General features: G+C 71.6%; 91 protein-coding genes, 1 pseudogene and 1 riboswitch (2 of these 93 cut by a window edge). Of the genes and pseudogenes, 33 read left to right on the plus strand and 59 right to left on the minus strand.

The genetic code is table 11. The annotated features are described in order from the left end of the window. Both mmsA and chvE read right to left on the minus strand, forming a co-directional pair. Positions 1–392, minus strand: partial view of a multiple monosaccharide ABC transporter ATP-binding protein gene (gene mmsA, locus ACFCZ1_RS15670; RefSeq protein ID WP_356868376.1) — the beginning only. Its footprint begins 1,156 nt before the window's first position; 392 of the gene's 1,548 nt are visible here — the first part of the coding sequence; its start codon is at positions 390–392; the stop codon falls past the left edge of the window. 106 nt (positions 393–498) lie between these two features. Continuing rightward, complete coding sequence (gene chvE / locus ACFCZ1_RS15675) at positions 499–1,581, minus strand: multiple monosaccharide ABC transporter substrate-binding protein (RefSeq protein ID WP_376678907.1); 1,083 nt, start codon at positions 1,579–1,581, stop codon at positions 499–501. Positions 1,582–2,144: 563 nt separating this feature from the next. Between chvE and ACFCZ1_RS15680 the strand changes: the two genes are divergently transcribed. From ACFCZ1_RS15680 to aspA, 4 genes are all read left to right on the plus strand, one after another. Further along, the gene (locus ACFCZ1_RS15680; RefSeq protein ID WP_356868616.1) at positions 2,145–2,822 is read left to right on the plus strand and encodes a FadR/GntR family transcriptional regulator; all 678 of its coding nucleotides are present in this window, start codon (positions 2,145–2,147) and stop codon (positions 2,820–2,822) included. Next, entirely contained in the window at positions 2,819–4,258 is a 1,440-nt protein-coding gene (locus ACFCZ1_RS15685; RefSeq protein WP_376678824.1) for an amino acid permease, read from the plus strand. The genes ACFCZ1_RS15680 and ACFCZ1_RS15685 overlap by 4 nt, the downstream gene beginning before the upstream one ends. 106 nt (positions 4,259–4,364) lie before the next feature. After that, positions 4,365–5,378: an asparaginase gene (locus tag ACFCZ1_RS15690; RefSeq protein WP_376678825.1), complete on the plus strand. Its 1,014-nt coding sequence runs from the start codon at positions 4,365–4,367 to the stop codon at positions 5,376–5,378. Between the two features lie 56 nt (positions 5,379–5,434). Next, entirely contained in the window at positions 5,435–6,844 is a 1,410-nt protein-coding gene (gene aspA, locus ACFCZ1_RS15695) for an aspartate ammonia-lyase (protein ID WP_376678826.1), read from the plus strand. 274 nt (positions 6,845–7,118) lie between these two features. On the opposite strand, the gene ptsP is transcribed toward aspA, so the two are convergent. Together ptsP and ACFCZ1_RS15705 are read right to left on the minus strand one after the other, a co-directional pair. Beyond that, positions 7,119–8,777 carry a phosphoenolpyruvate--protein phosphotransferase gene (gene ptsP / locus ACFCZ1_RS15700; RefSeq protein WP_376678827.1) on the minus strand — a complete coding sequence of 553 codons (1,659 nt, stop codon included), beginning with the start codon at positions 8,775–8,777 and terminating at the stop codon, positions 7,119–7,121. Further along, a complete protein-coding gene (locus ACFCZ1_RS15705; RefSeq protein WP_079423928.1) occupies positions 8,774–9,046 on the minus strand; it encodes an HPr family phosphocarrier protein in 273 nt (90 codons plus the stop codon). Before ACFCZ1_RS15705 ends, ptsP begins: the two co-directional genes overlap by 4 nt. A gap of 339 nt (positions 9,047–9,385) precedes the next feature. Between ACFCZ1_RS15705 and ACFCZ1_RS15710 the strand changes: the two genes are divergently transcribed. The 7 genes and pseudogenes from ACFCZ1_RS15710 to ACFCZ1_RS15740 form a co-directional block, all read left to right on the plus strand. Further along, entirely contained in the window at positions 9,386–10,147 is a 762-nt protein-coding gene (locus tag ACFCZ1_RS15710) for a DeoR/GlpR family DNA-binding transcription regulator (RefSeq protein ID WP_376678828.1), read from the plus strand. After that, positions 10,144–11,088 (plus strand): 1-phosphofructokinase, encoded by a 945-nt coding sequence (gene pfkB, locus ACFCZ1_RS15715; protein ID WP_376678829.1) that lies wholly within the window; start codon positions 10,144–10,146, stop codon positions 11,086–11,088. Before ACFCZ1_RS15710 ends, pfkB begins: the two co-directional genes overlap by 4 nt. A 201-nt stretch (positions 11,089–11,289) precedes the next feature. Beyond that, complete coding sequence (locus ACFCZ1_RS15720; RefSeq protein WP_376678830.1) at positions 11,290–13,263, plus strand: fructose-specific PTS transporter subunit EIIC; 1,974 nt, start codon at positions 11,290–11,292, stop codon at positions 13,261–13,263. Between the two features lie 1,246 nt (positions 13,264–14,509). Further along, positions 14,510–15,775, plus strand: coding sequence for a hypothetical protein (locus ACFCZ1_RS15725; RefSeq protein WP_376678831.1), 1,266 nt, complete (start codon positions 14,510–14,512; stop codon positions 15,773–15,775). A 584-nt stretch (positions 15,776–16,359) separates the two neighbouring features. Then, positions 16,360–17,700, plus strand: coding sequence for an endonuclease domain-containing protein (locus ACFCZ1_RS15730; protein WP_376678832.1), 1,341 nt, complete (start codon positions 16,360–16,362; stop codon positions 17,698–17,700). A gap of 464 nt (positions 17,701–18,164) precedes the next feature. Then, positions 18,165–18,407 (plus strand): hypothetical protein, encoded by a 243-nt coding sequence (locus ACFCZ1_RS15735; RefSeq protein ID WP_376678833.1) that lies wholly within the window; start codon positions 18,165–18,167, stop codon positions 18,405–18,407. 435 nt (positions 18,408–18,842) lie between these two features. Beyond that, positions 18,843–19,093, plus strand: a pseudogene (locus tag ACFCZ1_RS15740) (DNA-binding protein); the annotation flags it as partial. A gap of 305 nt (positions 19,094–19,398) precedes the next feature. Here ACFCZ1_RS15740 and ACFCZ1_RS15745 read toward each other — a convergent pair. Next, the gene (locus tag ACFCZ1_RS15745) at positions 19,399–20,547 is read right to left on the minus strand and encodes a serine hydrolase domain-containing protein (protein WP_376678834.1); all 1,149 of its coding nucleotides are present in this window, start codon (positions 20,545–20,547) and stop codon (positions 19,399–19,401) included. Positions 20,548–20,774: 227 nt separating this feature from the next. Between ACFCZ1_RS15745 and ACFCZ1_RS15750 the strand changes: the two genes are divergently transcribed. Then, positions 20,775–23,912, plus strand: coding sequence for a BTAD domain-containing putative transcriptional regulator (locus ACFCZ1_RS15750; protein ID WP_376678835.1), 3,138 nt, complete (start codon positions 20,775–20,777; stop codon positions 23,910–23,912). 95 nt (positions 23,913–24,007) lie between these two features. Here ACFCZ1_RS15750 and ACFCZ1_RS15755 read toward each other — a convergent pair whose 3' ends face one another. Continuing rightward, positions 24,008–24,841, minus strand: a complete 834-nt coding sequence (locus ACFCZ1_RS15755; RefSeq protein WP_376678836.1) for an alpha/beta fold hydrolase — start codon at positions 24,839–24,841, stop codon at positions 24,008–24,010. Positions 24,842–25,032: 191 nt separating this feature from the next. Further along, positions 25,033–25,872, minus strand: a complete 840-nt coding sequence (locus ACFCZ1_RS15760) for an alpha/beta fold hydrolase (RefSeq protein WP_376678837.1) — start codon at positions 25,870–25,872, stop codon at positions 25,033–25,035. Positions 25,873–26,310: 438 nt separating this feature from the next. On the opposite strand from ACFCZ1_RS15760, the gene ACFCZ1_RS15765 reads away from it, so the two are divergent. After that, on the plus strand, positions 26,311–26,595 hold the full coding sequence (locus ACFCZ1_RS15765; RefSeq protein ID WP_376678838.1) for a beta/gamma crystallin domain-containing protein: 285 nt from the start codon (positions 26,311–26,313) through the stop codon (positions 26,593–26,595). A gap of 154 nt (positions 26,596–26,749) precedes the next feature. Here the strand turns inward: ACFCZ1_RS15765 and ACFCZ1_RS15770 are convergent, their stop codons facing one another. Then, complete coding sequence (locus ACFCZ1_RS15770; RefSeq protein WP_376678839.1) at positions 26,750–27,625, minus strand: SGNH/GDSL hydrolase family protein; 876 nt, start codon at positions 27,623–27,625, stop codon at positions 26,750–26,752. A 741-nt stretch (positions 27,626–28,366) separates the two neighbouring features. Here ACFCZ1_RS15770 and ACFCZ1_RS15775 point away from each other — a divergent pair. Next, on the plus strand, positions 28,367–28,948 hold the full coding sequence (locus ACFCZ1_RS15775; RefSeq protein ID WP_376678840.1) for a sigma-70 family RNA polymerase sigma factor: 582 nt from the start codon (positions 28,367–28,369) through the stop codon (positions 28,946–28,948). A 542-nt stretch (positions 28,949–29,490) separates the two neighbouring features. On the opposite strand, the gene ACFCZ1_RS15780 is transcribed toward ACFCZ1_RS15775, so the two are convergent. The 4 genes from ACFCZ1_RS15780 to ACFCZ1_RS15795 form a co-directional block, all read right to left on the minus strand. Continuing rightward, the gene (locus ACFCZ1_RS15780; protein WP_376678841.1) at positions 29,491–29,964 is read right to left on the minus strand and encodes a DNA starvation/stationary phase protection protein; all 474 of its coding nucleotides are present in this window, start codon (positions 29,962–29,964) and stop codon (positions 29,491–29,493) included. Positions 29,965–30,153: 189 nt separating this feature from the next. Continuing rightward, the gene (locus ACFCZ1_RS15785) at positions 30,154–30,612 is read right to left on the minus strand and encodes a hypothetical protein (RefSeq protein WP_376678842.1); all 459 of its coding nucleotides are present in this window, start codon (positions 30,610–30,612) and stop codon (positions 30,154–30,156) included. 410 nt (positions 30,613–31,022) lie between these two features. Further along, positions 31,023–32,360: a class I SAM-dependent RNA methyltransferase gene (locus tag ACFCZ1_RS15790; RefSeq protein ID WP_376678843.1), complete on the minus strand. Its 1,338-nt coding sequence runs from the start codon at positions 32,358–32,360 to the stop codon at positions 31,023–31,025. Positions 32,361–32,460: 100 nt separating this feature from the next. Then, on the minus strand, positions 32,461–34,509 hold the full coding sequence (locus ACFCZ1_RS15795) for an APC family permease (RefSeq protein ID WP_376678844.1): 2,049 nt from the start codon (positions 34,507–34,509) through the stop codon (positions 32,461–32,463). A 197-nt stretch (positions 34,510–34,706) separates the two neighbouring features. Here ACFCZ1_RS15795 and ACFCZ1_RS15800 point away from each other — a divergent pair, with 197 nt between their 5' ends. Next, the gene (locus ACFCZ1_RS15800; protein WP_266614489.1) at positions 34,707–35,375 is read left to right on the plus strand and encodes a TrkA family potassium uptake protein; all 669 of its coding nucleotides are present in this window, start codon (positions 34,707–34,709) and stop codon (positions 35,373–35,375) included. After that, complete coding sequence (locus ACFCZ1_RS15805) at positions 35,372–36,034, plus strand: TrkA family potassium uptake protein (RefSeq protein ID WP_328928088.1); 663 nt, start codon at positions 35,372–35,374, stop codon at positions 36,032–36,034. The genes ACFCZ1_RS15800 and ACFCZ1_RS15805 overlap by 4 nt, the downstream gene beginning before the upstream one ends. Before the next feature lie 138 nt (positions 36,035–36,172). Here ACFCZ1_RS15805 and ACFCZ1_RS15810 read toward each other — a convergent pair whose 3' ends face one another. From ACFCZ1_RS15810 to ACFCZ1_RS15840, 7 genes are all read right to left on the minus strand, one after another. Beyond that, on the minus strand, positions 36,173–36,895 hold the full coding sequence (locus ACFCZ1_RS15810) for a DUF3159 domain-containing protein (RefSeq protein WP_376678845.1): 723 nt from the start codon (positions 36,893–36,895) through the stop codon (positions 36,173–36,175). Positions 36,896–36,898: 3 nt separating this feature from the next. Next, complete coding sequence (locus ACFCZ1_RS15815; protein ID WP_376678846.1) at positions 36,899–37,318, minus strand: OB-fold nucleic acid binding domain-containing protein; 420 nt, start codon at positions 37,316–37,318, stop codon at positions 36,899–36,901. Positions 37,319–37,342: 24 nt separating this feature from the next. Next, on the minus strand, positions 37,343–38,029 hold the full coding sequence (locus ACFCZ1_RS15820; RefSeq protein ID WP_376678847.1) for a response regulator: 687 nt from the start codon (positions 38,027–38,029) through the stop codon (positions 37,343–37,345). Continuing rightward, positions 38,026–40,635 carry an ATP-binding protein gene (locus ACFCZ1_RS15825; RefSeq protein WP_376678848.1) on the minus strand — a complete coding sequence of 870 codons (2,610 nt, stop codon included), beginning with the start codon at positions 40,633–40,635 and terminating at the stop codon, positions 38,026–38,028. Before ACFCZ1_RS15825 ends, ACFCZ1_RS15820 begins: the two co-directional genes overlap by 4 nt. 184 nt (positions 40,636–40,819) lie before the next feature. Next, complete coding sequence (locus ACFCZ1_RS15830; RefSeq protein ID WP_376678849.1) at positions 40,820–41,608, minus strand: DUF3710 domain-containing protein; 789 nt, start codon at positions 41,606–41,608, stop codon at positions 40,820–40,822. Between the two features lies 1 nt (position 41,609). Then, positions 41,610–42,146 (minus strand): dUTP diphosphatase, encoded by a 537-nt coding sequence (gene dut, locus ACFCZ1_RS15835; RefSeq protein ID WP_376678850.1) that lies wholly within the window; start codon positions 42,144–42,146, stop codon positions 41,610–41,612. After that, positions 42,146–42,730, minus strand: a complete 585-nt coding sequence (locus ACFCZ1_RS15840) for a PaaI family thioesterase (protein ID WP_376678851.1) — start codon at positions 42,728–42,730, stop codon at positions 42,146–42,148. The genes dut and ACFCZ1_RS15840 overlap by 1 nt, the downstream gene beginning before the upstream one ends. A 58-nt stretch (positions 42,731–42,788) precedes the next feature. On the opposite strand from ACFCZ1_RS15840, the gene ACFCZ1_RS15845 reads away from it, so the two are divergent. Further along, positions 42,789–43,253: a DUF3093 domain-containing protein gene (locus ACFCZ1_RS15845; RefSeq protein ID WP_376678852.1), complete on the plus strand. Its 465-nt coding sequence runs from the start codon at positions 42,789–42,791 to the stop codon at positions 43,251–43,253. A 3-nt stretch (positions 43,254–43,256) separates the two neighbouring features. Here the strand turns inward: ACFCZ1_RS15845 and ACFCZ1_RS15850 are convergent, their stop codons facing one another. The 4 genes from ACFCZ1_RS15850 to ACFCZ1_RS15865 all read right to left on the minus strand — a co-directional run bounded on the left by ACFCZ1_RS15850 (position 43,257) and on the right by ACFCZ1_RS15865 (position 46,797). Then, positions 43,257–44,201: a hypothetical protein gene (locus ACFCZ1_RS15850; protein ID WP_376678853.1), complete on the minus strand. Its 945-nt coding sequence runs from the start codon at positions 44,199–44,201 to the stop codon at positions 43,257–43,259. A gap of 12 nt (positions 44,202–44,213) precedes the next feature. Continuing rightward, positions 44,214–44,510, minus strand: a complete 297-nt coding sequence (locus tag ACFCZ1_RS15855; protein WP_030036261.1) for a DUF4193 domain-containing protein — start codon at positions 44,508–44,510, stop codon at positions 44,214–44,216. A gap of 383 nt (positions 44,511–44,893) precedes the next feature. After that, a complete protein-coding gene (locus ACFCZ1_RS15860; RefSeq protein WP_376678854.1) occupies positions 44,894–46,138 on the minus strand; it encodes a sensor histidine kinase in 1,245 nt (414 codons plus the stop codon). Positions 46,139–46,143: 5 nt separating this feature from the next. Next, on the minus strand, positions 46,144–46,797 hold the full coding sequence (locus ACFCZ1_RS15865) for a response regulator transcription factor (protein ID WP_030008767.1): 654 nt from the start codon (positions 46,795–46,797) through the stop codon (positions 46,144–46,146). A 247-nt stretch (positions 46,798–47,044) separates the two neighbouring features. On the opposite strand from ACFCZ1_RS15865, the gene ACFCZ1_RS15870 reads away from it, so the two are divergent. Then, positions 47,045–47,218 (plus strand): hypothetical protein, encoded by a 174-nt coding sequence (locus ACFCZ1_RS15870; RefSeq protein ID WP_376678855.1) that lies wholly within the window; start codon positions 47,045–47,047, stop codon positions 47,216–47,218. 75 nt (positions 47,219–47,293) lie between these two features. Here ACFCZ1_RS15870 and ACFCZ1_RS15875 read toward each other — a convergent pair whose 3' ends face one another. Beyond that, a complete protein-coding gene (locus ACFCZ1_RS15875) occupies positions 47,294–48,097 on the minus strand; it encodes an inositol monophosphatase family protein (protein WP_376678856.1) in 804 nt (267 codons plus the stop codon). Between the two features lie 44 nt (positions 48,098–48,141). Then, complete coding sequence (locus tag ACFCZ1_RS15880) at positions 48,142–49,302, minus strand: ferrochelatase (protein WP_376678857.1); 1,161 nt, start codon at positions 49,300–49,302, stop codon at positions 48,142–48,144. 173 nt (positions 49,303–49,475) lie between these two features. On the opposite strand from ACFCZ1_RS15880, the gene ACFCZ1_RS15885 reads away from it, so the two are divergent. Then, positions 49,476–50,729, plus strand: coding sequence for an MFS transporter (locus ACFCZ1_RS15885; RefSeq protein ID WP_376678858.1), 1,254 nt, complete (start codon positions 49,476–49,478; stop codon positions 50,727–50,729). Then, the gene (locus ACFCZ1_RS15890) at positions 50,683–52,008 is read left to right on the plus strand and encodes a D-arabinono-1,4-lactone oxidase (RefSeq protein ID WP_376678859.1); all 1,326 of its coding nucleotides are present in this window, start codon (positions 50,683–50,685) and stop codon (positions 52,006–52,008) included. The genes ACFCZ1_RS15885 and ACFCZ1_RS15890 overlap by 47 nt, the downstream gene beginning before the upstream one ends. A gap of 2 nt (positions 52,009–52,010) precedes the next feature. Here ACFCZ1_RS15890 and ACFCZ1_RS15895 read toward each other — a convergent pair whose 3' ends face one another. Beyond that, on the minus strand, positions 52,011–52,772 hold the full coding sequence (locus ACFCZ1_RS15895) for a hypothetical protein (protein ID WP_376678860.1): 762 nt from the start codon (positions 52,770–52,772) through the stop codon (positions 52,011–52,013). A 496-nt stretch (positions 52,773–53,268) separates the two neighbouring features. Between ACFCZ1_RS15895 and sepH the strand changes: the two genes are divergently transcribed. Beyond that, positions 53,269–54,318 (plus strand): septation protein SepH, encoded by a 1,050-nt coding sequence (gene sepH / locus ACFCZ1_RS15900; RefSeq protein ID WP_376678861.1) that lies wholly within the window; start codon positions 53,269–53,271, stop codon positions 54,316–54,318. A gap of 98 nt (positions 54,319–54,416) precedes the next feature. Here sepH and ACFCZ1_RS15905 read toward each other — a convergent pair whose 3' ends face one another. Next, entirely contained in the window at positions 54,417–55,262 is an 846-nt protein-coding gene (locus ACFCZ1_RS15905; RefSeq protein ID WP_376678862.1) for a sulfurtransferase, read from the minus strand. Positions 55,263–55,437: 175 nt separating this feature from the next. Between ACFCZ1_RS15905 and ACFCZ1_RS15910 the strand changes: the two genes are divergently transcribed. Then, on the plus strand, positions 55,438–56,229 hold the full coding sequence (locus tag ACFCZ1_RS15910) for a VOC family protein (protein ID WP_376678863.1): 792 nt from the start codon (positions 55,438–55,440) through the stop codon (positions 56,227–56,229). 15 nt (positions 56,230–56,244) lie between these two features. On the opposite strand, the gene ACFCZ1_RS15915 is transcribed toward ACFCZ1_RS15910, so the two are convergent. The 4 genes from ACFCZ1_RS15915 to ACFCZ1_RS15930 all read right to left on the minus strand — a co-directional run bounded on the left by ACFCZ1_RS15915 (position 56,245) and on the right by ACFCZ1_RS15930 (position 61,644). Beyond that, positions 56,245–56,895: a thymidine kinase gene (locus ACFCZ1_RS15915; protein WP_376678864.1), complete on the minus strand. Its 651-nt coding sequence runs from the start codon at positions 56,893–56,895 to the stop codon at positions 56,245–56,247. A gap of 71 nt (positions 56,896–56,966) precedes the next feature. Beyond that, positions 56,967–58,172 (minus strand): alkaline phosphatase family protein, encoded by a 1,206-nt coding sequence (locus ACFCZ1_RS15920; protein ID WP_376678865.1) that lies wholly within the window; start codon positions 58,170–58,172, stop codon positions 56,967–56,969. Beyond that, positions 58,172–58,774 carry a DUF5998 family protein gene (locus ACFCZ1_RS15925; RefSeq protein WP_030385644.1) on the minus strand — a complete coding sequence of 201 codons (603 nt, stop codon included), beginning with the start codon at positions 58,772–58,774 and terminating at the stop codon, positions 58,172–58,174. The genes ACFCZ1_RS15920 and ACFCZ1_RS15925 overlap by 1 nt, the downstream gene beginning before the upstream one ends. A gap of 50 nt (positions 58,775–58,824) precedes the next feature. Next, on the minus strand, positions 58,825–61,644 hold the full coding sequence (locus ACFCZ1_RS15930; RefSeq protein ID WP_376678866.1) for a GNAT family N-acetyltransferase: 2,820 nt from the start codon (positions 61,642–61,644) through the stop codon (positions 58,825–58,827). Between the two features lie 183 nt (positions 61,645–61,827). Here ACFCZ1_RS15930 and ACFCZ1_RS15935 point away from each other — a divergent pair, with 183 nt between their 5' ends. After that, positions 61,828–62,109: an HPr family phosphocarrier protein gene (locus tag ACFCZ1_RS15935; protein WP_266842887.1), complete on the plus strand. Its 282-nt coding sequence runs from the start codon at positions 61,828–61,830 to the stop codon at positions 62,107–62,109. 393 nt (positions 62,110–62,502) lie between these two features. On the opposite strand, the gene ACFCZ1_RS15940 is transcribed toward ACFCZ1_RS15935, so the two are convergent. The 4 genes from ACFCZ1_RS15940 to ACFCZ1_RS15955 form a co-directional block, all read right to left on the minus strand. After that, complete coding sequence (locus tag ACFCZ1_RS15940) at positions 62,503–63,180, minus strand: GntR family transcriptional regulator (protein WP_376678867.1); 678 nt, start codon at positions 63,178–63,180, stop codon at positions 62,503–62,505. A gap of 183 nt (positions 63,181–63,363) precedes the next feature. Continuing rightward, the gene (locus tag ACFCZ1_RS15945) at positions 63,364–64,167 is read right to left on the minus strand and encodes a M23 family metallopeptidase (RefSeq protein WP_376678868.1); all 804 of its coding nucleotides are present in this window, start codon (positions 64,165–64,167) and stop codon (positions 63,364–63,366) included. 12 nt (positions 64,168–64,179) lie between these two features. Continuing rightward, a riboswitch (cyclic di-AMP (ydaO/yuaA leader) is annotated at positions 64,180–64,339 on the minus strand. A gap of 205 nt (positions 64,340–64,544) precedes the next feature. After that, a complete protein-coding gene (locus ACFCZ1_RS15950) occupies positions 64,545–65,912 on the minus strand; it encodes a M16 family metallopeptidase (protein ID WP_376678908.1) in 1,368 nt (455 codons plus the stop codon). Positions 65,913–65,932: 20 nt separating this feature from the next. After that, entirely contained in the window at positions 65,933–67,297 is a 1,365-nt protein-coding gene (locus tag ACFCZ1_RS15955; protein ID WP_376678869.1) for a M16 family metallopeptidase, read from the minus strand. A gap of 190 nt (positions 67,298–67,487) precedes the next feature. Between ACFCZ1_RS15955 and ACFCZ1_RS15960 the strand changes: the two genes are divergently transcribed. Together ACFCZ1_RS15960 and ACFCZ1_RS15965 are read left to right on the plus strand one after the other, a co-directional pair. Continuing rightward, the gene (locus tag ACFCZ1_RS15960; protein ID WP_376678870.1) at positions 67,488–69,941 is read left to right on the plus strand and encodes a DNA topoisomerase (ATP-hydrolyzing) subunit A; all 2,454 of its coding nucleotides are present in this window, start codon (positions 67,488–67,490) and stop codon (positions 69,939–69,941) included. Between the two features lie 108 nt (positions 69,942–70,049). After that, the gene (locus ACFCZ1_RS15965; RefSeq protein ID WP_376678871.1) at positions 70,050–72,104 is read left to right on the plus strand and encodes a restriction endonuclease; all 2,055 of its coding nucleotides are present in this window, start codon (positions 70,050–70,052) and stop codon (positions 72,102–72,104) included. Here the strand turns inward: ACFCZ1_RS15965 and ACFCZ1_RS15970 are convergent. Together ACFCZ1_RS15970 and ACFCZ1_RS15975 are read right to left on the minus strand one after the other, a co-directional pair. After that, the gene (locus tag ACFCZ1_RS15970) at positions 72,101–73,195 is read right to left on the minus strand and encodes a CobW family GTP-binding protein (RefSeq protein WP_376678872.1); all 1,095 of its coding nucleotides are present in this window, start codon (positions 73,193–73,195) and stop codon (positions 72,101–72,103) included. The genes ACFCZ1_RS15965 and ACFCZ1_RS15970 overlap by 4 nt on opposite strands. Before the next feature lie 24 nt (positions 73,196–73,219). Next, on the minus strand, positions 73,220–74,380 hold the full coding sequence (locus ACFCZ1_RS15975) for a citrate synthase/methylcitrate synthase (protein WP_376678873.1): 1,161 nt from the start codon (positions 74,378–74,380) through the stop codon (positions 73,220–73,222). A 70-nt stretch (positions 74,381–74,450) separates the two neighbouring features. Here ACFCZ1_RS15975 and ACFCZ1_RS15980 point away from each other — a divergent pair, with 70 nt between their 5' ends. From ACFCZ1_RS15980 to ACFCZ1_RS15990, 3 genes are all read left to right on the plus strand, one after another. Beyond that, complete coding sequence (locus ACFCZ1_RS15980; RefSeq protein ID WP_376678874.1) at positions 74,451–75,674, plus strand: citrate synthase; 1,224 nt, start codon at positions 74,451–74,453, stop codon at positions 75,672–75,674. A gap of 344 nt (positions 75,675–76,018) precedes the next feature. After that, positions 76,019–77,635: an ATP-binding protein gene (locus tag ACFCZ1_RS15985; protein ID WP_376678875.1), complete on the plus strand. Its 1,617-nt coding sequence runs from the start codon at positions 76,019–76,021 to the stop codon at positions 77,633–77,635. Then, positions 77,632–78,339 (plus strand): response regulator, encoded by a 708-nt coding sequence (locus ACFCZ1_RS15990; protein ID WP_376678876.1) that lies wholly within the window; start codon positions 77,632–77,634, stop codon positions 78,337–78,339. The genes ACFCZ1_RS15985 and ACFCZ1_RS15990 overlap by 4 nt, the downstream gene beginning before the upstream one ends. Before the next feature lie 6 nt (positions 78,340–78,345). On the opposite strand, the gene ACFCZ1_RS15995 is transcribed toward ACFCZ1_RS15990, so the two are convergent. From ACFCZ1_RS15995 to ACFCZ1_RS16005, 3 genes are all read right to left on the minus strand, one after another. Beyond that, positions 78,346–79,938: a cation acetate symporter gene (locus tag ACFCZ1_RS15995; RefSeq protein ID WP_376678877.1), complete on the minus strand. Its 1,593-nt coding sequence runs from the start codon at positions 79,936–79,938 to the stop codon at positions 78,346–78,348. Then, positions 79,935–80,420: a DUF485 domain-containing protein gene (locus ACFCZ1_RS16000; RefSeq protein WP_376678878.1), complete on the minus strand. Its 486-nt coding sequence runs from the start codon at positions 80,418–80,420 to the stop codon at positions 79,935–79,937. Before ACFCZ1_RS16000 ends, ACFCZ1_RS15995 begins: the two co-directional genes overlap by 4 nt. Before the next feature lie 155 nt (positions 80,421–80,575). Then, entirely contained in the window at positions 80,576–82,696 is a 2,121-nt protein-coding gene (locus ACFCZ1_RS16005; RefSeq protein ID WP_376678879.1) for a type IIA DNA topoisomerase subunit B, read from the minus strand. Between the two features lie 447 nt (positions 82,697–83,143). Between ACFCZ1_RS16005 and ACFCZ1_RS16010 the strand changes: the two genes are divergently transcribed. Continuing rightward, entirely contained in the window at positions 83,144–83,380 is a 237-nt protein-coding gene (locus ACFCZ1_RS16010; RefSeq protein WP_215019552.1) for a hypothetical protein, read from the plus strand. A gap of 120 nt (positions 83,381–83,500) precedes the next feature. Here ACFCZ1_RS16010 and ACFCZ1_RS16015 read toward each other — a convergent pair whose 3' ends face one another. From ACFCZ1_RS16015 to ACFCZ1_RS16045, 7 genes are all read right to left on the minus strand, one after another. Further along, entirely contained in the window at positions 83,501–84,427 is a 927-nt protein-coding gene (locus tag ACFCZ1_RS16015) for a serine protease (RefSeq protein WP_376678880.1), read from the minus strand. 110 nt (positions 84,428–84,537) lie between these two features. Further along, complete coding sequence (locus ACFCZ1_RS16020) at positions 84,538–86,130, minus strand: RNA polymerase sigma factor (protein WP_376678881.1); 1,593 nt, start codon at positions 86,128–86,130, stop codon at positions 84,538–84,540. A gap of 353 nt (positions 86,131–86,483) precedes the next feature. Next, positions 86,484–87,425 carry a FadR/GntR family transcriptional regulator gene (locus tag ACFCZ1_RS16025; RefSeq protein WP_376678882.1) on the minus strand — a complete coding sequence of 314 codons (942 nt, stop codon included), beginning with the start codon at positions 87,423–87,425 and terminating at the stop codon, positions 86,484–86,486. A 136-nt stretch (positions 87,426–87,561) separates the two neighbouring features. Then, the gene (locus tag ACFCZ1_RS16030) at positions 87,562–89,358 is read right to left on the minus strand and encodes an ATP-binding cassette domain-containing protein (protein WP_376678883.1); all 1,797 of its coding nucleotides are present in this window, start codon (positions 89,356–89,358) and stop codon (positions 87,562–87,564) included. 146 nt (positions 89,359–89,504) lie between these two features. After that, entirely contained in the window at positions 89,505–90,251 is a 747-nt protein-coding gene (locus tag ACFCZ1_RS16035) for an NUDIX domain-containing protein (RefSeq protein ID WP_376678884.1), read from the minus strand. A gap of 69 nt (positions 90,252–90,320) precedes the next feature. Beyond that, positions 90,321–92,309, minus strand: coding sequence for a glycogen debranching N-terminal domain-containing protein (locus ACFCZ1_RS16040; RefSeq protein WP_376678885.1), 1,989 nt, complete (start codon positions 92,307–92,309; stop codon positions 90,321–90,323). 209 nt (positions 92,310–92,518) lie between these two features. Next, the gene (locus tag ACFCZ1_RS16045) at positions 92,519–93,784 is read right to left on the minus strand and encodes a DUF4192 domain-containing protein (RefSeq protein ID WP_376678886.1); all 1,266 of its coding nucleotides are present in this window, start codon (positions 93,782–93,784) and stop codon (positions 92,519–92,521) included. Positions 93,785–93,907: 123 nt separating this feature from the next. Here ACFCZ1_RS16045 and ACFCZ1_RS16050 point away from each other — a divergent pair, with 123 nt between their 5' ends. Both ACFCZ1_RS16050 and ACFCZ1_RS16055 read left to right on the plus strand, forming a co-directional pair. Further along, on the plus strand, positions 93,908–96,067 hold the full coding sequence (locus ACFCZ1_RS16050) for a RecQ family ATP-dependent DNA helicase (protein ID WP_376678887.1): 2,160 nt from the start codon (positions 93,908–93,910) through the stop codon (positions 96,065–96,067). Positions 96,068–96,281: 214 nt separating this feature from the next. Next, positions 96,282–96,911 carry a hypothetical protein gene (locus ACFCZ1_RS16055; RefSeq protein WP_376678888.1) on the plus strand — a complete coding sequence of 210 codons (630 nt, stop codon included), beginning with the start codon at positions 96,282–96,284 and terminating at the stop codon, positions 96,909–96,911. 247 nt (positions 96,912–97,158) lie between these two features. Here the strand turns inward: ACFCZ1_RS16055 and ACFCZ1_RS16060 are convergent, their stop codons facing one another. Together ACFCZ1_RS16060 and ACFCZ1_RS16065 are read right to left on the minus strand one after the other, a co-directional pair. Continuing rightward, positions 97,159–97,773 (minus strand): hypothetical protein, encoded by a 615-nt coding sequence (locus ACFCZ1_RS16060; RefSeq protein WP_376678909.1) that lies wholly within the window; start codon positions 97,771–97,773, stop codon positions 97,159–97,161. Between the two features lie 76 nt (positions 97,774–97,849). After that, positions 97,850–98,560 (minus strand): ribonuclease HII, encoded by a 711-nt coding sequence (locus ACFCZ1_RS16065; protein WP_376678889.1) that lies wholly within the window; start codon positions 98,558–98,560, stop codon positions 97,850–97,852. Between the two features lie 480 nt (positions 98,561–99,040). On the opposite strand from ACFCZ1_RS16065, the gene ACFCZ1_RS16070 reads away from it, so the two are divergent. Beyond that, entirely contained in the window at positions 99,041–100,594 is a 1,554-nt protein-coding gene (locus ACFCZ1_RS16070) for an MFS transporter (protein ID WP_376678890.1), read from the plus strand. A 73-nt stretch (positions 100,595–100,667) separates the two neighbouring features. Here the strand turns inward: ACFCZ1_RS16070 and ACFCZ1_RS16075 are convergent, their stop codons facing one another. From ACFCZ1_RS16075 to nrdR, 7 genes are all read right to left on the minus strand, one after another. Beyond that, a complete protein-coding gene (locus ACFCZ1_RS16075; protein WP_376678891.1) occupies positions 100,668–102,413 on the minus strand; it encodes a DUF4173 domain-containing protein in 1,746 nt (581 codons plus the stop codon). Between the two features lie 170 nt (positions 102,414–102,583). Beyond that, a complete protein-coding gene (locus ACFCZ1_RS16080) occupies positions 102,584–103,501 on the minus strand; it encodes an ADP-ribosylglycohydrolase family protein (protein ID WP_376678892.1) in 918 nt (305 codons plus the stop codon). A gap of 11 nt (positions 103,502–103,512) precedes the next feature. Next, positions 103,513–104,172 (minus strand): histidine phosphatase family protein, encoded by a 660-nt coding sequence (locus tag ACFCZ1_RS16085; RefSeq protein ID WP_376678893.1) that lies wholly within the window; start codon positions 104,170–104,172, stop codon positions 103,513–103,515. Between the two features lie 73 nt (positions 104,173–104,245). Beyond that, positions 104,246–104,851 (minus strand): YdbC family protein, encoded by a 606-nt coding sequence (locus ACFCZ1_RS16090; RefSeq protein WP_376678894.1) that lies wholly within the window; start codon positions 104,849–104,851, stop codon positions 104,246–104,248. A gap of 32 nt (positions 104,852–104,883) precedes the next feature. Then, positions 104,884–105,732 carry an arylamine N-acetyltransferase gene (locus tag ACFCZ1_RS16095; RefSeq protein WP_376678895.1) on the minus strand — a complete coding sequence of 283 codons (849 nt, stop codon included), beginning with the start codon at positions 105,730–105,732 and terminating at the stop codon, positions 104,884–104,886. Positions 105,733–105,873: 141 nt separating this feature from the next. Next, positions 105,874–108,762: a vitamin B12-dependent ribonucleotide reductase gene (locus ACFCZ1_RS16100; RefSeq protein WP_376678896.1), complete on the minus strand. Its 2,889-nt coding sequence runs from the start codon at positions 108,760–108,762 to the stop codon at positions 105,874–105,876. 139 nt (positions 108,763–108,901) lie between these two features. Next, positions 108,902–109,414 carry a transcriptional regulator NrdR gene (gene nrdR / locus ACFCZ1_RS16105; protein ID WP_376678897.1) on the minus strand — a complete coding sequence of 171 codons (513 nt, stop codon included), beginning with the start codon at positions 109,412–109,414 and terminating at the stop codon, positions 108,902–108,904. A gap of 468 nt (positions 109,415–109,882) precedes the next feature. Between nrdR and lexA the strand changes: the two genes are divergently transcribed. Then, complete coding sequence (lexA, locus tag ACFCZ1_RS16110) at positions 109,883–110,674, plus strand: transcriptional repressor LexA (RefSeq protein ID WP_376678898.1); 792 nt, start codon at positions 109,883–109,885, stop codon at positions 110,672–110,674. A gap of 67 nt (positions 110,675–110,741) precedes the next feature. On the opposite strand, the gene ACFCZ1_RS16115 is transcribed toward lexA, so the two are convergent. The 3 genes from ACFCZ1_RS16115 to ACFCZ1_RS16125 form a co-directional block, all read right to left on the minus strand. Next, positions 110,742–112,712 (minus strand): ATP-dependent DNA helicase, encoded by a 1,971-nt coding sequence (locus ACFCZ1_RS16115; RefSeq protein ID WP_376678899.1) that lies wholly within the window; start codon positions 112,710–112,712, stop codon positions 110,742–110,744. 52 nt (positions 112,713–112,764) lie between these two features. After that, entirely contained in the window at positions 112,765–114,636 is a 1,872-nt protein-coding gene (locus ACFCZ1_RS16120) for an IucA/IucC family protein (protein WP_376678900.1), read from the minus strand. Between the two features lie 97 nt (positions 114,637–114,733). Then, a protein-coding gene (locus tag ACFCZ1_RS16125) for a GNAT family N-acetyltransferase (RefSeq protein ID WP_376678901.1) crosses the window boundary here: on the minus strand, positions 114,734–115,343 show its 3' portion. Its footprint extends 89 nt past the window's final position; only the last 610 of its 699 coding nucleotides appear in the window; its start codon lies beyond the right edge, outside the window — the gene reads right to left on this strand; its stop codon occupies positions 114,734–114,736.

The raw sequence follows: 115,343 nt of genomic DNA on the forward strand, positions 1-115,343 counted from the left end.
ACCCGCCGCAGTAGCGACCTGGCGTGGGTGAGCGTTGTGCTCCAGCTGATGATGCCCCGGGTGGCGTGCTCGTTGCCGAGGAAGATGTTCTCCGCGATGGAGAGGTACGGCACCAGGGCGAGTTCCTGGTGGATGATCACGATGCCGCGCTGTTCGCTGGCCCGGATGTCCTTGAAGGCGCAGGACTCGCCCTGGAAAAGGATCTCGCCCTCGTAGGAGCCGTGCGGGTGGACCCCGCTGAGCACCTTCATCAGGGTGGACTTCCCGGCGCCGTTCTCCCCGCAGACGGCGTGGACCTCGCCGGGGGCGACGCTCAGGGTGACGTCGGAGAGCGCTTGGACACCGGGGAAGGACTTGCTGATCGAACGCATCTCGAGGACGGGTCCGGCCATGGTGGTGCATCCGTTCGACAGGGGCGCTACGGGCGGGGCCTGTCAGGTCGACTGCCCCGCCCGTACGCGCCCGGCTCTGGTGCGGCCCTGCGTTGAGGCCCCGCGGCTACTTGAGCTGGTCGGCGGTGTACTGCCCGCCGTCGACCAGCACCTTCTGGTAGTTCTCCTTGTCGACGCTGACCGGCTGCAGCAGGTACGCCGGGACGATCTTGGCCCCGTTGTCGTACTGCTTGGTGTCGTTGACCTCGGGCCGGCCCCCGGTGAGCAGGGCGTCGCCCATCTGGACCGCGACCTTGGCCAGCTCGCGGGTGTCCTTGTAGACGGTCTGGGTCTGCTCGCCCGCGATGACGGACTTCACCGAGGCCAGCTCGGCGTCCTGGCCGGTGACGATCGGCAGGGCCTTGCCCGAGCTGCCGTAGCCGACGCCCTTGAGGGAGGACAGGATGCCGATGGAGATGCCGTCGTAGGGGGAGAGCACCGCGTCGACGCCGGCCGATGTGTACGACTTGCTCAGCAGGTTGTCCATCCGGGACTGTGCGACACCGCCGTCCCAGCGCAGCGTGCCGACCTGGCTGAGGCTGGTCTGACCGCTCTGGACGACCAGTTTCTTCTGGTCGATGTACGGCTGGAGCACGCTCATCGCGCCCTGGAAGAAGAAGGTGGCGTTGTTGTCGTCCGGCGAGCCGGCGAACAGCTCGATGTTGAACGGGCCCTTGCCGCTCGCGAGACCCAGCTTGTCGACGATGTAACTGCCCTGCAGGACACCGACCTTGAAGTTGTCGAAGGTCGCGTAGTAGTCGACGTTCCCGGTGCCGCGGATCAGGCGGTCGTACGAGATCACCGGGATCTTGGCCTCGGAGGCCTTCTGGAGCACGTTCGTGAGCGAGGAGCCGTCGATGGCGGCCACCACCAGCAGCTTGGCGCCCTTCGTGATCATGTTTTCGATCTGCGAGACCTGGTTCTCGACGACATTGTCGCCGTACTGCAGGTCGGTCTTGTAGCCCTTGGCCTGGAACTGCTTGACCATGTTGTCGCCGTCGCCGATCCAGCGCTCCGACGACTTGGTGGGCATCGCGATGCCGACGAGGCCACCCTTGGCGTTACCGCCGCTCGCGCCGTCGCCCACACCGTTGGCGCTCTGGCCGCAAGCCGTCAGGGCCAATGCCAGGCCCGCAGCAGCGAGGCCCATCGAAACCTTGCGCACTATTCCTCCAGTGGTATGCCGCGATCGCCGCGACCTCGGCAGGGGCCTCGGATCGGGTCGAGCGGGGTCGAGCACCGGCCCGGGGTGGAGGGGGCCGGGTTCGTTCGGGGTCGGTACGGCCGACCGGGCAGCGGGGTGAGTGAACCCCGCTGGAGGCCCCGGTGGGTGCCGCTCTGGGCTGGCGTTTCATGAGTGTTAACGCTCACAGAAACCGCGTCAAGGGTCCAGAGATCACCTTTGGATATAGCGCGGGGCAAGCGAAGACACGGTCGACGACGGGGGCTTGACCCCCAAATTGTGAGCGTTAACAATATGGTGCGACGTCGACGGCCAACCGGATACCGGCCTATCGGCAGGCCGACATCGGCCAGCCGGCGCCGGGTGCGGGCGGCCAGGGCCCAGGAGGGACTTGCGGCCTCTGCAGAGGCCGGCGCGAGCAGCCGGTTCATGGCCGGTGTCTTGACACCCTGCGCCGCAGCCCACAGGATCGCCACGTGAACCTGTCAGACAGCCAGACAGGTGGTGGGGTCCCGCGGCGCGTCAGCGCGATGGAAGCGGTCTTCGGCCACCTGCGCAGCGCCATTGAGCGCGGTCAGTACGCCGTGGGCGACAAGCTTCCGTCCGAAGCGGAGCTGTGCCGGACCCTCGAGGTCAGCCGGCCCGTGCTGCGGGAGGCGCTCCGGGCCCTTCAGGCCATGGGCCTGACCGTCTCCAAGACCGGAAAGGGCACCTTCGTCGTGGCGAACACGGTCGAGGAACCCACCTTCGGTGACTACGCCGCCAGCGACCTGCTGGAGGTGCGCCAGCACGTCGAGATCCCGGTCGCCGGGTACGCCGCGCTGCGCCGCACCCCGGAGGACCTGGACCACCTGGCCCACCTGCTCGACCGGATGGAGCAGGAGACCGACACCACCGCGTGGGTCGCCATGGACACCGTCTTCCACCTGGCGGTGGCCGAGGCTTCCCGCAACCCGGTCTTCCGTCGGGTCATCGAGGAGATCCGTGACGCACTGGCGCGTCAGTCGACCTTCCTCAACGAGCTGGGTGGTCGGCGCGAGCAGTCCAACTGCGAGCACCGGGCGATCGTCGAGGCGCTGATCGACGGTTCCGAGCACGACGCGGTAGAGGCCATGTCCCACCACCTCCTCCGGGTCGAAACGACCCTCACCGACATCGTGCGCCCCAAGCGCACGGACACCCCCATGGAAGGCGGACCCGAGGCGTGAGCGAGCAGTTCCTCAGAGACGAGAAACGCCCCACGACCCGTCACGTCGATGCCGGGGACACCGGCTACAGCAAGTCCTTGAAAGCCCGGCACGTCAACATGATCGCCATCGGCGGGGCCATCGGCACCGGGCTCTTCCTCGGCGCGGGCGGACGCCTCGCCAACGCCGGGCCCTCACTGTTCGTCGCGTACGCCGTCTGCGGGGCCTTCGCGTTCCTCGTCGTGCGCGCGCTCGGCGAGCTCGTCCTGTACCGGCCGTCCTCCGGCGCCTTCGTCTCGTACGCCCGGGAGTTCCTGGGGGAGAAGGGCGCCTACACCGCAGGCTGGATGTACTTCCTCAACTGGGCGACCACCGGCATCGCCGACATCACCGCCGTCGCCACGTACACCCATTACTGGCGTCTGTTCTCCGACGTCCCGCAGTGGGTGATCGCGCTCATAGCCCTGGCCGTGGTCCTCACCGTGAACCTCATCTCGGTGCGGATCTTCGGCGAACTGGAGTTCTGGTTCGCCATCGTCAAGGTCAGCGCGTTGGTGGTCTTCATGGGCATCGGGATCTTCCTGCTGGTCACCCGGCACCCCGTCGACGGCGCCGTGCCCGGTCCGTCCCTGATCACCGACAACGGCGGGATCTTCCCCAACGGCCTGCTGCCCATGCTGCTGGTCGTCCAGGGCGTCGTCTTCGCCTACGCCTCCGTCGAACTGGTCGGCATCACGGCCGGGGAGACCGAGAACCCCGAGAAGATCATGCCGAAGGCGATCAACTCGATCATGTGGCGCGTGGGCCTCTTCTACGTCGGCTCGGTCGTCCTCCTGTCGATGCTGATGCCGTGGAACAAGTACAGCACCGGCCAGAGCCCGTTCGTGACCGTGCTGTCCCACATCGGCGTTCCGGCGGCCGGCGACGTGATGAACCTGGTCGTCCTCACCGCGGCCATGTCCTCGCTCAACTCCGGCCTCTACTCCACCGGCCGCATCCTGCGCTCGATGGCCGTCAACGGTTCCGCCCCGCGGTTCACCGCCCGGATGAGCCGCACGCAGGTGCCGTACGGCGGCATATTGCTCACCAGTGGCATGTGCGTCCTCGGCGTCGGCCTCAACTTCGTGGTCCCGGCCGATGCGTTCGAGATCGTGCTCAACCTCGCGGCGATCGGCATCCTCGCGACCTGGGGCATGATCATGGTCTGCCACCTCCTCTTCTGGCGGAAGACCCGCGACGGCGAACTGATCCGCCCCGGCTACCGCTTGCCCGGCTCCCCGTGGACCGAACTCGTGACTCTGGCCTTCCTCGCCTCCGTCCTGGTCCTCATGTACGCCGACGGCGGGGCGGCCCGCACCACCGTGCTGTGCGTGCCGCTGATCGCCGCAGCGCTGGTCGCCGGCTGGTACGCGATCCGGGGCCGCGTCGCGCGCGCCGCCGGCACGACCGACGGCTGAGCGGGGCTACCACCGCCACGATCCGTGGGGCCGGGCACGCCTTCAGCGAGGCCGCCGCGTGCCCCGAACTCCGGTCAGCAGCAACCCACCACCGAACGAGGCAGTGATGCACAGAAGCCTCCTCGCGGACGCGCCCGCGCTACGTGAGCCCCTGTATTCACCCGTCGCCCATGTCACCCGAGGCGGCATGGTCGAGGGCATCCACTACGGTTCCGTCGTCGTCCTCGGTGGCGACGGCGCGGTCCGCTTCCGCATCGGCGACATCGACGCGGCCTGCTACCCGCGGTCGGCCCTCAAGCCCGTCCAGGCCGTCGCCTTGGTACGGGCCGGGCTGCCGCTCGACGGCGAGCTTCTCTCCCTCGCGACGGGCAGCCACTCCGGCGAGGAACGGCACCTCGCCGGCACCCGGCGGATCCTCGAACTGGCCGGCGTCTCCGAGGACGACCTGCGCAACATCCCGGACCTGCCGTACGGCCCGGCGCTCCGGGACGCCTGGGTGCGCGAGGGACGCCCGCCCTCCCGGCTCGCCCAGAACTGCTCCGGCAAACACGCCGCGATGCTGTACGTCTGCACACTCAACGGCTGGCCCCTGGAGACCTACCTCGATCCGGCCCACCCGCTCCAGACGGCGATCGCCGAGGTCGTCGAGGAACTCACCGGCCGGCGCATCGCGAACGTCACCGTCGACGGCTGCGGGTCCCCGCTGTTCTCGGTGTCCCTGCACGGCCTCGCCCGCGCCGCCGCCCGCATCGCCGCGGCGGCGCCGGGCACGGCCGAGCGCCGGGTGGCGGACGCGCTGCGCGGCCACCCGGAGATGGCCTCCGGCACCGGGCGGGACGTGGCCGAGCTGATGCGCGCGGTGCCCGGGCTGCTCGCCAAGGACGGCTTCGAGGGCGTCCAGATCGCCGCACTGCCCGACGGCCGGGCCGTCGCAGTGAAGATCGCCGACGGGGCGAACCGGGCGCGCGTCCCGGTGGCCGCCGCCGCCCTGGCCCGGGCGGGTGTCGACCCGCGGCTGCTCGCCGGGTTCGAGGGCGAGCCGATGACCGGCGGCGGCCGGCCCGTTGGCAGGATCCGGCCGGTTGCGGCGCTGGACCCGACCGCCTTCGCCACCGCCTGACCGGACCAGCTCCACAGCCCTGACCCCATCCACCTCAGGAAGAGGCCCGCACACCCATGACCGCCGCCACCCGCAGCGAACACGACCTGCTCGGAGACCGCGAGGTCCCCGCCGACGCCTACTGGGGCGTCCACACCCTGCGCGCCACCGAGAACTTCCCCATCACGGGCACGCCCATCTCCGCCTACCCGCACCTGATCGACGCCCTCGCCGCCGTCAAGGAGGCCGCCGCCCTCGCCAACGAGGAACTCGGCCTGCTGGAGCCCGCCAAGGCCGCCGCGATCGTCACAGCCTGCCAGGAGATCCGCGGCGGCAAGCTGCACGACCAGTTCGTCGTCGACGTCATCCAGGGCGGAGCTGGCACCTCGACCAACATGAACGCCAACGAGGTCATCGCCAACCGGGCGCTGGAGCTGCTGGGCCGTGCCAGGGGCGAGTACCGGCACCTGCACCCCAACGAGGACGTCAACCTCGGCCAGTCCACCAACGACGTCTACCCGACCGCCGTGCGGATCGCGACCGTCTTGGCGGTGCGCGGCCTGCTCGGCGCCATGGCCGTCCTCCAGGACGCGTTCGCCCGCAAGGCCGTCGAGTTCCGCGACGTTCTGAAGATGGGCCGCACCCAGTTGCAGGACGCCGTGCCGATGACGCTCGGGCAGGAGTTCTCCGCCTTCGCCGTCATGGTCGACGAGGACCGCAGCCGGCTCGCTGAGGCCGTCGAGCTGATCCTTGAGATCAACCTCGGCGCGACCGCGATCGGCACGGGTCTCAACGCCCCCGCCGGATATGCCGAATCGGCTCGCCGCCACCTTGCCGACATCACCGGGCTGCCCCTGGTCACCGCGGCCAACCTGGTCGAAGCCACCCAGGACTGCGGCGCGTTCGTCCAGATGTCCGGTGTACTCAAGCGCGTCGCCGTCAAACTGTCCAAGACCTGCAACGACCTGCGTCTGCTGTCCTCCGGGCCGCGCGCGGGCTTCGGCGAGATCAACCTGCCGCCGGTGCAGGCGGGTTCGAGCATCATGCCCGGCAAGGTCAACCCGGTGATCCCCGAGGTCGTCAACCAGGTCGCCTTCGAGGTGATCGGCAACGACGTCGCCATCACCATGGCCGCCGAGGCGGGGCAGCTCCAGCTCAACGCCTTCGAGCCGGTCATCCTGCACTCGCTGTCGGAGTCCATCACCCACCTGCGCGCGGCCTGCCTCACCCTCGCCGGGCGCTGCGTGGGCGGCATCACCGCCAACACCGAGGTGCTGCGCGCCACCGTCGAGAACTCCATCGGCCTGGTGACCGCGCTGAACCCGCACATCGGGTACACCGCCGCCACCGACATCGCCAAGGAAGCCCTCGCCAGCGGCCGTGGCGTGGCCGAGCTCGTCCTGGAGAAGGGCCTGCTGCCGGCCGAGAGGCTCGCCGCGCTGCTGAGGCCCGAGGTGATCGCGGGAACCGGCACGGCGGTGGCCTGACGACGGGGCTGCCGCGGCTTCCCGGCCCCGCACCGCACGTGCCGGCGGCAGAGCGGCCCGCACCGGAACACCGGTGCGGCAGCGCGCGACTCCGGCGCTGCTCCTCACTGCGCGACGGGGGCCGGCCTTCGCGGCGACCGAGCGTCGTGTGGGGCGGTCCGCCACCGGCCGGTGTTCCCGAGCTCGACGGTCGTCATGACGGACGGGAGCGAGCGAGGCCCAGAACGTCCGTGGGCGCCGGGTCCGCACCGACCCGGCGCCCCGATGGAGTGGATCAGCGTCCCGCGGTGCTCGACCGGACCTTGCGGCGGGCGTCGTCGGCGTCGTCTGCGAGCAGGGCCAGCTCGGCGAGTTCGCGGCACTCGGTGAGGGTGTGTGTGGCCAGGGCGGCCCGCACCTCGGGGAGCAAGGCGGGCGCGGCGGACAGGCTGGTGATCCCGAGACCGACCAGCACCAGGGCTAGTGCCGGGTCGGCGGCGGCCTCGCCGCACACGCCGATCGGACGGCCGTGCTCAGCCGCCGATGCAGCGGCGGTGGCGACCAGCGCGAGCAGGGCGGGCTGCCACGGGTCGAGCAGCTCGGCGAGGGAGCCGAGCGTCCGGTCGGCCGCGAAGGTGTACTGGGCCAGGTCATTGGTGCCGATGCTGAAGAAGTCGCAGACCTCGGCCAGCCGGTCGGTCCGCAGGGCTGCGGCCGGGACCTCGATCATCGCCCCGGCCACCGGCAGGCCGTGCGCACGGACCCGGGAGGCGAATGCGGCGGCCTCTCGCGGTATCGACACCATGGGGGCCATCACCCAGACCTGCGCGGTGCTGTCCTGGGCGGCCTCGGCGATCGCGGCGAGCTGGGTCTCCAGGAGCTGCGGATCCCGGGCGGCCGTCCGCAGGCCGCGGACGCCCAGGGCCGGGTTCTCCTCGTCGGCGGAGGTGGCGAAGGGCAGCGGCTTGTCCGCGCCCGCGTCCAGCGTGCGGACGACCACCCGGCGCCCGGCGAAGGCCGAGAAGACCTGCCGGTAGGCGGTGGCCTGTTCGGCACGGCCCGGTGCCTCGGTGCGGTCCAGGAAGAGGAATTCGGTGCGGAACAGGCCCACGCCCTCGGCGTCGGCGGCAGCCGCACCGGCCAGCTCGTGCGGCGCACCGAGGTTGACCAGCAGTGAGACCGGGTGGCCGTCGGCGGTCCGGCCCGGTCCCTGGAACCCGGCCAGTAGCTCGCGGCGACGGCGCTCCCGCTCGGCGGCCCGCTCGACCGCCTCCGGACTCGGGTCGGGCTCGATCACACCGTCCGCGCCGTGCACCAGGACCTGCCGGCCGTCCTCCAGTTCCGCGGCGGCGGTGCAGCCGACGACGGCGGGCAGACCGAGCGCCTTGGCGAGGATGGCCGTGTGACTGGTCGGCCCGCCGCGGACGGTGACGAGGGCCAGCACCCGCTCGGGGTCGAGCAGCGCGGTGTCGGCGGGCGCCAGGTCGTCGGCGACCAGGACGTACGGGTGCCCGGGGTCGGGCGGGCCGGGCACGGGCAGGCCGAGCAGGTACGCCACCGCGCGGTCGCGCAGGTCGTCCAAGTCGGCGGCGCGTTCCGCGAAGTACCCGCCGGCGGCGACCAGCGCGGCGCGGAAGCCGTCGAAGGCGGTGGCGAGCGCGTGGGCGCCGTCGGTGCCCTGCTCTGCGAGGGCGGCGGCCCGGTCGGCGAGGACCGGGTCGGCGGCCATCATGGCCTGGGCCGCGAGCACCTCGGAGCCGGTGCCGCTCACGCGGGCGGCGCGCTCGTGCAGGCCGGTGACGACCGCACCGAGGGCGGCGCGGACCGCCGCCGCCTCGGCCGCCGGGTCTGCGACGGCCCTCGGGGCGGGCAGCGTGGGTACGGGTGCCATCCGGGCGACAGGCCCTGCCGCACTGCCGGTGCCGACGCCGATCCCGCGTATCAGATCACTCATGCCGCTGCGTCGAGGTCGGAGGCGAGCAGGGCGGCCAGCGCCTTCAGCGAGTCCTGGGCCCGGTCGCCGGAGGCGGTGAGCTCCAGGGTCTCGCCGCTGCCGGCGGCCAGGGCGAGGACGGACAGCAGGCTGCGGGCGTCGACCGGGGCCTGGCCCGGGCGGCCGATGGTGACCTTGGCCGGCTGCCGGGCGGCGGCCTGGACGAACAGTGACGCCGGGCGGGCGTGCAGGCCGCTCTCGGAGCCGACGGTGACCTGGATCGAGTGCATGGGAATTCCTTGGGGAGACGATCGCCGACCCGGGTGGGAACCGGGTCGGCGGGAGAGTCGGGCACGGCGGCCCGCGCAGAGGGTGAAGCGCGGCCCTCGTGGTTCGTGCCCGGTCTTCGCGTACGGGGGCAGTCGCGGAGACCGGGCGGTGCGTGGTTTCACGCCCGTTAGCGTGTTGTTTCGATTGGTTTTACGCCCGGTCGGCGAGGGATGTCAACACATTCGGGCAAGGTCAAGGGGCTGCGAAGGCAGACTGGACGACGTGTTGCTTTTTCGTCCGGAGCGCGTATGGTCGGGCTTCACCAGGCGTAAACAGACATGAAACGGACCCAATCCCACATGTATGCACCCGAGCGGCAGCAACGCATCCTCCGCCTCGCCCAAGAGCAGGGCAGGGTGGACGTGCCGACGCTGGCCGAGGACTTCGGCGTCACGCAGGAGACCGTCCGCCGTGACCTGAGCGCCCTCGACCGGGCCGGTCTGCTGCACCGGGTGCACGGCGGCGCACTGCCCGTCGGCGCACTGCACCTGGAGCCCGGCCTGGCCGAACGGGACTCCACGGCCGGCGCCGAGAAGGAACGCATCGCCAGGGCGGCCCTGGCCCTGCTCCCGAGCGAGGGCAGCGTGATCCTGGACGCGGGGACGACGGTCTCCCGGTTGGCCGGCCTGCTCCCCGCCGACTGCGCCCTCACCGTCGTCACCAACGCTCTCCCGGTCGCAGCCCGGCTGGCCGACCATCCCGGGCTCGCCCTCCACCTCATCGGAGGGCGGCTGCGCCACCGCACCCATGCCGCCGTCGACGCCTGGGCCCTGCGCGACCTGGCCGACATCCACGCGGACGTCGCGGTGATCGCCACCAACGGCTTCTCCCCGGAGGGCGGTCTTTCGACGCCGGACCTCGCCGAGGCGGCCGTCAAACGGGCCATGCTCACCGGTGCCGGACGGGTGGTCCTGGTGGCCGATTCCTCCAAGTTCGGCGCCCGCCATTTCGCCCGGTTCGGCTCGCTGGAGCAGGTCGACGTCCTGGTCACGGACACCGGACTGACCGACGTGCAGGCCGCCGAGATCGAGAACCACGGACCGGAAGTCATCCGCGCATGATCGTCACCATCACCCCGAACCCCAGCCTCGACCGCACCTACGAGCTGGCAACGCTCGCCCTGGGCGAGGTGAACCGGGCCGCGCACGACCGGCTGGACCCGGGCGGCAAGGGCGTCAACGTCTCCCGTGCGCTCACGGCCGCCGGCCACCGCACCCGTGCCGTCCTGCCACTGGGCGGCTTCTCCGGGCAGCTGCTCTCCGATCTGCTGCGCCGCCAGGGCATCGAGGTCGCGGCAGTCGCGATCTCGGGCGACACCCGGATCAACGTCTCGATCGCCGAGGACGGCGGCGGCCTCACCAAGATCAACTCGGTGGGTCCCGAGCTCAGCGCCGCCGAGTCGGCCGCCCTGCTGGCGCTCGTCCGCGTCGACTGCACCGGGAACGACATCGGCTGGCTGGCCTGCTGCGGCAGCCTGCCGCGCGGACTGGTACCCGAGTGGTACGCCGAGTTGGTCGCGCAGGTGCACTCGGGTGGCACCCGGATCGCCCTGGACACCTCCGGGCCCGCACTGCTCGCCGCGCTCTCGGCCCGCCCCGACGTGGTCAAACCCAACCGGGAGGAACTCGCGGAGGCCGTGGGCCGCCCGGTCGTCACCGTCGGCGACGCCGTGGACGCGGCCGGGGAGCTGCGCAAGCGCGGCGCCCAGCAGGTCCTCACCAGCCTCGGTGCGGACGGGATGCTGCTGATCGCCGAGGAGGGCAGCTGGTACGGCAGCGCACCGGTCGCGGCCGTCCGCAGCGACGTGGGAGCGGGCGACGCCTCACTCGCAGGCTTCCTCGGAGCCGGTGGTACCGGCCCCGGGGCACTCGCGGCGGCCCTGGCGCACGGCGCCGCCGCCGTACAACTGCCGGGGAGCGTCATGCCGACCCCGGCCGATCTGGACCCGGCCGCGGTGCTCGTTACGGCGGACATCCCGCTCGAACGACCGCTTCGCGGTTGAGAACGGCCTCCTGAGGGAGGGACGCCGACGGACGAACGCCGAGCGCGACACCGGCGCGGCTGCGACCACAGCGGCCGAGCGGGCACTCGCAGGCGAACGTCCGGCATCCCTGCCGGAGGCACCACGCCCGACCGTGTGGGACGGAAGGGCGACCCCGGGGGCAAGAGAACACTGTCAGCCACCAGTTGAAGGATCGACACGATGAGCGACACCAGCGGACTGATCACACCCGCACTCGTTGATCTGCATCTCGCCCCCGAGGACAAGAGCGAAGCTCTCCGCGCCCTCGCCCAGCGGCTGGTCGCCGAGGGCCGGGTCACCGACCTCGACGGCTTCCTCGCCGATGTCGCCGCCCGCGAGGCCCAGGCCCCGACCGGGATGGGTGAGGGAATCGGCATTCCACACTGCAGATCACCCCATGTCACGCAGCCGAGCCTGGCCTTCGGCCGCAGCGCGAGGGGGGTGGACTTCGACGCCCCGGACGGACGGCCCGCCGACCTGATCTTCCTGATCGCGGCACCGGCCGGTGCGGACGACACCCATCTGCAGATCCTCGCCGCGCTGGCCCGCCGGCTGATGGACCCCGCTTTCACCGGCGCCCTGCGCGATGCCGAGAGCCCGAACGCGGTCGCGGCCCGGATCAACGGAGAGGAGGCGCCGGCCGCCGCTCCGGAGACGGCCGCCCCCGGCGGTGGGCTGCGGCTGGTCGCGGTGACATCCTGCCCGACCGGCATCGCCCACACCTACATGGCCGCCAAGGCCCTGGAACTGGCCGCCGCCCGGGCGGGTGCGCAGATCCAGGTCGAGACCCAGGGCTCGGCCGGGACGACGCCGCTGGCCCCCGAGATGATCGCAGCCGCCGATGCGGTGATCTTCGCCCATGACGTCGAGGTCCGGGACCGCGCCCGCTTCGCCGGCAAGCCGACCGTGGACGTGGGCGTGAAGGCCGCCGTCAACCGCGCCGACGACCTGATCTCCCGGGCCGCCAGGATGGTCACCGAGACCGGCAGCGGCGCACGTGCCGCCGCCGCACCGGTCGCGGCACCGAGCGCGCCGGCGGGCGAGCACTGGGCCCAGCGACTGCGCACGTACCTGATGACGGGCGTCAGTTACATGATCCCGTTCGTCGCGGCCGGTGGTCTGCTGATCGCCCTCGCCTTCGCGATCGGCGGCTACCAGATCGCCTCCGCCCCGTCCGTACTGGGCCACTTCGAATGGACCTCGTCGCACAGCTGGGCGGCGATGCTGTTCCAGACCGGCAAGGCCTCCTTCGGCTTCCTGGTCCCGATCCTCTCCGGATACATCGCCTGGGCGATCGCGGACCGGGCAGCACTGGCCGCCGGCATAGCCGGCGGTGCCGTCTCGGTGGCAGTCGGCGCGGGCTTCCTCGGCGGCATCGTGTCAGGTCTGATCGCGGGCTTCCTGGTGCTGTGGATGATCCGGTGGAACGTGCCGCAGGCGATCAAGGGCATCATGCCGGTGGTGGTGATCCCGCTGCTGTCGGTGGGGGTGGTCGGCTTCGTGATGTTCGTGGTGGCCGGCTCACCGATCGCCTCGGCCATGCACGGCCTGACCGACTGGCTGAACGGCCTCTCCGGCTCCAACGCGATCCTGCTCGGCACGCTGCTCGGCGCGATGATGGCCTTCGACATGGGCGGTCCTCTCAACAAGGTCGCCTACACCTTCGCCGCCGGTGCGCTCACCGCCGCGGGTACCACCCCGGACTCCGGCAGTCTCAAGGTGATGGCCGCCGTGATGGCCGCCGGTATGACCCCGCCGCTGGGCATGGCCTTGGCGACCGTCGTCCGGCGTCGGCTGTTCACCGCCGAGGAGCGGGAGAACGGCAAGGCTGCCTGGGTGCTCGGCGCGTCGTTCATCACCGAAGGTGCGATCCCGTTCGCGGCGGCCGACCCGCTGCGGGTCATCCCGGCCAACATCGTCGGCAGCATGACCGCCGGCGGCCTGGTGATGGCCTTCGGCTCCACCCTGCGGGCCCCTCACGGCGGAATCTGGGTGCTCCCGCTGATCGGCAGCCCGTTGCTGTACCTGATCGCGGTCGCGGCGGGCACGGCGGTCACCGCGGCGGTGGTGGTCGTGCTGAAGGGGATGCGGAAGCCCGCCGCCCCGGCGGCCCCCGGCTCCCCCGTCGCCGGACCGGAGCTGGTCGCCGCCTGACGGGAGCCGCCTGATGGGAGCCGCCTGATGGGAGCTACGGAACCGGGGAATGCCCGGTTCCGTAGCCGCCCGCGTGAGCACTTCCGCCACAGGAGCCTTCGAGTTCCGGCCGTGGCCGGGGCGTCCGGACGGCCACCACCCGCCCGACCGGTCTCGGCCGGCCATCACCGCAGGCGTCGACCACCGCGAGAAGAGTGCCGCGAACAACCCGGCCGCGATCGGGTCGATCCACGCGCCCCGCCCGGACGGCGTCCCGGTCTGCGTCCTGGCAACCGCTCCCCCACACGGGCGAGCAGCTCCGGCGCCGGTCCAGGAAGAGCCGCGGCGAGCTGTGCTCCACCCCGGCCTACGCGTCCTGGCCAACCCGTCGAGGCCCACTCCGGACCCTTGCGGCAGTTCACCGTCGCCGACTTCGCCCACCGCAACAACCTTGTACACCTTCGCGCACCCCTGCGCGCGTACGGTCGCGACGTCATCCACGGGGGTGCCTGTGGTGTTCGGGTGGGGCCGGAGCCCAGCCGTTGCCACAGGCCGATCTCTTCGGGCTGAGCGGGCCGGCGGATGCGGACGGGCTCGGGCCGGAGCCGCAGGTCGTCGTCCACGGCCGACTGCCCGGCTTCGCCGAGGGCCCGGCGTTTCGGGCGCGGCCTCCTTGAACTCGCGGGCCGGCGCGAGCCCCTTCCCCGGCTCGGGCCGGACCTCGATGCGCGTGCTCTCCGCTCATGGGTGATCTTGTGGCACTCCGCCCGGAGCAGGGCGAGGCCTTGAGCCGGCTCGCCGGCTCCTGGCGGCCCCTCGACGTCCTGGCATAACCGATTCTCACCGGCGGCTCGGTGCGCGGTGCGGGCACGACGGCGAGCGAGGAACTCCGCTTTCACGCGGCCGGGTTTCCGACCGGCGGGCACCGGCACTTCGGGTTCCTCGCGCAGCGCGGGCACGAGGACGAGGCGGGGGTACGAGGACGAGGCGGGGGTACGAGGACGAGGCGGGGCGTGTGGCGGCGTGTGGCACCACGCGGCGGTCCTCCCACCGCGCGTGCGGCAGGCGCTGCAGCCAGAGGTGAACGGATCGTGGAGATCGCATGAAATACGGCCAACCTGATGTCCGTCGGCACGCGCGTAGACCACATGGGCCCGGGGCCTCCGGTGCGTCCGACTGCCAGGCGTAATGGCTGAAAGTTAAACTAATCAGCGGCGGCCGCACTACGGTTTGCGGCGGATGCTGTTCCACCGAGAGGAAACCCCTCATGACCGCCGCCGACAGCGCGCCGAGGACGGCCTACATCCTCACCGGCTACCGCCCCGAGGACGGCTTCATGGCCGTTGAACTGAATCCGCCCCCCGCCGAGTACGTCTGGCACGACGAGGACGCCGAGCAGCAGGAGGAGCGGTACGGCCCGGGAGTGGGATACCACCAGTGGCTGGCGGTCGACGCGGGCAGCGGCGCGGTCTGGTTCGGCGACGTCGACTGGCGGGCTTCGCGCGAGCACCTCGACAGCCGGCTCCCCGGCATCCCGCGCAGGGCGCTCGGCGACGGGACGCTCCCGGCCCCCGGAGTTCTGGTGCAGCTGCTGACCCACCTGGACCACGACGAACAGAGCGGCTACTCCTGGCGCTTCTTCACCGCCGAGGAGTTGTATGCGCTCGCGCTGAACATACTGCCCGCCGTGCAGCGGCTCGTGGACTCGATGCACCGGACCGGGCCGGAGGGCGAACTGGAGTGGTCGGCCGAGGCCGCCACCGCCTGGAACGACATCGAGCAGGCCGCCACCCCCACCTTCGACCCGCCCGGAGCGGTCGTCTGGCCCAGGCTTGGGATGACCCCGGCCCCCGCCCGGCGCGTCGAGGTCAGCGCGTTCCTCGCGGCGAACCCCGACCTGTGCGACCCGTCCTGGGGCGTGGCCACCGACGCGGAGCTGGACGCTTACGCCGACTACCGGCCCGTCTCGGGCTACGGCGGTGTACCGGGGCGGATGTGCCGCGCCGCCGACCGGCAGATTGAGGACGGCTACACCTTCTACGGCCACCGCGCCGCCCTCTACGCCTACCGCGCGCAGGCGTGCGGCGACCGTACACCGATGGAGGCCCGCATCTGGCTGGAGACCACAGAGGCCGGCAAGAGCACCTGGGAGGCGGCCAAACCCCTCGGAGCCACTCTCGCCGACGCGCCGGACTGCGTACTGGCGGCCGTGGCCGAAGGTTTCCAGAACGCCGCGCACGAGGAGGCGCTGGTCCTGACGGGCCTGTCCGCCTACCTGCGGCAGTTGCGCGCCGATGAGCGCGCCGCCGTCGACCGACAACTCGTCCGCGAAGGCGAGGAGGTCGAACGGCTTGAAACCATGCTCAAGGACTTCCGTGCCGCGCGGAACCGCACGGTCACGCGGATCCTGGCCTGGGCCGACGGGCGCGACGACGTGGAGATCGCCCGCTTGGCCTCCATGCCCCATGACTACGTCAGCGGCTGGCGGGCCCGCCTGACCGACGAACAGACCACGGCGACACCGGGACCGTGATGCCGTGTGCTGCGACGCCGCCGGCAGGAGGAGGGCACGCAGCCGCTGACGGTGTCGTGCAGGCGACGGCCTGCAGCGCACCCCGCCCCAACGCTTCGTCATACGCGGCCGGAGCCGGCTCGACGACCTCTCCCTCCCGCGTGAGTTGGTAGATGAAGCGCTTGCGGTAAGCCCTCGACGGCCGTGACCCGCCCGGTGTCCGGGTCGGCCGGGTTCCCCCACTCGACCGGTCCGGCCTGACGGGGAGTTGGGGGCATTGCTGTAACTCGTCCGAGCGGTCTCGGTGTCGGTGGTGGTCCTGTAGGTCTCCTGCAGTGTCCTTCGAGGATCTGCCGGTGACGCTGTCCTGCCGCTTTGGCTCGCCGCGGGACTCTGTTGCCCATTCGTCCGGGCTCGGGGACGGCTGATGTGCGAGGGCGGTTTGCCCGGTACTTGACGTTCTGGAGGTTCGGCTACGGGCACGGGAGGCGCTGACCTCGGCGCGACGAACCAGATGCTCAGGAATATGGAGTTGCGGGCGGCGGCCCGGGCCGACCGAGGCGCTTGGGACCCGTTGCCGCGTTGCAGGCCGTTAGCCTGTCGGTATGTCAGAGCGCGTCATTCCCGGTCGTCCGGACGGCCTGATCACCCTGGTCGCCGCGGACGCTCTGTGGGTCGATTTGACGGCCGACAGTGCTGTGCCGACGGCTTCTGGGGCGTTCACCTGCTCTCCTGCCCGTGCCCAGGTGGGGTACGTCCTGCTCGGCGGTGATGTGGTGGCGACGGTGAGGGCGAGCGGCGGTCAGTGGAGCGTTCCGGAGGTTGAGGTGTGCCGGGCGGCCGCGGAACTGAACGCGGTGGGGATGGATCGGCAGGACCTGGTCCGCATCGGTCCGTTTCGTGGGGCGCCGAGGCAGGAGCGCAACGAGGAAGCGCCGCTGCGTTGGCGCCAGCGCATCACGGGGGAACTTCAGGAGCTGGGCGGCCCCGAGCGGGCAGCACGACGTGAAGTCGGCCGGCCGTACCATCTGGCGGGGATCGACTGGCGACAGATGCTCGTGGAGCAGACTCGCGACGGGACGCAGCACACGTGGTGGCTGCCGCGCGCTGTGGTCAGGCTGCTGGACGCGGCCGAGCACGCCGAAACGCAGTGGGTGCGAGCCGCGCGGACCCGCCAGGCAAGCGCAGCCGTCACCGAGCCGCCCTCCCACCCCCGGCAGGCCCGACACGTCGGCGGTCGGCAGACGCCGAGCCCCGAGAGCCCCACCGCCTCTCTGCGTCCGTATGACAAAGAGCTGGAAGGCCAGCGGTATTCGGTGCTCAGCAGGAAGCCCGGTACCTCCCGCAGGGGGGCTGGGTGGGCGTGCGCCGTCTGCCGCACTGCGCCCGCCACCGTGCTCGATCACTGCCACGAACACGGCTACGTCCGCGCGCCCGTCTGCCAGTCCTGCAACACACAGGAACGCCCCGACCACCTGTACAGCAACGACATCCGCGTGGCGAACCGCTACACACGCCTCTTCGACACCGACACCGACGACTGGCTCCGCCACTGGCACCGCTGCCCCGGCTGCCGCGCACGCACCACCCTGCCCCTGCCGCACCTCGCCGCATGGACCGCCCACATAGCCTGCCGATCGCTGCGCCCGACCCACCGCGCCCCCCGCGGACGCAAGCCCTGCGGTGTCCTGCGCGTGTCCTGGACGGGCAGTCAGAACGCACCCCGTTCCTGCCTGCTCACTGTCGCCGTCGACTTCTGCCCCTCCGGCGAGCACCGTGTCCTGGCGCGAGTCCCCTACCGCGAAGCCGCCGACTGGTTTCGTGCCTGGTTGGCCGAGACGGCCCCTGCCGTGGCCGCCGCGGCCGGTCCTGACCGCCTGGACGGCCTCCCTGCCCGGTTCCGGCCAGTCATCGCGGACACCAGCGGCGAGGACCAACTGTTTTGAGCGGGCACCGGGAGACCTGACACCCCACCGTCACCTCACAGCTGCCGGCTCCCGACACGGTCACCCCCGCACGCAGCTTGCCACCAAGGGTGCCGGGAACGGGTCACTCCAACGGACCGTCGCGTTCTGTCCGATCAGCCTTCACTGTCGGTTTGTTGATCGATACGGTGAGAGGTGATCGTCGTCTCGGGTGGGGAAGCTGATGGATCTCGCAGACAGATATCGGGCTTTGGCTCGTGGTGCGCTGTTGGTTGCTGAATCTGCCGAGGACGCCTACCCGCTGGGTGCCCTTGATCGCTTCCTCAAGCCATGGGTCCGGGGCAGACTGCACTCGCTGGCCGGTCTGCTCGACAGTTGCGACACCAGACGTCAGCTGGCCGAGGACACAAGAGCCTTGGCTCAGACAGCCGCTGCGGCGCCTGGATGCCGGCTCGGACGTCCCCGGCGCAGCAACCTGGGACTTCATGGTGATCGCCAATCCGTCTGACCCGGCAGACGAGGGCACGTCGTTCGTCGTCATGGTGTCGACCGGCGACCACCCCGGTGAAGTACCCGCTCAGGTGTCCAAGGAGCTTGAGAGCGAACGAGCGTGGTACCAGCAACTGGAGTACGGCTTCTGTGCCCTGGGAATCACGCCGTTTCTCACCGCGATCTACGACCCTGATCGTCACCGGAAGCGGGCGACCGATGACGGCAACGGCGGCTGACCTGTCAGGCGTCGCAAATGCGCGGAGTCTGCCATGTTGTCCGGCCCGAGACCACGGTATCTCCCCGTGGCCATCGGGCCGGACGTAGCGGCAGCTGGATCCCATTCAGCCGTTCAGTACAGAGAGTGATCCCGTCGAGTCATATGCGGAGCCGGCAGAACTAAACCGCAGGTCAAGCGCCCTTCGCGATCGGCTCAAGGATCGCGACGCACTCGACATGGTAGGTCATCGCAAACATGTAAAGTCGAAAACAGGTTAAAGAGAACCGCAGGTCAGCGGCATGCGAGACGCAAATGGCTGGCGACGACGCCGGCTTACCGCCCGGCGATGGTCCCGGTAACGGCATTTCCGTCTTCCTGACCGCCGGTACTCGGCAGGCGATCCGCGAGCGGGTCGGCAAGCGGAAGGTCTCCGCGTACCTCGAGAAGGTGGCGCAACGACCCCGCCCTGAAGTGGACGCTCTCCGGCTGCGCGTCGAGCCGGTCGCCCAGGCCCTGGCCCAGTCAGCCCCGCCCTGCTGCGCACGGCCGGGCTGCACGGCCACAAGTACGCCATCGACGCCATGCTCTGCGCCATCGCCCTTGCCCGCCCAGGCCGCGTCACCATCCTGACGTCCGACGCCGAGGACATCACCGTGTCCATCACCGACCACCGACCACCCTCGCGTGACCGCCGAGAAGGTCTGATGAGCGGAGCCACGCCGGGCTCCGCACGAAACCTGCCCCCTCCGGCGCCCTGAGGACATCGGGACCCTTCCCCCCTTGCAGAAGCAGCCGCCGGCGGGGACGTGCAACATGACGGCTCACGTCCAGGTCGTTCGGTTCGACAGCCGCGCCTCCGGCGCAACGGCACTCCTGGCGACTGGCGGCGTCGCAACGACCGCTGGAACCTCAGCACTGCGCTGGGGCGCAGCCCGAGAACCGCACCCTGACGCGCGAGCTGAACCGGTGGGGCACGTCTCCGCCCACGGAGCTCTCGGAGCGGCCGGGCCTCAGTCGGTGGAGTCCAGGACTTCATAGACATGCCTGATGTAGCTGTGGGTGCGCTCCGAGCCGAGGATTCCGTCGCCCAGCCGGTTCATCGTGTACGAGAACGTGACGCGCCGGTCGAGGTCCATCATGACGATCGAACCGCCCCGGCCGACCCAGAAGCAGACCCTTCCGGTGGGCATGTGCGGCATCGTCCTCGCATCGGCGAGCGCGAAGCCGATGCCCCAGCGCACGGGAACACCCAGGAACAGGTCGACTCCGTCCGCCTGTACCTCGAGGACCTTCTCCACCGTCTCCTCGGAGAGGAGCCGGAGGCCGTTCACCTGGCCGCGTCGTGAGATCACGGAGAGGGCGCGGGCCATGCCGCGTGCGTTGCCGTGTCCGTTGACGGCGCCGAGTTCGGCACGGCGCCACTGCGGAGTGTCGACATGCTCATCCCTGGCGGGACTTCCGAGCAAGGTCTTGGTGAAGATCCCCTCGGGATCGAGGCCGGCGGGTATTCCGGAGAGCTGCGACGGGGCCACCAGCTCGGCGATGCGCGACCAGTCGGCCTGCCGCGCACCGATCTGGACGTCGGCCTGCGACGGTTTGGCGATCTCCGTGTCGACGAACTCGGTCAGGGTACGGCCGCTGACCCGCCGGACGAGCTCTCCCACGAGCTGTCCCTGAGTCTGCACGTGATAGCCCGAGGCGCTGCCCGGCTCCCACCAGGGCGCCTGCGCGGCCAGCCGGGCGCTCGCGGTCGGCCAGTGGTACAGATCGTCCATGGTGAAGGGCTGCTGCCAGCCGGAGAGCCCCGAGGTGTGTGCCAGGACGTGCCGCACCTCGATGTCCTGCTTGCCCTGAGCAGCGAATTCGGGCCAGTAGTGCGCGACCGGGCGGTGGAGGTCCAGTGCCCCCCGGTCGACGAGGACGAGGGCCGCCAGACTGCTCAGGGTCTTGGTGGTCGACCACAGGCTGACCAACGTGTCCTGGTGCCAGGGAACGGTCCGCGCTTCATCGGCGTGCCCACCCCACAGATCGACTTCCATGACTCCGTCGACGTCGACGGCGATCGACGCCCCCAACTCCTCGCCGGACTCCAGGTGTGCCGCCAGCGCCGCTCGGACCGGTTCGAACCGGGCGGTGCTCGTTCCCTCGACGTTGACCATGTCTCTTCCCCACTCCTGACGACGACCGTTCGATCAGTCAACGGAACGATGGGCACGCCGGTTCATGCGCCGTCGAAGGCGAGGGGCGCCCGTCCGGATGCCCCTGCGACGGCGGTTCGAGACGACCGCGAATGATCACACGGAGTGACATCCTGCTAATGTCCTGTCCGGTATGTGGGCAGCGGGCCACGGGGTCCTCGCCTCAAGCGGGATTCTGGGTGGGTGCGGTGACAACTGCGGGGCAAGGTCTCGACTTCGGGCTGCTGGGTCCGCTGGAGGTACGGCGGGCGGGCGCGATACTCGATCCGGGCCGGCGCAGGCAGCGGCTGCTGCTGATCCGCCTGCTGCTGGGCGAGGGCCGAGCGGTCGCTCCGCAGACGCTGTGCGAGGAACTGTGGCCGCAGCAGCCGGGACGGACGCCGGGCGGAGCGATGGGCTCCCTGCACGCCCACGTCAGCAAGATACGCGCGGTCCTGGAACCGCAGCACCTGCGCCGACAGGGCACCTGCCAGGTACTGGTCACCGAACCCCTGGGCTACGCCCTGCGGGTGCCGCCCGAGAGCCGTGACACCGTGCGCTTCGAGCGTGCCCTTGCCCTGGCACACCGGTTCATGGACCAGGGCCGGCCCGAAGGCGTGCTGGAGGAGACCCGCAAGGCGCTGGAGATGTGGCGCGGCACCGCGTTCGCCGACGCCGCGCACCACCTGTTCGCCGTCAACGAGGCGGCACGCCTGGAAGAACTGCGGCAGTCCACCCGCGAGATCCGCACCACCGCCCTGCTCCTGCGAGGACGGATCACCGAGGCCCTCGACGCGGCACAGGAGATGACCACGGAGCATCCCCTGCGGGAAACCGGCTGGGCCCTGCTGCTCCGTGCCCTGTACCTTGCCGGCCGGCACCCCGAAGCGCTGCAGCGCTATACCGACCTGCGCCGGCACCTCGCCGACGAACTCGGCCTCGAACCCGGCCCGTCCCTGCGCGCGCTGCACCACGGCATCCTCCACCACGACCTGCCACCCCTCCACTCAGCCGATGAGCTGGCCAGGTTCGGCGCGGCATCCGTCTCCGGCGGGGATACCGGACACGGGCGCGACCCGGTCGGGCCGACCACGTCCGGGATACCGGTGGAGGGCGAGGCGTCCGCGCCCGTCCGCCCGGCCGACGACGACGAACCGGCCGATGCCCCCGACCGGTCCGATGCGAGGCGCCACCCGGCTGCGCATTCCGCGGGGACCACGTCGCCGCCCCGGGTACGTCCGGCCCAACTGCCGCGCAGCCTTGCGGTGTTCGCGGGGCGCGAGGCCGAGGGCGCATGGCTGTCGGCCGTTTGCGGTGCACCGGACCGCCCCGGCACGAGTGCTGCCGCTGCCGTCGTCGTCAGCGGTGCTCCCGGTGTCGGCAAGACCACTTTCGCCGTCCACCACGCCCACCGCATCGCCTCCGCTTTCCCCGACGGACAGCTTTTCGTCAACCTGTGCGGTTTCCACCCCCACGCGCCCGCCGTCGAACCCGGCAACGCCCTCCACGGCTTCCTCACCGCCCTCGGCGTTCCTCCCCAGCGCATCCCCGAGGACACTGCCGGCCGCAGCACGCTCTTCCGCAGCCTCCTGGCCGACCGGCAGATCCTCCTCGTCCTGGACAACGCCCGCGACGAGCAACAAGTGCGCCCCCTGCTCCCCGGCGGAGCGGGCTGCCTCACACTGATCACCAGCCGCAACCAGCTTCCCGGCCTGATCGCCGCCGACGGCGCCAAACCCCTCGCTCTCCCTCTGCCCTCGCAGGCGGAGGCTCACCAAGCCCTCGAGCGACGTCTGGGCACCGCGCGTCTGGTCGCCGAGCCCGCCGCCACGGCCGACATCATCCGCCTGTGCGGACGGCTGCCCCTGGCCATGGCGGTGGTCGCCGCCCGCGCCGAACTCGATCCCTCCTTCCCCCTTCACGCCATCGTCGACGACCTGCGGCACACTCACGGCAGCCTCGACGCGTTCACGGGCTTCGACTCCACCACCGACGTACGCGCCGTCTTCTCCTGGTCCTACCGGTCCCTGGACGAGACCACAGCCCGGCTCCTGCGCCTGCTGGCCCTGCATCCCGGCCCCCACATCACCGCCCCCGCCGCCGCCAGCCTCGCCGGCCTCCCGCTCCCCGCAACCCGCCGTGCGCTCGCGGGCCTGGTCGGCTCCTGCCTCGTGGAACAACCGCTGCCCGGCCGCTACGGCCTGCACGACCTCCTGCGCGGCTACGCCACCGAACTGACCCACACCCACGACACCACCGGCGAGCGCCACCACGCCACGCTCCGGGTCCTGGACCACTACTTGTTCACCGCATACGCGGCCAACCAGCTCCTGAAACACGACACCACGCCCGAGCTCGACCTCGGTGCACCCGGCCCGGGCGTCACCCCGGAGAACCTCACCACCGTCAAGCAGGCGACCCGATGGCTCGCCGCCGAACACCGGGTGCTGACCGGCCTGCTCCACACCGCCGTCAGCCAGAAGCTGGACCACCACACCACCGGGCTGGCCTGGTCGCTCAAGGACTACCTCCACCGTCAGGAATTCTGGCCCGAAGCCATCACCGCGCTGACCCCGGCCCTCGAAGTGGCCCGGCGCCAGAACAACCGGCTCGAAGAAGGCCGTTGCCTACGCCATCTCGGCGGCGTGCAGGGCTATCTCGGCCACCAGGAACAAGCCCTGCACCACCTGCGACTCGCCACCACGATCTTCGAAGAGCTCGGCGCGACCGGTGATCAGGCCCGAGCCCACTACGTCACGGCATGCGCACTGTTCCTGTTCGGCCGGATTCAGGAGGCCGTGACGTTCTCCGTGCGGGGCCTGGAGCTGTCCCGGGAGACGGGCGAAGAGTTGTGGCTGGCCGAGTGTCTCGGCGAACTCGCCTGGTTCCGCTGCAACCTGGGGCAGCTCGAAGAAGGCCTTCTGTACATCGAGGAGAGCATCGGCTTGTTCCAGCGCATGGACGCGCCGTGGCAACTGGCCCAGGCCTGGGACATTCTGGGGTACAACCTCCGCATGCTCGGCCGTTACGAGGAATCGGTGGCCACCTACCAGCGGGCGACGCAGGCGTTCGAGGAACTGGGCGACCACAGGAACGCCATCGGCACACTGATGCGGCTCGGGGACACCCGGCTGGCCCAGGGCGACCGGGAAGGCGCACGGACGGACTGGGTCCAAGCCCTCGAAGGCGCCGGCGCGCGAGCCATGTCCCTCAGCGCCCAGCAGGTCCGTGACCGGCTCACCGCCCTGGACACGGACGCGGACCCCACGCCCACCGTGCCGGAGAGGGCGGCCGTCAGTCACGGCCACAAGCTCCCGGTTCCCGGGAGTGGCAGTCCCGCGGCATAGGGCTCCGGTGGGCTCCCAAGACGGCGCCCCGTCACCGTCGAACGGTGACGGGGCGCGTGCGGGACGCCGTCCGGCCGATGAGAGGCCGCCGCCCCCTACTTGGCCAGGAAGGCGAGGAGTGCGTCGGTGACCTCCTGGGCGTGGGTCCACAGCAGGCCGTGCGGGGCGCCCTCGACGACGACGTAGTCGGCCTGCGGGACCGCCTTGCGGAAGAGCTCGCCGGTGGCCTCGATGGGCAAGATGCGGTCGGCGGTGCCGTGCAGGATCAGGGCCGGCACGTCGATCTTCCGGATGTCGGTGCGGAAGTCGGTGGTCCACGTGGACACGCAGGCCAGCGAGGCGTACCAGGAGGCGCCGGCGGCCACGTTCCAGCTGTTGCGGACGGCCTCCTCGCTGATCCGGGTGCCGAGGTTCTCGTCCAGGTTGTAGAAGTCCTGGTAGAACGCGCTGAAGTAGGCGTACCGGTCGGCGGTGACGGCCTGCTTGATGCCCTCGAAGACGCTCCCGTCGACACCCTCGGGGTTGTCGTCGGTCTTGAGCAGGAAGGGCTCCAGCGAGGCGAGGAAGGCAGCCTTGGCGACCCGGGCGGAGCCGTAGGTGCCGAGGTAGCGGCCGACTTCGCCGGTGCCCATGGAGAACCCGACGAGGACGGCGTCGTGGAGGTCGAGGGTCTCCATGACGGTGTTCAGGTCGGCGGCGAAGGTGTCGTAGTCGTAACCGGTGGTGGGCTGGCTCGAGCGGCCGAATCCGCGCCGGTCGTAGGTGATGACCCGGTAGCCGGCCTCCAGCAGGGCTGCGGCCTGCTTCTCCCAGGAGTGGCCGTCGAGCGGGTAGCCGTGGATCAGCACGACCGGCTGCCCGGTGCCGTGGTCCTCGTAGTAGAGGTCGATGGTGGTGGAGTTCTCCTGGCCGACGGTGATGAACGGCATGGTGGTTGCTGCCTTTCGATAGGGGTTGTGGTGCGTATGTGGTGGCTCGGGTGCGATCGGCGGTCCGTACCGGCCCGGCCGCAGGTGTCCGGCACCGGCACCTCGTCACCCTGGAAACGGTGACGGGGTGGGCGCGGTTCACCCTTTGCCCGATAAGGAACTGGTGACGTGGCCGGGAAGGCCGGTGCCGGTCAGCGGACCGTACGGGCCGCCTTCTCCACGATGCGGGCGACGGCGTCGGGACGTGAGACGGAGACAGCGTGCGAGGCGTCGATCTCAGTCGTACGCGCGTGCGCCCGGGCCGACATGAAGCGCTGGGCCGCCACGGGGATGTTCCGGTCCTCGGTGGTGACCAGCGACCAGGAGGGAATCGTCTTCCAGGCGGCACGGGTGGAGTTCTCCTCCAGTGCGGCGGCGGCGATCGGACGCTGCCCGGTGGCCATGAGCCTCGCCTTGTCCGCCGGAACGTCCGCGGCGAACTGCTGGTGGAACTTGTCCGGCTTGATGAAGACGTCAGCGCCCGACGCTCCGCCGGGAAGCTCGTAGTTCACCGGAGCGACGACCTGGCCGAGGGTGCTGCCGGGGAACTTGTTCGTCAGCCCCAGCGAGCTCTCGCCGGTGTCGGGCAGGAACGCGGCGATGTAGACGAGAGCCTTGACCTTGCCCTCCAGGCCCGTGGCGGCCTGGCTGATGACGGTGCCGCCGTAGGAATGGCCGACCAGGATCACCGGGCCGTCGATGTGCTCGACGACGCTGCGCAGGTAGGCGGCGTCGGTGGCCGGTCCGCGCAGCGGGTTGGCGGCGGCCACCACCGGGTACCCGGCCCGCTGCAGCCGCTCGACGACCCCGTCCCAGCTGGAGGCGTCGGCGAACGCTCCGTGCTCCAGCACGATCGTCGGCCGGGTCCCCTGGTGACGGGCCGACGCCTCGCCCTGGCCGGGCAGGGCCGCGGCCGTCACGGAAAGGCCGACTGCCGCGACACCGAGCAGGGTGAGCAGTCGGGCAGGCCTGGTCGGTCGGGTGATGCGCATTTCTTCGATGTCCTTCTGTATGAGGTCGGTCGCCCTGACGGGATGGGCCTGCGAGCACAGCGTTGACGGTGGCGGCGCTCGGCGCCCGAACACCCCCCGCGCCCTGCCGGCTGCCGGCTGCCGCCACAACAGCCGACAGGGCTGACGACCGGTAAGGGCTCTCGTGTGACCGGCCGTCACCGCTTCTACGAGCAACCCCGCGCCGCGGTTCACCGAGTGGGTGATCTCGGTACCGGTCCGGCCGGGCCCGCTCTCCGGACGGCGATGAACCAGAACTCCCCTTCCCACGTTGCGGTGAGGGGACGCCCGCGCGTCCCTGCGATGCCTCCGTGTGCTGTGGCCCCCGGCGGCGCCACACCACCATGGAAGGAACAACTCACCGGTGAAGCGCTTCATCACACGCCTCGCGGTAGTCGCGGCGGCGGCGCCATGGCCGTCGTGCTGCCTGCTTCGTCTGCGTCCGCCATCAACCGCGTCGGTTGCACCGAGATGGGCTACCTGACGGTTCACAACGCAGGCGGCTCCCTCTGCTTCGCCAACGCGGGCTCGCAGAGCGTGGCGATCTACGGCGTGGACCAGATCTGGACCGGCAACAACAAGCTCACGATGGAGTACGTGCCGAGGCTGGGCGCGCCGGCGACCAGCGGGACCATTGAGAAGTGGAGTTACTGGACTGCCACCGGCGCACCCATCCACGAGATCACGAAGATCAGGATCTGGTAGCACCCGTCGCCGCGCATGGGGGGACAGCGGGTCCTCGTCAGCGATGACGCAGGCACTGAGTTCCGGAACCCTCCATGGGCCCTACAGGCTCGGCGCCCCATGTCCCGATCTCCGGGGTCCGGAGTGTCGCTCCGAACCCCGGAGAGGGCGGTGACTACTTCTTGAGCCTCTCGTACACCTCGACGGCTGCCATCAGGTGGCCGACGGCGTTGGGGTGGGCGGATCCAGACGTCCGCGGCAGCAGGGGGTTGATCCACTGCTCGGACGGGGGCCGGCACATGTCGTGGCCCCGGAACACCGAAGAGGTGTCGACGAACTCGGCCTGCCTCAGGAGAGCCGACATCTCCAGCATGAAGTTCAGCCGGTTCGTGGTCTGGTGGAGCCAGGTGACGTCACCCTTGGCCAGCGGCACCGAGGAACCGCAGGCGCTCCCGTCGACGGGGAACGGGTTGGGGTACCCGACCACGACGACACGCGCTCGGGGGCTGCGCCGCTTGATGTCGGTGAGCATGTCGGGCAGACGCGTGTTCAGCCTCGCGAAGCCCGCGTCCACCTCCCTGGCCGCCACGTCCCGGCAGGGAGTTCCCTCCCGGGTGGTGAGACCGGCCAGGACGCATCTGGTGAGCACGTCGGAGAAGCCGAGGTCGTTGCCGCCGAGCGTGACGGTCACCAGGTCGGTGTCCTGGGTGAGGGCGTTGACCTGGGGTGCGGCCGCCCCCTCCTGGTTCCACAACGAGCGCGTGGTCGCTCCGCCGCACGTGACGTCCTTGAAGACGGCGGGCTTGTACGTCTCGGCGATCCACGCCGGGTAGCTGCCCGTGGAGCGCATGCACATCGCGTCCGTCTGCCCGGGCAGGCCCGTTCCTGCGGCGTAGGAGTCACCGAGGGCGACGTACTGCTTGAAGGCTCCCTGCCCGGAGACATCGGTCGCGGCGGCCGGAGCAGCCCCGGACGTCAGCAGCGAGACGGTGAGAGCAGCGGCCGCGGCTACCCCTCTGCGGATCTTCGAGTACGGGTGAGAATGAGCCATGAAGTCCCCTTGAGGTGGAAAGAGGCCGCACGAGTCGGCGGCCCGTCCTTGGGCACGCGACGCGTACGGACGTGTCCTTCGCCTCTACGACTGAGGCACCTTCCGGGTTCAGGCCTGGCGAAACTCCCTCAGCCACCGCCCTACTCCGCCAACAGCCGCCCGGGGAGCATCCGTTCTCGAATAAATCGCCTGCTGCCAGACCCTGGCCTGAAGATCTACGGACGCAGGCATCCGACCACCGACGGAGGTGCTCCTCCGTGTACGGGCGGGCCCGGTGCTGTAGGAGCTACGGCCGGAGGAGGCGTCCGCCGCAGCGTTGAATCACCGCCCTGGACATGGATGCAGGCTCCGTACCCGTCCCGCCGCAGAAGGGCGTCGGCAACCACACGGCGCCGGTTCCGACAGGCACTGATCCTGCGCACCGGTCACCCGGGGCGGAGATTCACCGGCAGTAGGAGCTGCCCCTGTCCGAACGCGGCGAGCCATCGCTTCACCAGGTTCAGCGAGGACGACACCGCCGGCGCGAAATGCCGAGGGGAATCCGGGAAGACCGGTGTGTCCTCACACGACTACCTGTTCTCGGCGGACGCGACGTGCCGGGAGCGGGCGGCACGGGTCGGCAAGCGGCGCGACAAGGCGACGACAAGGTTTGGCGAAGGGGGCCCGTCAAGTGTTGAGCCACTCACCCACGCAGGTGGGAGTGCACGCCACGGAACACTTGAACAGAATTGGGCACCACCCATGAACGGGACCATGGAGGCGGGGACGGCCACCCTCGCTCCGACTCGGGCACATGTCCGGCACGTCGCTTCGGACGCCGACTGCGACACCTTCATACGAGACATCTACGAGCAGTACGGCCCTCTGCTCGTCCGATACGCCGCCCGGCTGCTGGACGGTGACTGGCACAGGGCGGAGGACATCCTCCAGGAGACCGCGGCGCGCGCCTGGAAACACGCCCGGCTCCTGAGCGCCCGGGGCGAACACATCCGGCCGTGGCTGTTCACCGTGGCCAGGAACCTGGTCATCGACCACCACCGGGCCCGGCAGGTCCGGCCACTGGATCTGATGGCGGTCGAGGACCTGGACACCTCCTGGGACTGTACGGAGTCCACGATCACCTCCCACGCGGTGCTGGAGGCACTACGGGAGCTGAAGGAACAGCACCGGACCGTCATCGGCCTCATGTACTCCCTGGAATGCAGCGTGGCCCAGGCGGCCGAGCACCTCGGCATCCCGCCCGGCACCGTCAAGAGCCGTGCGTTCTACGCCGTGCGGGCGCTGCGCAAGTCCTTGGAGAAGCAGGGCGTTCTCGGCGTGTAGCCATGGCACGGGGCGGCGACGCCGGCCCGGTCCTCCACGGTCCGCGTCGCCGCCGGACGGGTCCTGACGTCACCGTCCCGTCCGGTGCCGCTGAAACCCGGAGAGTCCTGTCTCACGACGATGGCGCATGCACTCGTCAGGCACTACTGCCGGGGTCCACCCACCTGGTGGGGATCGTGAACCGCCCCGGAGGGTTCTTCAGGGAAAGCCCGTTGCGGCAGGAGCGGCACCGGGACAAGCTGTGTGCCGGCCGCGGAAACGGGTGGCCGGTGCCGGTGCGAGGTACTGGCTGGTGTTCGCCGACCGGCTTCCGGCCGTGCTCGTCCAGCTCCTCCGCAAGACCACGCGTGGGATGCGGGCCCCCAGGCCTTTCGCGATCACCGAGCTCCGCCTCGCCCAAGCAGGACCGCTCGGCTTCTTGGCGACAGCTCCTCGGGTCGCCGTTCTCATCCGGCGGCCGGCCCGTCCCCTGCGGATACCGCACGCCTCCGGTGACACAGCAGTCGGCGGTCACCCCCTCCGACAGCACGAGTCCAACCTCGTCAGGTCCTGTTCTCCGCCTGGAACATCCAGCTCTGCTTCTCCAGTTCGGCCGTCAGTCCGATGAGGAGATCCTGGCTCACAGCGTCCACCGGACCAGTCTCCTCGATCCGCTCCCGCACCCTCCCGATGACCGCGGAGAACGTACGGACCAGGGCGTCGACAGCGTCGCCGTCCTTCGTCCAGCCTGACGGGAAGGCAGGCACGCCGCTGGTGTCCGCGATGGTGACCGCCCGTCCGTCCGGGCTCACTCCCAGCGCAGCCGCGCGTTCGGCCACCGTGTCCGCGTGGTCGCGTGCGATCGAGGCAACCTCGTCGAGCTGGACGTGGATAGATCGAAAACGCGGGCCGTACAGGTTCCAGTGCGCCTGCTTGGCCACCAGGGACAGGTCGAGCAGGTCGACCAGGGTCGCTTGGAGGGCCGCGCCGGCGATCTCGCGGTCGCCCTCCGGCAGCGGGCTGTTGATCATCGTCATAGGTCTGTGGTCCTTCGGGAATGGCGTTGGCATCCTGGCAAGGAGGCCTACGGGTTGCCGTCTAGATAAATCGGCCATCGCACGCACCCGCCTGGAGCTCCGATGGCCTCGACGCTATGTACGGCCGCGGGCCCCGATGGGTTCAGCTCCTCCGGCATACGGTCGTGCATGTCGCACGACGCCCGGTCATCACCGATGCTGGCGTCCTTGTGACGCCGGTTTCCCGCCCGGAACCGACCTGGACAGCGGTCGGGTGCGGCCTTCTCTGGACGCCAGCAGGGCCGGACATGCGGCCACTACGGAGAGCGCGGCGAGGGCCGCGAAGAGGTGAGGGCAGCCGCCGAGTGGGACGGCGAGGGCTGCGCTTGCCGAGGGAGCAAGGGCTGCTGCGATGTGGGCGGGTGCGCTGAGGAGGGCGGAGAGGCGGCCGTACTGGGTGGTGCCCCAGCGGTCGGTGACGGCGGTGGCCTGGAGGAGGGTGAGGTTGCCGCGTACGACTCCTGCGAGGATCGCGAGGACGACCAGCAGGGGCAGCGGGCCCGGGATGAAGCCCAGTGAGGCGGTAGTCGCGCCGCCCAGGGCTATGCGTTGGAGGGCGGGGCCGGTGGCGCGGGGGGCCAGGGCGCACGCAGGACGGAGCCGAGGCATGGATCGCCTGGGCCGCCGACCACGTGGAGCGCCTGAACCCGCTCAACGGGACGCTCCGCCTGCCCGACACTCCCGAACCTCGCGCTAGCGACCTGCATCCGTTCCTGCACGGATGGAACCCCTACGGTCCCGGCTACTAGTCGCGAGCCCCCGAATTATCACAGAACGTAATCGGAGAGAGGAGATGGAGTGCGGGTCTGACACCGACCGGATCGGTCGCCCACTGCCGGAAAGAGCGCCCCCCACAGCAAGATCACGACCTACTGCGAGACGCACCCTTCCACGCCTGACGGCTCGTCAGGCATCGCCGACAGTGTGCGTCAAACGTGCGTCACGAGCGTCGAATCAGCGTCAAGATATCGCCCACAACACCCACAGCGCACATAATGCACACTGCCCTAACCCGCAGGTCAGAGGCCCTTTGCAACGGGCTCAAGGATCGCGACGCACTCGACATGATGGGTCATCGGGAACAGGTCGAAAACGCGCAGCGTGCGGACCTTGTAGCCGTTCTCCTTGAAGTAGCCCAGGTCGCGGGCGAGCGCCGCCGGGTCGCAGGCCACGTACGCGATGCGGCGGGCGGACAGGCCCGCGATGTGGCGGACCGTCTGCTTGCCGGCGCCCGCGCGGGGCGGGTCCAGGACGACCAGGTCGCACTCGGTGATCCCGGTCTTCGGCAGGATCTGCTCGACCTTGCCCTGCTCGATCCGGACGCGCGGGAAGTCCTCCAGGTTGTGCCGGGCGTCCTCGACGGCGCGCTTCGTGGACTCGATGCCGAGCACCGCGCCCGTCTCCCCGAGTCGCTCGGCCAGCGCGCCCGCGAAGATGCCGACCCCGCAGTAGAGGTCGAGCGCCATCTCGCCCTTGCGCGGCATCAGGCCCTGCATGACCGCCTTGATCAGCGTGTCGGCGGCCTGCGGGTGGACCTGCCAGAAGCCGCCCATGCCCACGCGGTAGGTACGGCCGTCCGCGCGCTCCCGTACGAAGGGGCGGCCGTGGACGCGGTGGACCCCGCCGTCCTTCTCCTCGACGCGCAGCACCGAGACCGGCTTGTCCAGCTCGACGAGCGGAAGACGGCCGCCGGGCCGCGGGGTCAGAACGACCTGGCGGTCGTTCGAGCCGGAGGCCGCGATGGCCTCGACGGTGGCCATCTGCGGCCAGTCCTGCTTCTCGATGCCGAGCTCGCTGACGCCGGGCGCCGCGATCATGCAGTGGTCGATCGGCTCGATGTCGTGCGAGCGGTGCTTGCGCAGGCCGACGGTGCCGTCCTCGTCGATGGCGAACTGCACGCGGGTGCGCCACTGCGGGACCTGCCCGGCGGGCAGCTTGTCGCCCTCGGCCGGCATGACGGTGCCGTCCCAGCCGGCCTCCTCCGGGGTGAGGCCCGCGAGCCGCTTCAGCTGCTCGGCGACGACCTCGCCCTTGAGCCGGCGCTGGGCGCCGGGCTTGGCGTGCTGCCAGTCGCAGCCGCCGCACTTGCCGGGGCCGGCGTACGGGCAGGGCGCCTCGACGCGGTCCTTGGAGGCCTCCAGCACGGTGATCGCGTCGGCGCGCAGGAAGCGGGAGTCCACGTCGCCCTCGGTGATCTTCGCGACGACCTTCTCGCCCGGCAGGGTGTGGCGGACGAACAGCACCCGGCCCTCGGCGGTGCGGGCGATGCAGTGGCCGCCGTGCGCGACGGGGCCGACCTCGACCTCGTACTCCTCCCCGACCAGTGACTGCTTCTCGTTCTGCTCGGCGCTCGTCATGGTGGGGAGACTCCAAAAAACTGAAAAGGGGAACGGCCGGACGACCGACCCACCAGTTTACGTGGATCTCGTCCGGCCGTTCGCCAACCCTCTCCCGCCGCTACTTCGGCGTGGGGTCCTTCGGGCGCGGGGCGTCCACCGGTCCGCGGCGCACCGCTCCGGGGGCGTTCCACTCCGCCCGCTTCTTCGCCCGCTTCTTCGCGAGCTCCGAGGACTGCAGCTGGTAGGGCACCGAGGTGACCATGACGCCGGGGGTGAACAGGAGCCGGCCCTTGAGCCGCAGCGCGCTCTGGTTGTGCAGCAGGTGCTCGTACCACCGGCCGACGACGTACTCGGGGATGTACACGCTGACCGCGTCGCGCGGGTTCTCGGTGCGCAGCCCCTTCACGTACTCGACCACGGGGCGGGTGATCTCCCGGTACGGCGAGTCGAGGATCTTCAGCGGGACGTTGATCCCGCGCCGCTCCCACTCCTCCTTGAGGGCCTTGGTCTCGGCCTCGTCCACGTTGACGCTGAGCGCCTCCAGCCGGTTGGCGTGCAGCAGCTTGGCGTAGGCGAGGGCCCGCAGGGTGGGCTTGTGGAGCTTGGAGACCAGGACGACGGAGTGCACCCGCGAGGGGCGTACGTACTCGTCGGGGCGCTCCTCGGCGGCGGCGATCTCGGTGGACACCCGGTCGTAGTGCTTGCGGATCGCCGTCATCGTGCCGTAGAAGATCACCATGCCGAGCAGGGCGACCCAGGCTCCGTGGGTGAACTTGGTGGCGAGGACGACGACCAGCACGAGGCCGGTGAAGAAGGCTCCGAAGGCGTTGATCGCGCGCGAGCGGATCATGTGGCGGCGCTTGGCGGGGTCCTTCTCGGCCTTCAGGTGACGGTTCCAGTGCCGGACCATGCCGGTCTGGCTGAGCGTGAACGAGACGAAGACGCCGACGATGTAGAGCTGGATCAGCTTCGTCGAGTCGGCCCCGTAGAGCCAGGTGAGGAGCGCGGCGGCGCCCGCGAGCAGCACGATGCCGTTGGAGAAGGCGAGCCGGTCGCCGCGGGTGTGCAGCTGGCGCGGCAGGTAGCGGTCCTGGGCGAGGATCGAGCCGAGCAGCGGGAAGCCGTTGTACGCCGTGTTCGCGGCGAGGAACAGCACGAGCGCGGTGGCCGCGGCCAGCATGATGAAGAGGAACGAGCCGTCGCCGAACACCGCCTCGGCCACCTGGGAGATCACCGGGTTCTGGACGTACTCGGGGCCGACCGGGGTGCCGTTCACCAGCAGGTCCGCGGCGGGGTTCTCGGCCATCCTGACGTCGGTGGCCATGGCCAGGCCGATGATGCCGCAGAACATGGTCACGGCCAGGGCGCCCATCAGGGCCAGCGTCGCCGCCGCGTTCTTGCTCTTGGGCTTGCGGAAGGCGGGTACGCCGTTGCTGATCGCCTCCACGCCGGTCAGGGCGGCACAGCCGGAGGAGAAGGCGCGCAGGAGCAGGAAGACCAGTGCGAACCCGGCCAGTCCCTCGTGTTCCGCCTTGATCTCGAAATCGGCGGTCGGCGCCTTCATCGTCTCGTCGAGGACGAGGCCTTGCCAGGCACCCCACACGATCATGATGAATACGCCCGCGACGAAGACGTAGGTCGGAATCGCGAAGAGCTTGCCCGATTCCTTCATGCCGCGCAGATTCATCAGCGTGAGCAGAAGGATCATCCCGACGGCGCAGAACACCTTGTGCTCGACCACGAAGGGAACCGCCGAGCCCAGGTTCTCGACGCCCGAGGCGATCGACACGGCGACGGTCAGGACGTAGTCGACGAGCAGCGCGCTCGCGACGGTGAGACCCGCCTTGGGCCCCAGGTTGGTGTTGGCGACCTCGTAGTCGCCGCCGCCGCTGGGGTAGGCGTGGACGTTCTGGCGGTAGGAGGCGACGACGGTGAACATCAGCACCACGACCGCGACCGCGATCCACGGGCTGAATCGGTACGCGGACACGCCCGCGATCGACAGGACCAGCAGAACCTCGCCCGGGGCGTATGCCACGGAGGAGAGCGGGTCGGACGCGAAGACGGGGAGGGCGATCCGCTTGGGAAGGAGAGTTTCTCCGAGGCGGTCGCTGCGTAGCGCCCGGCCGATCAGGATCCGTTTGGGCACGTCGGTCAGTTTGGACACGCAGAGGATCGTAAGCGTTCGAAATCCGGCTGACGAACCCCCCACCCCTTCCCGCCGCAATTCACCACCGACTGCACACCAAGAGGTCACACTGGTGACCGCCCGTGTGTAGCTTGGGCCATGGTCTGAGACCCTGTTAAGCCAGAGCATGCAATAAGGCTGGGAACCAGCGAGCGCTGACAGCCGGAAGGACGGCCGTGCACATCGTCATCATGGGCTGCGGAAGAGTGGGCTCCGCCCTCGCGCAGACCCTGGAACAGCAGGGGCATACGGTCGCTGTCGTCGACCAGGACCCCACCGCATTCCGTCGGCTGGGAGCCGGATTCGGCGGCCGCCGTGTCACCGGGGTCGGCTTCGACCAGGACACTCTGCGCGAGGCGGGAATCGAGGAGGCGGGAGCCTTCGCGGCGGTCAGCAGCGGTGACAATTCCAACATCATCGCCGCGCGTGTCGCCCGTGAGATGTTCGGCGTCGAGAACGTCGCAGCCCGCATCTACGACCCCAAGCGCGCCGAGGTCTACCAGCGCCTCGGCATTCCGACGGTCGCCACGGTGCGCTGGACCGCCGACCAGATGCTGCGCCGGCTGCTGCCCTCGGGTGCCGAGCCGCTGTGGCGCGACCCGAGCGGCGGCGTACAGCTCGCCGAGGTGCACACCTCCGCCGCCTGGATAGGCCACAAGGTCAGCCAGCTCCAGGAGGAGACCGGCGTCCGTGTCGCCTTTCTCACCCGACTGGGCGAAGCCATGCTGCCCACGTCGGCGACGGTCCTGCAGGAGGGCGACCTCGTCCACGTGATGATGCGCACGGACGAGATCGACAAGGTCGAGGCGGCCTTCGCCGAGGGGCCTGAGGAGGCACACGCATGAGGGTCGCGATCGCCGGAGCGGGCGCGGTAGGACGCTCCATCGCGGGCGAACTGCTCGAGAACGGCCACGAGGTGCTCCTGGTCGACAAGGCCCCGACCGCCATCTCGGTGGAACGGGTGCCGCAGGCCGAGTGGCTGCTGGCCGACGCCTGCGAGATCACCTCGCTGGACGAGGCGGCGCTGCAGCGCTGCAACGTGGTCATCGCGGCGACCGGTGACGACAAGGTCAACCTCGTCGTGTCGCTGCTCGCCAAGACCGAGTACGGGGTCCCGCGCGTGGTGGCCCGCGTCAACAACCCGAAGAACGAGTGGCTCTTCAACGAGTCCTGGGGCGTCGACGTCGCGGTCTCCACGCCGCGCCTGATGTCGGCACTGGTCGAGGAGGCCGTCAGCGTCGGCGACCTGGTCCGGCTGCTGCGCTTCAGCCACGGCGACGCCAACCTCGTCGAGCTGACCCTGCCGGCCGACTCCTCGGTCGCGGGCACCCAGATCAGCGAGATCACCTGGCCCGAGGACACCTCGCTGGTCACCATCATCCGCGGCAACCGGGTCCTCACCCCGCACGCGGAGGAGACCCTGGAACCCGGCGACGAGCTCCTCTTCGTGGCCGCCCAGGCCCGCGAGGAACAGCTGGAGGACCTCCTCCAGGCCCGTCGCTGACGAAGCCCCGTCGCTGAGGAAGCCCCGTCGCCGGGGAAGCCGAGGCACGTCGAAGGGGGCGGGGTGACCATCCGGTCGCCCCGCCCCCTTCGCGTCACGGCCCGCGCCGCCCCTCGGCGGGGCAGCGGCGCAAGCGGCTCAGACCCCGCGCTTCCCGGCGGCTTCGGCGGCCTCCTTGGCCTCCCACTCCGCGATCACGTCGATCGGCGGGGGCGCCTTCGCCAGGAACACCCACGTGAAGTACACGGCGAGCACCATCGGCGGCAGCTTCAGCGCGATCAGCACCCAGCCCAGCTGCGTCGCGTCACCCCACCAGTACAGCGGGAAGAGGATCGCGTACTTGGCGAGGAAGATCAGCCCCCAGGCCAGGCTGGCCTTGACGTAGGCCTTCTTGCGTCCGGGGTTGCGGGTGCGCCAGGACAGGTTCTCCTTGAACACCGGGCCCAGGATCACGCCCAGCAGCGGGAAGCCCACGAGCGCCGAGACCGTGAAGGCCACGCCCAGGCCGACGCCGTAGATCATGCCCGGCAGGTAGAAGCCCTTCGCGCTGCCCGTGAACAGGGCGAAGGCCACGCCCACACCCACGCCGAAGACCCCGCTGAAGGCGTGCTTGACCGTGTCTTTGCGCAGCAGCCGCACGATCACCAGCAGGACCGCGACGGCGCCCGCCGCGATGGCGGACAGCTTCACGTCCTTGTTGATCGTGTAGATCATGACGAAGAGCAGCCCGGGGAGCATCGTCTCCACGGTGCCCCTGATGCCGCCGAAGGCGTCGAAGAGCGCCGCCTGCGTCACCGCCTTCTGGTCCTCGGCGGAACCGGGGGCGGGGTCTGGGGTGGTCGGTTTGTCGAGTGACGTCACCGGTCAGTGCTCCTGTCCGAGCGGTCGGAGTTCGTACTTCGGGTTGAACAGCACCCGACGGCCGTGGGTCATGGAGATCCGCCCGGAGGCGATCATGCGCCGGCCGGGCTCGATTCCCACGATCGAGCGACGCCCGAGCCAGACCACGTCCAGTGCGGCCGAGCCGTCGAACAGCTCCGCCTCCAGGGCGGGAACGCCCGCACGCGGCCGCAGGGTGACGGTCCGCAGGGTTCCGGTCACCTTGACTATCTGGCGGTCGTGGCAGTCGCAGATCCGCGTGCACCCCGCGGCTTCTGCGTCCTCCTGCAGCTCCGCCGAATGCAGCTCCTCCTGCGAGGAGGACAGCCGCTCTATCATCCGGCGGAACCGGCCCGCCTGCCTGGCAGGCTTCGCGGGCTTCTCGGGACGCGGTTCAGCACTCATACAGGAAGCGTACCGGCGCCCCCGCTACCTCTCGAAGCGGTATCCCATGCCCGGTTCGGTGATGAAGTGCCGGGGGTGCGAGGGGTCCGCCTCCAGTTTGCGGCGCAGCTGCGCCACGTAGACCCGCAGGTAGTTCGTCTCCGTGCCGTACGAGGGCCCCCAGACCTCCTGGAGCAGCTGCTTCTGGCTGACCAGCTTGCCGCTGTTGCGGACCAGGACCTCCAGCAGGTGCCACTCGGTGGGCGTGAGCCGTACGTCGCCTCCCCCGCGCACGGCCTTCTTGGCGGCGAGGTCCACGGTGAAGCCCTCGGTCTCCACCACCACCTCGTCCTCGCCGGAGCCCGCGGCCGGCTCGGCCCGGCGGACGGCGGCGCGCAGCCGGGCCAGCAGCTCGTCCATGCCGAAGGGCTTGGTGACGTAGTCGTCGGCGCCCGCGTCCAGTGCCTCCACCTTCTCGTCGGAGGTGTGGCGGGCGGAGAGGACCAGGATCGGCACCCGGGTCCAGCCGCGCAGGCCCTTGATCACCTCGATGCCGTCCATGTCGGGCAGGCCGAGGTCGAGGAGGACCACGTCGGGGTGGCGGGCCGCCGCGAGTTCCAGGGCGCTCGTCCCGTCGGCGGCCGCGTCGACCTCGTACTTGCGTGCCTTCAGATTGATCACGAGGGCTCGGACGATCTGCGGCTCGTCTTCCACCACGAGCACCCGGGTCATTGAGGTCCTGCCTTCTGTCGTATCCGTCGGACCGGGTCACTTTCGTGATCACGTTCCGCCATGTCGGCACCGGATGCGGTGTCCGCACCGGTGTTGCGGCCTTTCCGGGCGGCCGCGCGCAGGGTGAGCACCATGGTCAGCCCGCCGCCTGGGGTGTCCTCGGCGGTCAGGGTGCCGTCCATGGCCTCGGCGAAGCCCCTGGCGACCGCGAGGCCGAGGCCCACCCCCGACCCGCGCGGCGCGTCCCCGTACCGCTGGAAGGGCGCGAAGATCCGGTCCTTGGCCTCCTCGGGCACGCCGGGCCCGCGGTCGACGACCCGTACCTCGACCCGGTCGCCCAGGAAGCTGGCCGCCACCTGCACCCGCTCCCCCGCCGGGCTGTACTTCACGGCGTTCTCCACCACGTTGGCCACGGCCCGCTCCAGCAGACCCGGGTCCACCGCCACGATCGGCAGCGTCTCGGGCACGTCCAGCACGACGCTGTCCTCGGGTACGCCGCCCAGCGCCATCGGGATCACCTCGTCGAGGCCGATCTCCCGGATCAGCGGGGTGACGGTGCCGGTCTGCAGCCGGGACATGTCGAGCAGGTTGCCCACCAGGTGGTCGAGCCGGTCGGCACCGCCCTCGATGCCTTCCAGGAGCTCGGCCCGGTCCTCGTCGGACCAGTCCACGTCGTCGGAGCGCAAGGACGTCACGGAGGCCTTGATGGAGGCCAGCGGAGTACGCAGGTCATGGCTGACGGCGGCCAGCAGCGCCGTCCGGATCCGGTTGCCCTCGGCCAGCCGGCGGGCCTCCTCGGCCTCCCCGACCAGCCGCTGCCGGTCCAGCATCACGGCGGCCTGGGCGGCGAAGGCGCCGAGCACCCGGCGGTCCTCGGCGGGCAGCACCCGCCCGGACAGGGCCAGCGCCATGTGGTCGCCGACGGGCATGTCCACATCGCCGTCCTCGGGCCGGGCGGCGGGGTTCGGGCCGACGCTGCCGGCCCGCTTCCACGGCTCGGTGTCGTCGGACCGCTCCAGCAGGGCCACGGACTCCATGGCGAAGGTCTCGCGCACCCGCTCCAGCAGCGCGTTCAGCGTCGTCTCCCCGCGCAGCACGCTCCCGGCGAGGAAGGACAGGATCTCGGACTCGGCGCGCAGCCGCGCGGCCTGGTGGGTGCGCCGGGCGGCCACGCCGACCACCGAGGCCACCGCGACGGCCACGCCGAAGAAGACGGCGACGGCGACGATGTTCTTCGGGTCGGCGATGGTCCACAGGTGCAGCGGCGGTACGAAGAAGTAGTTCAGCAGCAGCGAGCCCAGGGCGGCCGAGGCGAGGGCCGGCCAGAGCCCTCCCAGCAGCGCGGACGCCACCGTCAGCGCGAGGAAGATCAGCATGTCGTTGGCCAGCCCGAGGTCCGCGTCGACGTGCGTGAGCAGCAGGCAGAGCAGCACCGGGAAGGCCACGCCCACCACCCAGCCGGCCACGGTCCGGGGCCGCCCCAGCCGGGCCGCCGAGCGGACCACGGGCAGCCCGCGCCCCCTGGCCGCGTGCTCGTGCGTGACGATGTGGACGTCGAGGTCGGGCCCCGAGTCGCGGGCGACGGTGGCGCCGACCCCGGGGCCGAACACGTACTGCCAGGCCTTGCGGCGGCTGGAGCCGAGCACGATCTGGGTGGCGTTGACCCCCCGGGCGAAGGCGAGCAGCGCCTCGGGGACGTTGTCGCCGATCACATGATGAAACGTTCCGCCCAGGTCCTCGACCAGGGTCCGCTGGACCGCGAGCTCCTTCGGCGAGGCAGCGGTCAGCCCGTCGCCGCGGGCGATGTAGACGGCCAGGACCTCGCTGCCCGAGCCCTTGGCCGCCATCCGGGCGGCGCGGCGGATGAGCGTGCGCCCCTCCGGGCCGCCCGTGAGCCCGACGACGATCCGCTCCCGTGCCTGCCAGGTGGAGCGGATGCCGTGCTCGCCCCGGTACTGCTGCAGGTACTCGTCGGCCCGGTCGGCCACCCAGAGCAGCGCGAGTTCGCGCAGCGCGGTCAGGTTGCCCGGGCGGAAGTAGTTGGCCAGGGCGGCGTCGACCTTGTCGGGCCGGTAGACGTTCCCGTGCGCCATCCGCCGCCGCAGCGCCTGCGGGGACATGTCGACGAGCTCGATCTGGTCGGCGCGCCGGACCACCTCGTCCGGCACGGTCTCCCGCTGCCGCACCCCGGTGATCGACTCGACCACGTCCCCGAGCGACTCCAGGTGCTGGATGTTGACGGTCGACACGACGTCGATGCCGGCCCGCAGCAGCTCCTCGACGTCCTGCCAGCGCTTGGCGTTGCGCGAGCCCGGCACGTTGGTGTGGGCGAGCTCGTCCACGAGCGCGATGGCGGGCCGGCGGGCGAGGAGCGCGTCCACGTCCATCTCGGTGAACGCCGCGCCGCGGTACGTCAGCTCCCTGCGCCGCACCTGCTCCAGCCCGTGCAGCATGACCTCGGTGCGCGGCCGCCCGTGGTGCTCGACGAAGCCGACGACGCAGTCGGCGCCCCGCTCCACCCTGCGGTGGCCCTCGGAGAGCATCGCGTAGGTCTTGCCCACACCGGGTGCCGCGCCGAGATAGATCCGTAGCCTGCCGCGTCCCATGCGCCCATTCTCGGGGACACCGGCCGGGTCCACGCACCGATGGGGGCCCGGACGCCCATCCCTGACGGATCCCTGACGCGTGTCCTGCCCGGGGGCGCGAAAGCCGGTGGGCCCCACCCCGAAGGAGTGGGGCCCACCGGCCGAAAACACACCACTGCCCCCGCGCGCGGGGGTGACACCTCGGTCAGCGGACCTCGGTGATCTCCGGGCCGCGCTCCAGCTGGCCCATGCCGCCGCCGAAGCGGGAGCCTTCCTGGTCCTCCGTCTGCACGCCGTCCGGCACCATCTGGGCATCGTTCGGCAGCTTCAGGACGATCGGGTCGCGGGGGGCCATCGGGCCGTCGCCGCGGACCACGACGGTGTCGCGGAGGATCTGCTCGAGGACACCCGCCGACTCGGGGCGCACCGCGCCCTGGCCGGAGATGACACCGCGCAGGAACCAGCGCGGACCGTCGACGCCGACGAAACGGACCAGCTGCGCGCCGGTCTGCCCGTCGGGGAGCGGTACGGGAACCTGCGCACGCAGCTCCCAGCCCAGCGGCCCCTCGGCCTCGTCGATGATGCCGCCCTGCTGGGTGATGCCCGCGGCGATCTCCTCGCGGACCTCGCCCCAGATGCCTTCCTTGCGCGGCGCGGCGAAGGCCTGCAGCTGTACGGCACTGTCGCCCAGGACGACGGTCGCGGCGACGATCGCGTCACCGGCGACCTCGACCCGCAGCTCCATGCCCTCGACACCGGGTACGAGGATGCCGCCCAGGTCCACCCGGCCGTCGGCCGGGTCGCCGAGCACCTCGGAGATGTCCCAGGGGCCGTCGGGCCGCGGGGCCGGAGGCAGGTTCACGCGGCGCGGCTCGGCGTCGGGTTCCCCTGCGCCGTCCTGCTCGCCGGCGTCCAGGCCGGACACGCGGCCATCGACCTGCTCGGCCGCGCCGCCGTCCTTGGCGGAGTCGTTCTTCTTGCGACGTCCGAACACGTCACTGTCCTTCCCGGTCGGTTACGACCGAAGCGTAGCCATTCCCACCCTGCTGACCAGCGCCGGATCCGGCCACGGCCGCATGACCGCCGGTGGAGCCGAAACCCCCCTCGGCCCGGGCCGAGCCGGGAAGTTCCGCCACCTCGTGGAAGCGCACCTTCTCGACCCGCTGGACAACCAGCTGGGCAATGCGGTCGAAACGCTCGAACCGGACGCTCTCGCGAGGGTCGAGATTGACCACGATCACCTTGATCTCCCCACGGTACCCGGCATCCACCGTCCCCGGGGCATTCACGAGCGCGAGCCCGCAGCGGGCGGCCAGCCCGGACCGCGGGTGCACGAAGGCCGCGTACCCGTCGGGCAGGGCGATGGCCACGCCGGTGGGCAGCACGGCCCGCTCGCCGGGCGCCAGCTCGGCGGCCTCGGTGGTCACCAGGTCGCAGCCCGCGTCGCCCGGGTGGCCGTAGGCGGGGAGGGGCACCTCGGGGTCGACGCGGCGGATCAGCACGTCGACCGGGGCGTTGTCGTTCAGGGACATCAGGGGTTCACCTCGAAGGCGCGTGCGCGCCTGACCTGGTCCGGGTCGGCCATCGCCGCCTGGATCTCCTCGGGCCGACCGTTGTCGATGAAGTGGTCGACCTTCACCTCGATGAACAGCGCGTCCGCGCGCACGGCGACCGGGCCCTGCGGCCCGCCTATGCGCCCGACCGCACTGCAGTAGATCTTCCGCCCGGCGACGGCGGTCACCTCGGCCTCCAGGTACAGCACGGTGTCCACCGGCACGGGCCGCACGAAGTCGGTCTCCAGCCGCCCGGTCACCGCGATGACGCGCAGCAGCCAGTTCAGCGAGCCGAGCGTCTCGTCGAGCGCGGTGGCGAGCACGCCGCCGTGCGCGAGGCCGGGGGCACCCTGGTGCGCCGGCTTGACGGTGAACTCGGCGGTGACGCGCACGCCCTCGCCCGCACGGGCCTCCAGGTGGAGTCCGTGCGACTGGCCCCCGCCACAGCCGAAGCAGTGCTCGTAGTGCGCGCCGAGGAGTTCGCCGGGTGCCGGGGCATCGGGGTGCCGGACCGGCGCGGTCGCGTCGGCCGGGGGCGTCAACGCTGTGTTTCGTCCACTCACAGCCGCAGACCTTACCCGCGCGGCTACCCACCGGTCGCCCCGTGGCAGGCTTGACCACATGCAGCTCTCCCCCGCGCACCACGACGAACGTCTGACCGCCCCCCGCTCGTGGTGGGCCATCGCCGTACTGACCGGGCTCGCGTGCGCGGTCATGCTGCTGCCGCTGGGCACGCTGCCGCTGCTGGCCGGACTGGTCGGGGGCACCGCGCTGGCCGGACTGCTGGTGAGTTCGTACGGCTCCGCGCGCGTGCGCGTGGTGAACGGCGCGCTGGCGGTCGGGGACGCGCGGATCCCGGTGACGGCCCTGGGGGACCCGGAGATCCTGGACGCCGAGGAGGCGCGCGCCTGGCGCACGTACAAGGCCGACACCCGCGCCTTCATGCTGATGCGCAGCTACGTGCCGACCGCGGTCCGCGTCGAGGTGACCGACCCGGCCGACCCGACCCCGTACGTGTACGTCTCCACCCGCGAGCCGCAGGCCCTGGTCGCCGCCCTTCGCGCCGCGCGCGGGCAGACGGCCTGACCCTCAGCCCTCACCCTGGGGATCCAGGCCCTCGAGTGCGGCCCTGGTGACCTCGGGAAGGGGCTGGGTGGGCTGCTCAAGGGGCGGGAGCTGCTGAAGGGCCTCCCATGCCACGGCCCGGGTCCGCAGGTCTCCACGGACCTTCTCTGCGACTTTCCGGGTGTCGCGGCGGTTCATCACCGCGCCGACGGCCGCGCCCACCATGAAGGGCATGAGGTTGGGGAGGTTGCGGAACATCCGCTTCATGATCTGCTGGCGCAGTTCGCGCTTCATCTGACCGCCGAGCGCCGCGTTCAGCGTCGTCGGCTTGGTCAGGTCGATACCGCGCTCCTCGGTCCACGCGGTCAGGTAGGCGAAGCTGCGCTGCCGCAGGGTGCCGGGCGGGCGCTGGCCATAGACCTCGTGGAGCTCGGCGACGAGCTTCAGCTCGATCGCCGCGACGGCGGTGATCTCCGCGGCCAGTTCGGCCGGCATGGCGGGCGGTACCGGCAGCATGGCCGCCGCTCCGATGCCCGCGCCGACGGTGGACGTGGCGTTGGCGGCACCGAAGATCAGCTTGTCGGCAAGCTGATCGGGGCCGAGGCCCGGGAACTGCGCGCGCAGGGTCGCGAGGTCCCGTACCGGAACGCGCGGTGCGTTCTCGATGATCCGGTCGGCGATGTGCAGGGCGGCGCTCCTGACGCCTTCGCCGCCCTTGCGTACACCCTGGCGCACACCGCTCTTGAAGGCTTCCAGCCGACGAGCCCGGGACCGCTGCCCGGCCTCCTCGTCGGCCTGTGTGGCCGACGGCACCGCTGGGGCGGTGTCGGCGGGCACGACGGCGGTCCCTGTGGCGGAGCCGCCGGGGGCTCCAGGACCCGTCTCCGGGCCCATGGTTCCCACCTGCGTCTCCGCCGGATCACCAGATTTCCGGAAGCGGCGCTTCCGAAAGGGTGTCGAGCCAGCCACGGCCGACGCCTCTCAGTCGCAGTCGCGACAGATCGGCTGACCGTTCTTCTCGCGTGCCAGCTGGCTGCGGTGGTGCACCAGGAAGCAGCTCATGCAGGTGAACTCGTCGGCCTGCTTGGGCAGGACCCGGACGGCCAGCTCCTCATTGGAGAGGTCCGCACCGGGAAGCTCCAGGCTTTCGGCCGAGTCGAACTCGTCCATGTCGACCGACGAGGACGACTTCTCGTTACGCCGAGCCTTCAGCTCTTCGATGCTGTCGTTGTCGACGTCGTCGTCCGTCTTGCGTGGGGTGTCGTAGTCCGTTGCCATGTGTTCGCTCTCCCCCTCTGGGTGTTAGCGGTGTCTCAGCGCACGTAACGCGCGAGAGGCCGGACTTGTGCCCGACCTGAGGCGGAGATTTTGCCTCACATCAAGGTCTGTTACTCAATCGACACCCAGCCGCGCGCCTCGAGAGCGATTGGCTGGGATGACGACCGGGACCGTACACGGTCCGGGGGCCGTCTTGCACAAACGCCACCCCGTCTATTTCCCGCCATCCAGGGGGCCGGAAACCCGGACTTCCCGGGCGTTCCGGCCGCCAAGGGGTCACAGAACGCACATGGGCTGACACCGGGCCATGTGATCGATCACACAGACGCGATTGTTTTCACATGGCAAGCATTCAGCCAAAAGCGAACACGGGGGTGAGGGGCTCACAAGGGAAGAGTGACACGCATCACGAGGCCACCGCCTTCCCGGGGGGTCGCCTGGATCCTTCCGCCGTGCGCGCGGGCCACGGAGCGCGCGATGGAGAGGCCGAGCCCGACGCCCTTGTCGCTGCCCGTCCGCTCCGTGCGCAGCCGCCTGAACGGCTCGAACAGATTGTCCACCTCGTACGCGGGAACCACGGGACCCGTGTTCGATACCACGAGGACCGCCTCGCCGTGCTGGGCCTCGGTGGTGACCTCCACCCAGCCGTCCTCCGGCACGTTGTACCGCACGGCGTTCTGGACCAGGTTCAGGGCGATCCGCTCCAGCAGGACGCCGTTGCCCTGGACGACGGCCGGGGCGCGCTCGCCGCGGATCTCCACGCCCTTCGCCTCGGCCTCCCCGCGCGCCTGGTCGAGGGCGCGCGAGGCCACCTCCGCCAGGTCCACGGGCTTGCGCTCGACGATCTGGTTCTCGCTGCGGGCCAGCAGCAGCAGGCCCTCGACCAGCTGCTCGCTGCGCTCGTTGGTGGCGAGCAGCGTCTTCCCGAGCTGCTGGAGCTCCACCGGAGCCCCGGGGTCGGACAGGTGCACCTCCAGCAGGGTCCGGTTGATCGCCAGCGGGGTGCGCAGCTCGTGCGAGGCGTTCGCGACGAACCTCTGCTGGGCCGTGAAGGCCCGCTCCAGCCGGTCGAGCATCTCGTCGAAGGTGTCGGCGAGCTCCTTGAGCTCGTCGTCCGGCCCGTCCAGCTCGATCCGCCGGGTCAGGTCGGAGCCCACCACGCGGCGGGCGGTCCGGGTGATCTTGCCCAGCGGCGAGAGCACGCGGCCGGCCATCGCGTAGCCGAAGGCGAAGGCGATGATGCTCAGCCCCAGCAGGGCCATCAGCGAGCGGCTCAGCAGGTCGTCCAGCGCGTGGCGGCGCTGCTCCAGCGCACACGCCTTCATCGCCGAGTTGAACTGGTCGTACGACTGGTTGATGCTCACCACGGGGCAGGTGGGGCTGGTGACCTTGACGTTCTGGCCGCCGACGATCTCGTACATGAGCGCGTTGCCCTCGCGCAGGGCCTGCGCCGCCAGCAGGTAGATGATCGACAGCAGCAGAATGCCCGCGATCAGGAACATCCCGCCGTAGAGCAGCGTGAGGCGTATCCGGATCGTCGGCCGCAGCCAAGGGAAGGGACCCTCGGGCTGGCCGGGGTCCCAGGTCGGTTTCGGAGGCGCCGCAGGTGGCGCCGGACTCGTTGCCACCCGCGTCAGATCCGGTACCCGGAGCCAGGCACGGTCACGATGACCGGCGGCTCCCCCAGCTTGCGCCGCAGGGTCATGACCGTCACCCGCACCACGTTGGTGAAGGGGTCGGTGTTCTCGTCCCATGCCTTCTCCAGCAGCTGCTCGGCGGAAACGACGGTCCCCTCGCTGCGCATGAGCACCTCCAGCACCGCGAACTCCTTCGGCGCCAGCTGCACCTCCTTGCCCTCGCGGAACACCTCACGCCGGTTCGGGTCCAGCTTGATGCCGGCCCGCTCCAGTACGGGCGGCAGCGCGACGGTGGTGCGCCGCCCGAGCGCCCGCACGCGGGCCGTCAGCTCGGTGAAGGCGAAGGGCTTCGGCAGGTAGTCGTCCGCCCCCAGTTCCAGCCCCTCCACGCGGTCGCTGACGTCGCCGGAGGCGGTCAGCATCAGCACGCGGGTGGGCATGCCGAGCTCGACGATCTTCCGGCAGACGTCGTCACCGTGCACGAGCGGGAGGTCCCGGTCGAGCACGACCACGTCGTAGTCGTTGACTCCGACGCGCTCCAGGGCGGCGGCGCCGTCGTACACGACGTCCACTGCCATGGCCTCCCGGCGCAGCCCGGTGGCCACCGCATCGGCGAGCAGCTGCTCGTCCTCGACGACGAGTACGCGCACGTCGTTTCCTTCCTCAGGGCCCGGCAGGGCACACGTGTGTTGCGTCGTCCATCCTGCCCGTTTCGGCCGTAAACCGGCTGTAAGGCGACGCTCACAGGGAGGCGGACGGGGCGGGAGTGAGGATTACCTCGGCTCACGAGGTTTCTGGGACCGGGGTGCCGGGGAGGACGTCTCCACACCCCATCCACTCCCTGACGGCGGACTGCCACGTGCCGCCGCCGACCCACGAAGAGGGGGCGAACCCACCATGGACGCATTCACCGCGGGTCTCCTGCAGCGCATCAGGGCCACGCAGTCGGACCTCAGGATGGCCCGCGAGGCGGGCGACGACTTCCTCGCGGAAGTGGAACTGGCGGAGCTGGAAGACCTCCAGCGCCTCGCCGCCGAGCACGGGGTCCCCGTGTCCGTCAGCGCCGCCTGACCCTGCACCCCGAACCCCGGCCGCCGTCACCCGGCGGCCGGGGTTCCCTCATTCCACGACGGCACCGCCGCGGCGTCAGTCGTGCCAGGCCCCGGCCTCGTCCAGCAGCGGCTGGAGGGAGGCGAAGACCGCCGGGGTGGCCGCCAGGGCCAGCTCCCCCGAGGCCCGCTCGCCGGGGCGCCCCCCGGTCACGGCCCCGGCCTCCCGGGCGATCAGCTCACCCGCGGCCAGGTCCCACGGGTTCAGCCCCCGCTCGTAGTACCCGTCCAGCCGCCCGGCGGCCACGTCGCACAGGTCCAGCGCCGCCGACCCGCCCCGCCGGATGTCCCGTACCACCGGGATGATCCCTGCCACGACCTCGGCCTGGTGGGCCCGCCGGGCCTGGACGTACGCGAAGCCGGTCCCGAGCAGCGCCTGGTCCAGCGGCGCCGCCGCCCGGCAGGCGAGCCGCGCCGTACCGAGCCACGCCCCGCCGCCGAGCACCGCGTGGTACGTCTCGCCGCGCATCGGCGCCGCCACGACGCCCACGACGGTCTCGCCCCGGTACTCGGCCGCGATGGACACGCCCCAGCTCGGGAGGCCGTACAGGTAGTTCACGGTCCCGTCCAGCGGGTCGACGACCCACCGCACCCCGCTCGTCCCGGGGGTGTCCGCGCCCTCCTCGCCCAGCAGTCCGTCCGCGGGCCGCCGCTCGGCGAGGATGCCCGTGATCAGCTTCTCGGCCGCGATGTCCATCTCGGTCACCACGTCGATCGGGCTGCTCTTCGTCGCGGCCACCGCCAGATCGGCCGGCCTGCCGTCGCGCAGGAGCGCCCCGGCCTGCCGGGCGGCCCGCAGGCCCACGTCCAGCAGTTCGGCCTTCAGCTCTTCGGAAATCACGGTCCACTCCTCAGCGGGGTACGGCCTCAGCGGGGTGCGGGGCCTCAATGGGGGTAGGGGCTGTCGGCGCCCGCGGCCGCCGGCCGGGGTGACCGCGCCGGGCAGCAGCCCACGGCGCACAGGTCGTGGCTCGCGCCCAGCAGCCCCAGCGCGCACCGCTCGACGGACTCGCCCCGTTCGGCCGCGGCCCGCTCCAGCACGAGTTCGCGTACGGCCGCGGCGAACCGCGGGTCGGCACCGACCGTGGCCGACCGGGCGACCGGCAGCCCCAGCTCCGCGGCCTTCGCCGTCGCCTCCGTGTCGAGGTCGTACAGGACCTCCATGTGGTCCGAGACGAAACCGATCGGCACCATCACCGCCGCCGGCGCTCCCGCCCCGTGGAGGGCCTCCAGGTGGTCGCAGATGTCCGGCTCCAGCCACGGGATGTGCGGGGCGCCGCTGCGCGACTGGTAGACGAGCTCCCAGGGCCGATCGGTGCCCGTCTCGGCGCGCACGGCTTCCGCGATGACCCGTGCGACGTCCAGGTGCTGCCTGACGTACGCGCCGCCCTCGCCGTGCCCGGTGTGCTCCCCGACCGGTCCCGAGGTGTCGGCGCCCGCGGTCGGGATGGAGTGCGTGGTGAAGACCAGGTGCGCTCCGGCACGTACCTCCGGCGCCAGCCCGGCCAGCGAGGCGAGCACCCCGTCGATCATCGGCCGCACGAAGCCCGGGTGGTTGAAGTAGTGCCGCAGCTTGTCCACGCGCGGCAGCTCCGTCACCCCCTCCCCGGCGAGCGCGGCCAGTGCGTCGGCGAGGTTCTCGCGGTACTGCCTGCAGCCCGAGTACGAGGCGTACGCGCTGGTCGCGAGAACGGCGATGCGGCGGCGCCCGTCGGCGGCCATCTCGCGCAGCACGTCGGTCAGGTACGGGGCCCAGTTGCGGTTGCCCCAGTAGACCGGCAGGTCCAGCCCGTGCTCGGCGAAGTCCTTGCGCAGCGCGTCCAGCAGTTCGCGGTTCTGCCCGTTGATCGGGCTGACCCCGCCGAAGCCGAAGTAGTGCTGCCCGACCTCCCGCAGCCGCTCGCGCGGGATGCCGCGCCCGCGCGTGACGTTCTCCAGGAACGGCACGACGTCGTCGGGTCCCTCGGGACCCCCGAAGGAGAGCAGCAGGAGGGCGTCGTACGGGGCGGCGGGCCCGCCGGCGGGCGGACGGAGCTGGTCTGACATGGATCGAATCCTGCCACCCGGCCTCCGCGCGCGGGAACCGCCCCGGCCGGGACCCGGCCGGGCATCACAGGTAAGGTGACCCTAAGTTTCCTTGTCCGGGATCTTTCCCCGTGCGGGTGCCCGGTCGGCAGTCGTAACCTGTACGAGCCGATGACGTCCCTTACGGAGAGCCGTTGCCCAGTCCCTACCGCGCGATCTTCGCGGCCCCCGGAAGCAAGGCCTTCAGCGCGGCCGGCCTCATAGGCCGGCTCCCGATCTCCATGGTCGGGGTCGGCATCCTCACGATGATCTCCGAGATCACCGGCCGGTACGCGATGGCCAGCGCGCTCACCGGCACCCTCGCCCTCGCCGCAGCGGTCCTCGGCCCGCAGGTCTCCCGCCTGGTGGACCAGTACGGCCAGCGGCGGGTCCTGCGCCCCGCGACGGCGGTCTCGGTGGCCTCGGTGGCCGTGCTGCTGGTGGCCGCCGCGAGCGGGTGGCCCGACTGGACGCTGTTCGTGTGCGCCGCGATCGCGGGCTGCGTACCGAGCGTGGGCTCGATGGTCCGCGCCCGCTGGACCGTCATCTACCGCGAGTCCCCGCGCGAGCTCCACACCGCGTACTCCTTCGAGTCCGTGATCGACGAGGTCTGCTTCATCTTCGGCCCGATCATCGCCATCATGCTGTCCACCGTCTGGTTCCCCGAGGCCGGACCCCTGATCGCCGCCGTCTGCCTGTTCGCCGGCGTCTGGCTGCTCACCGCGCAGTGCGCCACCGAGCCCGCGCCGCACCCGCGCGACGAACACACGGACCGCACCTCGGCCCTCCGCTCCCCCGGCCTGCAGGTGCTGACGGCCACCTTCGTGGCGACCGGCTCGATCTTCGGCTCCATCGACGTGTCCACCCTGGCCTTCGCCGAGGAACAGGGCCACAAGCCCTACGCCAGCTACGTCCTGGCCATCTGGGCCCTCGGGTCCTGTATCGCCGGAATCGTCTTCGGCCTGCTCCATCTCAAGGGCCGGACCGAACACAGGTGGGTACTGGGCATATGTGCGATGGCCGTGAGTATGATCCCCCTCCTACTGGCCGGGAACCTTCCGTTTCTGGCCGTGGCGCTCTTCGTCTCGGGCCTCGCCATCGCTCCCACGATGATCACCACGATGGCCCTGATCGAGGCGCACGTACCACGCGCGAAGCTGACCGAGGGCATGACCTGGATCAGCACCGGCCTCGCGGTCGGCGTCGCGATCGGCTCCTCCGTGACCGGACTGGTCATCGACGCGGCCGGCGCGCAGCGCGGGTACGTCGTCTCCATCGCGTCGGGGGTGGCCGCGGCGGCGGTGGCGTTCGCGGGTTACCGCCGGCTGACGAGGCCGGCGCAAGGGGAGGAGCCAGCTAGCGATGGGGACGGCGACAGCAGGGAAGAACAGCCAGACCACGTGGCGTAACTGGGCGGGCAACGTGTCCGCCCGGCCCGCACGCGTGGTGACCCCGGCCTCGGTCGGGGAGCTCCAGGAGGCGGTCCGCCGGGCCGCCGGACAGGGACTTCGGGTGAAGGCGGTCGGCACCGGCCACTCCTTCACCGCGGCCGCCGCCACCGACGGGGTGCTCGTACGCCCGCAGGCGCTGGCCGGGATCACCTCGATCGACCGCGAGGCCGGCACCGTCACGGTGGCGGCGGGCACGGTCCTGAAGGACCTGAACGTGGCCCTGGCCCGGGAGGGCCTGTCGCTCACGAACATGGGCGACATCATGGAGCAGACGGTCTCCGGCGCCACCAGCACGGGCACCCACGGCACCGGCCGCGACTCGGCCTCCATCGCCGCCCAGATCCGCGGCCTGGAACTGGTCACCGCCGACGGCCGGCTGCTCACGTGCTCCGATAAGGAGAACCCCGAGGTGTTCGCGGCGGCCCGGCTGGGCATCGGCGCGCTGGGCATCGTCACCTCGATCACCTTCGCCGTGGAGCCGCTCTTCTTCCTGACCGCCCGTGAGGAGCCCATGGGCTTCGACCGGGTGACGGCCGAGTTCGACCAGCACTTCGCGGAGAACGAGCACTTCGAGTTCTACTGGTTCCCGCACACCGGCAACTGCAACACCAAGCGGAACAACCGCAGCCAGGGCCCCGCCGCCCCGCCCGGACCGGTGAGCGCCTGGATCGAGGACGAGCTGCTGTCCAACGGCGTCTTCCAGGCGGTCAACTCGCTGGGCCGCGCGGTCCCGGCCACCATCCCCGCCATCGCCCGCGTGGCCAGCCGCGCCCTGTCGGCGCGCACCTACACGGACATCCCGTACAAGGTGTTCACCAGTCCGCGCCGGGTGCGGTTCGTGGAGATGGAGTACGCGCTGCCGCGCGAGCGGGTGGTCGAGGCGCTGCGGGAGCTGCGGGCCGTGGTCGACCGCTCCGGGATGCGGATCAGCTTCCCGGTCGAGGTGCGAACGGCCCCCGCGGACGACATCACGCTGTCGACGGCCTCGGGCCGGGATACGGCGTACATCGCGGTGCACATGTACCGGGGCACCCCCTACCAGGCGTACTTCACGGCGGCCGAGCGCATTTTCACCGCGCTCGACGGCCGGCCGCACTGGGGCAAGGTGCACACGCGGGACGCGGAGTACCTCGCCCGGGTCTATCCGCGGTTCGCCGAGTTCACCGCGCTCCGCGACCGGCTGGACCCGGACCGGGTGTTCGGCAACGACTACGTGCGGCGCGTGCTGGGCGAGTGAGTTCAGGGGGCGCCCGCGCCCTGCCCGGCGGGTGTCGGGCTGTCCGGACCCGCGGTCCCGTCCGGGGTGGACGTCGGGGTGGGCGCCGGTGTGGTCGCCGGCGCCGGGCTGTGCTGCGACGGCGAGGGGGACGGGCCGGGCGCACTGCCGCCCGGGTCCGGGGTGCCCGGACCGGGGCTCGGGCTCCGGCCGCCACCGCTCTGTGAGGACGAGGGGTCCGGGGAGGTCCCGGACCCCGGGGCCTTCCCGTCCTTGTCACCGGCGCCCTTCCTCTCCCCGGGCCGCGGGGGCTCGTGGTCGGGCGCCTTGCGCGTGCCTCCGGAGAGGACGGTGCCGCCGCCCGCGCTGACGGAGGTGCCGGCCACCGCCTCGTAGGTCCCGAGGGCGCCCAGGGAGAGGGCGAAGACGGTGGCGGCCGCGACCGCCGTGCGCTTCCCGCCCCGCACCCGGGTGCCGTACACGGTGGCCCCGCCGAACTCCCCGCCGGGCGCGGCGTCACCGGGGAGCGGCGCCCGGCGGGCCCCGGGGCGGGCGGTCTCGCGCAGGTGATCGCCGGTGCGCCGGAAGAAGTGCTGGATGACGGGTCCGCCGGCCGTGGCGACGACGCTGACGAAACCGGCGCCCAGGATGGTCCCGTAGACGCCCATCTTCGAGGCGAGGAGGGCGGCCGCGACGGTGGCGAGGGAGCTGCCGGCCACCTGAGCCGCGCTCAGGTCGAGCTTCCCCTTCTCCGGTTCACCGTCGTGCGCCGTCTTGTGACCCATCGCCATCCCCTGTGTGCCCTGACCCTCCTGTGCCGGAAGCCTTCAGCAGTTACGGACACCCGATCGAAACGGATAGTTCCGTTTATGGGGATTCTGTGAAACAAGACACCTGGAAACAGACACGGGTGCAGGTGGGCCCCGCCGGAGGGCAGGCCAACTCCCACCGTCCGGGAGAAGTTCGGCGGCGCGGCGGTCCACCCAGGTGGCCCGAATGGAGTACTGTGACGAGCCCTGGGTTCGTCCTTCCTTACGGATGTCCGGATTCGGGAGAGGGGGCCGAATTGATGGAAAACGGCACTCGAAGACCGGTGATGCCGCGGTATCGCACGGATTCCTGCTGCGCACAGTAATCGCTCGGTCACTGTGCGTGCCCAACAGGTAACCGTGCCATAACGGCGATCAAGGGCGCATGCCCGACACGCCGGTTTAACTCGGCAAGGTTGTGGCAGGCTGCACCCGGGCAGGCCACACTCGACTAGCGGAAGCAGCGACGCACGTGACGTCGGCAGGCACCACCCGGGAGGTCCCCATGCCCGAACTGCGTGTCGTGGCCGTCTCAAATGACGGCACACGACTGGTGCTCAAGGCTGGGGACAGCACGGAGTACACGCTTCCGATCGACGAACGGCTGCGGGCCGCCGTGCGCAACGACCGCGCGCGCCTGAACCAGATCGAGATCGAGGTGGAGAGCCACCTCCGCCCCCGCGACATCCAGGCCCGCATACGGGCCGGTGCCTCCGCGGAGGAGGTCGCTCAACTCGCCGGCATCCCCGTCGACCGCGTACGCCGCTTCGAAGGCCCGGTGCTCGCCGAGCGCGCGTTCATGGCCGAGCGCGCCCGCAAGACCCCGGTACGCCGCCCCGGCGAGAACACCGGCCCCCAGCTCGGCGAGGCCGTGCAGGAGCGGCTGAGCCTGCGCGGGGCCGACAAGGAGTCCGTCCAGTGGGACTCCTGGCGCCGCGACGACGGCACCTGGGAGGTCCTGCTCGTCTACCTGGTCGCCGGTGAGCCGCACTCGGCGAGCTGGACGTACGACCCTCCGCGCCGACTGGTCGTGGCCGTGGACGACGAGGCCCGCTCGCTGATCGGCGAGTCGGACGACCTGCCGGCGCCGCCGGAGCCGAGCTTCCCCTTCGTGCCGAGGATCGCGCGGCTGCCGCGCGACCGGCCGCTGGACCGTGCCCTCGACCGCCAGCTGGAGCGGCCGACGGCCCCCCAGCCGGACCCGGAAGAGGAACGGGACACCCTGACCAGCCTGCTGGAGGCGGTCCCGAGCTTCCGCGGGGACATGGTCGTCCCGGACCGGACCGAACCCCCGGCGGAGGAGGCCGAGGTGGAGGAGCCTCCGGCCCCGGCCGCCTCGGCGGGCGCGGGTTCCGCGTACGCCGATGTCCTGATGCCCCGCACGGTGGCAGGTCACCGCGACCGGCTGACGGGCACCACCGACCGGCAGGCCGAGGCCGACGGGGTCCGCCCCGGGCGCCGCGCGGCGGTACCCAGCTGGGACGAGATCGTCTTCGGCACCCGCCGCAAGAAGCAGGAATAGCGCCGCCACCGGGCCTCCCCGGCGGCGGCACCTTCTGAACCACCCGGCGGCGGCGCCTCCTGCTCGGCTACCCGTGGGCGGCGGCGCCTCCTCCTGGGCTACTCGGGGTGCGGACCCGTGGCGACCGGCCGGGCCGGGTCCGTGGTCCACTCCGACCAGCTGCCCGCGTAGAGGTCGGAGGGGATTCCCGCCACCTCCAGCGCGAGGACCTCGTGCGCGCCGGAGACCCCGGACCCGCAGTAGACCCCCACCGGGGTGCCCTCCGCGGCACCGAGGGCGGCGAAGCGTGCCCGCAGGACGTCCGCCGGCCGGAACCGGCCGTCCGGATCCACGTTCTCCGTGGTCGGGGCCGACACGGCGCCCGGGATGTGGCCGCCGACCGGGTCGATCGGCTCGACCTCCCCGCGGTACCGCTCCCCCGCACGCGCGTCCAGGAGCACCCCTTCGCGTGCCCGCGCGGCCGCTCCGTCAGCGTCCAGCAGCCCGACCGCTCCCGGACTTGGCTTGAAATCGCCCTCCGCGGGAGTCACCCGGTCGGCCGTCACATCGCCCCCCGCCGACGTCCACCGGGCCAGGCCCCCGTCCAGTACCCGCACGTCCGTGTGACCCGTCCAGCGCAACAGCCACCACGCGCGGGCGGCCGCCCAGCCCTGGCCGCCGTCGTACACGACCACCGGCACGTCCGCCGAGACGCCGGCCCGCCGCATCACCGCTCCGAAGGCATCCGGGTCCGGCAGCGGGTGCCTCCCGCCCGACCCCGCCGGACCTGCCAGTTCGCGATCGAGGTCGACGTACACCGCCCCGGGCAGGTGGCCGGCCTCGTAGGCGGGGCGCTGGTCGGGGCCGCCCAGCTGCCAGCGGACGTCCAACAGCACCGGCGGCCGGGATCCGGCCAGCTCGCTCGCCAGTTCGGCGGCGGAGAGGATCGCAGTTTTCGCAGTCATGCGGCCCATCTTCCTCCCCGCCCGGCACCCCCGTAACAAGCCCGACACCGCAGGTGCGAACCGATCCGGTCATCTCTCTCCCGGGCCCCCGCGACGCGGCCGGTCGGGGCGCGTCGAGCCCCCCGGAGTGGAAGCATCAGCACCGGTAAGCGGCACGACGGAGGAGACGGCTGACATGACCGAGGCAGCGGAAGCAACCCGGCGCACGCCCGGCACCCCGTGCTGGGTGAGCCTCATGGTGCACGGCCTGGGGTCCACCGAGGACTTCTACGCCGACCTGTTCGGCTGGGAGTACGTACCGGGCCCGGAACAGCTCGGCCCGTACGTCCGGGCCCTGCTGGACGGCCGCGAGGTGGCCGGCATCGGCGAGATGCCGCCGGACCGGCACCTTCCGGTCGCCTGGACCACGTACCTCGCCACGGACGACGCCGATGCCACGGCGGAGACGATCCGGGCGTGCGGCGGCACCGTCGCGGTGGGGCCGCTGGACGCGGGCGTCGCGGGGCGGGTGGCCATCTGCTCCGACCCGCTGGGCGCGATCTTCGGGCTGTGGCAGGCACAGAGCCACCTCGGCACCCGGCTGCACGGCGCCCCGGGTACCCCGGTCTGGAACGAGCTGGTCACCCAGGACACCTCGGCGGTCGGCAAGTTCTACGAGCACGTCTTCGGCCACGAGGCCCAGACGCACTCCACCGCCTCCGACGACTTCGACTACCTGACGCTGCACCTGGAGGGCCGCCCGGTGGCCGCCGTGCACGGCGTCGGCCGCTCGCTGCCGCACGACCGTGGCCCGCACTGGATGACGTACTTCGAGGTCGAGGACACCGACGCTGCCGCCGCCCGGGTCAGCGAGCTGGGCGGGCGGATCCTGGAACCGCCCCACGAGGGCATCGGCGGCCGGGTGGCGACGGTCGCGGACCCGGAGGGCGCGGTCTTCACCCTCATCCGTTCCCGGCCCCGCGACTGACCCGGGTGCGGACGGTCAGGGGTGGTTGACGGGGAGGACGTCCGGGGAGAGGGCGCCCGCGCGGGCCACGGCCGAGGTCATGCGGCGGCGGTGGTGGCGGCGGCACAGCACTTCGTAGCCGATCTCCTCCGCCGGGCGGTTCACGTCACCGACGACGACCTGGGCGCCCTCGACGACCATCTCCCCGCCCACCGTACGGGCGTTGTGCGTGGCGCGGTCGCCGCACCAGCACAGGGCCTCGACCTGGAGCTGTTCGAGGCGGTCCGCCAGCTCGATCAGCCGCTGCGAGCCGGGGAAGAGCTTGGTGCGGAAGTCCGTGGTGATGCCGAAGGCGAAGACGTCCAGCCCGAGGTCGTCGACGATCCGGGCCAGTTGGTCGATCTGGGCAGGCGCCAGGAACTGGGCCTCGTCCACGATCACGTAGTCGGCCTTGCCGCCCTTGGAGAGCTGGGCGACCAGGTACGCGTACAGGTCCATGCCCTCCGGCGCCTCGACCGCCTCCGTCACCAGGCCGAGGCGGGACGACAGCTTGCCCTCGCCCGCCCGGTCGTCACGGGTGAAGATCACGCCCTGCAGCCCCCGCGCGTCGCGGTTGTGGGCGATCTGGAGCGCCAGAGTGCTCTTTCCGCAGTCCATCGTTCCGGAGAAGAACACCAGCTCGGGCATGGGAAGTACGGGACCTTTCCGGTCGTGGGCAAGAGGGGAGGGCCAGGAGGGGAGGGCAGGGAGGGGGTCGGTCAGGTGCGGATCTCGAGCAACGGGACGAGCTGCTCGGCCGCGGTCATGGAGCCGTGCATGCCGACGAGGGCGGACTCGTTGGGCTCGTTGCGCGAGGCGGTGATCGCGACATCCGCCTGGGCGGCGGCCACGACGTCGCCGATCCGGCCGAGCACGCGCTCGTCGCACTCCCCCGGCGGCCCGAACCAGCCCAGCTCCAGGGCCTCTTCACGGCTCGCGACCCAGAACCGGTCGCCGAGCACCTCGCGCCACACGGTCAGCACGTCGGCCTCGGCCCCCGGCACGGCGTACACGTGCCGGGCCCGGCCCTCGCCGCCGAGCAGGGCCACGCCCGCGCCCAGTTCCCAGTCCTCGTCGAAGTCGATCCGGGAGTCCTCGTCGAAGGGGACGTCGACCATGCCGTGGTCCGCGGTCACGTACAGGGCGGTGCGCGGCGGCAGTTGCTCGGCGAGGCGCTGCACGAGCCGGTCGACCAGCATCAACTGGCCGCGCCAGGCGTCGGAGTCCACGCCGTGGCGGTGGCCGGCCCCGTCGAGCTCGCTGAAGTAGGTGTACACGAGCGAGCGGTCGCCGGCCGCCAGCTGGATCGCCGCGAGGTCCATCCGCTCCTCGCCGGTCATCCGGCCGTGGAAGGTGCCGCCGGACAGCGCGATCTTGGTGAGCGGGGTGGTCTGGAACGCGGGCGAGGACACCTGCGCGGTGTGCACCCCGGCCTTGTCGGCCAGCTGGAAGACGGTCGGGTACGGCTGCCACGGCTTCGGCGCGGTCCACGGCTGCCAGCGGAGCTGGTTCATCAGCTCGCCGCTGGCCGGGTTGCGCACGGCGTAGCCCGGCAGGCCGTGGCGGGCGGGCGGCAGGCCCGTGCCCACCGAGGCCAGCGAGGTGGCGGTGGTCGCCGGGAAGCCCGCGGTGATCGGGCGGCCCGTGCCGCCGCGTGAGCCCGCGAGCAGGGAGGTGAGGTACGGGGCCTCGTCCGGGTGGGTCTTGATCTGCTCCCAGCCCATGCCGTCGACCAGGAAGACGCAGTTCCGGTCCGCCGGGGTCAGCTCCGCGAGGGAGGTGGTGAAGCCCGGGACGCCCTGGCCGGCCACGAGGGTGGGCAGCAGGTCGGCGAGCGAACCGAAGCCGTACTCGGGGACGGGCGCGGCCGCGAGGTCCAGCAGCTCCGGCTCGTCCGCCCAGTTCTGCGCGGCGGGGTACGCCATCAGCGGGCGGGGGTGGACGTGGAGGTGGCCGCCGTCGCCTCACTGAGCGCCTGCGCGAAGACCAGGGTCTGGCGCACCGCCTCCGGGCCGTCGCCCGCCTCGCTGACCCGAAGGCTGAGGTCGTCGGCGGTGGAGTTGCCGGTGTAGCCGTGGTCGGAGTCGCAGTTCGGGTCGCCGCAGGCGGCCGGCTCCAGGTCGATCCGGGAGACCGCGCCCCAGCCGATGGTCAGGACGACCTCGCGGGGCAGGGTGCCGGGGGTGTAGGACTCCGGGTTGGCGACGACGCGGCTGAGGACCACGGAGGAGATGCTGGAGAGCTTGACCGACTCGGTGGAGGTGGTCGCGTACGGGGACGGGGACCCGGCGTCGGCGGCCTGCTCGTCGGTGTGGCTGACGATGAAGCGGTTTCCGGTCAGGACCAGCACGGTGACGTGGCGGCGCACCTCGTTGGAGTCGAAGGTCGTCTCCTGGTGGACCAGGTACGACGAAATCGGCTCGCCGCCCACCGCGGCCTCCACGGCCTCGGCCACGAGGGCCGGGTAGTAGCCGCTGCGCTCGATCGCCGTGCGCAGCCCCTGGGTCGTCGTACCGGATTTCGCCATGAGGTCCATCCTAAGGCCCGCACGGGGCGCCCCGACCTCTCCGTACCCGCTCAGTAACTGGGGAGGGTCCTCGGCCCGAGGTCGCCGCGGGCGGGCGGGTGCGCGATGCGGACGGTGGCGCTCAGCACGGAGAGTCCCTCGGTGGCGACGACCACGGGCTCCAGGGAGACGCCCGTCACCTCGGGGTGGTCGTCGACGAGGCGGGACAGGCGCAGGAGCAGCTCCTCCAGAGCGGGGGTGTCGACGGGGGCGCTGCCCCGCCAGCCGAAGAGGAGGGGTGCGGTCCGGATGGACCGGATCAGTCCGGCGGCGTCCCGGTCGGTGGCCGGGACCAGGCGGTGGGCGGTGTCCCCGAGCAGTTCGGAGGCGACGCCGGCGAGCCCGAAGGAGAGGACGGCGCCCGCGGCCGGGTCGATGACGGAGCGGACGACCGTGTCGACCCCGCGGGGCACCATCGCCTGGACCACCGGCTGGAGCTCCGAGGGCTTGCCCAGCAGGCCGGTGAGGTCCTGGTACGAGTGCCTCAGCTCGGCCTCGTTCCGGAGGTCGAGCCGTACGCCGCCCAGGTCCGCGCGGTGGCGCAGGTGCGGGGCGGTGGTCTTGAGGGCGACCGGGTAGCCGAGTACCCCGGCGGCCCGGACGGCAGCGTCGGGGCTGGGCGCGGGCAGGGCGGGCAGGACGCGGATGCCGTAACGCCCGAGGAGCTCGCGGGCGTCCCACTCGGTCAGGGTGAGCACGGCTCCGCCGTCGACGTCGGCCAGCAGACGGGCCAGCTGGGCGGCGGCGCCGGGCTCGTCGATGTCGTCGTATTCGGGGACGTGCCCGGCCTCGGCGTTGGCCCGCCGCCACTGTCCGTAGCGGACGGCTTCGGCGATGGCGCGTACGGCCCGCTCGGCGGCGGGATAGCTGGGGATCCGGCCCCCTGCGGTGCCCGCCCCGCCGACCTCGCGGACCTCGCCGACCTCACCGACCTCGCCGGTTGCCCCGGCGCGGGGCCGGGGGCGGAGTCCCGGTTCGGGCAGGGGCGCGGAGGGGGCGGGGCCCCGCGTGGCGGACAGCGCGTCCACCAGTTCGCCGAGCTCCACGTGCACCACGGCCACGGGCTTGCCCGGCACCTCGGCCACGGCTTCCCGCAGGGAATCGGCCAGGTCGTCGGCCAGCGCGTGCCCGCTCACCCACGGAATGGCGGTGACCACCACCGCGTCGCAGTCGCCGGAGGCCAGCGCCGAGACGAGCGCCGCGCGGAAGTCCTCGGGCGAGGCCGCCGTCGTCAGGTCGAGCGGCGGCAGCGGGCGCAGCCCCTGGGCCAGGCAGGCGTCGTACGTGAGGACCCCGAGGGACTCGGAGTTGCCGAGGATCGCGATCCGGGGCCCGGCGGGCAGCGGCTGCGCGGCCAGCAGGAGGCCGACGTCCACCAGCTCCGTCACCGTGTCGACCCGGATCACGCCCGCCTGCCGCAGCAGGTCGGAGACGGTGGCGTCGGGCAGCCGGGTGCCCGGGACCACGTGCCCGGCCGGGGTGTGGCGGCCGCCCCTGGCGACGACGACCGGCTTCTCGGCGGCGGTCCGGCGGGCGAGGCGGGTGAACTTCCGCGGGTTGCCCAGGGTTTCCAGGTACAGCAGGGCGACGTCGGTCGCCTCGTCGTCGTACCAGTACTGGAGGATGTCGTTGCCGGAGACGTCGGCCCGGTTCCCCGCGGAGACGAAGGAGGACAGGCCCTCGCCGCGCCGGAGCAGGGCGGAGAGCAGCGCGATCCCGATCGCCCCGGACTGCGTGAACAGGCCGATCCGGCCCCGCATCGGGAGGGGCGCGGGGGTCAGCGAGGCGTTGAGCTCCACCTCGGGCGCGGTGTTGATCACCCCGTAGGCGTTCGGACCGATCAGCCGCAGCCCGTACGAGCGTACCTGGCGCACCAGTTCGCGCTGGCGGGCGAGCCCGGCCGGGCCGCTCTCCCCGTAGCCGTCGGACAGCACCACGAGCCCCTGCACCCCGTGTTCGCCACAGGCCGCCACCACCTCGGGGACCCGGTCCGCCGGAACCGCGATCACGGCGAGGTCGACGGGGGCTCCGATGGCGTCGATCGTGCGGTAGGCCCGCACGCCGTCGAGCAGGTCGAGCGTGACCTGCTCGTTGACGGCGTAGAGATGGCCGTGGAAGCCGCTGTCGCGCAGGTTGCGCAGCGCGGCGGCGCCCACGCCCGCGCCGGAGCGGCTGACCCCGATCACCGCGACCGAGCCGGGGGCGAGCAGCCGCTGCACCGAGCGGGCCTCGGCGCGCTGTTCGCGGGCGCGCTGCACGGCGAGGGACTCGGCGGTCGGTTCGAGGTCGAGGGTGAGGTGGACGGAGCCGTCCTCGAAGCTGCGCTTCTGCTGGTAGCCGGCGTCCGTGAACACTTTGATCATCTTGGTGTTGGCGGGCAGCACCTCGGCGGCGAACCGGCGGATGCCGCGCTCGCGGGCCACCGCGCCGATGTGTTCGAGCAGGGCGGAGGCCACTCCGCGGCCCTGGTGGGCGTCCTGGACGAGGAAGGCGACCTCGGCCTCGTCGGCGGGTGCGGTGGCGGGCCGGCCGTCGGCGTCGATGCGGTCGTAGCGGACGGTGCCGATGAACTCCCCGCCGATGGTCGCCGCGAGGCCGACCCGGTCCACGTAGTCGTGGTGCGTGAACCGGTGCACGTCGCGGTCGGAGAGCCGGGGATAGGGAGCGAAGAAGCGGTAGTACTTCGACTCGTCGGAGACCTGCTCGTAGAAGCTGACCAGCCGGCCGGCGTCCGCGGTGGTGATGGGCCTGATCCGGGCGGTGCCGCCGTCGCGCAGGACGACGTCCGCTTCCCAGTGGGCCGGGTACGAGGGGTCCGACTCGGTGGTCATGGGCCTACCTTACGGCCGGGAACGGCCCGGCAGCGCTCGCGCGGCGTATAGGCAGGCTGGGGCAAAGCGGTGCAAGCTGGGGAAGGTCGAGCGGCGGGAAATCCGGGCCGAAGGTCGGTCGGACCATTCCGGGCGTCGTGAGAGACTGGTCTAGACAACCGTAAGAACCTGAAGGGCATCACCATGGCAGAGCGCCGCGTCAACGTCGGCTGGGCCGAGGGCCTGCACGCTCGTCCCGCCTCGATCTTCGTCCGTGCGACGACCGCTTCCGGCGTCCCGGTGACCATCGCCAAGGCCGGCGGCGACCCCGTCAACGCCGCTTCCATGCTGGCGGTCCTGGGCCTGGGCGCCCAGGGCGGCGAGGAGATCGTCCTCGCCTCCGAGGCCGACGGTGCGGAGGCCGCGCTGGACCGCCTCGCGAAGCTGGTCGCCGAGGGCCTCGAGGAGCTCCCCGAGACCGTCTGACCCTTCGGGTTCGACCCGCGCAGTACACCCGCCGGAGCCGCGGTCCCCCACCAGGGGCCGCGGCTCCGGTGGTTCCGGGGTCACCCGCGGCTCACGGAAGACACGGCCGCGCGCGAACACGGCGGCGCGGGGCGCGGGAGGGCACGGCGGCGCGGGGCGCGGGAGGGCACGGCGGTGCGGGGCGCGGGAGGGCACGGCGGTGCGGGGCGCGGGAGGGCACCGCGCATTCGGCGGCCCGGGGATACGGAAGCCCGGAAAGCGTCGAAATTCGGCACCACCGGAAATGCGCATCCGCGGGAATTCGACTCCCCGGCAATTCTGCGCGCGGCACGCGCACGCGACCGGAAATCGCGGAAGCGGAGCCCGGATACACCCCTTTATATACGGGCCCTGTTAATGCCGGCCGCTCGCCATGTTTACGGCAGGTTGCGAAGTGCTCACCGCCGGCCGGAGCCGCGGCCGGTGCGCGGCCGTCGCCCTCTCGGTGTGGATCGCCGTCAGCGTCCGGGCCCGCTCCGCGTCCCCCCGCGCCACCGCGTCGACGATCGCACCGTGTTCCGCCCACGACTCGACCGGCCGGGCCGGCGCCTCCACCACGTACATCCACGACACCTTGTGCCGCATCTGCGTGAGCAGGGCGATCAGCCCGGGGCTCCCGGAGGCCTGGGCCAGCGTCTCGTGGAACCAGGCGCCCAGGGACCGCAGGTCCTCGCCCTGGCCCCGCCTGGCCCGCTCCTGACCGAGCCTCACCAGCCCGCGCAGCACCTTGAGGTGGGCCTCGGTACGCCGCCGGGCCGCCCTGGCGGCCGCCAGGGGCTCCAGCAGCATCCGAAGCTCCAGGAGGTCGGCGGCCTCCTGTTCGGTCGGCTCGGCCACGCAGGCGCCCGCGTGGCGCCGCGTGGTCACGAACCCCTCGGACTCCAGGGTCCGCAGCGCCTCGCGGACCGGGACGCGCGAGACTCCGTACCGGCGGGCCAGCACTTCCTCGGTCAGTCTGCCGCCCGGTTCGAAGACCCCGGAGACGATGTCGTCGCGGATTGCCGTGCATACCGCCTGCGCAGGAATACGCAAGACCGAACCTCCGCCTATTTCCGACTGCCACACCCATGGGACACGCACGTGCGTGCTGCGACTCTATTGCAACACACGATAATTTCCGAGAGCGCTCGGAAATGCGAAACGTTTACCCGGCGGAGAGCGCCGAAGGCCCCGGCTCGGTGAGCCGGGGCCTTCGGTGAAGCGGTGCGGTGCGGGTCAGAGGCTGACGTCGTGCGAGCGCAGGTACGCGATCGGGTCGATGTCCGAACCGTAGGAGGCGCCGGTGCGGGCCTCGAAGTGCAGGTGCGGGCCACTGGAGTTGCCCGTGGAGCCGGACAGGCCGATCTGCTGGCCGGCGGTGACCTGCTGGCCGACGGAGACGGCCAGCGAGTTCATGTGCCCGTACTGGGTGTACGTACCGTCGTTGTGCTTGATGACGACGTTGTTGCCGTACGCGCCGCCCCAGCCGGCCTCGACCACGACGCCGGCGCCCACCGCGTGGACGGAGGTGCCGGAGGCGGCGTGGAAGTCGATGCCGGTGTGGCTGCCGGAGGACCACATGCCGCCGCCGGCCTTGTACTGCGTGCTGACGTACGAGCCGTCGATCGGCGCGACGAAGGTGTTGAGGCGCTTGCGCTCCTCCTCGCGGGCCGCACGCTCGGCGGCTTCGCGCTCGGCCTTCGCCTTGGCCTCGGCGAGGCGCTTGGCCTCGGCGGCCCGCTGCTTGGCGTCGGCCTCGGCCTGCGCCTGGGCGGCGGCGTGCTCGGCGGCACGGTGCTGGGACGCGGCCTGGTCCTGGATGTCACCCTGGAGGTCCTCGGCGACGACCACGGCGCCGAGCGCGTTGTCCTGGGTGGAGTGGTGGTCGCCGTTGTCCGCGGCGAAGGCCGGAGCGGCGAGGGAGCCGACGACACCAGTGGTGGCGAGGGCGGCGATGCCGGCGTAGCCGGCGGTCTTGCGGCTCAGACGGCTGGAACCACGGTGCTTACCGGAGCCGGCGGGACGACTGCCAAACGCCATGAAGGGGCTGATCCTTTCCTTCCTTCTCGCCTACCGGGTTAGCTGACGGGTTCGGAGCAGGAAGGTCTCCTACGGGCCTCCTCTTGCGAGGGGGTCCGATTCACCCCAGGGACACATGTGGGTCCCCGGCTCCCCAGGCTCGCGCCTGACGGGGACTCGGCGATCACTGCCCGGTGCCGCGGACGCGGCGGGTACAACTGACGGGCAGCACGGGTGACGCTAGGCGGATCATCAGTCAATCGCCAAACAGACACGCCTTTTTGTTGCGTACGCCACACCACATAAAAGCAACCTCACCACCAATCGGACAAAAAGGGCTCCGGCGGACAAGCCCGCCGAAGCCCCTTCCGAATCGACCAGTTGGCCGACCGCTGCCGTCAGTTGGTGACGACGCTCACCTCGCCGATCCCGAGGGCGCGCACCGGCGCCTCGATCTGCGCCGCGTCGCCGACCAGGACGGTGACCAGCCGGTCCGCCGGGAAGGCCTTCACGACCGCCGAAGTCGCCTCCACCGTCCCGGTTTCGGCCAGCTGCGCGTACAACTGCGCCTGGTAGTCGTCCGGCAGCTCCTGCTCGACCTGGTCCGCGAGGGTTCCGGCGACCGAGGCCGCAGTCTCGAACTTCAGCGGGGCCACACCCACCAAGTTCTGCACCGCCACGTCCCGTTCGGCATCGGTCAGGCCGCCCTCCGCGAGGGTGCGCAGCACCTTCCAGAGGTCTTCCAGCGCCGGGCCGGTGTTCGGTGTGTCCACCGAGCCGCTGATGGCGAGCATCGAGGCGCCCTTGCCGTCGGCGGTCGAGCGCAGCACCTGGCCGAAGGCGCGCACGCCGTAGGTGTACCCCTTCTCCTCGCGCAGCACCTTGTCGAGGCGTGAGGTCAGGGTGCCGCCCAGGCAGTACGTGCCGAGCACCTGGGCCGCCCAGACCCGGTCGTGCCGGTCCGGCCCGATCCGGCCGATCAGCAGCTGCGTCTGGACCGCGCCGGGCCGGTCCACGATGACCACGCGACCGGTGTCGTCGGCGGTCACCGGCGGCACCGGCAGGGGCTCGGCGGCGTTGCCCGTCCAGGCGCCCAGGGTGTCCGCGAGCACGGCGTCCAGGTCGATGCCGGTCAGGTCGCCGACGACCACCGCGGTGGCCGTGGCGGGGCGTACGTGGGCCTCGTAGAAGGCGCGTACGGCCGAGGAGTCGATCCGCGCGACCGTCTCCTCGGTGCCCTGGCGGGGGCGGGACATCCGCAGGGAGGCCGGGAACAGCTCCTTGGAGAGCTGTTTGGCGGCGCGGCGCTGCGGGTTGGCCAGCTCGTGCGGGATCTCGTCGAGCCGGTTGCGCACCAGGCGGTCGACCTCGGCGTCGGCGAAGGCCGGCGCGCGCAGGGCCTCGGCGAGCAGGCCGAGGGCCTTGGGCAGCCGAGAGGCCGGAACCTCCAGGGAGACCCGCAGGCCCGGGTGGTCGGCGTGCGCGTCGAGGGTGGCGCCGCAGCGCTCCAGCTCGGCCGCGAACTCCTCGGCGGAGTGCTTGTCGGTGCCCTCGGACAGCGCGCGGGCCATGATGGTGGCCACGCCGTCCAGGCCCTCGGGCTCGGCGTCCAGCGGGGCGGCGAGGTTGACCTCGACCGCGATCACCTGCTGGCCCGGGCGGTGGCAGCGCAGCAGGGTCAGGCCGTTGGCCAGATCCGAGCGGTCGGGGGCGGGGAAGGCCCACGGCTGCGGTTCCCCGGCCTGCGGGCGCGGGTGGAAGGTCATCGTGACGGCTGCGGTGTCGCTCACTGCTCCGCCCCCTCGTTCTCGTTCGCGTCGTTCTCGTCGGACTCGTCGGCGGCGTCGGCGTCGGCGGTGATCGGCTCGTAGACCAGCACCGCGCGGTTGTCCGGGCGCAGCCGGGCCGCGGCCACGGCCTGCACCTCCTCGGCGGTGACGGCGAGGACGCGCTGGACGGCGGTCAGGGCCAGCTGCGGGTCTCCGAAGAGCACCGCGAAGCGGCACAGTTCGTCGGCGCGGCCCGCGACCGTGCTCAGCCGGTCGAGCCACTCCCGCTCCAGCTGCGCCTGGGCGCGCTCCATCTCCTCGGCCGTCGGGCCCTCGGCGGCGAACCGCGCGAGCTCCTCGTCCACGGCCGCCTCGATGTCGGGCACGTCGACCCCGCCGGACGTCTTGACGTCCAGCCAGCCCAGGGAGGGCGCGCCGGCCAGGCGCAGCATGCCGAAGCCTGCCGCGACGGCCGTCTGGTCGCGGCGTACCAGACGGTTGTGGAGCCGTGAGGACTCGCCGCCGCCCAGGACGGTCAGCGCCACGTCGGCGGCGTCGCACTCGCGGGTGCCGTCGTGCGGGAGCCGGTAGGCGGCCATCAGCGCACGCGCCGGGACCTCCTCGACGATCTCCTCGCGCAGCTCCCGGCCGATGACGTCGGGCAGGGAGCCGTCACGGGGCGGCTGCTTGCCGTCGTGCGCGGGGATGGTGCCGAAGTACTTCTCGATCCAGGCGAGCGTGCGCTCCGGGTCGATGTCGCCGACGACCGACAGCACCGCGTTGTTCGGCGCGTAGTACGTGCGGAAGAAGGCGCGCGCGTCCTCCAGGGAGGCGGCGTCCAGATCGGCCATGGAGCCGATCGGCGTGTGGTGGTACGGGTGGCCCTCGGGGTACGCGAGGGCGGTCAGCTTCTCGAAGGCCGTGCCGTACGGGACGTTGTCGTACCGCTGGCGGCGCTCGTTCTTGACGACGTCGCGCTGGTTCTCCATGGACTCGTCGTCCAGGGCGGCCAGGAGCGAGCCCATGCGGTCCGCCTCCAGCCACAGCGCGAGCTCCAGCTGGTGGGTCGGCATCGTCTCGAAGTAGTTGGTGCGCTCGAAGCTGGTGGTGCCGTTCAGGGAGCCTCCGGCGCCCTGGACCAGCTCGAAGTGACCGTTGCCCGGTACGCTCGCCGAACCCTGGAACATCAGGTGCTCGAAGAGGTGAGCCAGGCCGGTTCGTCCCTTGACTTCGTGGCGCGAGCCGACGTCGTACCAGAGGCATACCGCGGCGACCGGGGTCAGGTGGTCCTCGGAAAGCACCACGCGCAAGCCGTTGGCCAGCCGGTGTTCGGTCGCTGTCAGGCCGCCGGAGCCGGCCTGGGCTGTGGCCGTGTGACCCATGGGCATGTGGTCCCTTCGATCGCGATGCAGAGATTTCTGTCAGACCTGCCACTGTATGCAAGCGCGTCGACCGCCGGATAAGTTCCCGGGTCACACCCTGGGTCGGAGTCGGCGTTGTCGGTGCCTCGGGCCACAATGGTCCGCGTCAGACCCCCAGCACACTCATTCTTGGTTAAGGAGCCGCGCAGCGATGGCCCGCCGCAGCACGAAGACCCCGCCGCCGGAGGATTTCGAGGAGAGGATCCTCGACATCGACGTCGTCGACGAAATGCAGGGCTCCTTCCTCGAGTACGCGTACTCGGTGATCTACTCCCGTGCCCTGCCCGACGCCCGGGACGGCATGAAGCCGGTGCACCGCCGCATCGTGTACCAGATGAACGAGATGGGTCTGCGCCCCGACCGCGGGTACGTGAAGTGCGCCCGAGTCGTCGGCGAGGTGATGGGCAAGCTCCACCCGCACGGTGACGCGTCGATCTACGACGCCCTGGTGCGCATGGCCCAGCCCTTCTCGATGCGGCTGCCCCTGGTCGACGGCCACGGCAACTTCGGTTCGCTCGGCAACGACGACCCGCCGGCCGCGATGCGTTACACCGAGTGCAAGATGGCCGACGCCACGTCGCTGATGACGGAGTCGATCGACGAGGACACCGTCGACTTCACCGCCAACTACGACGGCCAGGAGCGGGAGCCGGTCGCGCTGCCCGCCGCGTATCCCAACCTGCTGGTCAACGGCGCGTCCGGGATCGCGGTCGGCATGGCCACCAACATGCCCCCGCACAACCTCGGCGAGGTCATCGCGGCCGCCCGCCACCTGATCCGCTACCCGCACGCGGACCTGGAGGCGCTGATGCGCTTCGTGCCGGGTCCCGACCTGCCCACGGGCGGCCGGATCGTCGGGCTCTCGGGGATCAAGGACGCCTACGCGAACGGCCGCGGCACCTTCAAGATCCGCGCGACGGTGGCGGTGGAGAACGTGACGGCGCGCCGCAAGGGCCTCGTCGTCACGGAACTGCCCTTCACGGTCGGCCCCGAGAAGGTCATCGCGAAGATCAAGGACCTGGTCGGTTCGAAGAAGCTCCAGGGCATCGCGGACGTCAAGGACCTCACCGACCGCTCCCACGGCCTGCGCCTGGTCATCGAGATCAAGAACGGCTTCCACCCCGAGGCCGTCCTGGAACAGCTGTACAAGCTGACGCCGATGGAGGAGTCCTTCGGCATCAACAACGTGGCCCTGGTGGACGGGCAGCCGCTGACGCTCGGCCTCAAGGAGCTGCTGGAGGTCTATCTGGACCACCGCTTCGAGGTCGTCCGCAGGCGCAGCGAGTTCCGCCGCACCAAGCGCCGCGACCGCCTGCACCTGGTCGAGGGCCTGCTGGTGGCGCTCATCGACATCGACGAGGTCATCCGGCTCATCCGGGACAGCGACAACTCCGCGCAGGCCAAGGCCCGGCTGATGGAGCGGTTCTCGCTGAGCGAGATCCAGACCCAGTACATCCTGGACACCCCGCTGCGCCGGCTCACGAAGTTCGACCGGATCGAGCTGGAGTCCGAGCGCGACCGGCTGACCGGCGAGATCGACGAGCTGACCGGGATCCTGGAGTCCGACACCGAGCTGCGCAAGCTGGTCTCCGCGGAACTGGCGGCGGTCGCGAAGAAGTTCGGCACCGAGCGGCGCACGGTGCTGCTGGAGTCGGCGGGCACGGCGATCGCGGCGGTTCCGCTGGAGGTCGCGGACGATCCCTGCCGCGTGCTGCTGTCCTCGACGGGCCTGCTGGCGCGCACCGTGACCGGTGAGCCGCTGGCGGAGGCGGACGGCAAGCGCGCCAAGCACGACCTCATCGTCTCGCAGGTCCTGGCGACGGCGCGGGCCGAGGTGGGCGTGGTGACCTCCGCGGGGCGCCTGTTGCGGCTGTCCGTGATCGACCTGCCGCAGCTGCCGGACACGGCGGCGGCACCGGCCCTGGCGGGCGGAGCGCCGATCACGGAGTTCCTGACCGGGCTGGAGGCGGACGAGAAGGTGATCTGCCTGACCTCGCTGGACGAGTCCTCGCAGGGCCTGGCCCTGGGTACCGAACAGGGCGTGGTCAAGCGTGTCGTCCCGGACTACCCGGCCAACAAGGACGAGCTGGAGGTCATCACCCTCAAGGACGGCGACCGGATCGTCGGCGCGGTCGAGCTGCGCACGGGTGAGGAGGACCTGGTCTTCCTCACCGACGACGCCCAGCTGCTGCGCTACCCGGCGGGCCAGGTGCGCCCGCAGGGCCGCCCGGCGGGCGGTATGGCGGGCATCAAGCTCTCCGACAACGCCAAGGTGATCCACTTCTCGGCGGTCGACCCGGCCCGGGACGCGATGGTGTTCACGGTGGCGGGCTCCCACGGGACGCTGGACGACTCGGTGCTGTCCGGGAAGCTGACCCCCTTCGACCAGTACCCGCGCAAGGGCCGGGCCACCGGTGGCGTGCGCTGCCAGCGGTTCCTGAAGGGTGAGGACGTGCTGGTTCTGGCCTGGGCGGGCAACTCTCCGGTCCGGGCGGCGTCGGCGAACGGCACTCCGGCCGAGCTTCCGGCCGTGGACCCGCGCCGGGACGGCTCGGGGACGGCGCTGCCTGCGACCGTCGGCGCGCTGGCGGGAGCCGCGCTGTAGGACGTACGACGGCGTTCAGGTGGTACGCCCGACGGGGGACGTACCACCTGAAGGGCGACTAATGTTTTCCCTCTTGGCACTGGCGGGTGGGGCGGGAGAACAGAGCTGATGAGTCGTCGCTCGGGCGGAGTGATCGGGGACTGGGCGGAGGCTCAGCGCCGGATACAGCAGACGCAGGTGATCCAGCAGCGCGAGGCGGAGCGTCGGCGGCGCCGGCAGCAGGCCGCCGACCGGCAGTACCGCGAGGCCGAGGCCCGACGGCGTACGGAGCACATCGAGGCGGAAGTCGCCGCCCTGCAGGGCCTGCTGGCCACGGGGTGCCGGGCGCCGGCGTTCCGGATGGCCGGGCTGGTCCGGTCCGAGCGGCTCGAACCCTTCTCCCCGGGCACTTTGGCGCACCCCGTGCCGATGCCGCAGTTGCACCAGTTCCAGCAGAGCTCGGGCTGGACGCTCGGATCGAACCGGCGGGCGCAGGCCGAACGCGAGGCTCACGCCCGGTACACGCAGGCCTGGCAGGCCGCGAACGCCGCTGAGGCCCAGCGGCAGCGCCAGCTGGCGGCATACCGGCAGCAGTACGACCGCTGGGCCGCTGAGCAGCTGGCCGGGATCCGCGGGCACAACGACGGGCTGGTAGAGCTGGCCGGGAGGCTGCGCGCGGGCGACGCCGAGGCCGTGGTGGAGTACTTCTCGGCCGCCCTGTACGCCTCGACGGCCTGGCCCGAGGCGCTGCCGAGGCAGGTGGCGGCAGCGTACGACCCGGGGGCGCGCCAGTTGGCACTGGACTGGGAGCTGCCGGGGTACTCCGTGGTTCCGCAGGCCAAGTCGGTGCGGTACGTGTCGAGTACGGGCCAGGACAAGGAGACGGCCCGCCCGGCCACGCAGCGGCGGGCGCTGTACCGGGACCTGCTGGCGCAGTGCGTGCTCCTGGTGGTGCGTGAGCTCTACGCCGCGGACGAGTTCGGAGCGCTGGACTCGGTGGTCGTCAACGGTTTCGTGGACGACCACGATCCGGCGACGGGCCGCGAGGCGCAGATCGTCCTCGCCACCGTGTCGGCGGCCCGGCCCGCCTTCGAGCAACTGCGGCTGGAGCAGGTCAGCGCGGTGGACTGCCTGGTGGAAGGCTTGCGCGGGCAGCTGTCGGCGCGGCCCGACCAGCTGACCGCGGTACGCCCCGGGCGCCGGCCCGACGAGGTCGGCGGCGGGGTCGTCAGCCACGGCGGGCACGCGGGCGGCGACGAGGACGAGCCCGACCTCTTCGCGATGGACCCGATCGCCTTCGAGAACCTGGTCGCCGAGCTCTTCCGGGCGATGGGCATGGAGGCGGTGACCACCCAGCGGTCGGGCGACGGCGGGGTGGACGTCGAGGCGCTGGACCCGGCCCCGATCCGGGGCGGACGGATCGTGGTGCAGGTCAAGCGCTACCGCAACACCGTGCCGCCGACGGCGGTACGGGATCTGTACGGCACGGTCCAGGACAAGGGGGCGAACAAGGGGGTGCTGGTCACCACCGCGTCCTTCGGGCCGGGGTCGTACACCTTTGCCAACGGCAAGCCCCTGGAGTTGGTTCCCGGGGACAAGCTCGTGGAGCTCCTTCACCAGTACGGGTTGCGGGGGCGCCTGGGAGACGGCGCCGGCGCGGGCGTCGCGGCGCGGCGAACGCCCGATCCCGCTCCTTCTGCGGACCACAACGTGCTGGGCATGTCCTGGTCGGGCGCGGTCGCGCTCGACGTGTGCGCGCTGGTCTGCGCGGGCAACCGGGTGTTGAGCGAAGACCACTTCGTCTTCTTCAACAATCCGCGGACGCCCGACGGTTCGGTCCGCACCCGCGCCCACGCGGCGCCCGACAAGGCGGCGCTGGAGGTCGCCTTCGACGCACTGCCGCAGGCGGCCGACCGCCTGGTCCTGGTGGCCGCGATCGACCCGGAGGCCGATCCGCACGCCGACCTGGCCGGTTTCACCGAGGCCCGGATCCGGCTCCTGGACGCGGCCGGCACGGAGACCGGGCAGCTGGAGGTCTCCGACGGCCGGGCCGGGGAGACGGCGTTGGTGCTCGGGTCCTTCCGGCGCCGGGCGAACGGCGACTGGGACTTCGTGATCGGCGGCAAGGGCTACCGGGCCGGGCTGGAGGGCCTGCTGCGGGAGTACGGCGTGGAGGTCGCCTAGAGGGTGTCGGCTCCGGGGGCCTCGGCCTCCGGGTCCGCGGGCCGGGCCACGTACCGCAGTACACCCCACATGCTCTCGGGGCGCGCCTCGTGCGGGGCCGCTTCGCGGCAGGCCTCCAGTTCGCGCAGGAGCCCCGGTCCGTCGGTGCCGGAGCCGATCAGGACCAGTTGCGTCAGGCGCGCTTCGCCCCGCCCCCAGGGCTGCGGGGCGAAGCGGAGGAAGCGGCCGACCGCGTGGACCTCGTACCGCTCCTCGTGCCCGGGGACACCGAAGTGGACGAAGCCCTTGATCCGGTAGAGCCCGGCGGGGCGGCGGTCGAGGAAGTCGATGAACCGGCGTGGTGAGAGGGCCTGCTCGGAGACGAACCCGACGCTTTCGTACGCGGCGTGCGCGTGGCCGTCGTGGGCGTGACCGCCGTCGTGGTCGTGGTCTTCGGCCTCCGCGAGCAGGTCCTCGAAGGAGAGCTGCCCGCGGGTCTCGGTCCAGGGCCGCCGGTCGAAGAGCAGCTCCGGATCGATCCGCCCGTGGTCGGCGCCCACGACCGGGATGCCGGGGGCGCAGAGCACGGCGAGCTCCTTCTCGATCCGGGCCCGCTCCGCGGCGTCCACCCGGTCGGTCTTGTTGAGTACGACCAGGTCCGCGACGGCGAGGTGGCGGTCGGTCTCCGGGTGCCGGGTCCGGGTCGCGTCGAACTCCGCCGCGTCCACGACCTCGACCATGCCCCCGTAGCGGATGGCCCGGTTCTCGCTGGCCATGAGCATCCGGATCATCTCCTGGGGCTCGGCCAGCCCGCTCGCCTCGATGACGATCACGTCGATGCGGTGGACGGGCGCGGCGAGCTTCTCCAGGTAGGCGTCGAGTTCGCTGCCGTCGACCGCGCAGCACAGGCAGCCGCCGCCGAGGGAGACCATCGAGTCGCCGAGCTGGCCGGCCACGGACATGGCGTCGATCTCGATCGAACCGAAGTCGTTGACGACGACTCCGATCCGGGTGCCGCCCCGGTGGGCGAGGAGGTGGTTGAGCACGGTGGTCTTGCCGGATCCGAGGAATCCGGCGAGGACGACGACGGGGATGGGCTGCCTGCTGTTCACCCGGCCGATCGTAGCCAGGCTCCGTCAGCCGAGCGGCGGCACCGGCTGCGGCGGGGTGGGACCGGTGTACCGCGCAGCCGGGCGGATGATCTTCGAGTCGGCGGCCTGTTCGAGGATGTTGGCGCTCCAGCCGACCACGCGGGCCGCGCAGAAGGTCGGGGTGAACATCTCGCGCGGGAGCCCGCACAGTTCCATGACCACGCCCGCGTAGAACTCCACGTTGGTGTGCAGTTCGCGGCCCGGCTTGAGTTCGGCGAGTATCTCCTCGACCTGTCGCTCGACCTCGACGGCGAGGTCCACGAGGGGGCCGCCGAATCCGCGGGCGATGTCGCGCAGCATGCGCGAGCGGGGGTCCTCGGTGCGGTAGACGGGGTGGCCGAAGCCCATGATCCGGTCACCCGCCAGGACCCGCTCGCGGATCCACGGCCCGATCCGGTCCACGGTGCCGATGGCGTCGAGGGTGTCCAGGGCCCGGCTCGGGGCGCCACCGTGCAGCGGGCCGGAGAGCGCGCCGATCGCCCCGGTCAGGCAGGCCGCGACGTCCGCGCCGGTGGAGGCGATGACGCGGGCGGTGAAGGTCGAGGCGTTGAATCCGTGGTCGATGGTGGAGATCAGATACCGCTCGACCGCGCGGGCCTTGAGGGGATCGGGCTCCTGCCCGGTCAGCATGTAGAGGTAGTTGGCGGCGTGGGGGAGGTCGTCGCGGGGCTCGACGGGCTCCAGGCCCTGACCCAGCCTGTGCAGCGCGGTGAGCAGCGTCGGCACGGCGGCGCAGGCGGCCAGCGCGTCGGCGGCCCGGCGGACGGGGTCGAGGTCGTAGACCGGGCGGAATCCCGCGGAGGCGCCGAGCAGCGAGAGCGCGGTACGCAGCCCGGCGAGGGGTCCGGAGAGCGCGGTGGCCCGGGCGAGCGCGGGCAGGGCATCGCGCACCTCGTCGGGGAGCCGGCGCAGCGGGGCCGTCTCGGCGGCGAAGGCGGCGCGCTCGGCGGCCTCCGCGGGCAGGGCGCCGCGGAACATCAGGTGCCACACGTCCTCGAAGGTCCGGCTCCCGGCGAGCTCGACGGCCGAGTACTGGCGGTAGTGGTAGAAGCCCTCGCGTCCCCGGACGTCACCGAGCTCGGTCTCGGTGACCACGACTCCCGCCAGACCGCGGGGTACTTCGACAGTGGTGTCGGTGGTGTTCATGTATCGACCATCGATGATTGATAGAATCCTTGTCAATATTGATTGAATCAATATATGTAACCTGGCGTGCATGAACGAAGAGCGACGGCTCACCACGCGGCAGGCCGCCGAGCTGCTCGGGGTGAAGCCCGCGACCGTGTACGCCTACGTGAGCCGCGGCCAGCTCACGAGCCGACGGGATCCGGTCGGGCGCGGCAGCAGCTTCGACGCGCGCGAGGTGGAGGAGCTGGCCCGGCGCAGCCGGCGGGAGGCGGCGGGCCCGGCCGGGGAACTCGCCGTGCGCACGGCCCTCACGCTGATCGAGCCGGACCGCTACTACTTCCGGGGCGTGGACGCCGTGGAGCTGGCCTCGCGGTACTCCTTCGAGGAGGTCGCGGAGTGGCTCTGGACGGGGACGCTCCCACGCGGGGCCCGGTTCACCGCTCCCCCGGAGCCGCTCGCCGCGGCGCGGCGTGCGGTGGCCGCGCTGCCGGAGCACAGCGGTCCCGTGGACCGGCTGCGGGTGGCGGTCGCCGCCGCCGCGGTGGCGGATCCGCTGCGCTTCGACCTGTCGGAGGAGGCCGTACTCGGCTCCGCGCGCTGCCTGATCCCCACACTGGTCGGCGCCCTGCCCGTGGTGGGGCCCGCCCCGTGGGCCGGCGACGGCCGGACGGTCCGGCAGCTGTGGGCACGGCTGACCGAGCGGGCGCCGGACCCGGACGCACTGGCCGTGCTCGACCTGGCACTGGCGCTCCTCACCGACCACGATCTGGCCGCCTCCACCCTGGCGGTACGGGTGGCCGCGTCGGCGCGGGCCCATCCGTACGCGGCGGTGTCGGCCGGACTCGGCGCCCTGGAGGGGCCGCTGCACGGTGCGGCCGGACGGCTGGCGCACCGGATGCTGGTGGAGGTCCTGGACCGGGGCGGAGCCGCCCCCGTGGTGGCGGAGTACCTGCGGGCGGGGCGCCGGGTGCCGGGGCTCGGCCACCGGCTCTACCGGGGCGAGGACCCGCGTGCGGGAGCGCTGTTCGGGCGGCTGGAGGGCCTCGCGCAGGCCGGCCCCGCGCTGGCCGCGGCGCGCGAGGTGTCCGCGGTCATGGCTCGGCAGGGCGGGCTCCACGCCAATGTGGACCTCGCGCTGGCGGTGCTGACGGTGTCGTGCGGGATGAAGGCGGAGGCCGGCGAGACGGTCTTCGCGGTGGCGCGCACGGCGGGCTGGATCGCACACGCGCTGGAGGAGTACCAGGAGCGCCCGCTGCGGATGCGGCCGAGCGGCGAGTACCAGGGGCCGCGCCCGCCACAGCCGATGCCGTGACGGGCGCGGCCCGGATCCGCTGGGGCACCGCACCGTTCACCCCCGCCCGCCAGTGCCGTGACCGGCAGGGTCCACCGGGTCACGGCCCCCGGCACGGCACCTCCCGGGTCAGCCGGACCACGCCGGTAGGTCCCGTACGAGCCGCGGCCCTCCGCCCTGCGACGCACCGCACCCGGGGGCCCCTCCAGCGGTAGCCGGGGGAACGCCGCGACCCTGCACACCCCCTCCGGCCACAGCACCGGCCGCGGCCGGCGTCCCTGCGCAAGCCGGCGCGAACAACGCAGGCGATTCGCGTGCAGGAGGAACATTCCGCTTTTGCCGGAGCCGACCTACCGTTGCTGCTCATGCGGTTCCTCCTCATGAGCGCTCGGCGCCTCGGGCTGCCCAGACGGGCGGTCTCGCAGATCCTGCTGACCCAGCTGGCCATCGCCGGCGGGGTCGTCGCGCTGGCCACCGGGCTGTTCCTGGCCCCGCTGAGCGCACAGCTCGACGACCAGGCCATGCGGCGCGCCCTGGCCATCGCGCAGAGCGCCGCCGCCGACCCCTCGCTGGCCGCCGACCTCCTGGACTCCCGCGCTACGACGGACAGCCCCGTGCAGTCCGCGGCCGAGCGGGTCCGCCGGGCCACGGGCGCCGAATACGTGGTCGTCATCGACCTGAACGGCATCCGGCGCTCGCACCCCAGCCCCGGACGGATCGGACTGCCCGTGTCCACCGACCCCAGCGCCGCCCTGGCCGGCCGCGAGGTCATGGAGATCGACGAGGGCACCCTGGGCCGCTCGGCCCGCGGCAAGGTCCCTCTCCTGGCCGCCGACGGCGAGATCGTCGGCGCGGTCTCGGTCGGCATCGCCTACGACAGCGTCCGCGACCGGCTGCTCGGCGCCATCCCGGGCCTGCTCGCCTACGCGGGCGGAGCGCTGGCCGCCGGCGCACTCGCCGCCTACCTGCTGTCCCGCAGGATCCACCGGCAGACCCGCGACCTGGCCTTCTCCGACATCGCCGGGCTGCTCGCCGAGCGCGAGGCGATGCTGCACTCCATCCGCGAGGGCGTGATCGCCCTCAACCGGGAGGGCCGGATCCGGCTGGTCAACGACGAGGCCCACCGACTGCTCGGCCTCACTGCGGACTCCGCCGGCTCCCTCGCCGGACGCCCGCTGGACGAGGTGATCGGCGCCGGCCGGACCGCCGACGTCCTGTCGGGCCGCGTGAGGGGCCGGGACCTGGTCACCGTCCAGGGCCAGCGGGTCCTGGTCGCGAACCGGATGCCCACCGAGGACGGCGGCGCCGTCGCCACCCTGCGCGACCGCACCGAACTGGAGCGCCTGGGCCGCGAGCTGGACTCCACCCGGGGCCTGATCGACGCCCTGCGCGCGCAGGACCACGAACACGCCAACCGCCTCCACACCCTCCTCGGCCTGCTGGAGCTGGGCCTGCACGAGGAGGCGGTGGAGTTCGTGACCGAGGTCGTCGGGGTGCACCGCACCACCGCCGAACAGGTCACCGAGAAGGTCCACGACCCGCTGCTGGCAGCCCTCCTCGTGGGCAAGGCGACGGTGGCCGCGGAGCGCGGCGTCCCCCTGCGGCTGGCCCCGGCCACGCTCCTGCCCGACCGGCTCGTGGACCCGGGCGGCCTCGTCACGATCCTCGGCAACCTGGTGGACAACGCCCTGGACGCCGCGGCCGGTTCGACGGCGCCCCTGGTCGAGGTGGAGCTGCGCGCCGAAGGCCGCACGGCCGTGCTCCTCGTGCGCGACAGCGGCCCAGGGGTTCCTGCCGCACGCCGCGAGGAAATCTTCACGGAAGGCTGGTCGACCAAGCAGCCCAAGGCCCACCGCGAGCGCGGGCTGGGCCTCGCCCTCGTACGCCGCCTCGCGGAGCGGCAGGGCGGCAGCGCCCGGGCCGGCGGGACAGCGGACGGAGGGGCGGAGTTCTCCGTCGTACTCCCGGAGGCCCTGCGATGAACGAGACCCCGATCGGCGCCCTGGCCGTACTGGTCGTCGACGACGACATGCGTGTTGCCCGGATCAACGCGGCGTACGTGGCGAAGGTTCCCGGATTCCACGTGGCGGCGCAGGCCCATTCGGCAGCCGAGGCCCTCGACTTCCTCGTCTCCCACCCGGTGGACCTGATCCTCCTCGACCACTACCTCCCGGACGGGAACGGCCTCGACCTGGTGCGCCGCCTGCGCCAGCTCGGCCACCGCACCGACGTGATCATGGTCACGGCCGCGCGCGACCTGGCCACCGTCCAGGCCGCCATGCGCCTCGGCGCCCTCCAGTACCTGGTCAAGCCCTTCACCTTCGCCGGCCTGCGCACGAAGCTGGAGGCGTACGGAACGCTGCGCCGCACCCTGGAGACCGGCGGCGAGGCCGAACAGGCCCAGGTGGACCGGATCTTCGGCGCCCTCGCCGCCGCAGGATCCCCGAACGACCTGCCCAAAGGCCACTCGCCCACCACCGCGGAACTGGTCCGCCAGGTCCTGCGCTCCGCCGACGGCCCGCTGTCCACCCAGCAGATCGCCGACCGCGCGGGCATCAGCCGTCAGACGGCCCAGCGCTACCTCAAGCTCCTCGAACGCTCCGGCCGCGTCAGTCTGGCCCTGCGCTACGGCGAGACCGGTCGCCCCGAGCACCGCTACGCCTGGCGTCCGTCGGACGGGTCCTGAGCAGGCTCACACCGCTCCGGCGCCGGTCAGCGAGCGCACCTCGGTCTCCGCGTGCCTTCGCTCGTCGGCCTCCTCACCGGAGGTGACGGTGCCCAGCCAGCCCGCCAGGAAGCCCACGGGGATCGAGACGATGCCCGGGTTCTGCAGCGGGAAGTACTGGAAGTCCACGCCCGGGAAGAGCGATTCGGGGCTCCCGGACACCACCGGCGAAAGGACGACCAGCAGCACGGCCGGGATCAGGCCGCCGTACACCGCCCAGACGGCTCCCCGCGTGGTGAAACCGCGCCAGAACAGGGTGTACAGCAGCACCGGCAGGTTGGCCGAGGCGGCCACCGCGAAGGCCAGGCCCACCAGGAACGCCACATTGAGGTTCTGGGCGAGCAGCCCCAGGGCGATCGCCGCCGCCCCGATGCCGACGGCCGCGGCCCGGGCGACCGAGACCTCGCTGTGCTGCCTGGCGTGACGCCTCTTGAGAGAGGCGTAGAGGTCGTGGGCGACGGAGGCCGACGAGGCCAGGGTGATCCCGGCGACCACCGCAAGGATCGTGGCGAAGGCGATGGCGGCCACGAACGCGAACAGCACCGCGCCCCCCGCCGAGTCGGCGCCGCCGCCGAGGAAGGCCGCGAGCAGCGGAACGGCCGTGTTCCCGGAGGCGTTGGAGGCCCGCACCTCGTCCGGGCCCAGGAGCGCGGCCGCCCCGAAGCCGAGCACGATGGTCATCAGGTAGAAGCCGCCGATCAGCGCGATCGCCCACACCACCGACCGGCGCGCCGCCCGCGCGGTGGGCACGGTGTAGAAGCGCGAGAGGATGTGCGGCAGCCCGGCGGTGCCCATGACCAGAGCGAGGCCGAGGCTCATGAAGTCCACGCGGGCGGTCCAGCCCCCGCCGTACTTGAGGCCGGGGCTCAGGAACCGCAGGCCGTGGCCGCTGCGATCGGCGGCGGTCCTGAGCAGCTGGTCGAAGTTCCCGTGGAAGTGCAGGAGGACGAGCACGGTCAGGGTGATCGCCCCGCCCATCAGCAGCACGGCCTTCACGATCTGGATCCAGGTCGTGGCCCGCATCCCGCCGAAGGACACGTAGACCACCATCAGGGCGCCGACGCCGACCACGGTGAGGGTCCGGGCGGCGGCGCTCGAGCTGCCGAGCAGCAGGGCGACCAGACTGCCCGCACCGACCATCTGCGCGACGAGGTAGAGCACGGAGACGACCACTGACGAGAGGCCCGCCGCGATGCGCACGGGCCGCTCGCTCATCCGGGCCGCGACCACGTCGGCGAGGGTGAAGCGCCCGCAGTTGCGGACCAGTTCGGCGACCAGGAACAACACCACCAGCCAGGCGACGAGGAACCCCACCGAGTACAGCAGGCCGTCGTAGCCGAAGAGGGCGATCAGCCCGGAGATGCCGAGGAAGGAGGCGGCGGACATGTAGTCGCCCGCGATCGCGAAGCCGTTCTCCAGGGGGGAGAACAGCCGCCCGCCCGCGTAGAACTCCTCGGCCGAGCCGTGCCGGTTCCGGCTGACCCAGGTGGTGATGCCCAGGGTCACCGCGATGAACACGCTGAAGAGGATCAGCGCGAGGGTCTGGTGTTCGGTGGTCACCGGCCCGCCTCCCTCGCCCGGTTCCGTACCTGGTCGCGCTCCTGCTCGAAGACCGTCCAGCGCAGGTCCAGCGCGGCCCGGTCCCGGCGCAGCCGTGCGTGCCGGGCGTAGGCCCAGGTCAGCAGGAAGGTGCTGAGGAACTGACCGAGCCCCGCGAGCATGGCCACGTTGACCGCGCCCGCCACGGGCCGGGCCATGAGGCCCGGCGCCGCGGTGGCGGCGACCACATAGGCGACGTACCAGAGGAAAAAGCCGGCGGTCGCGGGGACGACGAACCTGCGGTAGCGGCTGCGGACCTCCTGGAAGGCGGCGCTGCGCTGCACTTCGAGGTAGATGTCGGATGCGCCGGGCGCGGGGCGGCCGCCGGAGGCCGGGGGCGGCGGGGCCGTTTCCTCGCCCTCGCCCCAGCCGACGGCCAGCGCGTCGTACCAGGGGTCGTCCAGCCGGATCGTTCCGGCATCACGACCATCGTGCTTGTCCACCGAACTCTCCTTGTCCGCTGCCGCATTGGCCGCGCGCCCACAAGGATGGGCTCAATGGTCGCTTTCCGGACGGTTGTCCCGGTGCTCTTCACTCCTTCAGGTGATGGAACGAAGAGCACCGGTATGCCGTGGAACCGGACGGGCGGGCCGCCCGCTCAGGCGTCGATGCGCGAGCGGTCCAGGGTGGCGGCGGAACTCGTGATGAACTCCTTGCGCGGGGCCACCTCATTGCCCATGAGCAGGTCGAAGACCTGCTCGGCGGAGTCCAGGTCGCCGATGTTGATCCTGCGCAGGGTGCGGAAGCGGGGGTCCATGGTGGTCTCCGCCAGCTGGTCCGCGTCCATCTCGCCGAGGCCCTTGTAACGCTGGATCGAGTCCTTGTACCGGATGTTCTTGCGCTGGTACTCCAGCAGGGTCTGGCGCAGTTCGTTGTCCGAGTACGTGTAGACGTACTTGTCCTGGCCCTTCTTCGGCTGGACCAGCTCGATCCGGTGCAACGGCGGCACGGCCGCGAAGACCCGGCCCGCCTCGACCATCGGGCGCATGTAGCGCTGGAACAGCGTCAGCAGCAGGCAGCGGATGTGCGCGCCGTCCACATCGGCGTCGACGAGCAGGACGATCTTGCCGTACCGGGCCGCGTCGATGTCGAAGGTGCGACCCGAGCCGGCTCCTATGACCTGGATGATCGCCCCGCACTCGGCGTTCTTGAGCATGTCCGAGACCGACGACTTCTGGACGTTGAGGATCTTGCCGCGGATCGGCAGGAGTGCCTGGAACTCCGAATTCCGTGCGAGCTTGGCGGTACCGAGGGCGGAGTCGCCCTCGACGATGAAGAGCTCGCTGCGCTCCACGTCGTCGCTGCGGCAGTCGGCCAGCTTGGCGGGGAGCGAGGAGGACTCCAGCGCGGTCTTCCGGCGCTGCGCCTCCTTGTGCTGCCGGGCCGCGATCCGGGTCCGGGCGGCCGCGACGATCTTCTCCATCACGGAGCGGGCCTGCTGCTTGTCGTCCCGCTTCGTGGAGGTCAGGAAGGCCTTGAGCTCCTTGGCGACCACGGCGGCGACGATCCTCGTGGCCGCCGAGGTGCCGAGCACCTCCTTGGTCTGGCCCTCGAACTGCGGCTCGGCGAGGCGGACGGTGACGACGGCCGTCATGCCCTCCATCGCGTCGTCCTTGACCACGTCGTCCTCGGCGACGCGCAGCAGCTTGGCCGCGCGCAGCACCTCGTTCACGGTCTTGGCGACCGACCGCTCGAAGCCGGAGACGTGGGTGCCGCCCTTGGGGGTGGCGATGATGTTCACGAAGGACTTGACGTTGGTCTCGTACCCCGTGCCCCAGCGCAGGGCGATGTCCACGCCGAGTTCGCGGGTGACCTCGGTGGGGGTCATGTGGCCGCGGTCGTCGAGGACCGGGACGGTCTCCTTGAAGGTGCCCGTGCCCGTCAGACGCAGCACGTCGCAGACGGCCTTGTCCTGGGCGAGGTACTCGCAGAACTCGCTGATGCCGCCGTCGAAGCGGAAGGTCTCCTCGGTCTTGCCGGCGCCGTCGATGCCCCGCTCGTCACGGACGACCAGGGTCAGGCCGGGGACGAGGAAGGCGGTCTGGCGGGCGCGCTGGTAGAGCGTCTCCAGGCCGAGCCGGGCGTCCTTGAGGAAGATCTGGCGGTCGGCCCAGTACCGGACGCGGGTGCCGGTCTTCCCCTTGGCGATGCGCTTGACCTTGCGCAGGCCGTTGGCGGGGTCGAAGGGGCTGTCGGGGCCCTGCTCGGTGAACATCCCGGGGACGCCGCGGCGGAAGCTGATGGCGTGGGTGGAGCTGCCCCGGTCGACCTCGACGTCCAGGCGGGCGGAGAGGGCGTTGACCACGGACGCGCCCACGCCGTGCAGGCCGCCGGAGGCCGCGTACGAGCCGCCGCCGAACTTGCCGCCGGCGTGCAGCTTGGTCATGACGACCTCGACGCCGGACAGGCCGGTCTTGGGCTCGACGTCCACGGGGATGCCGCGGCCGTTGTCGCGGACCTCCACGGAGGAGTCCTCGTGGAGGATCACCTCGATGTGGTCGCAGTAGCCGCCCAGGGCCTCGTCGACGGAATTGTCGATGATCTCCCAGAGGCAGTGCATGAGGCCCCGGCTGTCGGTCGAGCCGATATACATGCCGGGCCGCTTGCGGACGGCCTCAAGCCCTTCGAGGACGAGCAGGTGCCGCGCGGTGTAGTTGGAACCGTCCCGGTCTGCTCCGGACAGCAGCGCGCTGGAAGGCACGGACGTGTCGGCGGTCACGCAGTTCGCTCCTCGCTGAATTTCTTTTCTGGCCCAGTCGGGCGCAGGGGTGGCTCGGTTGCCGGTCGAAGGGTACCGAGGCCAGGTAGAGCCGATGCAACGCCACCCTCGCGCCTTCCTCAGCCTAGTCCAGATCCGCACGGATGTTCGATCCCCCGTGGGGGTGAAGCAAACATCACGTTCCCTTCCACGCATGAACCATTTAGGGTTCGGGCACGTCCTCATGAACAACCTGGCACTCACGCCGGGGAGGATGGAACTGCAACAAGCGAACGACTGACAACGCGAAACCGTAAAGCAACGCAATACGGCTCCTTCGCCGCCAACCGGCAACAGCCGGCCAGCTTCGGAAGGAAGTTTCGAGGAAAAGCCGCGAGCGGGAACGTTTTCGGCCTGGTTGGATGTTGACCCTGGTACGACAGCTCGTCGAGCTAGAGAAGAGGCGACGTGACTACTGTTCTGACACCCGCGACCCCGCTGACGGCCGCTGACCGATGCGACCGTTGCGGCGCCCAGGCATATCTGCGCGTCGTCCTGCTGAGCGGCGGTGAACTGCTCTTCTGCGCCCACCACGGTCGCAAGTTCGAGCCGGAACTCAAGAAGATCGCCGCGGAAATACAGGATGAGACCGAGCGGCTCACGTCCGCTCCGGCTGCCAATGCCGCCGAACCCGAGGACCGCTGACACAAGGCCTGCACCTCGCATCCGACGAGCCAGGACCGGCCAGGCCGGTCGACGGGCGGGATCCCTGCGACCCAGGGATCCCGCCCGTCCTCATGCCCGCGCACGGATGACGTACGGGGGCTAATCCACGCGATGCCCCCGCAGGGGCCCTGAACCCGCCTCGTAGGCCCTCCGGGTGCCGGGGGCGACCTCCTGGGCGCCCGCGGGCTGCGCGGCCCTCTCCGGGCCGGTCACGAAGTCGGCGAGCGGCGCGATCCGCGTGTACACCCCCGGGCTGTCGGCGCGGCCGCAGCCGCGTCCCCACGACACCAGACCGATGAGCCGCCCCTGCGCCACCAGTGGTCCCCCGCTGTCGCCCTGGCAGGCGTCCTTGCCGCCGGAGTCGTCGCCCGCGCACACCATGGAATCCGCCCGGTACTGCCCGTCGGCGTCCCCGGGGTAGGCCCGCCCGCAGACCTCGTCCGGCAGCACGGTCACCTCAGCGGCGCGCAGCGCGTACGCGTAGTCACCGAATCCGCTGGTGTCGCCCCAGCCGAACACGGCCGCCTCGGTCCCCGCCGCGTAGGCGGGATGCCCCGCTCCGGCCATGGGGAGTACGTAGTGCGCCGGCACGGCTTCGGCGAGTTCCAGGACGGCGAGGTCCCCGGCGTTGCTGGCCGGGTCGTAGTCCGGGTTCACCCGGGCCGTGCGCACCGCGATCTCCCGGCCGTCGGTCGCCCTCAGCTCCGTACGCCCGGCGATGACCCGGAAGTCCTCGACCGACTCGACGGGGCCGCCCAGCACCTCGCGCCCCAGGCAGTGGGCCGCCGTCACCACCTTCGCCGGTGCCACGATGACTCCCCCGCAGAACTGGCCGCCCCGCGTACCCCCGAACCGGTCACGGCTGGCGAGGGCCACGACCCAGGGACTGTCGGCCACCTTCACCGGCTTCCCGCCGATCACCACACTGTCCGCGGCCGCCTGCGGCGCCTGGGCCAGCGGGGCCGCGGCCGCTCCCGCCGCCAGGGTCAGCGCTCCCGCCAGAGCACGGGCAAAGGGACGACGCATGAGGCCTCCTGACTCCGAGTGTGCATTACTCCACCCAGAGTGGGATGCCCGGTGGCCGTGCGCACCCGCGCGACCACCGCCGTCGGCATCGCGGACGGACCCGCTGCCGGTCAGTCGAGGTAGTCGCGCAGCACCTGGGAGCGGGACGGATGACGCAGCTTCGACATCGTCTTCGACTCGATCTGGCGGATCCGCTCACGCGTCACCCCGTAGACCTTGCCGATCTCGTCGAGCGTCTTGGGCTGGCCGTCGGTGAGGCCGAAGCGCATCGACACGACGCCGGCCTCGCGCTCGCTCAGGGTGTCGAGCACCGAGTGCAGCTGCTCCTGCAGGAGCGTGAAGCTCACGGCGTCGGCCGGAACGACGGCCTCGGAGTCCTCGATCAGGTCGCCGAACTCGCTGTCGCCGTCCTCGCCGAGCGGGGTGTGGAGGGAGATCGGCTCGCGGCCGTACTTCTGGACCTCGATGACCTTCTCGGGGGTCATGTCGAGTTCCTTGGCCAGTTCCTCCGGGGTGGGCTCGCGGCCCAGGTCCTGGAGCATCTGGCGCTGCACGCGGGCGAGCTTGTTGATGACCTCGACCATGTGCACGGGGATGCGGATCGTGCGGGCCTGGTCGGCCATGGCGCGGGTGATCGCCTGCCGGATCCACCACGTCGCGTACGTGGAGAACTTGTAGCCCTTGGTGTAGTCGAACTTCTCGACGGCGCGGATCAGGCCCAGGTTGCCCTCCTGGATCAGGTCCAGGAAGAGCATGCCGCGGCCCGTGTAGCGCTTGGCGAGGGAGACGACGAGGCGGAGGTTGGCCTCCAGCAGGTGGTTCTTCGCGCGGCGTCCGTCTTCGGCGATGATCTCCAGCTCGCGCTTGAGCTTGGGCGCCAGCTTGTCGGAGTTCGCCAGCTTGTCCTCGGCGAACAGGCCCGCCTCGATGCGCTTGGCGAGCTCGACCTCCTGCTCGGCGTTGAGGAGGGGGACCTTGCCGATCTGCTTGAGGTAGTCCTTGACCGGGTCGGCGGTGGCTCCGGCGACGACCACCTGCTGGGCGGGGGCGTCGTCCTCGTCGTCGGAGATGACGAAGCCCTTGTTCTCGCCGCCCTCCTCCTCTTCCTCGGCCTCGGCCTTGGCGGCGTCGGGACCCTCGTCCGGGGTCTCCTCGTCACCGGCCGCGTCGGCGTCCTTCTTGGAGGCGGTCTTCTTCGCCGCCGTCTTCTTGGCGGCGGTCTTCTTGGCGGGCGCGGCCTTCTTGGCCGCCGTCTTCCTCGCCGCCGTCTTCTTCGCGGCGGGCTCCGTTCCGGGCTCCTGCGCGAGGGCGTCCGTGGTTTCCGGGTCCGCCGCCCCGGCCGCCGGGGCCGCGGCGTCCGCGGGCTGCGCTGCCGTCGTCTTCGCCGCCGTCTTCCCGGCCACCGGCTCGGTGGCCGTCCGCTTGGCCGGGCTCTTCGCTGCGACGCTCTTGCGGGTGGTGCGCTTGGGCGACTCCGCGGCACTGACCATCAGCGTCACACCCTCTTCCTCGAGGATCTGGTTGAGGCTGCGCAGAACATTCTTCCACTGGGTCGCAGGAATCTGGTCAGCCTCGAAGGCCCGACGCACGTCATCGCCGGCGATCTGCCCCTCGGCCTTGCCCCGCTCGATGAGCGCCATCACAGACTCGGAATCGGCGATCTCCGGCGGGAGCGTACGGGATGTGCTGGCCGACACGAACAACCTCTCGGAACGATGGGAACGGCTTCCGACCCCGGACTGGTGCTGGACCGGAGCCGACGACCACCGACTGGGGATGGGCCGGGGGCGCGGGCAGGGGCCGGGGAGCTGCACAGCACCCGCAAGGGGCTGTCTTCCCTCCGTCGGCCATCACCTCTTAGGTCATCGCGTGACGTCGCGGAGCGTTACGCCCAATCTTCGTGGCCCGAGTCACACCCCGTATGCGCCAATGCCGGTCATAGGGTCATACACCTGGTTCCGGCGGGGCCGGAACAGGGCGCCGCACACCGGTGTCGCCGGACCCGACCGGGCCCGGCGACACGTCGTGCACCCCCGCGCCCCCGCGCGTCCGCCCCTCAGTGCTCGCGCGGGGCGGGGACCACGCGCTCGACCTCCGGTTGCACCGCCAGGAGCTGACGCATGGCGTTCTCGGCGCCCGTCGCGTCACCGGCGGCGAGGGCCTCGACCATCCGCGCGTGGTGCGCGACGCAGGCCTCGCTCGGACGGTCGCAGGCGGTGATCGGGCTGCCGGAGACCTGGAGCGCGGAGGAGACGATCCCGGAGAGGTGCTCCAGCATCCGGTTGCCGGCGACCTGGATGAGGAGTGCGTGGAACTCGTTGTCGGCGCGCGCGAAGGTGATCGAGTCCCCCTGGCCGAGGGCGTGGCCCATGATCTCCACCATGTCGGCGAGGCGCTGCTGGATGTCCGGGCGGCCGTGGCCCGCGGCGAGGCGGGCGGCGAGCGGCTCGATGGTCCAGCGGAGCTCCCCGAGCTCGCGGCGCTGGTCGTCGCGCTGGGGGCCGAAGGCCCGCCATTCGATGATGTCGGGGTCGAGGAGGTTCCAGTCGGCGACCGGACGGACCCGGGTACCGACGTTCGGGCGGGCGCTGACGAGGCCCTTGGCCTCCAGGACCCGCAGCGATTCGCGGACGACCGTGCGGGAGACCTCGAAGCGCTGGCCGATCTCCTCGGGGACCAGCGGGCGGTCCGCTCCGAGGTCGCCGGAGACGATCATCTGGCCGAGTTGCTGGACGAGTTGGCCGTGCAGTCCGCGGCCACGGCTGCCGGCCGCGCGGCGGCCGACCCGGCTCAACTCGACGTCGGCGCCGTCCCAGTGGGGCGCTCCGACGCGGTCGGGCCCGGGGGCCTCCGCGTAGGGGTAGCGGTCGAGTTCGCCCGGGCCGGCGAGGCCGGAGTCGGCATGGCGGGCGGCGGTCATCATGGTGTGCGCAAGGGTACTCACGAATCCTTTGTCGGCCGTGCCTCCATCACCCTTGAGGTCTTTGGTGAAAAGCACACGAAAGGGTGATCGGTGCCACCCACGCAATTGACGACTTATCGTAAAGAACCGGGCCCTTTACGCGGAGTTGTGGTCCGCACCATGCGACGCGGACTTCAACGGTCCCGTCCGGGCCCGGTGCGCACCGAAACGATCACCAACGGACCCTGCTGCGCAGTCCGGTGAACCCATAGGCGCACAACAGGACCATCAGCGACAACACCAGTGCGGTGCCGACGGGTTGGGCCATCACCCGCAAGGCTCCCAGGATCAGGCGGTCCGCCTCGGGGAACCACTGCACCCGGGTGAGAACACGCAGCCGGGTCCCGAGTCCGGTGACCGGGTGCGCGGAGGGCCCTTCCAGCACCTTGCGCACCAGGGGCACCACCATCACCGGCACGGCGAGCACCGCGGCCAGACCCGCGGTGGCGGACCGGAAGACACCGGAGGCAAGTACGCCGGCCCAGGCGCAGCCGATGAGCAGCCCGGCCCAGCTCACGGCCGGGGAGAGCCATCGCGCCGGGGAGCGCAGCGGGCCGCTGTCGAAGACGAGCGCCAGGGCCCCGGCATCGGCCACCACCGAGAGGGCGCCCAGCAGCAGGGCGAGCAGGGCACCGACGCCGAGCTTGGCCGCGAGCAGCCCCATCCGGCGCGGCACGGTGCCCCGATCGGCGGCGAGCGCGGGGTAGCGGTACTCCTCGCCGAAGGCCAGGGCGCCGAGCAGCCCGGCGCCGAGGGCCGCGGGCGGCAGCGGCAGCAGCTCGGGCCACGCGGCGAGCAGCCGGTTCTGCGGGGTGTGCCCGCCGCGGGCGAGCACCAGGACGGTCAGGACGGATACGGCGACGACGAGCGCCGTGGTGAGGACGGGGGTGGCGGTCCCGAAGACCCGGAGCAGCTCGTAGCGCAGCGGCCGCAGCGGTCCGCCCACGCGGCGCACCGCGGACGCGGGCCGCCCGGACCGGGTACGCCTCGGCCGCCCCGCGGAATCCTCACCGGGCGCCTCGCCCGGGGCCTCGCCGGGGGCGGGCCGGGCTCCGACGGCCTCGGCGCGGGCGCGCGGGACCGGTGGCGCGGGAGCGCCCGCGTCTCCGGTCTCGTCGGCGAGCTGATGGACGAGCACTCCGTGCCGGAACGCCGCCTCGCCGACCTCGGCGCAGTTGCTGCCGTACACCGACAGGCGGCTGCCGCTCTCCGCCACGATCTCCACGGCGCGCCGGGCGGCCCGGGCCTCCCGGCCCAGTACGTCGGCCAGCCTGGCCGCGTGCGGGGTGCGCACGGCGACCCGCGGCCGCAGCCGGGTCCGGGCGAACTCCGCGGCGTCCTGGTCGGCGACGAGCCGGCCCGCCTCGATGCTGACGACCCGGTCGGCACTGCGGGCCGCCTCTTTGGCGTCGTCGGTGGTGAAGAGCACCGCTCCGCCGAGAGAGGCGTGGCCGCGCAGCAGCCCGTGCAGCCATCCGCGTTCACGGGGGGAAAGACCTGCCGCGGGCTCGTCCAGGAGCAGGGTGCAGGGATCGGCGAGCAGCGCCGCGGCCAGCGCGACCCGTCGCTCCATGCCCGGGGAGAGCGAGCCGAGGCGCTGGTCGCGCAGGCCCGCGATACCGACGACTTCCAGCATGGTGTCGGCACGGGAGGCCGGCACGCCTGCGGCGGCGCAGAGCATCCGCAGCTGGTTGCGTACGGTGCGCGCGGGGTTGCCGGGGACGTCACCGAGCAGCACGCCGACCTCACGGCTCGGGTACGGGATCCGGTGCAGCGGACGGCCGCGGAAGTAGGTGACACCGCGGCCCGGTTCGAGTTCGAGCATGAGCCGCAGAGCGGTGGTCTTGCCCGATCCCGGCTCGCCGAGCAGGGCGGTCACGCTCCCCGGGCGGGCCTCGAAGGTGAGGTCGTCCACGAGGGGCGGGGCGTCGGGGCGGGGTTTGCTGCTGAGTCCGATGGCCTGGAGCATCGCTTCTCTCGCGGGGGGTGAGACCGCTCTGCGGCAGGGTGAGTACCGCACACAAGATAACGCGATATGCCCGATTTGCGGCGCAACCGGTCCGATGGAATGCCGATATTGCCGTCAGAGCGGGAGCTCGGACCGGTGTCTCGGCGTCAGACTTCCGGGCGCAGCATCGGCGGGTTGAGCAGGGTGGCCCCGCCCGCGCGGAACAGCTGGGCGGGGCGCCCGCCCTGACGGGTCGTCGTCCCTCCGGCCGGCACCAGGAACCCCGGGGTCCCGGTGACCTTGCGGTGGAAGTTCCGCGGATCGAGGGCCACGCCCCAGACGGCCTCGTAGACCCGGCGCAGCTCGCCGACGGTGAACTCGGGCGGGCAGAAGGCGGTGGCGAGGGAGGAGTACTCGATCTTCGAACGGGCCCGCTCCACACCGTCGTCGAGGATCCGGGCGTGGTCGAAGGCGAGCCCCGCGGACGCCTGGTCCTCGGTTTCCAGCAGCTCGTCGACGGGGGCCCAGCGGGCGCTGTTGGCGTCCCCGCCGGCCCGGGGCGCAGGCAGGTCGGGAGCCAGCACCAGATGCGCCACGCTGACGACACGCATCCGCGGATCCCGCTTCGGATCGCCGTAGGTGGCCAGCTGTTCGAGATGGGCGCCGTTGCCCACGCCCGGCACGGCGGGGTCGTGGGTGCACAGGCCGGTCTCCTCGGAGAGTTCCCTGGCGGCGGCCGCCGCCAGGTCCTCGTCTCCGCGCACGAATCCGCCGGGCAGCGCCCAGCGCCCCTGGAACGGCTGCTCACCCCGCCGGACGACCAGCGCGCAGAGCGCGTGGCGCCGTACGGTGAGCACGACCAGGTCGACGGTGACGGCGAAGGGCGGAAAGGCCGACGGGTCGTAGGGCGACATGCCGCGATCATAGTCGTCTGCCTGACGATAAACAGCGCTTTGGTGACCTCGAAGACGCCGGAGTGGAGGCTAGCCCCCCAGGACGAGCGCATCAGCGGCCTCCTCCACCATGCCGAGGCCCAGCCGGCTGATCCGTACGGCGAAGGGCTCCCCCGACACTCGCAGGCCGGAGAGCCGCAGCGCGCCGAGCGGAGCGCCGGGGAGGGGGGCGAGGGCGACCGTCCCCGCGGGGGCGTCGGGGCGGATCCCGGCGAGGGCGGTCAAGACGTGAACCCCTGCCGCCGCGGCCACCGCCGCCGGACGGCAGGCCGCCGGGTGCGGAATCGGAGCGCTGCCGGCAGTCCGCTGCTCGGCCGCGAACATCTCCGGGAGCCGGTACCCGAAGCTCTCCGCCGCGTCCAGCAGGCCCCGGAGCAGGCCGGCGGCCTCCTTCTCGAAGCCCGCCTGGGCCAGTCCGGCCACCGCAACGGCGCTCTCGTACGCACGCACCGCGCCGGAGCGGTGGCCGAACGGGTTGTGTCCCGGCTCCCTGGCCGCCATGCTCCGCAGTCCCCATCCCGAGTCCATGGCGGGTGCGCCGAGCAACCGGGCCAGCTGCTCGGTGCGGGGCCGGTCCAGGAGCCCCGGAGCGAGTCGGCCGCCGCCGAGGAGGCCGGTGTCGAGCAGGTGGGCGGCGGCCCCCGTCAGCCGGGGCAGCGGCCGGCCGTCGGGATGCAGGGCCGCCGCGGGCCGCCCCCCGTCCGGGCCGTCGATCCAGAACTCGGCCCGGAACCGCTCCCGCAGCGCGGCCGCCCACTGCCGCCACTCCTCGGCGCCGGGCCGCCCGCGTGCGGTGAGGAGGTCGGCGCCGAGCAGGGCGGCCCGGTGGGCGTGGGCCTGGGTTTCGCAGCGCCGCGGCCCCGGCTGCGGATCGGCCAGGAAGCCGTCCTCGCCCAGAGCGCCCCGCAGCCAGTCGAGGCACCGCTCGGCGGCGGGGAGCAGCCGGTCCACCTCCTCTTCCGGCATCCCCCAGAGCCGGGCCTCGGCGAGCACCGCCGGGAAGGCCAGGGTCGCCTCCGTGCCCGTGCAACCCGGGGGGAGCTGCGGGCCCGCCCCCCGCAGGGGTCCCGGGATCTTCCCCGCGTCGGGCCCGCGCCCGTCGCTCTGGTTGCGGGCCAGGATCCGCAGGGTGGCGGCTGCCAGTCCGGTCCCGAGAGGCAGTGCCATCCGGGCGGCCCAGAGGCTCTCCGCCGGCGCCAGCCCCAGGCGCCACGGCACCCCAGCTGCCGCGAAGGCGTCACCCGGCTCGGTGGGATCCCTCAGGAGCAGCGCCCGGAGGTCCTCGACGCTGCTCCGGAACCACGCCTCGGCTCTCGGGTCGTCCCCTTCGGCCCGGGCGCCGGCGAGCGGATTGGCCACCTGCCCGGCGGGAGCCCGGGCGACGCGGTTCCGGGTGGTCCGCAGCTCGATGGTGCGGGACTCGCCGGGGCCGAGTTCGAGCTGCCAGCGCAGCAGCCCGGACGAGGCCAGCGCGTCGTCCGGCGACGGCTCGGCAGCGGTGACCGCCTCGACGTCGCCGGTACTCCAGCGCAGCCCGGCGGCATGCACCGCGGCGGGCAGTTCCGGCCCGGCCCGGCCGGCGGCCACGGCGGCCAGTTCCGCCAGGTCGGTACCGAGCAGGACCTCGACGGGCAGGCGGAGCGGCCGGGCCGTGAAGCTGCGCAGAGTGATCCGCTCGGTGCCGTCCGCGTGGCGGACCCGTTCCACGCCGACGTCCGGGTCGGGGCCGGGCTCGGCACCGGTGCGCACCGTGGCGGTGAAGACGGCCCGGTCCGCGCCGAGGCTGCGCCCCTGGACGGTCACCGGGTCCCGCCCGCCGACGCGCAGCACGCACCGGGAGAGCAGCCGCCTCCCGGAGCGGTAAATGCCGTCGATCCCCCGCCCCGTCAGCTGGCCGTGCTCCGGCGAGATGGCCAGGCAGGGTGCCGCGACGCAGATGACGGCGCCGTGTACGGGCGGTGGCTCGGACCTGCGGGCGGCGGGCACGCCGGGTGGTCGGGAGGGTGCGGGGTGAGACATGCGTCGCCTTGTCTGCGCTCCGGTGGGTTCGGCTGGGCGGCGGCGCGGCCGGGCCCCCACCGCCCCCCAGCTGAACGCCCCCACCCCCGCCCGGGTCACGGGCCGTGGGGCCGACCGGGCGTGCCCGGGGCGGGTCTGTCGCCTCGGAACCGCCCCCAGGGCCCTTCGCAGCTGCCGCACCGCAGACCCCTGCCGGGGCCTCAGCGGGCTCACTGCCCGCTCCCCGCGGTGCGGCGGGGCTCGCGGCGGGGAGCCTGCTTGCCGCCGCGACCGGGGGGACGGGTACCCGCGGTCCGGCGTCGCGGCCGGGGCTCGCGGCGGCGCCGTTCCTCCCGGAGGCATTGCCGCAGTCCCTCGGGGTCGATGCCTTCGTTGCAGGCGTGGTGGAGCAGTTGGGCAAAGCGGTATGCGCCGTCTGCCCGCAGGGCCAGTCCGAGGACGATCCGGGCGGTCGGCTCGTCCCCGGTGGACCAGGAGACCCAGCCCGCGAGGGTGAGCGGGGCCGCCGCGTGCTCGTCGTACGCCCCGACACAGCGCCGGGCGAGGGCCCGCCACAGCCGCAGGGCGGGTGCTGCCTCCTCACCCTCCATCCACTCGGCCGCGATGTCCCGGATCTCGCGGTCCTGGAGGCCGAGGATCAATGAGGCGGCTTCATCGTGGCCGAGCAGCGCGTCGTCCCAGTCATCGGCGTGGGAACCTCCGTCCACGGGCGGCGCGAGGGTCATCCGCCGCATCAGGGACCGGGCCAGCGTGATGGTCTCGGCGCCCACCGCCTCCCGGGTGGCCCCGTCGAGGATCTTCGGTACGAGGGCGGCGGCCGCCCGGTCCAGGGCCTGTTCCATCTCCGCGGCGACGGGCCCGCGCAGCGGCGCGAGGCGGCTCTCGATGTCCTTGAGGGAGCCGCGGACCTGGAGCCCGGCGAAGGTGGCCGCGGCGGCCATCACGGAGGTGCCGACCGCGGCGAGCGGGCTGCCTTCGGCCGGGCAGCAGCGCTCGTCGGGACATACGTAGGACCAGAAGCGGCCGCCGGAGAGGCACAGCGCCTCCAGGACGGGTACGTCCAGCGCGCCGCAGGCCAGCCGGATCCGCTGGGCGAGCGGCCGCAACCGGGTCATCACCCGCTGGCCGCTCTCCTCTCGCCTCGGCTCCTGGCAGAGGAAGACGACGATGCCGTCGGGCTTGTTCCCGCGTCGCTCGCTGCCACGGATCAGGCAGTCGGCGACCTGCCGTGCGGTGTCCTCCCATTCCGCGGCGGTGGCCGGGATGCCGACCCGCAGGCGGCCACCGAAGCGACCGCCGTCGCCGTGCACGGCGACCATGACCAGGGAGTCGGTGGGGTGGAAGCCGAGCATGTAGGGCAGCGCGTCGGCCAGCTCGGCCGGGCTGCGCAGGGTGATCCGGGAGTCGGAAGTGGACCCGGCCGCGCTGATGGACGGCCGGCCGGACGGGGTACGTGACTCGTGGTTGTTCGTCATGCCCCGAAGATCCCGTGCGTGATGCGATCCCGAAAGCCCTGTGGATAACCATTTGAACGCTCAACATCCACAGGCTGAGAGTCGCATTGGCGCTATGTCAGAGCCATCGGGTTGCATGGGGGCATGAACGCAGACCTGAGGTCCTCGGCCGACTCCGTACTAGCCCGTCTCGTGGGCGACCCCACGGGCACCGCGCGGCTGCGCGAGGACCAGTGGCGGGCGATCGAGGCCCTCGTCGCGCACAAGCGGCGGGCGCTGGTGGTGCAGCGCACGGGCTGGGGCAAGTCCGCGGTGTACTTCGTCGCCACCTCGCTGCTGCGGGCGAGCGGCGCCGGTCCCACCGTGATCGTCTCCCCGCTCCTCGCCCTGATGCGCAACCAGGTCGAGGCCGCCGCCCGCGCCGGGATCCGCGCCCGCACCATCAATTCGGCCAACCCCGAGGAATGGGAGGGAATCCAGGCCGAGGTCGCGGCGGGCGAGGTGGACGTACTGCTGGTGAGCCCCGAGCGGCTCAACAATCCGGACTTCCGCGACCAGGTGCTCCCCAAACTCTCCGCCGCCACCGGCCTGCTCGTCGTGGACGAGGCCCATTGCATCTCCGACTGGGGCCACGACTTCCGCCCCGACTACCGGCGGTTGCGCACGATGCTCGCCGACCTCCCGCCGGGCGTCCCGGTGCTGGCCACGACCGCCACGGCCAACGCCCGCGTGACGGCCGACGTCGCGGAACAGCTCGGCACCGGCGCCGGCACGGACGCACTGGTCCTGCGCGGCCCGCTGGACCGCGAAAGCCTGAGCCTGGCGGTGCTGACCCTGCCCGACGCGGCACACCGGCTGGCCTGGCTCGCCGACCACCTGGGCGAGCTGCCCGGCTCCGGGATCATCTACACCCTGACCGTCGCGGCGGCCGAGGAGGTCACCGCGTACCTGCGCCACCGCGGTCACACGGTCGCCTCGTACACCGGGAAGACGGAGAACGCCGACCGCCAGCAGGCGGAGGACGACCTGCAGGCCAACCGCGTCAAGGCGCTGGTCGCCACCTCCGCCCTCGGTATGGGCTTCGACAAGCCCGACCTGGGCTTCGTCGTACACCTGGGCTCCCCCTCCTCCCCCATCGCCTACTACCAGCAGGTCGGCCGCGCCGGCCGCGGCGTGGAGCACGCAGAGGTCCTGCTCCTGCCCGGCCGGGAGGACGAGGCGATCTGGCAGTACTTCGCCTCGGTGGCCTTCCCGCCCGAGGAGCAGGTGCGCCGCACCCTCGACGTACTGGCCCGGGCGGGCCGGCCGATGTCGCTACCCGCCCTGGAGCCGCTGGTCGACCTGCGACGCACCCGGCTCGAGACCATGCTCAAGGTGCTGGACGTGGACGGGGCCGTGCACCGGGTCAAGGGTGGCTGGACCTCCACCGGCGAGCCGTGGGCGTACGACGCCGAGCGCTACGCGTGGGTTGCCCGCCAGCGGGCCGCGGAACAGCAGGCCATGCGCGACTACGCCGCGGCCACCGGGTGCCGGATGGAGTTCCTGCGCCGCCAGCTCGACGACGAGGAGGCCGCGCCCTGCGGCCGCTGCGACAACTGCGCCGGGGCCCGGTTCACCGCCGACGTCTCCACCACCGCGCTCGACACCGCCCGGGGCGAACTCGGCCGCCCGGGCGTGGAACTGGAGCCGCGGAAGATGTGGCCGACCGGACTCACGGCGGTCGGCGTGGACCTCAAGGGCCGCATCCCGGCCGGGGAGCAGGCCGCCACCGGCCGGGCGCTGGGTCGCCTGTCCGACATCGGCTGGGGCAACCGGCTGCGCCCGATGCTCGCCCCCCAGAGTCCGGACCAGCCCCTTCCCGACGACGTCGCACAGGCGGTGGTGGCCGTCCTCGCCGACTGGGCCCGAGGCCCCGGCGGCTGGGCCTCGGGGGCGCCGGAGGCCCCGGCCCGGCCGGTCGGCGTGGTGGCACTGCCTTCGCGAAGCCGTCCCCAGCTGGTCGGTTCGCTGGCCTCGCGCATCGCCGAGGTGGGGCGGATGCCGCTGCTCGGGACGGTCGCGTACACGGACCAGGTACCGGAGTACGGCCTGCCCTCCTCCAACAGTGCCCAGCGGGTGCGGGGGCTCCACCAGGCCTTGACCGTGCCCCCGGCCCTGGCGGCGGCATTGACCGAGGCGGCGGGTCCGGTGCTCCTCGTGGACGACCGCGCGGAGAGCGGATGGACCCTCGCCGTGGCCGCCCGGCTGCTGCGGCGGGCGGGCGCGAAGGAGGTGTTCCCACTGGTACTGGCGGTCCAGCCCTAGTCGAATGAGTCATCTTCGGCGTGGCGGGGCAGGGATATGAGCGGCATACCGGCGAATTCCGGTCGGCTGCATCAATTGCTCGTTGCCCCATGCTCCGGGGCCACGCGAGAATTGGAGTGCTCCCGCTCGGCTCCGCGGCACTTCTTGGGCCGCGCCGCGGCGCGCCCACACTCCAGCCGTGCCCGTCCGCGGGCGTGTACCCGAAGGGAGGACCGTGACCTTCGGATTCGCCCCGCCCTCGACCACGTCCCTGACAGCGGCCACCGGCGGCGCCGGCCGGCACGGCCGACTGCTGGAACCCGCCGAATGGACGGCGGCGGGAATTCCGCTGCTGCGCAATCCGCGCGAGGTCGTCAGCGGCCTGCACTCGCGGCACGCCCCGGTGCCGTCGACCGCGGTGATAGCCGTCATCGGCCCGGAGGAGCAGCTCGTGGCGAGCGCCTCCTTCGTGCAGCGGTCGGCCTCGGCCGACGGCTGGGAGTACCGCAACGCCCTGCTGTCGGCGCTGCGCCGGGTCCTCCCGCACGACCTGCGGCGACGGACCCCGGTGCGGACGGCGGTGCTGCTCTACTGCCGCGAGGGCGACGAGCGGTGGACCGAGGAGGACGGCGCGTGGATGTGGGGGCTTCGCGACGCCTGCACCCTGCACGGGCTGCGCTGCGGCGCGTACATCACGCTGACCCGGGGCGGCTGGCAGGTGCTCGGCGAGGGCCGGGGCGGCCGACGGCCCAGCTCGGACTCGCGACCCCAGCGGCTCGGCGACACCGTGGCCGAGTTCTCCCCGCTCACCCTGCACGGCGGCGGCGGCGCGGCCGAGGCCCTGCGCCGGACCGCCGCGCGCTGACACCCTCGCACCGCCGCCCGACGGCACGGGGGCGTACGTCGGACGGCCGGACCCGCAACGGGCGGACCACCGACGGCGGACCACCGATATCCGGGGCACCGATGTCCGGACCGCCCGCGCCGGTCCCCGGCGGGCACGCCTCACAGCCGTACACCCGGGCTCGGGCGTACGGCGGATCAGCCTCCGGCTTCAAGCGGGGCCGGCCGTCGGCCCGCCCCGCCCCTCGCCCGCGCCGGGATACGGGGCGTCAGACGCCCGCACCCAGCACGGAGTTGATCTGCTTCGGGTCGCCGCACACGATCAGCAGCGCACCGGCCCGCGCGAGCGCGACCGGCAGGGCGCCGACGACCGCGTCGACCGCTCCCCCGTTGGCGGCGAAAACCACGACCGGACGGCCGGAGGCGCGCTTGACCTGCGCGGCGTCCGCGTAGAAGACGTCGTCCCCGGCGTCGTGCAGGGCCCAGTAGGCGGCCTCGCCGAAGGACAGCTCGTGCGAGGCCCACGGGTGCGGGTCGCCGGTGGTGAGCACCAGGATGTCACCGGGGGCGCGCCCGGTGTCGAGCAGCAGGTCCACGGCTTCTTCGGCCGCGTCCAGCGCGCCCTCGGCTGAGGCCGGGATCAGCTGGATCTGCGGAACCGCCGCCGAGACGGACGGCGCGGCGGGAACTGTGGTGGCTGTGGGAACGGGTCCGGGGGTGGCCTGCTGAGCGGGCTCGGCGGGCCGGACGGGACCGGGGCGTCCGGGCCGGGGCACGGTGACGGGACGGGGACCAGGTACGGGGCGGGGGGTCTGCGCGGTGCGGCTCGCGGCCGGCGTGACGCGGGGACCCTGGGCACTCTCGTGAATCTGAGGCTCCTCGATGGCGGGGTGAGAGGCGTGACGTGGTGTCTATCAAACGCCGGTACGAAACGTACCGGTCAGTGGCACATGGGTGCGATCAGAAATCGAAGCCGAGTTGGCCTCCGTTTTCCAGCTCCATCGACTCCTCGCTGCGGCGCACCTTCTTGAGGTGGCGCCACCGGGGAAGCGCGTCGAGGTACGACCACGAGAGCCGGTGGTAAGGGGTGGGCCCCCGCTCCTCCAGCGACGCCCGGTGCACGGGTGAGGGGTATCCGGCGTTGGCGGCGAAGGCGAAGTCCTCGAATCCACCGCCCTGTTCGCCTATCTCGGCCATCATGCGGTCGCGGCGGACCTTGGCGATGACCGAGGCCGCCGCAACGGCGACGCAGGACTGGTCGCCCTTGATCACCGTACGGACCCGCCAAGGCGAGCCGAGATAGTCGTGCTTGCCGTCGAGGATCACCGCGTCGGGCCGCACCGGCAGCGCCTCCAGAGCACGCTCCGCGGCGAGGCGCAGGGCGGCGGTCATCCCCAGCTCGTCGATCTCCTCCGGGGAGGAGTGACCGAGGGCGTACGCGGTGACCCAGGCCTCCAGGACGTCGACGAGGGCGTCGCGCCGCTTGGCGGTGAGCAGTTTGGAGTCGGTGAGCCCCGCGGGCGGCCGGCGCAGACCGGTGATCGCCGCGCACACGGTGACGGGACCGGCCCAGGCCCCTCGTCCGACTTCGTCGACCCCGGCGATGACCTTGGCGCCGGTAGTTGCACGGAGGGAGCGTTCGACGGTGTGGGTGGGTGCTTCGTACGGCATGGCGCCAGCAAGGTTACGCCGCCCCGCGCCGCCTGCACACCCCGCCCCGGGTCCGACGCGGCTGCGCCCCGGTCACCACGCGTGTCCGGCCCGCGGCCGGATCCTCTCATTCGCTCCCGCACACCTCCACCCGATGCATCGCCGTCGTCGCGCACGGCATCCACGAGCAACGGAGCACTCGACTCCGAGTCCACCTCACCAGCCCCGATCGCCTGCGGCACAAGCCCCTGATCAGCCACGCCTCCGACGGCCGCCATGCGGACCGGGTGGCTCCACAGAACCGGCCTGCACGCACCTGTCACACTCGTCATCGCACTCGCGAAGGAATGACCACCGGACCGCCTTGCCGCCGGCCGCCCCGCGCCCGCCTCGCGTGGATTTTCGGCACCGGCGAATCCTTTCGTTCACCAAAGGTTCGCTCCTACCGTGGTCCCCCAGTGAACGGTTGCGTTCACCCATTCACTTTGGGGGGGATCCTCAGTGACAAGCTCTCAACTCACCAAACCCCGGATACCGGGCGCGGCCCGGCGGGAAGGGCGCCCCGGTGTGGCGCTCGCCGTCATCGCCGCGTGCCAGCTCATGGTCGTCCTCGATGCGACCATCGTGAACATCGCGCTCCCGCACATCCAGACCGCCCTCGACTTCAGCACCACCGACCTCTCCTGGGTACTGAGCGCCTATACGCTCACCTTCGGCGGCCTGCTCCTGCTGGGCGGCCGGGCCGGCGACATCCTGGGCCGGCGCCGCGTGTTCATGGCCGGAATCCTGCTCTTCACCCTGGCCTCCCTCCTCGGCGGCTTCGCCCAGGAACCCTGGCAGCTGCTCGCCGCCCGCGCCCTCCAGGGCGTCGGCGGTGCGATCGCCTCCCCGACCTCACTCGCCCTGATCACGACGACCTTCCCCGAGGGACCCGAACGGAACCGGGCCTTCGGCGTGTTCGCCGCCGTGTCCGCCGGCGGTGGCGCGATCGGCCTGCTGGCCGGCGGCATGCTGACCGAATGGCTCGACTGGCGCTGGGTGCTCTTCGTCAACGTACCGATCGGTGTGCTGATCGCGACCCTCGCCCCGCTCTACATCAGTGAGTCCGAGCGCCACCCCGGCCGCTTCGACGCCGCAGGCGCCCTCACCTCCACCGGTGGCATGGCCTCGCTGGTCTACGGGTTCATCCGGGCCTCGGAAGACGGCTGGCGCGACTCGCTCACCCTGGGCTCCTTCGCCGCGGCCGTCGTCCTGCTCGCACTCTTCGTCGCCGTGGAGTCCCGGGCACCGGAACCGATCATCCCGCTGCGGATGTTCGCCGACCGCAACCGCGCCGGCACGTACGTGATCATGCTCGGCCTCGCCGCGGCCATGTTCGGGATGTTCTTCTTCATCGTCCAGTTCGTGCAGAACGTACTGGGCTTCTCCCCGATCCAGTCCGGTCTCGGCTTCCTGCCCGTGACCGCCGCCATCGTCACGGCCGCCGGTCTCTCGCAGCGCTTCCTGCCCCGCCTCGGCCCCAAGCCGTTCATGGTCACCGGAACCGCCCTCGTCGGTACCGGGCTCACCTGGCTGGCCTTCATCCGGACCGACTCCTCGTATCTCGCCGGCGTGCTCGGGCCGATGCTGCTGTTCGGCTTCGGCATGGGGCTCAACTTCGTGACCCTCACGCTGACCGCCGTCTCCGGCGTCGCTCCGAAGGAGGCGGGCGCGGCCTCCGGGCTGCTCAACGCCAGCCAGCAGGTGGGCGGTTCCCTGGGGCTGTCCATCCTGGTCACCGTCTTCGGCACGGCCGCCCGCACCGAGGCCGACCGGCAGGTTCCCCTCTTCATGGCGCAGGCGCGGCCGGACCAGCTGGCCGCCTTCGAGGAGACCGGACAACTGCCCGATCCCTGGGGCGACCTCGTCCTCACACAGGGCATATCCACCGCGTTCGGCGCCGCCGTGGCGATGGCGGGCCTCGCCCTGGCCACCGCGCTGCTGGTGATCCGGGTGCGCAAGAGCGACCTGGACGCCCTCAACGGAGCGGCCGAGAAGAGCGGTCCGGCGGCCTGAGCCGGCCCCGACGTACGGGGACCCGGGCGCGGTACCACGCCCGCGCCCGGGTCCCGTACGCGCCGTGCCCGCCCTAGTACTCGGTACGGCTGCCGAACGCGCCGAGGCGCGAGCAGACCTCGTACGACGCGGTCACCGGCCGCTCACGCAGGATCTGGCGGGCCCGGTACTCGCCGAAACTCGTGGCGTACCAGGGGACGTCACCCGCCCTGGAGACCTCGCCGTTGATCCCGTACAGGGCGCAGGACCTGCGGGGCTCGGGCAACCGGTCCAGGGCCGGTACGGCGTCCGCCGACAGGCTCTGGAAGTAGGCCAGGTCGATCTTGCCGTCCGCCTCGAAACGGGCCACGTTGCTCTCGGCGACCATCCCGTCCGGGGACAGCAGGCCGAAGGCCAGTACGCCCGCCGCAGCGCTCCCCGCGACCGCGCGCGGCAGCCAGCGCGCACCGAACGCCCCGGCCGCCATGATCAGCACGATGACCAGCCCCAGCCACAGCTCCATCGCGGACACGGACACGCGCAGCCTGGTCAGGCCGTACGCGTCCACGTAGAGGTCCATCCGGCGCAGCGCCGAGGCGACGACGACCAGGGTCAGCGCGCACAGCGCCCCGAGGACGACACGGACGAAGCGGCGGTCGCCCGTGCCGTCGCGCGGGGCCCAGCGCAGGGCCAGGGCGATCACGGCGAGGGTGAGCACGGTGGCCCAGAGCAGCTGCCAGAAACCCTGGCGGGCGTACTCGGCGTAGGTGAGGCCGGTGCGCTCCAGGACCTTGTCGTAGCCGCCGAACAGGACGGCCAGCTGTACGGCGTTGAAGCCGGCGAAGAGCAGGTTGAGCACGACGAGCGGAAGGGCCCATTCGACGCGGGACCTCGGCCTGCCGGGGGTCACCTTGATCCGGTCCCAGCGCAGGGGGGCCGCGGCGGCGCGGGCGGCGGCCAGTGCGAGGAGGGCACCCACGAGGAAGAGCAGGATCCGCACGGGCCCGTCCCCGACGGAGATGTCGGGTGTCAGCCCGCCCAGCAGATCGGCGAACGCCGCGTCGGCCGAGGCGAACAACGCGCCGAAGAGCAGCAGGAGGGCCACCGCCACGGCGCCGGCCTTGGCGACCGGCAGCCAGCGGTCCTTGCTGACACCGCCGCGCGAGCGCAGGCCGGACCAGGCCCAGCCGACGCCGGACACGGCGGCTTCGAAGAAGCCGAGCGGGCTGAGCAGGACACCGGGCCAGGTACGGCTGCCGTGCAGGGCCAGCGCGCCGAGCAGGATGGCGGAGAGGATCGCGAGGGTGGACGGCCACGCCGAGTCGCGCAGGGCGGGTACGGCCAGGAGGGCGAGGCAGCCGATCGCCCAGACCACGGTCCACGGGCGGGCCGTGCGACGGGCCGTGCGGGCGGCGGCGTACGCGGCGGCGACGGCGGGCACGACGGCGATCAGCAGGCCCGGGCCCATGCCGTCGCCGAGGAGCAGGGCGGCGGCGGCGCCCGCGAGGCCGGCCGCGGCGAGGGTGGCGCTCCCGATGGGGGCGGCCTCGGCGGGCCGGACGAGTACGGCCCACGCGGGTGGCGCGGAGGCCTTCGCGCGAGCCGCTGCGGCCCGTTCGCGCCGCTGCTGCTCCTGCCACGCCTGCCACGCTGCGGCATCGGCCGGAGCTCCGGCGCCCGGCCCAGCGGGTCCGACCGCTCCGGCGGGTCTGTTCGCGGCCGGAGCGGTGTCTGCGGGCGGATCCCCTGCTGCGGACGCTCCGTTGGGCGCGCCGTTCGACGTCGCCTCGGACGCGCTTTCGGCCGCGGTGTCGTCCACCCCGTCGGCGTTCTCTGACATCGGGTTCCCCTCCCCTATCGTCCGCCCCGGCGTTCCGATGGGGCGGCGGAGCGGACAGAGTAGGCCGGTGCCATGCAGTTTTGAACAGGATCAAAAGACTCCTGTGGCAGGACCGTGACAATCGGAACGGGGTATTTCACCCCGCCCGGGACGCCACCCACCGCCTGCCGTCAACGCGTCGCGGCCTCCGGCAGCCAGGCGGGCAGGGCCTCGGTGCGCGCCAGCCACGCGGCCGGCAGCACCTCGTCCCCTCGTGCGCCCAGCACCCCGCCGACGATCGCGCAGGTCGTGTCGACGTCCCCGCCGACCTGCGCGGTGGTCCAGAACGCCCGCTCGTAGTCGTCCAGCGACCGCGCCGCCGACCACAGCGCGAACGGCACGGTGTCATGGGCACTCGTGCGACGCCCGCAGCCCAGTACCGCAGCGACCGTGGTCGCGTCGCCGTAGTCCAGCATGTCCCGTGCCCGCCGCAGCCCGGCTCCGACAGCGCTGCGCGGCACCAGCGCGATCACGCCGTCCAGCAGGTCGGCGGCCTTGGGCGGGCCGGCCGGGTCCGCCGCGAGCGCGGCCGCGGCGGCGACGGCCATGGCCCCGCAGACGGCCTCGCGGTGCTGGTGGGTGGTGTAGGCGGAGATCTCCGCCTGGTGCGTGGCCTGCTCGGGGTCGTCGGCGTACCAAGCACCCAGTGGCGCGATCCGCATCGCGGCGCCGTTGCCCCACGAGCCCTGCCCGTTGAACAGCTCGGCGGCCAGCGTGCGCCAGTCCTCGCCCTCCCGGATCAGGCGGAGCATCCGGTTCACGGCAGGTCCGTAGCCCCGGTCGAAGTCGTGGTGACGGGCGAAGGAGCCGGCCAGCGCGTCCTGGTCGACGCGGCCGTGCTCGGCGAGCACGGCCACCACGGAACAGGCCATCTCGGTGTCGTCGGTCCACTGCCACGTCTCGGTGCCGGCAGGGAGTTCGCGCCTCTTGAGGCGCGGGTAGTTCACGGGGACGAAGTACTGGGAGCCCAGGGCATCGCCCAGCGCCAGCCCGCGGAGGCTGGACATGGCGCGTGCGTAGCGCCGTTCGGGAGTGGAGTCAGGGGTCATCGCGGGTCACTCTAGCCGTCCAGGTCATAAGGCTCGGGTGTGGTCCAGCGCTCAAACGGGCGGTCCATCCGGTACCGGCCGTCCGGTCCGAGCACGAGCGTCCGAAATTCGCCGTTCTCGGGGTTGGACAGGGCCTCGAACTCGGCGACCGACCAATGGAACCACCTCATGCAGAACAGCCGCATGGTCAGCCCGTGCGTCACCAGCAGCACATTCTCGGGGTGGTCCGGGGCCTCGAAGCTGCGGTAGAGGCTTTCCAGGAAGGAGCCGACCCGGTCGTACACGTCGGCTCCCGACTCCCCCTGTGCGAAGCGGTAGAAGAAGTGGCCGTACGCATCCCGGTACGCCTTCTGGAGCCGTACGTCGTCCCGGTCCTGCCAGTTTCCCCAGTCCTGCTCGCGCAGCCTCGGTTCCTCGCGCATCCGCACCCGCGTCGGATCGAGCCGTAGTTCCCGGAAGGTCTGCAGGGTCCGGCGGTACGGGGAGACGTACGCACTGATCGTCTCGTCGCCGAAGAGCTCGCGCAGCCGCTCGCCGACCGCCAAGGCCTGCTCACGGCCGGTCTTGGTCAGCCGCAGGGCGTGGTCGGGTTCCCGTTCGTACACCGAGTCGTCGGCGTTCCCCTCGGATTCCCCGTGCCGGACGAGGACGATGCGGCGTGGTCGAGACATCCTTCGACCCTATTCGGCCGCCGGCGGGCCGACCGGCCGGGCACGCCGACGGGCCCGCCCGGTCGTCGTACGGTCATACCGTCCAGGAGGGTTCGAGGTCGACGACGTCACCGGTGAGGGCCTCGACGTCGGCCTGGAGCTGGGCGCGCAGGGAGAGCCGCTCGACGCGCTCCTGCCGGTACTTGCCGTGCTCGGCGGCCGCGTGCCACATCGACAGCACCAGGAATTCCCGGCCCGGGGCCTCCCCGAAGAGGCCTCGGATCATGCCGGGCGAACCCGCCATGGCCGGATTCCACACCTTCTCCTGCATCAGGGCGAAGTGGTCCACTCGCCCTTCCCGGACGCGGGTGTGCGCCACCCGGACGACATCGGCGTCCGTGAAGCGCGGCTCGAACCCGGTCTTCACGTCGAAGCGGTGGTCGAAGAGCGTGACCCGCGCATCGGTGTAGGTACCGTGCTGCGCGGCGGCGAGCCGGTCGTGGCTGCGGGCCATGAAAGAGTCGTAGAAAGAACGGCTCTCCCAGAACGCGAAGACATGCGCGACCCCCTGCCGGCCCCGGCTCCACCCGCCGCCCTGTCCCCGGAATCCCGGCTCGCCCGGCAGCCCCGCCCATTTTCGCTGCCCGCGCTCGAACCCGCGTCGGTCCGTCACCGTGCAGCGAATCCACTTGACCAGCACTGCGCCATCGTACGGTCCCGGCGCGGCCCGGGTCAGTCCCCGGCGCGGTGGATCCGCACCAGTTCCGCCGCATCCCGCTCGGGCATGCGAAGCCCGAACTCCCGGTCGAGTACGTCGAGCAGCTCGTCCGGGCCGACGGCCTGACGCTCGTCCCGCCCGTCGGGGTGCAGCCGGGTGAGCTCGCGCCCGACCAGCGCCCGGCGGACGCCGTCGCCCGGGTGCTGGACGATCACCCGCCCGATGAAGGCGGAGCGGGGGTGGGTGGAGCTGTAGTGGTTGAGCAGCATGTAGTCGACGGGGTGGTACCTCTGCGGGGAGAACGCGTACAGGTCGCGCCAGGCTTCCCCACGCAGGAGGCACAGCACGAGGATGCCGTCCTCCTCCTCGCGCACGCGGTAGGTCCACTGCCCCTGCCGCACCTCGTCGCCGGGCCGCCCCAGCGGGACGGGCTCGCGCGGGCCCTGGTAGCCGAACCCGGCGTCGCACAGCCACGGATGCCCTTCGACGGTGACGACGAGGACGGCGTGCGTCACCGGCGTCAGGGAGTCCCCTCGGGTGCGGTTGCGGGCACCGTGCCCCGTGACCTCGAAGCCGATCCGCTCCAGGGCGGCGGCCAGCAGCGAGTTCTGCTCGTAGCAGTAGCCGCCGCGGCGGGCGTGTACGAGCTTCCCCTCGATCGCCTTGATATCCAGCTCGACGGGGCGTCCGAGCAGGACGTCCAGACTCTCGAAGGTGATGGCGGCGGTGTGCGCCCGGTGCACTGCGTACAACGTCTCCACGTCCGGCCGGAGTTCCCGGCCCCCACCCCCGAGCCCGATCCGTGCCAGGTACGCGTCCAGGTCCAGCTCGTCACCGCTCCACATGGCTCCCCATCTCCCCATCTCCCCGTCTCGCCGGGCCCCCTCGCGCCAACCGCGCCGACCGTGGCCTCCACGCCATGATCGCGCGCCTGAGAACGCCGAAGGCGGGCAGGTCCCTCAGGGGACCTGCCCGCCTCAGCGGATCACGACCTCAGCCGGATGTCAGCTGCAGCCGCTGGTGGAGCCGCAGCCCTCGCAGATGTAGCAGGAGCCGGCGCGCTGCATCTTCGTACCGCAGGAGAAGCAGAGCGGAGCGTCGGCGGAGACGCCCAGCTGCATCTCGACCAGTTCGGCGTTGCTGTGCGCGGTCTTCGGAGCCGGGACCGGGGCGACCGCCACCGGCTGCGGGGCCGACGGTACGGCGGCCAGCGGGGCCGACTGAGCCAACGACTCGGTGTCCAGCTCGTCCTCGAGGGGCTCGTACGAGCCGGTCTCCAGGTGGCGCTGGCGCTCCTCGGCGGTGTGGATGCCGAGGGCCGAGCGGGTCTCGAAGGGCAGGAAGTCCAGCGCCAGGCGGCGGAAGATGTAGTCGACGATCGACTGCGCCATCCGCACGTCCGGGTCGTCCGTCATGCCGGCCGGCTCGAAGCGCATGTTCGTGAACTTCGAGACGTACGTCTCCAGCGGGACGCCGTACTGCAGACCGACCGAGACGGCGATGGAGAAGGCGTCCATCATGCCCGCGAGGGTCGAACCCTGCTTGGACATCTTCAGGAAGACCTCGCCCAGACCGTCGTCCGGGTAGGAGTTGGCCGTCATGTAGCCCTCGGCGCCACCGACCGTGAAGGAAGTGGTGATCCCCGGGCGGCCCTTGGGGAGGCGCTTGCGGACGGGGCGGTACTCGATGACCTTCTCGACGGCCGCGCGGATGGTCTCCTCCGTCTTGGCGGTGACCTCCTTCTTCTCCTCTTCCTTCTTCTTCGCGGAGAGGGGCTGGCCGACCTTGCAGTTGTCGCGGTAGATCGCGAGCGCCTTGACGCCCAGCTTCCACGCCTCGAAGTAGATCTCCTCGATCTCCTCGACGGTCGCCGTCTCCGGCATGTTGACCGTCTTGGAGATCGCGCCGGAGATCCAGGGCTGGATCGCGGCCATCATGCGGACGTGGCCCATCGCGGAGATGGAGCGCTCGCCCATGGCGCAGTCGAACACCGAGTAGTGCTCGGTCTTCAGGCTCGGGGCGTCGACGACCACGCCGTGCTCGGCGATGTGGGCGACGATCGCCTCGATCTGCTCCTCCTGGTACCCCAGGCGGCGCAGGGCCTGCGGAACGGTGCCGTTGACGATCTGCATCGAGCCGCCGCCGACGAGCTTCTTGAACTTGACCAGGGCCAGGTCCGGCTCGACACCGGTGGTGTCGCAGGACATCGCCAGACCGATGGTGCCGGTCGGCGCCAGGACGGAGGCCTGGGAGTTGCGGAAGCCGTTCTTCTCGCCGAGGCGCAGGACGTCCTGCCAGGCCTCGGTCGCCGCGGCCCAGATCGTGTTGTCGAGGTCCTCGGTGCGCGGCGCGGTGGCGTTGGCGTCGGCGTGCTGCTTCATGACGCGCTTGTGCGACTCGGCGTTGCGGGCGTAGCCGTCGTACGGGCCGACGACCGCGGCCAGCTCGGCGGAGCGCTTGTACGCGGTACCGGTCATCAGCGAGGTGATCGAGGCGGCGAGGGTACGGCCGCCGTCGGAGTCGTACGCGTGGCCCGTGGCCATCAGCAGGGCGCCGAGGTTGGCGTAGCCGATGCCCAGCTGGCGGAAGGCGCGGGTGTTCTCGCCGATCTTCTGCGTCGGGAAGTCCGCGAAGCAGATGGAGATGTCCATGGCCGTGATGACGAGCTCGACGACCTTGGCGAAGCGCTCGGCGTCGAAGGACTGGTTGCCCTTGCCGTCGTCGTTCAGGAACTTCATCAGGTTGAGCGAGGCGAGGTTGCAGGACGTGTTGTCCAGGTGCATGTACTCGCTGCACGGGTTGGACGCGGTGATGCGGCCGGACTCGGGGCAGGTGTGCCAGTTGTTGATCACACCGTCGTACTGGATGCCCGGGTCGGCGCAGGCCCACGCGGCCTCGGCGAGCTTGCGGAAGAGCGCCTTGGCGTCGACCTCCTCGATGACCTCGCCGGTCATACGGGCACGCAGGCCGAACTTGGTTCCGTTCTCGACGGCCGTCATGAACTCGTCGTTCACGCGGACGGAGTTGTTGGCGTTCTGGTACTGGACGGACGTGATGTCGTCGCCGCCCAGGTCCATGTCGAAGCCCGCGTCGCGCAGGGCGCGGATCTTCTCCTCTTCCTTCACCTTGGTCTCGATGAAGGCCTCGACGTCCGGGTGGTCCACGTCCAGGACGACCATCTTGGCCGCGCGGCGGGTGGCGCCGCCCGACTTGATCGTTCCCGCGGACGCGTCGGCGCCGCGCATGAAGGAGACCGGGCCGGAGGCGTTGCCGCCGGAGGAGAGGAGCTCCTTGGAGGAGCGGATGCGGGAGAGGTTCAGGCCGGCGCCGGAGCCGCCCTTGAAGATCATGCCCTCTTCCTTGTACCAGTCGAGGATCGACTCCATGGAGTCGTCGACGGCCAGGATGAAGCAGGCGGAGACCTGCTGCGGCTGGGGCGTGCCGACGTTGAACCACACCGGGGAGTTGAAGCTGAAGATCTGGTGCAGGAGGGCGTAGGTCAGCTCATGCTCGAAGATCTCCGCGTCGGCGGGCGACGCGAAGTAGTCGTAGTCCTCGCCGGCCTTCGTGTAGGTCTTCACGATCCGGTCGATCAGCTGCTTCAGGCCGGTCTCGCGCTGCGGGGTGCCGACCGCGCCGCGGAAGTACTTGCTGGTGACGATGTTGACCGCGTTCACCGACCAGAAGTCGGGGAATTCGACGCCGCGCTGCTCGAAGTTGACCGAGCCGTCGCGCCAGTTGGTCATGACGACGTCACGGCGCTCCCAGCTCACCTCGTCGTAAGGGTGCACGCCGGGGGTGGTGTGGATGCGCTCGATACGCAGGCCGCCCTTGGCGGCCTTGGTCCCCTTGGCGCGGGAACCTCGTGCCGAGCTGCTCGCCGTCTCTGTCATGCCGCCTCCCAATGCGGGCAAAACGCCCTAAAGTGCCAGCGCTATTCCGCGGCACGGTGCTGTGTCTTGTATCTACGTCTCTTCGCCTGGCTCACCGGCCGCTCCGCGATGCGATTGCAGCGCGGTGCGGGCCGTCCGGTCAGTCGGCGGCGGAGGCGGGCACGGGGACCGAACCGGTCCCGGCGGGCTCGCGCTCTTCGGGGTGAGGCCGCGGCACGCGGAGCTCCGCGATGGCGGTCTCGAAGTCTTCAAGGGTGTCGAACGCTTTGTACACGGACGCGAAGCGCAGGTAGGCGACCAGATCGAGTTCCTGCAACGGGCCGAGTATGGCCAGACCCACGTCATGGGTGGTCAGCTCGGCACTCCCGGTGGCGCGCACCGCCTCCTCGACTCGCTGGCCGAGCTTGGCGAGGGCGTCCTCGGTGACCGGCCGCCCCTGGCACGCCTTGCGCACGCCGGAGATGACCTTGGTACGGCTGAAGGGTTCGGTCACCCCGCTGCGCTTGATCACCATCAGTGAGGCCGTCTCCACCGTCGTGAAGCGACGGGAGCAGTCGGGGCACTGACGGCGCCTGCGGATCGACGTGCCGTCGTCCGTGGTGCGGCTGTCGACGACGCGGCTGTCGGGGTGCCTGCAGAAGGGGCAGTGCATGGTTCCCTCACCCTCCCTCTTGGCACGACAGAATCACCCCACGAGGCCCCTGAACGACAGAGACAAGCTCTGCCGGGGGCTCGTGAAGCAGCCACCAGCATATGCGATGCCGGGACCCTCGAGAGACCGAGGACCACAACTTCTGGGCAGCCGCGCTCATCCAACCACTAGATCTTGGGTTGCGGCGGATTTACCCGACACCGCGTGTCGCGGCGTCCGATAGCCGGATACGGGGCCTCGCGGTGCCACACTGGAGCCAGGCCCGGACGGCGGTTACCCGACCGGGAAGGGTACCGTAAGCGGCGGACGCCGAGCCGAACCCGCGTTCGCCGAACCGATCGTCCATACACCCCTCGATCTACCCACGCGGGACGATCTGCGATTTTTCACTCGAACGTGTGTTTGGCGCAACCTTTCGAAAGCAACTACCGTTGTCCAGCTAGGGAGAACATTTCGAGAGGGGCCGACGTGACCACCACCGCAGACAGTGCCACCATCACTGCCCAGAACCGCTCCCAGAGCCGACTTGAGCCGGTGCATGCCATGAACGACGCAAACCTGAACCCGGAGGCGGAGCCCGTACGCCCCGCACGCTCGCTGCCAGGTCGACCTCCAGGCATCCGCGCCGACAGCTCCGGGCTCACGGACCGGCAGCGGAGGGTCATCGAGGTCATTCGCGACTCGGTGCAGCGGCGGGGTTACCCGCCGTCGATGCGGGAGATCGGCCAGGCGGTCGGCCTGTCCAGCACCTCCTCGGTCGCGCACCAGCTGATGGCGCTGGAGCGGAAGGGCTTCCTGCGCCGCGACCCGCACCGCCCCCGGGCGTACGAGGTTCGGGGCTCCGACCAGCCCAGCTCGCAGCCCTCGGACACCACCGGCAAGCCCGCCGCCTCCTACGTTCCCCTGGTCGGCCGGATCGCGGCCGGCGGCCCGATCCTCGCCGAGGAGTCGGTCGAGGACGTCTTCCCGCTCCCCCGCCAGCTCGTCGGCGACGGCGAGCTCTTCGTCCTCAAGGTCGTCGGCGACTCGATGATCGAAGCTGCGATCTGTGACGGCGACTGGGTCACCGTCCGTCGCCAGCCGGTCGCGGAGAACGGCGACATCGTCGCCGCCATGCTGGACGGCGAGGCCACCGTCAAGCGGTTCAAGCGCGAGGACGGCCATGTGTGGCTGCTCCCGCACAACTCCGCCTACCAGCCGATCCCCGGCGACGAGGCGACCATCCTCGGCAAGGTCGTCGCGGTACTGCGTCGGGTCTGACCCGCCGCCCCCATCCAGCCCCCGGGATCCACTGCGCCGGACCCGGGGGTTGCTCCATGCCCGGGGCCTACTTGCCGTCGGCCTTCGCGGAAGCGTCGATGGCGGCCAGGGAGCGCCGGGCCTGGTTGCGGTCCGTGGTGTACCAGAAATCCGGCAGGGTGGCCCGCAGGAAGGTCCCGTACCGTGCCGTGGCCAACCGGGGATCCAGCACCGCGACGACACCCCGGTCCCCCATGGCCCGCACGAGACGGCCCGCGCCCTGGGCCATTAGCAGGGCGGCATGCGTCGCCGCGACGGCCATGAAGCCGTTTCCGCCGTGCTCCTCCACCGACTTCTGCCGGGCGCTCATCAGCGGGTCGTCGGGGCGCGGGAAGGGAATCCTGTCCATGACCACCAGCTGGCAGCTGGGCCCGGGCACGTCCACGCCCTGCCACAGTGACAGCGTCCCGAACAGGCAGGTCTTCGGGTCGGCGGCGAAGGCCTTGATCAGCTCGCCGAGCGTCTCCTCGCCCTGGAGCAGGATCGGGTTGTCGAGCCGGCCGCGCAGTTCCTCGGCGGCCGCCTTGGCGCCGCGCATGGAGGAGAAGAGCCCGAGGGTACGGCCGCCGGCTGCCTCGATCAGCTCGGCGAGCTCGTCCATCATGTCGCCCCGGGTGCCCTCGCGGCCCGGCGTGGCCAGGTGCTTGGCGACGTAGAGGATGCCCTGCTTCGGGTAGTCGAAGGGCGAGCCGACATCCAGACCCTTCCAGAGCGGCACGTCGTCTCCCTCGACCCCTTCGGGGGACAGGCCCAGGGAGGCCGCGACCCCGTTGAAGTCACCGCCGAGCTTGAGGGTGGCCGAGGTCAGGACCACGGAGCGGTCCTCGAAGAGCTTTTCGCGCAGCAGGCCCGACACCGACAGCGGGGCGACCCGGAGGGTGGCGCCGAAGCGGTCATGGCGCTCGTACCAGACGACGTCGTACTCGGAACCGTTGGTGATCCGCTCCGCCACCCCGTGGACGCTCTCCACCGCGGCGAGGGCCTGCTTACGGACCGCGTCCTCGTCGTGGACGGACTTGTCCCGGGTCGAGCCGATCGCGGAGATCACGTTGCGCGCGGCGTCCCGCAAGGCCATGAGCGCGTAGCCGAGGTCTTCGGGGATCTCCTCCAGCCGGCCGGGGAGCGCCAGCTCCATGACCCGCTCGAAGGACTCCGAGGCGGTCTGCAGGGAGTCTGCCGTCTTCTCGTCGACCAGCTTGGCGGCACGCTTCACCGCCCGGTTGACCTGCCCCGGGGTGAGCTCGCCGGTGGCGACCCCGGTCACCCGGGAGACCAGCTCGTGGGCCTCGTCCACGATCAGTACCTCGTGCTGCGGCAGCACCGGGGCACCCTCGATCGCGTCGATGGCCAGCAGCGCGTGATTGGTGACGACCACGTCCGCTAGCTTGGCCCGCTCGCGCGCGGCCTCGGCGAAGCACTCGGCGCCGTAGGCGCACTTCGTCGCGCCCAGGCACTCGCGAGAGGACACCGAGATCTGCGACCAGGCCTTGTCCGATACGCCCGGGGTGAGGTCGTCGCGGTCGCCGGTCTCCGTCTCGTCCGCCCAGTCGCGCAGGCGCAGCAGGTCCTTGCCGAGCTTGCTGGTCGGGGTGGCCGCTTCGAACTGGTCGAAGAGGCCCTCCTCCTCGTCCTGCGGCGCACCCTCGTGCAGGCGGTGCAGGCACAGATAGTTGGAACGGCCCTTGAGCATGGCGAACTGCGGGCGGCGGCGCAGCTGCGGGTGCAGTGCCTCCACGGTGCGCGGCAGGTCGCGCTCGACGAGTTGCCGCTGGAGGGCGAGGGTCGCGGTGGCCACGACCACACGCTCCCCGTGCGCGAGCGCCGGCACCAGGTAGCCGAGGGACTTGCCGGTGCCGGTGCCGGCCTGGATGAGCCGGTGGGAGTTGTCGTCGATCGCTTCGGCGACGGCTTCGGCCATGGCCACCTGGCCGGGGCGCTCCGTGCCGCCGACGGCGGAGACGGCGGCGTGCAGCAGGTCGGGGAGGGAGGGCTTCGTCATAGCACTGCCAACCCTACGGGGCTCCACCGACAGTGACGGCACCGGCGAGGAATCACGGCCGGTACAGGGGGTTGGGTACGGTGCCGTGCTGGACGGCGTGCGGACGTGTGGGGCGGTCGCGGTAGCCGTCCTCGTAGAGCCGGTTCCGGTTCAGGCAGAGCCGTCCGATGCGCTCGCCGAGCAGGTCGAAGAGCTCGAATCGGTCCTTGAGCTCCGGGAAGCGGGCCTGGTAGCGGAGGATCTCCGCCCGTACGAGGGACCAGAACTCGCTCTCCGGGACCCCGAGGCGGTCCTCGCACAGGGCCGAGAGGTAGCGGAAGACGCCGATGAAGAGCCCGGAGTGGATGAACTGCGGCAGGAAGTCGGCGGGCTCGGTGAGCAGGACCGCCCGGACCTCTCGGGGCAGGGAGTCAAGCTCGGGCAGGGGTTCGGCACTGATGTTGACGTCGTCCACGAAGTCCTTGACCGCGAGGCGGACCGGGACGTCCTGTTCGTCGAAGATCACGATCGCGTTCTCGCCGTGCGGGGAGAAGACGGTGCCGTAGCGGTAGAGGAAGTGCAGGAGCGGGGGGAGCACGGCGGCGAACAGGCGCTGCAGCCATGCCCCGGGGGTCAGCCCGGACCGGGCGACGAGTTCGGCGGTGAAGGAACGGCCGCGCGGGTCGGTGTGCAGGAGCGAGGCAAGCGTACGGGCTCGCTCGCCGGGTGCGAGACGGCCGGTCAGGGGCTCGCGCCAGATCGCGCCGAGGAGCTCCTTGTACTGGTACGGGACCTCGGGGAGCTCGTCGTAGACGGCGTGGCGGACGGTGACGGAGGCGACCTCGCCGAGCAGGACGACCCGGCATTCGTCGCGGAGGAAGGGGTCGGCGTCGCGCAGGGAGTGGATCCACGCGGTCACGCCGGGGGCGGCGAGGGCGAGGTCACTCGGCAGGCCTCGCCAGACCATGGTGTTGAAGACGGAGAGCGGGAGCTTGACGCTGTGCCGGTCGGGGTGCGTGAGGTTGAGGAAGGTACGGATGGACTGCTGCGGCAGGCGCACGTCGGGGTCCGCGGGGAGCGGGACGAGGGCGCCTGAGGCGAGGGCCGGGGCGAAGAGGGGGAGGACGACCTCGTCCCACTGCCAGGGGTGGACCGGCAGGTAGAGGTAGCGGAACGGGTCCAGGCCGCGGTCGCGCAGGGCCTGGTCGAAGGCGGCGCGGGTGACGGGGTCGAGCTCGGCGGAGTAGAGGCGGGCGGGATCCTCCAGGCCGGCGGTGCCGCGGTAGGTCGCGAGTGAGGTGTGGGCGGCGAGCCAGGGCAGCCTTTGGCGGACGCGGGCCTCGGGGGCCCAGGCGGCGGTGTCGGAGGCGGACAGACCGATGCGGCCCTTGTTGAGGACGAGCCAGGGGTGGCCGGTCTGGTGGCCTTCGAGCGCAGCGTAGTCGAGGTCGGCGAGGACGTCGGCGGTGAGCGCGGTGTGGTCGATCCGGGCGTCGGCGCACAGGGTGGCGCTGAGCTCGCGGACGAGGTGACCGAGGGTGACCCCGTCGACGCCGAGGAGGGTGCGGGAGCGGATGAGGAAGGCGTAGGGGTCCCCGAAGGGGGCCGGCGGCTGCGGTGAGGACGGATTCGGGGTGAGGGTGATCGTGTCGGGGGCGACGTGCCAGCTGCCGTAGGCGCGGCGGCGGGCCCGGAAGCCGAGGCTGCTGCCGTCGTCCAGGGTCAGCGTCCACGCCTCGCCGGCAGCGGCGGCCAGAGCGGGCTCGGGGACGGGGACGGGGCTGATGATCTCCTCGTAGGCGAACTCGGCGAGCATCTTGGCCAGCAGTCGCCGGGCGGCGCCGTCCCAGGTCGCGCGGGTGAGTTCGGGAGGTGTGCAGGGGTGCTGGGGCGAGGGGGGCACGGACGGTCCGGCGGAGTCTTGGGCTGCGGGGAAATTCGGCACGGGACTCCTCGGAGATCGGGAACTGTGCTTCGTCACGCAGAGTTATCAAGGGGAGAGGTGTGAAGCGCGACGACGGTCAGGGCGTGTGGGGCGGCAGTCAGAGGAGATTGCGAAGAGCCCGCTCCCGGATCATCAGGGCGGCACGCTTCTCGGGAAGGTCGATTTCCGTGGAACAACGGAATCCGGAGCTCAGGAAGGCCGATACGGAGGGGGTGTTGCGGATGTCCGGCTCCGCGATCACGCGTGTGCAGCGAGGGCGGTTGTCGAGCACCAGGCCGGCGACGGCGCGAAGCAGAGTGGTGCCCAGGCCCCGGCCGCGGTTTGTCCCGTCCCCGATGAGCAGGTGGATACCCGTGTCGTGGGGGCGCGCCGGGTAGTGGCGGGAGAGCGGGTCGAGGTCGGCCCGGTAGATCTCCCAGTAGCTCATCGGCGTGCCGTCGAGGAGGCCGAGGCAGGGGATGGTGCGGCCGTCCCCGTCGAGCTGGGCCCGCAGGTGGGCGGCGGTGACGGCGGCGGGGCCGGAGAGCTCCCAGTAGGCGGCCACCTCGGGGTCGTTCATCCAGCCGGTGAGGAGTTCCAGGTCGCGTCCGGGTCGTACGGGATCGAGGCGGAAGGCGCCGGCGGCGGTGTCGGTACTGCCCCAGGCAGCCGGGGAGTCGAGGAGGTCGGCTTCGGCGAGCAGGGGCAACAGCTCGGCGGTGAGCCGC

Origin of the sequence: Streptomyces sp. NPDC056224 (assembly GCF_042267665.1) — a bacterium.
In the GTDB taxonomy this organism is placed as follows: Bacteria; Actinomycetota; Actinomycetes; order Streptomycetales; family Streptomycetaceae; genus Streptomyces.

Bases quoted from the DNA above. Each gene is read 5' to 3' on its own strand.
- ACFCZ1_RS16015 (WP_376678880.1), bottom strand. From the start codon at position 84,427: ATGCGTCGTCCCTTTGCCCGTGCTCTGGCGGGAGCGCTGACCCTGGCG.
- ACFCZ1_RS15705 (WP_079423928.1), bottom strand. From the start codon at position 9,046: ATGCACTCGATCCAGGTCACCGTCGGCTCCGAGAGCGGCCTGCACGCC.
- dut (WP_376678850.1), bottom strand. From the start codon at position 42,146: ATGTCCCTGAACGACAACGCCCCGGTCGACGTGCTGATCCGCCGCGTC.
- ACFCZ1_RS15890 (WP_376678859.1), top strand. From the start codon at position 50,683: ATGGGGACGGCGACAGCAGGGAAGAACAGCCAGACCACGTGGCGTAAC.
- ACFCZ1_RS16080 (WP_376678892.1), bottom strand. From the start codon at position 103,501: ATGACCCCTGACTCCACTCCCGAACGGCGCTACGCACGCGCCATGTCC.
- ACFCZ1_RS15960 (WP_376678870.1), top strand. From the start codon at position 67,488: ATGGCCCGCCGCAGCACGAAGACCCCGCCGCCGGAGGATTTCGAGGAG.
- ACFCZ1_RS15790 (WP_376678843.1), bottom strand. From the start codon at position 32,360: ATGACGAGCGCCGAGCAGAACGAGAAGCAGTCACTGGTCGGGGAGGAG.
- ACFCZ1_RS15855 (WP_030036261.1), bottom strand. From the start codon at position 44,510: ATGGCAACGGACTACGACACCCCACGCAAGACGGACGACGACGTCGAC.
- ACFCZ1_RS15910 (WP_376678863.1), top strand. From the start codon at position 55,438: ATGACCGAGGCAGCGGAAGCAACCCGGCGCACGCCCGGCACCCCGTGC.
- ACFCZ1_RS15745 (WP_376678834.1), bottom strand. From the start codon at position 20,547: ATGGTCAACGTCGAGGGAACGAGCACCGCCCGGTTCGAACCGGTCCGA.
- ACFCZ1_RS15870 (WP_376678855.1), top strand. From the start codon at position 47,045: ATGGACGCATTCACCGCGGGTCTCCTGCAGCGCATCAGGGCCACGCAG.
- ACFCZ1_RS15720 (WP_376678830.1), top strand. From the start codon at position 11,290: ATGAGCGACACCAGCGGACTGATCACACCCGCACTCGTTGATCTGCAT.
- ACFCZ1_RS16045 (WP_376678886.1), bottom strand. From the start codon at position 93,784: ATGACGAACAACCACGAGTCACGTACCCCGTCCGGCCGGCCGTCCATC.
- ACFCZ1_RS16065 (WP_376678889.1), bottom strand. From the start codon at position 98,560: ATGCCGTACGAAGCACCCACCCACACCGTCGAACGCTCCCTCCGTGCA.
- nrdR (WP_376678897.1), bottom strand. From the start codon at position 109,414: ATGCACTGCCCCTTCTGCAGGCACCCCGACAGCCGCGTCGTCGACAGC.
- ACFCZ1_RS15930 (WP_376678866.1), bottom strand. From the start codon at position 61,644: ATGACCACCGAGTCGGACCCCTCGTACCCGGCCCACTGGGAAGCGGAC.
- ACFCZ1_RS15725 (WP_376678831.1), top strand. From the start codon at position 14,510: ATGACCGCCGCCGACAGCGCGCCGAGGACGGCCTACATCCTCACCGGC.
- ACFCZ1_RS15735 (WP_376678833.1), top strand. From the start codon at position 18,165: ATGGTGATCGCCAATCCGTCTGACCCGGCAGACGAGGGCACGTCGTTC.
- ACFCZ1_RS16085 (WP_376678893.1), bottom strand. From the start codon at position 104,172: ATGTCTCGACCACGCCGCATCGTCCTCGTCCGGCACGGGGAATCCGAG.
- ACFCZ1_RS16035 (WP_376678884.1), bottom strand. From the start codon at position 90,251: ATGTCGCCCTACGACCCGTCGGCCTTTCCGCCCTTCGCCGTCACCGTC.
- ACFCZ1_RS15710 (WP_376678828.1), top strand. From the start codon at position 9,386: ATGTATGCACCCGAGCGGCAGCAACGCATCCTCCGCCTCGCCCAAGAG.
- ACFCZ1_RS15755 (WP_376678836.1), bottom strand. From the start codon at position 24,841: ATGCCGTTCATCACCGTCGGCCAGGAGAACTCCACCACCATCGACCTC.
- ACFCZ1_RS15760 (WP_376678837.1), bottom strand. From the start codon at position 25,872: ATGCGCATCACCCGACCGACCAGGCCTGCCCGACTGCTCACCCTGCTC.
- ACFCZ1_RS15730 (WP_376678832.1), top strand. From the start codon at position 16,360: ATGTCAGAGCGCGTCATTCCCGGTCGTCCGGACGGCCTGATCACCCTG.
- ACFCZ1_RS15775 (WP_376678840.1), top strand. From the start codon at position 28,367: ATGAACGGGACCATGGAGGCGGGGACGGCCACCCTCGCTCCGACTCGG.
- ACFCZ1_RS15895 (WP_376678860.1), bottom strand. From the start codon at position 52,772: ATGGGTCACAAGACGGCGCACGACGGTGAACCGGAGAAGGGGAAGCTC.
- ACFCZ1_RS15815 (WP_376678846.1), bottom strand. From the start codon at position 37,318: ATGAGTGCTGAACCGCGTCCCGAGAAGCCCGCGAAGCCTGCCAGGCAG.
- ACFCZ1_RS15825 (WP_376678848.1), bottom strand. From the start codon at position 40,635: ATGGGACGCGGCAGGCTACGGATCTATCTCGGCGCGGCACCCGGTGTG.
- ACFCZ1_RS15990 (WP_376678876.1), top strand. From the start codon at position 77,632: ATGAACGAGACCCCGATCGGCGCCCTGGCCGTACTGGTCGTCGACGAC.
- ACFCZ1_RS16030 (WP_376678883.1), bottom strand. From the start codon at position 89,358: ATGCTCCAGGCCATCGGACTCAGCAGCAAACCCCGCCCCGACGCCCCG.
- ACFCZ1_RS16115 (WP_376678899.1), bottom strand. From the start codon at position 112,712: ATGACGAAGCCCTCCCTCCCCGACCTGCTGCACGCCGCCGTCTCCGCC.
- ACFCZ1_RS15915 (WP_376678864.1), bottom strand. From the start codon at position 56,895: ATGCCCGAGCTGGTGTTCTTCTCCGGAACGATGGACTGCGGAAAGAGC.
- ACFCZ1_RS15820 (WP_376678847.1), bottom strand. From the start codon at position 38,029: ATGACCCGGGTGCTCGTGGTGGAAGACGAGCCGCAGATCGTCCGAGCC.
- ACFCZ1_RS15880 (WP_376678857.1), bottom strand. From the start codon at position 49,302: ATGTCAGACCAGCTCCGTCCGCCCGCCGGCGGGCCCGCCGCCCCGTAC.
- ACFCZ1_RS15925 (WP_030385644.1), bottom strand. From the start codon at position 58,774: ATGGCGAAATCCGGTACGACGACCCAGGGGCTGCGCACGGCGATCGAG.
- ACFCZ1_RS15945 (WP_376678868.1), bottom strand. From the start codon at position 64,167: ATGGCGTTTGGCAGTCGTCCCGCCGGCTCCGGTAAGCACCGTGGTTCC.
- ACFCZ1_RS15845 (WP_376678852.1), top strand. From the start codon at position 42,789: ATGCAGCTCTCCCCCGCGCACCACGACGAACGTCTGACCGCCCCCCGC.
- ACFCZ1_RS16040 (WP_376678885.1), bottom strand. From the start codon at position 92,309: ATGTCTCACCCCGCACCCTCCCGACCACCCGGCGTGCCCGCCGCCCGC.
- ACFCZ1_RS15935 (WP_266842887.1), top strand. From the start codon at position 61,828: ATGGCAGAGCGCCGCGTCAACGTCGGCTGGGCCGAGGGCCTGCACGCT.
- ACFCZ1_RS15950 (WP_376678908.1), bottom strand. From the start codon at position 65,912: ATGACCTTCCACCCGCGCCCGCAGGCCGGGGAACCGCAGCCGTGGGCC.
- ACFCZ1_RS15785 (WP_376678842.1), bottom strand. From the start codon at position 30,612: ATGCCTCGGCTCCGTCCTGCGTGCGCCCTGGCCCCCCGCGCCACCGGC.
- ACFCZ1_RS15780 (WP_376678841.1), bottom strand. From the start codon at position 29,964: ATGACGATGATCAACAGCCCGCTGCCGGAGGGCGACCGCGAGATCGCC.
- aspA (WP_376678826.1), top strand. From the start codon at position 5,435: ATGACCGCCGCCACCCGCAGCGAACACGACCTGCTCGGAGACCGCGAG.
- ACFCZ1_RS15975 (WP_376678873.1), bottom strand. From the start codon at position 74,380: ATGAACACCACCGACACCACTGTCGAAGTACCCCGCGGTCTGGCGGGA.
- ACFCZ1_RS16050 (WP_376678887.1), top strand. From the start codon at position 93,908: ATGAACGCAGACCTGAGGTCCTCGGCCGACTCCGTACTAGCCCGTCTC.
- ACFCZ1_RS15955 (WP_376678869.1), bottom strand. From the start codon at position 67,297: ATGGGTCACACGGCCACAGCCCAGGCCGGCTCCGGCGGCCTGACAGCG.
- ACFCZ1_RS15965 (WP_376678871.1), top strand. From the start codon at position 70,050: ATGAGTCGTCGCTCGGGCGGAGTGATCGGGGACTGGGCGGAGGCTCAG.
- pfkB (WP_376678829.1), top strand. From the start codon at position 10,144: ATGATCGTCACCATCACCCCGAACCCCAGCCTCGACCGCACCTACGAG.
- ACFCZ1_RS16095 (WP_376678895.1), bottom strand. From the start codon at position 105,732: ATGGGGAGATGGGGAGCCATGTGGAGCGGTGACGAGCTGGACCTGGAC.
- ACFCZ1_RS16100 (WP_376678896.1), bottom strand. From the start codon at position 108,762: ATGACAGAGACGGCGAGCAGCTCGGCACGAGGTTCCCGCGCCAAGGGG.
- ACFCZ1_RS15770 (WP_376678839.1), bottom strand. From the start codon at position 27,625: ATGGCTCATTCTCACCCGTACTCGAAGATCCGCAGAGGGGTAGCCGCG.
- ACFCZ1_RS15690 (WP_376678825.1), top strand. From the start codon at position 4,365: ATGCACAGAAGCCTCCTCGCGGACGCGCCCGCGCTACGTGAGCCCCTG.
- ACFCZ1_RS15905 (WP_376678862.1), bottom strand. From the start codon at position 55,262: ATGACTGCGAAAACTGCGATCCTCTCCGCCGCCGAACTGGCGAGCGAG.
- ACFCZ1_RS15920 (WP_376678865.1), bottom strand. From the start codon at position 58,172: ATGGCGTACCCCGCCGCGCAGAACTGGGCGGACGAGCCGGAGCTGCTG.
- ACFCZ1_RS15985 (WP_376678875.1), top strand. From the start codon at position 76,019: ATGCGGTTCCTCCTCATGAGCGCTCGGCGCCTCGGGCTGCCCAGACGG.
- ACFCZ1_RS15680 (WP_356868616.1), top strand. From the start codon at position 2,145: ATGGAAGCGGTCTTCGGCCACCTGCGCAGCGCCATTGAGCGCGGTCAG.
- ACFCZ1_RS16075 (WP_376678891.1), bottom strand. From the start codon at position 102,413: ATGTCAGAGAACGCCGACGGGGTGGACGACACCGCGGCCGAAAGCGCG.
- ACFCZ1_RS15980 (WP_376678874.1), top strand. From the start codon at position 74,451: ATGAACGAAGAGCGACGGCTCACCACGCGGCAGGCCGCCGAGCTGCTC.
- chvE (WP_376678907.1), bottom strand. From the start codon at position 1,581: ATGGGCCTCGCTGCTGCGGGCCTGGCATTGGCCCTGACGGCTTGCGGC.
- ptsP (WP_376678827.1), bottom strand. From the start codon at position 8,777: ATGAGTGATCTGATACGCGGGATCGGCGTCGGCACCGGCAGTGCGGCA.
- ACFCZ1_RS15805 (WP_328928088.1), top strand. From the start codon at position 35,372: ATGAGGGTCGCGATCGCCGGAGCGGGCGCGGTAGGACGCTCCATCGCG.